Annotated in this window: 104 protein-coding genes, 3 tRNA genes and 1 other RNA gene (1 of these 108 running past the window's edge); 73 read left to right on the plus strand and 35 right to left on the minus strand. The window is 68.5% G+C overall.

The features are described from left to right. Positions 1-169: 169 nt before the first annotated feature. On the plus strand, positions 170-1,375 hold the full coding sequence (locus RCH12_RS05475; protein WP_327016270.1) for a Gfo/Idh/MocA family protein: 1,206 nt from the start codon (positions 170-172) through the stop codon (positions 1,373-1,375). A gap of 29 nt (positions 1,376-1,404) precedes the next feature. On the opposite strand, the gene RCH12_RS05480 is transcribed toward RCH12_RS05475, so the two are convergent. Next, a complete protein-coding gene (locus RCH12_RS05480) occupies positions 1,405-1,851 on the minus strand; it encodes a LysM peptidoglycan-binding domain-containing protein (RefSeq protein WP_165787947.1) in 447 nt (148 codons plus the stop codon). 232 nt (positions 1,852-2,083) lie between these two features. On the opposite strand from RCH12_RS05480, the gene RCH12_RS05485 reads away from it, so the two are divergent. Continuing rightward, positions 2,084-3,955, plus strand: a complete 1,872-nt coding sequence (locus RCH12_RS05485; RefSeq protein ID WP_327016271.1) for a DUF2207 domain-containing protein — start codon at positions 2,084-2,086, stop codon at positions 3,953-3,955. 20 nt (positions 3,956-3,975) lie between these two features. On the opposite strand, the gene RCH12_RS05490 is transcribed toward RCH12_RS05485, so the two are convergent. The 6 genes from RCH12_RS05490 to RCH12_RS05515 form a co-directional block, all read right to left on the minus strand. Continuing rightward, a complete protein-coding gene (locus RCH12_RS05490; protein ID WP_103429591.1) occupies positions 3,976-5,355 on the minus strand; it encodes an L-serine ammonia-lyase in 1,380 nt (459 codons plus the stop codon). Positions 5,356-5,377: 22 nt separating this feature from the next. Beyond that, the gene (locus tag RCH12_RS05495) at positions 5,378-5,941 is read right to left on the minus strand and encodes a CoA-binding protein (protein WP_327016272.1); all 564 of its coding nucleotides are present in this window, start codon (positions 5,939-5,941) and stop codon (positions 5,378-5,380) included. Next, positions 5,938-7,236, minus strand: a complete 1,299-nt coding sequence (locus RCH12_RS05500; protein ID WP_088456756.1) for an O-acetylhomoserine aminocarboxypropyltransferase/cysteine synthase family protein — start codon at positions 7,234-7,236, stop codon at positions 5,938-5,940. The genes RCH12_RS05495 and RCH12_RS05500 overlap by 4 nt, the downstream gene beginning before the upstream one ends. A gap of 91 nt (positions 7,237-7,327) precedes the next feature. Then, on the minus strand, positions 7,328-8,308 hold the full coding sequence (locus tag RCH12_RS05505) for a YeiH family protein (protein WP_327016273.1): 981 nt from the start codon (positions 8,306-8,308) through the stop codon (positions 7,328-7,330). A gap of 90 nt (positions 8,309-8,398) precedes the next feature. Beyond that, positions 8,399-9,499 (minus strand): fatty acid desaturase family protein, encoded by a 1,101-nt coding sequence (locus tag RCH12_RS05510; protein WP_088456754.1) that lies wholly within the window; start codon positions 9,497-9,499, stop codon positions 8,399-8,401. Between the two features lie 190 nt (positions 9,500-9,689). Then, a complete protein-coding gene (locus RCH12_RS05515; RefSeq protein ID WP_327016274.1) occupies positions 9,690-11,231 on the minus strand; it encodes a dolichyl-phosphate-mannose--protein mannosyltransferase in 1,542 nt (513 codons plus the stop codon). A 65-nt stretch (positions 11,232-11,296) separates the two neighbouring features. On the opposite strand from RCH12_RS05515, the gene rsmI reads away from it, so the two are divergent. The 22 genes from rsmI to RCH12_RS05625 all read left to right on the plus strand — a co-directional run bounded on the left by rsmI (position 11,297) and on the right by RCH12_RS05625 (position 37,792). Further along, positions 11,297-12,172 (plus strand): 16S rRNA (cytidine(1402)-2'-O)-methyltransferase, encoded by an 876-nt coding sequence (rsmI, locus tag RCH12_RS05520; protein ID WP_103429587.1) that lies wholly within the window; start codon positions 11,297-11,299, stop codon positions 12,170-12,172. 79 nt (positions 12,173-12,251) lie between these two features. Continuing rightward, positions 12,252-13,814 (plus strand): methionine--tRNA ligase, encoded by a 1,563-nt coding sequence (gene metG / locus RCH12_RS05525; protein WP_327016275.1) that lies wholly within the window; start codon positions 12,252-12,254, stop codon positions 13,812-13,814. Further along, on the plus strand, positions 13,807-14,763 hold the full coding sequence (locus RCH12_RS05530; RefSeq protein ID WP_327016276.1) for a TatD family hydrolase: 957 nt from the start codon (positions 13,807-13,809) through the stop codon (positions 14,761-14,763). Before metG ends, RCH12_RS05530 begins: the two co-directional genes overlap by 8 nt. Continuing rightward, positions 14,760-15,638: a 16S rRNA (adenine(1518)-N(6)/adenine(1519)-N(6))-dimethyltransferase RsmA gene (gene rsmA / locus RCH12_RS05535; protein ID WP_103429584.1), complete on the plus strand. Its 879-nt coding sequence runs from the start codon at positions 14,760-14,762 to the stop codon at positions 15,636-15,638. Before RCH12_RS05530 ends, rsmA begins: the two co-directional genes overlap by 4 nt. A 9-nt stretch (positions 15,639-15,647) precedes the next feature. Then, a complete protein-coding gene (locus tag RCH12_RS05540; RefSeq protein WP_103461609.1) occupies positions 15,648-16,583 on the plus strand; it encodes a 4-(cytidine 5'-diphospho)-2-C-methyl-D-erythritol kinase in 936 nt (311 codons plus the stop codon). 50 nt (positions 16,584-16,633) lie between these two features. Beyond that, a complete protein-coding gene (locus RCH12_RS05545) occupies positions 16,634-18,439 on the plus strand; it encodes an ABC-F family ATP-binding cassette domain-containing protein (protein WP_103429582.1) in 1,806 nt (601 codons plus the stop codon). A gap of 268 nt (positions 18,440-18,707) precedes the next feature. Further along, on the plus strand, positions 18,708-19,598 hold the full coding sequence (locus tag RCH12_RS05550; RefSeq protein WP_442784558.1) for a MetQ/NlpA family ABC transporter substrate-binding protein: 891 nt from the start codon (positions 18,708-18,710) through the stop codon (positions 19,596-19,598). Between the two features lie 70 nt (positions 19,599-19,668). Next, entirely contained in the window at positions 19,669-20,709 is a 1,041-nt protein-coding gene (locus RCH12_RS05555) for a methionine ABC transporter ATP-binding protein (RefSeq protein ID WP_103429581.1), read from the plus strand. Between the two features lie 2 nt (positions 20,710-20,711). Continuing rightward, a complete protein-coding gene (locus RCH12_RS05560) occupies positions 20,712-21,371 on the plus strand; it encodes a methionine ABC transporter permease (RefSeq protein ID WP_103429580.1) in 660 nt (219 codons plus the stop codon). Positions 21,372-21,539: 168 nt separating this feature from the next. Further along, entirely contained in the window at positions 21,540-22,094 is a 555-nt protein-coding gene (locus RCH12_RS05565) for a hypothetical protein (RefSeq protein ID WP_133163665.1), read from the plus strand. Then, positions 22,091-22,909, plus strand: coding sequence for a lytic murein transglycosylase (locus RCH12_RS05570; protein WP_103429577.1), 819 nt, complete (start codon positions 22,091-22,093; stop codon positions 22,907-22,909). Before RCH12_RS05565 ends, RCH12_RS05570 begins: the two co-directional genes overlap by 4 nt. Next, a complete protein-coding gene (locus RCH12_RS05575) occupies positions 22,906-24,708 on the plus strand; it encodes a protein kinase domain-containing protein (protein ID WP_327016277.1) in 1,803 nt (600 codons plus the stop codon). The genes RCH12_RS05570 and RCH12_RS05575 overlap by 4 nt, the downstream gene beginning before the upstream one ends. Before the next feature lie 163 nt (positions 24,709-24,871). After that, complete coding sequence (gene pstC, locus RCH12_RS05580) at positions 24,872-25,912, plus strand: phosphate ABC transporter permease subunit PstC (protein ID WP_088456742.1); 1,041 nt, start codon at positions 24,872-24,874, stop codon at positions 25,910-25,912. A gap of 2 nt (positions 25,913-25,914) precedes the next feature. Continuing rightward, the gene (gene pstA, locus RCH12_RS05585; protein WP_327016278.1) at positions 25,915-27,195 is read left to right on the plus strand and encodes a phosphate ABC transporter permease PstA; all 1,281 of its coding nucleotides are present in this window, start codon (positions 25,915-25,917) and stop codon (positions 27,193-27,195) included. After that, the gene (gene pstS, locus RCH12_RS05590) at positions 27,192-28,835 is read left to right on the plus strand and encodes a phosphate ABC transporter substrate-binding protein PstS (protein ID WP_327016279.1); all 1,644 of its coding nucleotides are present in this window, start codon (positions 27,192-27,194) and stop codon (positions 28,833-28,835) included. The genes pstA and pstS overlap by 4 nt, the downstream gene beginning before the upstream one ends. Further along, a complete protein-coding gene (locus RCH12_RS05595) occupies positions 28,832-31,426 on the plus strand; it encodes a hypothetical protein (protein ID WP_327016280.1) in 2,595 nt (864 codons plus the stop codon). Before pstS ends, RCH12_RS05595 begins: the two co-directional genes overlap by 4 nt. 113 nt (positions 31,427-31,539) lie before the next feature. Then, positions 31,540-32,643 (plus strand): hypothetical protein, encoded by a 1,104-nt coding sequence (locus RCH12_RS05600; RefSeq protein WP_327016281.1) that lies wholly within the window; start codon positions 31,540-31,542, stop codon positions 32,641-32,643. Between the two features lie 45 nt (positions 32,644-32,688). Further along, the gene (locus RCH12_RS05605) at positions 32,689-33,768 is read left to right on the plus strand and encodes a hypothetical protein (protein ID WP_327016282.1); all 1,080 of its coding nucleotides are present in this window, start codon (positions 32,689-32,691) and stop codon (positions 33,766-33,768) included. 91 nt (positions 33,769-33,859) lie between these two features. After that, positions 33,860-34,918, plus strand: coding sequence for a WxL protein peptidoglycan domain-containing protein (locus tag RCH12_RS05610; protein WP_327016283.1), 1,059 nt, complete (start codon positions 33,860-33,862; stop codon positions 34,916-34,918). 130 nt (positions 34,919-35,048) lie between these two features. Next, a complete protein-coding gene (locus tag RCH12_RS05615; protein ID WP_327016284.1) occupies positions 35,049-35,789 on the plus strand; it encodes a hypothetical protein in 741 nt (246 codons plus the stop codon). Between the two features lie 140 nt (positions 35,790-35,929). Next, positions 35,930-36,805, plus strand: a complete 876-nt coding sequence (locus tag RCH12_RS05620; protein ID WP_327016285.1) for a sortase — start codon at positions 35,930-35,932, stop codon at positions 36,803-36,805. Positions 36,806-36,823: 18 nt separating this feature from the next. Beyond that, positions 36,824-37,792: a phosphate ABC transporter ATP-binding protein gene (locus RCH12_RS05625; RefSeq protein ID WP_327016286.1), complete on the plus strand. Its 969-nt coding sequence runs from the start codon at positions 36,824-36,826 to the stop codon at positions 37,790-37,792. A gap of 11 nt (positions 37,793-37,803) precedes the next feature. Here the strand turns inward: RCH12_RS05625 and RCH12_RS05630 are convergent, their stop codons facing one another. Then, positions 37,804-38,295: a MarR family winged helix-turn-helix transcriptional regulator gene (locus RCH12_RS05630; protein ID WP_088456734.1), complete on the minus strand. Its 492-nt coding sequence runs from the start codon at positions 38,293-38,295 to the stop codon at positions 37,804-37,806. A gap of 104 nt (positions 38,296-38,399) precedes the next feature. On the opposite strand from RCH12_RS05630, the gene RCH12_RS05635 reads away from it, so the two are divergent. The 3 genes from RCH12_RS05635 to RCH12_RS05645 all read left to right on the plus strand — a co-directional run bounded on the left by RCH12_RS05635 (position 38,400) and on the right by RCH12_RS05645 (position 40,910). Continuing rightward, positions 38,400-38,471, plus strand: a tRNA-Gln gene (locus RCH12_RS05635). A 3-nt stretch (positions 38,472-38,474) separates the two neighbouring features. After that, positions 38,475-39,932, plus strand: coding sequence for a bifunctional UDP-N-acetylglucosamine diphosphorylase/glucosamine-1-phosphate N-acetyltransferase GlmU (gene glmU / locus RCH12_RS05640; protein WP_327016287.1), 1,458 nt, complete (start codon positions 38,475-38,477; stop codon positions 39,930-39,932). Next, a complete protein-coding gene (locus RCH12_RS05645; protein WP_134479672.1) occupies positions 39,933-40,910 on the plus strand; it encodes a ribose-phosphate diphosphokinase in 978 nt (325 codons plus the stop codon). A gap of 61 nt (positions 40,911-40,971) precedes the next feature. Here RCH12_RS05645 and RCH12_RS05650 read toward each other — a convergent pair whose 3' ends face one another. Continuing rightward, positions 40,972-41,271 (minus strand): DUF1905 domain-containing protein, encoded by a 300-nt coding sequence (locus RCH12_RS05650; RefSeq protein WP_327016288.1) that lies wholly within the window; start codon positions 41,269-41,271, stop codon positions 40,972-40,974. 18 nt (positions 41,272-41,289) lie between these two features. After that, entirely contained in the window at positions 41,290-41,655 is a 366-nt protein-coding gene (locus tag RCH12_RS05655; protein ID WP_103461591.1) for a hypothetical protein, read from the minus strand. Positions 41,656-41,744: 89 nt separating this feature from the next. On the opposite strand from RCH12_RS05655, the gene RCH12_RS05660 reads away from it, so the two are divergent. Then, positions 41,745-43,019 (plus strand): APC family permease, encoded by a 1,275-nt coding sequence (locus tag RCH12_RS05660; RefSeq protein WP_327016289.1) that lies wholly within the window; start codon positions 41,745-41,747, stop codon positions 43,017-43,019. Between the two features lie 176 nt (positions 43,020-43,195). Then, on the plus strand, positions 43,196-44,152 hold the full coding sequence (locus RCH12_RS05665; RefSeq protein WP_327016290.1) for a type IV toxin-antitoxin system AbiEi family antitoxin domain-containing protein: 957 nt from the start codon (positions 43,196-43,198) through the stop codon (positions 44,150-44,152). A 166-nt stretch (positions 44,153-44,318) separates the two neighbouring features. Here the strand turns inward: RCH12_RS05665 and gndA are convergent, their stop codons facing one another. Both gndA and RCH12_RS05675 read right to left on the minus strand, forming a co-directional pair. Then, on the minus strand, positions 44,319-45,722 hold the full coding sequence (gene gndA, locus RCH12_RS05670) for an NADP-dependent phosphogluconate dehydrogenase (RefSeq protein ID WP_442784560.1): 1,404 nt from the start codon (positions 45,720-45,722) through the stop codon (positions 44,319-44,321). 120 nt (positions 45,723-45,842) lie between these two features. Further along, positions 45,843-46,556, minus strand: a complete 714-nt coding sequence (locus RCH12_RS05675) for a FadR/GntR family transcriptional regulator (RefSeq protein ID WP_327016342.1) — start codon at positions 46,554-46,556, stop codon at positions 45,843-45,845. Positions 46,557-46,775: 219 nt separating this feature from the next. Between RCH12_RS05675 and RCH12_RS05680 the strand changes: the two genes are divergently transcribed. The 3 genes from RCH12_RS05680 to mfd are packed head-to-tail and all read left to right on the plus strand — an operon-like array spanning position 46,776 to position 51,686. Next, positions 46,776-47,393, plus strand: coding sequence for a 50S ribosomal protein L25/general stress protein Ctc (locus tag RCH12_RS05680; protein ID WP_327016292.1), 618 nt, complete (start codon positions 46,776-46,778; stop codon positions 47,391-47,393). Between the two features lie 46 nt (positions 47,394-47,439). Continuing rightward, positions 47,440-48,027 carry an aminoacyl-tRNA hydrolase gene (pth, locus tag RCH12_RS05685; protein ID WP_088456727.1) on the plus strand — a complete coding sequence of 196 codons (588 nt, stop codon included), beginning with the start codon at positions 47,440-47,442 and terminating at the stop codon, positions 48,025-48,027. Between the two features lie 23 nt (positions 48,028-48,050). Continuing rightward, positions 48,051-51,686, plus strand: a complete 3,636-nt coding sequence (gene mfd / locus RCH12_RS05690; protein ID WP_103429772.1) for a transcription-repair coupling factor — start codon at positions 48,051-48,053, stop codon at positions 51,684-51,686. Here mfd and RCH12_RS05695 read toward each other — a convergent pair. Next, positions 51,613-52,821, minus strand: a complete 1,209-nt coding sequence (locus tag RCH12_RS05695; RefSeq protein WP_327016293.1) for a Na+/H+ antiporter NhaA — start codon at positions 52,819-52,821, stop codon at positions 51,613-51,615. The genes mfd and RCH12_RS05695 overlap by 74 nt on opposite strands. Positions 52,822-52,944: 123 nt before the next feature. Here RCH12_RS05695 and RCH12_RS05700 point away from each other — a divergent pair, with 123 nt between their 5' ends. From RCH12_RS05700 to RCH12_RS05740, 9 genes are all read left to right on the plus strand, one after another. Next, complete coding sequence (locus RCH12_RS05700; protein WP_327016294.1) at positions 52,945-53,682, plus strand: MazG family protein; 738 nt, start codon at positions 52,945-52,947, stop codon at positions 53,680-53,682. A 32-nt stretch (positions 53,683-53,714) separates the two neighbouring features. Further along, positions 53,715-54,248, plus strand: coding sequence for a ferritin (locus RCH12_RS05705; protein WP_088456723.1), 534 nt, complete (start codon positions 53,715-53,717; stop codon positions 54,246-54,248). 43 nt (positions 54,249-54,291) lie between these two features. Beyond that, a complete protein-coding gene (gene hisS, locus RCH12_RS05710) occupies positions 54,292-55,545 on the plus strand; it encodes a histidine--tRNA ligase (RefSeq protein ID WP_103429769.1) in 1,254 nt (417 codons plus the stop codon). 176 nt (positions 55,546-55,721) lie between these two features. After that, the gene (gene eno / locus RCH12_RS05715) at positions 55,722-57,002 is read left to right on the plus strand and encodes a phosphopyruvate hydratase (RefSeq protein WP_088456721.1); all 1,281 of its coding nucleotides are present in this window, start codon (positions 55,722-55,724) and stop codon (positions 57,000-57,002) included. 239 nt (positions 57,003-57,241) lie between these two features. Next, on the plus strand, positions 57,242-57,814 hold the full coding sequence (locus tag RCH12_RS05720; RefSeq protein WP_133163693.1) for a septum formation initiator family protein: 573 nt from the start codon (positions 57,242-57,244) through the stop codon (positions 57,812-57,814). After that, positions 57,811-58,347 carry a DUF501 domain-containing protein gene (locus RCH12_RS05725; protein WP_088456719.1) on the plus strand — a complete coding sequence of 179 codons (537 nt, stop codon included), beginning with the start codon at positions 57,811-57,813 and terminating at the stop codon, positions 58,345-58,347. Before RCH12_RS05720 ends, RCH12_RS05725 begins: the two co-directional genes overlap by 4 nt. Further along, on the plus strand, positions 58,296-59,621 hold the full coding sequence (locus RCH12_RS05730; protein ID WP_423739393.1) for a S8 family peptidase: 1,326 nt from the start codon (positions 58,296-58,298) through the stop codon (positions 59,619-59,621). Before RCH12_RS05725 ends, RCH12_RS05730 begins: the two co-directional genes overlap by 52 nt. 39 nt (positions 59,622-59,660) lie before the next feature. Then, positions 59,661-61,115 (plus strand): NAD(P)/FAD-dependent oxidoreductase, encoded by a 1,455-nt coding sequence (locus RCH12_RS05735; protein ID WP_103429767.1) that lies wholly within the window; start codon positions 59,661-59,663, stop codon positions 61,113-61,115. Positions 61,116-61,179: 64 nt separating this feature from the next. After that, positions 61,180-61,256: transfer RNA gene (locus tag RCH12_RS05740), tRNA-Leu, on the plus strand. A gap of 24 nt (positions 61,257-61,280) precedes the next feature. Here the strand turns inward: RCH12_RS05740 and RCH12_RS05745 are convergent. Beyond that, positions 61,281-63,377 carry an Ig-like domain-containing protein gene (locus RCH12_RS05745; RefSeq protein ID WP_327016295.1) on the minus strand — a complete coding sequence of 699 codons (2,097 nt, stop codon included), beginning with the start codon at positions 63,375-63,377 and terminating at the stop codon, positions 61,281-61,283. A 302-nt stretch (positions 63,378-63,679) separates the two neighbouring features. On the opposite strand from RCH12_RS05745, the gene RCH12_RS05750 reads away from it, so the two are divergent. The 6 genes from RCH12_RS05750 to RCH12_RS05775 all read left to right on the plus strand — a co-directional run bounded on the left by RCH12_RS05750 (position 63,680) and on the right by RCH12_RS05775 (position 69,969). Then, complete coding sequence (locus RCH12_RS05750; protein WP_165788967.1) at positions 63,680-64,300, plus strand: TetR/AcrR family transcriptional regulator; 621 nt, start codon at positions 63,680-63,682, stop codon at positions 64,298-64,300. Next, positions 64,297-65,541, plus strand: coding sequence for an alanine racemase (locus RCH12_RS05755; RefSeq protein ID WP_103429762.1), 1,245 nt, complete (start codon positions 64,297-64,299; stop codon positions 65,539-65,541). Before RCH12_RS05750 ends, RCH12_RS05755 begins: the two co-directional genes overlap by 4 nt. Beyond that, positions 65,538-66,848 carry a D-arabinono-1,4-lactone oxidase gene (locus tag RCH12_RS05760; protein WP_327016296.1) on the plus strand — a complete coding sequence of 437 codons (1,311 nt, stop codon included), beginning with the start codon at positions 65,538-65,540 and terminating at the stop codon, positions 66,846-66,848. Before RCH12_RS05755 ends, RCH12_RS05760 begins: the two co-directional genes overlap by 4 nt. Beyond that, the gene (locus RCH12_RS05765; protein ID WP_327016297.1) at positions 66,845-68,299 is read left to right on the plus strand and encodes a glycoside hydrolase family 1 protein; all 1,455 of its coding nucleotides are present in this window, start codon (positions 66,845-66,847) and stop codon (positions 68,297-68,299) included. Before RCH12_RS05760 ends, RCH12_RS05765 begins: the two co-directional genes overlap by 4 nt. A 182-nt stretch (positions 68,300-68,481) precedes the next feature. Continuing rightward, complete coding sequence (locus tag RCH12_RS05770; protein WP_103429759.1) at positions 68,482-69,048, plus strand: LemA family protein; 567 nt, start codon at positions 68,482-68,484, stop codon at positions 69,046-69,048. A 36-nt stretch (positions 69,049-69,084) separates the two neighbouring features. Continuing rightward, positions 69,085-69,969 carry a M48 family metalloprotease gene (locus RCH12_RS05775; RefSeq protein ID WP_327016298.1) on the plus strand — a complete coding sequence of 295 codons (885 nt, stop codon included), beginning with the start codon at positions 69,085-69,087 and terminating at the stop codon, positions 69,967-69,969. 4 nt (positions 69,970-69,973) lie between these two features. On the opposite strand, the gene RCH12_RS05780 is transcribed toward RCH12_RS05775, so the two are convergent. Further along, positions 69,974-71,176, minus strand: coding sequence for a winged helix-turn-helix domain-containing protein (locus RCH12_RS05780; RefSeq protein WP_327016299.1), 1,203 nt, complete (start codon positions 71,174-71,176; stop codon positions 69,974-69,976). Between the two features lie 141 nt (positions 71,177-71,317). On the opposite strand from RCH12_RS05780, the gene RCH12_RS05785 reads away from it, so the two are divergent. Genes RCH12_RS05785 through ilvA form a run of 6 tightly spaced genes read left to right on the plus strand, consistent with a single transcriptional unit; the run spans position 71,318 to position 77,860 of the window. Next, the gene (locus RCH12_RS05785) at positions 71,318-72,457 is read left to right on the plus strand and encodes an ABC transporter substrate-binding protein (protein WP_243398992.1); all 1,140 of its coding nucleotides are present in this window, start codon (positions 71,318-71,320) and stop codon (positions 72,455-72,457) included. Between the two features lie 7 nt (positions 72,458-72,464). Continuing rightward, positions 72,465-73,307, plus strand: coding sequence for an ABC transporter permease (locus tag RCH12_RS05790; protein WP_327016300.1), 843 nt, complete (start codon positions 72,465-72,467; stop codon positions 73,305-73,307). Then, complete coding sequence (locus RCH12_RS05795) at positions 73,304-74,179, plus strand: ABC transporter permease (RefSeq protein ID WP_327016301.1); 876 nt, start codon at positions 73,304-73,306, stop codon at positions 74,177-74,179. The genes RCH12_RS05790 and RCH12_RS05795 overlap by 4 nt, the downstream gene beginning before the upstream one ends. After that, positions 74,176-75,306 (plus strand): ABC transporter ATP-binding protein, encoded by a 1,131-nt coding sequence (locus tag RCH12_RS05800; protein WP_327016302.1) that lies wholly within the window; start codon positions 74,176-74,178, stop codon positions 75,304-75,306. Before RCH12_RS05795 ends, RCH12_RS05800 begins: the two co-directional genes overlap by 4 nt. Then, positions 75,303-76,592 (plus strand): AI-2E family transporter, encoded by a 1,290-nt coding sequence (locus RCH12_RS05805; RefSeq protein WP_243398991.1) that lies wholly within the window; start codon positions 75,303-75,305, stop codon positions 76,590-76,592. Before RCH12_RS05800 ends, RCH12_RS05805 begins: the two co-directional genes overlap by 4 nt. Then, positions 76,589-77,860, plus strand: a complete 1,272-nt coding sequence (gene ilvA / locus RCH12_RS05810; protein ID WP_103429754.1) for a threonine ammonia-lyase — start codon at positions 76,589-76,591, stop codon at positions 77,858-77,860. The genes RCH12_RS05805 and ilvA overlap by 4 nt, the downstream gene beginning before the upstream one ends. A 61-nt stretch (positions 77,861-77,921) precedes the next feature. Here the strand turns inward: ilvA and greA are convergent, their stop codons facing one another. Next, positions 77,922-78,410, minus strand: a complete 489-nt coding sequence (greA, locus tag RCH12_RS05815; protein ID WP_088456704.1) for a transcription elongation factor GreA — start codon at positions 78,408-78,410, stop codon at positions 77,922-77,924. Positions 78,411-78,594: 184 nt separating this feature from the next. Then, positions 78,595-78,990, minus strand: a complete 396-nt coding sequence (locus tag RCH12_RS05820) for a DUF4307 domain-containing protein (RefSeq protein ID WP_165788966.1) — start codon at positions 78,988-78,990, stop codon at positions 78,595-78,597. Positions 78,991-79,066: 76 nt separating this feature from the next. Here RCH12_RS05820 and mca point away from each other — a divergent pair, with 76 nt between their 5' ends. Both mca and RCH12_RS05830 read left to right on the plus strand, forming a co-directional pair. After that, positions 79,067-79,930, plus strand: coding sequence for a mycothiol conjugate amidase Mca (mca, locus tag RCH12_RS05825; protein WP_207795414.1), 864 nt, complete (start codon positions 79,067-79,069; stop codon positions 79,928-79,930). A gap of 5 nt (positions 79,931-79,935) precedes the next feature. Continuing rightward, positions 79,936-80,190, plus strand: a complete 255-nt coding sequence (locus RCH12_RS05830) for a hypothetical protein (protein ID WP_442784561.1) — start codon at positions 79,936-79,938, stop codon at positions 80,188-80,190. A gap of 16 nt (positions 80,191-80,206) precedes the next feature. Here RCH12_RS05830 and trhA read toward each other — a convergent pair whose 3' ends face one another. Further along, positions 80,207-80,908: a PAQR family membrane homeostasis protein TrhA gene (gene trhA, locus RCH12_RS05835; protein WP_103429751.1), complete on the minus strand. Its 702-nt coding sequence runs from the start codon at positions 80,906-80,908 to the stop codon at positions 80,207-80,209. 76 nt (positions 80,909-80,984) lie between these two features. Here trhA and RCH12_RS05840 point away from each other — a divergent pair, with 76 nt between their 5' ends. From RCH12_RS05840 to RCH12_RS05850, 3 genes are all read left to right on the plus strand, one after another. Beyond that, positions 80,985-81,764 (plus strand): isoprenyl transferase, encoded by a 780-nt coding sequence (locus RCH12_RS05840; RefSeq protein ID WP_103429803.1) that lies wholly within the window; start codon positions 80,985-80,987, stop codon positions 81,762-81,764. Continuing rightward, a complete protein-coding gene (locus RCH12_RS05845; protein ID WP_327016304.1) occupies positions 81,761-82,909 on the plus strand; it encodes an aminotransferase class V-fold PLP-dependent enzyme in 1,149 nt (382 codons plus the stop codon). The genes RCH12_RS05840 and RCH12_RS05845 overlap by 4 nt, the downstream gene beginning before the upstream one ends. Positions 82,910-83,108: 199 nt before the next feature. Then, positions 83,109-84,458, plus strand: a complete 1,350-nt coding sequence (locus tag RCH12_RS05850; protein ID WP_370291286.1) for a PhoH family protein — start codon at positions 83,109-83,111, stop codon at positions 84,456-84,458. Positions 84,459-84,534: 76 nt separating this feature from the next. Here RCH12_RS05850 and RCH12_RS05855 read toward each other — a convergent pair whose 3' ends face one another. From RCH12_RS05855 to xseA, 5 genes are read right to left on the minus strand one after another with little or no spacing between them, the layout of a single operon-like run. After that, entirely contained in the window at positions 84,535-85,947 is a 1,413-nt protein-coding gene (locus RCH12_RS05855) for a class II fumarate hydratase (protein WP_327016305.1), read from the minus strand. A 52-nt stretch (positions 85,948-85,999) separates the two neighbouring features. Then, a complete protein-coding gene (locus RCH12_RS05860) occupies positions 86,000-86,644 on the minus strand; it encodes a carbonic anhydrase (protein WP_103429750.1) in 645 nt (214 codons plus the stop codon). Further along, the gene (locus RCH12_RS05865; RefSeq protein WP_327016306.1) at positions 86,641-87,318 is read right to left on the minus strand and encodes a DUF4245 domain-containing protein; all 678 of its coding nucleotides are present in this window, start codon (positions 87,316-87,318) and stop codon (positions 86,641-86,643) included. Before RCH12_RS05865 ends, RCH12_RS05860 begins: the two co-directional genes overlap by 4 nt. Further along, complete coding sequence (locus RCH12_RS05870) at positions 87,315-87,563, minus strand: exodeoxyribonuclease VII small subunit (RefSeq protein ID WP_103429799.1); 249 nt, start codon at positions 87,561-87,563, stop codon at positions 87,315-87,317. Before RCH12_RS05870 ends, RCH12_RS05865 begins: the two co-directional genes overlap by 4 nt. A 24-nt stretch (positions 87,564-87,587) precedes the next feature. Then, a complete protein-coding gene (gene xseA / locus RCH12_RS05875; RefSeq protein WP_240632223.1) occupies positions 87,588-88,814 on the minus strand; it encodes an exodeoxyribonuclease VII large subunit in 1,227 nt (408 codons plus the stop codon). Between the two features lie 102 nt (positions 88,815-88,916). Here xseA and RCH12_RS05880 point away from each other — a divergent pair, with 102 nt between their 5' ends. After that, on the plus strand, positions 88,917-89,957 hold the full coding sequence (locus tag RCH12_RS05880; protein WP_088458064.1) for a 4-hydroxy-3-methylbut-2-enyl diphosphate reductase: 1,041 nt from the start codon (positions 88,917-88,919) through the stop codon (positions 89,955-89,957). A 14-nt stretch (positions 89,958-89,971) separates the two neighbouring features. Here RCH12_RS05880 and RCH12_RS05885 read toward each other — a convergent pair whose 3' ends face one another. Together RCH12_RS05885 and fbaA are read right to left on the minus strand one after the other, a co-directional pair. Beyond that, on the minus strand, positions 89,972-90,571 hold the full coding sequence (locus tag RCH12_RS05885) for a DUF6264 family protein (RefSeq protein ID WP_327016307.1): 600 nt from the start codon (positions 90,569-90,571) through the stop codon (positions 89,972-89,974). Positions 90,572-90,589: 18 nt separating this feature from the next. Beyond that, positions 90,590-91,615, minus strand: coding sequence for a class II fructose-bisphosphate aldolase (gene fbaA / locus RCH12_RS05890; RefSeq protein WP_103429747.1), 1,026 nt, complete (start codon positions 91,613-91,615; stop codon positions 90,590-90,592). 227 nt (positions 91,616-91,842) lie between these two features. Here fbaA and glpX point away from each other — a divergent pair, with 227 nt between their 5' ends. Further along, positions 91,843-92,775 (plus strand): class II fructose-bisphosphatase, encoded by a 933-nt coding sequence (gene glpX / locus RCH12_RS05895; protein WP_327016343.1) that lies wholly within the window; start codon positions 91,843-91,845, stop codon positions 92,773-92,775. A 12-nt stretch (positions 92,776-92,787) separates the two neighbouring features. On the opposite strand, the gene RCH12_RS05900 is transcribed toward glpX, so the two are convergent. The 3 genes from RCH12_RS05900 to RCH12_RS05910 are packed head-to-tail and all read right to left on the minus strand — an operon-like array spanning position 92,788 to position 95,143. Continuing rightward, positions 92,788-93,456, minus strand: coding sequence for a pentapeptide repeat-containing protein (locus tag RCH12_RS05900; RefSeq protein ID WP_327016308.1), 669 nt, complete (start codon positions 93,454-93,456; stop codon positions 92,788-92,790). Continuing rightward, positions 93,456-93,905 carry a nitroreductase family deazaflavin-dependent oxidoreductase gene (locus RCH12_RS05905; protein ID WP_103429744.1) on the minus strand — a complete coding sequence of 150 codons (450 nt, stop codon included), beginning with the start codon at positions 93,903-93,905 and terminating at the stop codon, positions 93,456-93,458. The genes RCH12_RS05900 and RCH12_RS05905 overlap by 1 nt, the downstream gene beginning before the upstream one ends. 5 nt (positions 93,906-93,910) lie before the next feature. Next, the gene (locus RCH12_RS05910) at positions 93,911-95,143 is read right to left on the minus strand and encodes an MFS transporter (protein ID WP_327016309.1); all 1,233 of its coding nucleotides are present in this window, start codon (positions 95,141-95,143) and stop codon (positions 93,911-93,913) included. 41 nt (positions 95,144-95,184) lie between these two features. Here RCH12_RS05910 and prfB point away from each other — a divergent pair, with 41 nt between their 5' ends. From prfB to smpB, 4 genes are all read left to right on the plus strand, one after another. Beyond that, a complete protein-coding gene (prfB, locus tag RCH12_RS05915) occupies positions 95,185-96,291 on the plus strand; it encodes a peptide chain release factor 2 (protein WP_327016310.1) in 1,107 nt (368 codons plus the stop codon). An 80-nt stretch (positions 96,292-96,371) separates the two neighbouring features. Next, positions 96,372-97,586: a cell division ATP-binding protein FtsE gene (gene ftsE / locus RCH12_RS05920; RefSeq protein ID WP_327016311.1), complete on the plus strand. Its 1,215-nt coding sequence runs from the start codon at positions 96,372-96,374 to the stop codon at positions 97,584-97,586. Next, a complete protein-coding gene (gene ftsX / locus RCH12_RS05925; protein WP_103429741.1) occupies positions 97,583-98,497 on the plus strand; it encodes a permease-like cell division protein FtsX in 915 nt (304 codons plus the stop codon). The genes ftsE and ftsX overlap by 4 nt, the downstream gene beginning before the upstream one ends. Before the next feature lie 72 nt (positions 98,498-98,569). Continuing rightward, a complete protein-coding gene (gene smpB, locus RCH12_RS05930) occupies positions 98,570-99,046 on the plus strand; it encodes an SsrA-binding protein SmpB (protein WP_088458063.1) in 477 nt (158 codons plus the stop codon). 51 nt (positions 99,047-99,097) lie between these two features. On the opposite strand, the gene RCH12_RS05935 is transcribed toward smpB, so the two are convergent. Continuing rightward, on the minus strand, positions 99,098-100,612 hold the full coding sequence (locus RCH12_RS05935; RefSeq protein ID WP_327016312.1) for an HNH endonuclease signature motif containing protein: 1,515 nt from the start codon (positions 100,610-100,612) through the stop codon (positions 99,098-99,100). After that, on the minus strand, positions 100,581-100,802 hold the full coding sequence (locus RCH12_RS05940; RefSeq protein WP_327016313.1) for a hypothetical protein: 222 nt from the start codon (positions 100,800-100,802) through the stop codon (positions 100,581-100,583). The genes RCH12_RS05935 and RCH12_RS05940 overlap by 32 nt, the downstream gene beginning before the upstream one ends. A gap of 276 nt (positions 100,803-101,078) precedes the next feature. On the opposite strand from RCH12_RS05940, the gene ssrA reads away from it, so the two are divergent. After that, positions 101,079-101,464: a transfer-messenger RNA gene (ssrA, locus tag RCH12_RS05945) on the plus strand. Positions 101,465-101,558: 94 nt separating this feature from the next. Here ssrA and RCH12_RS05950 read toward each other — a convergent pair. Next, the gene (locus tag RCH12_RS05950) at positions 101,559-102,443 is read right to left on the minus strand and encodes a class II glutamine amidotransferase (protein WP_327016314.1); all 885 of its coding nucleotides are present in this window, start codon (positions 102,441-102,443) and stop codon (positions 101,559-101,561) included. 137 nt (positions 102,444-102,580) lie between these two features. Here RCH12_RS05950 and RCH12_RS05955 point away from each other — a divergent pair, with 137 nt between their 5' ends. Continuing rightward, entirely contained in the window at positions 102,581-103,729 is a 1,149-nt protein-coding gene (locus RCH12_RS05955; RefSeq protein ID WP_327016315.1) for a carboxylate-amine ligase, read from the plus strand. A gap of 15 nt (positions 103,730-103,744) precedes the next feature. Here the strand turns inward: RCH12_RS05955 and RCH12_RS05960 are convergent, their stop codons facing one another. Both RCH12_RS05960 and RCH12_RS05965 read right to left on the minus strand, forming a co-directional pair. Further along, a complete protein-coding gene (locus RCH12_RS05960; RefSeq protein ID WP_327016316.1) occupies positions 103,745-104,491 on the minus strand; it encodes a PIG-L family deacetylase in 747 nt (248 codons plus the stop codon). Next, on the minus strand, positions 104,488-105,717 hold the full coding sequence (locus RCH12_RS05965; protein ID WP_103429736.1) for a glycosyltransferase: 1,230 nt from the start codon (positions 105,715-105,717) through the stop codon (positions 104,488-104,490). Before RCH12_RS05965 ends, RCH12_RS05960 begins: the two co-directional genes overlap by 4 nt. Before the next feature lie 103 nt (positions 105,718-105,820). On the opposite strand from RCH12_RS05965, the gene RCH12_RS05970 reads away from it, so the two are divergent. Then, positions 105,821-107,074: a GAF domain-containing protein gene (locus RCH12_RS05970; RefSeq protein WP_327016317.1), complete on the plus strand. Its 1,254-nt coding sequence runs from the start codon at positions 105,821-105,823 to the stop codon at positions 107,072-107,074. Positions 107,075-107,112: 38 nt separating this feature from the next. Here RCH12_RS05970 and RCH12_RS05975 read toward each other — a convergent pair whose 3' ends face one another. Next, positions 107,113-107,928: an inositol monophosphatase family protein gene (locus tag RCH12_RS05975; RefSeq protein WP_243398987.1), complete on the minus strand. Its 816-nt coding sequence runs from the start codon at positions 107,926-107,928 to the stop codon at positions 107,113-107,115. 127 nt (positions 107,929-108,055) lie between these two features. Between RCH12_RS05975 and RCH12_RS05980 the strand changes: the two genes are divergently transcribed. Further along, positions 108,056-108,131 (plus strand) — tRNA-Lys (locus RCH12_RS05980). An 82-nt stretch (positions 108,132-108,213) separates the two neighbouring features. Here the strand turns inward: RCH12_RS05980 and RCH12_RS05985 are convergent. Further along, positions 108,214-109,332 carry a Gfo/Idh/MocA family protein gene (locus RCH12_RS05985; protein ID WP_327016318.1) on the minus strand — a complete coding sequence of 373 codons (1,119 nt, stop codon included), beginning with the start codon at positions 109,330-109,332 and terminating at the stop codon, positions 108,214-108,216. A gap of 314 nt (positions 109,333-109,646) precedes the next feature. Here RCH12_RS05985 and msrA point away from each other — a divergent pair, with 314 nt between their 5' ends. The 5 genes from msrA to RCH12_RS06010 all read left to right on the plus strand — a co-directional run. After that, on the plus strand, positions 109,647-110,165 hold the full coding sequence (msrA, locus tag RCH12_RS05990) for a peptide-methionine (S)-S-oxide reductase MsrA (protein WP_103429733.1): 519 nt from the start codon (positions 109,647-109,649) through the stop codon (positions 110,163-110,165). Next, positions 110,146-110,856: a M23 family metallopeptidase gene (locus tag RCH12_RS05995; RefSeq protein WP_327016319.1), complete on the plus strand. Its 711-nt coding sequence runs from the start codon at positions 110,146-110,148 to the stop codon at positions 110,854-110,856. The genes msrA and RCH12_RS05995 overlap by 20 nt, the downstream gene beginning before the upstream one ends. A 155-nt stretch (positions 110,857-111,011) precedes the next feature. Next, complete coding sequence (locus tag RCH12_RS06000) at positions 111,012-112,646, plus strand: DUF2252 domain-containing protein (RefSeq protein WP_103429731.1); 1,635 nt, start codon at positions 111,012-111,014, stop codon at positions 112,644-112,646. A gap of 156 nt (positions 112,647-112,802) precedes the next feature. After that, positions 112,803-113,888, plus strand: coding sequence for a LacI family DNA-binding transcriptional regulator (locus RCH12_RS06005; RefSeq protein WP_327016320.1), 1,086 nt, complete (start codon positions 112,803-112,805; stop codon positions 113,886-113,888). Between the two features lie 188 nt (positions 113,889-114,076). Beyond that, positions 114,077-115,343, plus strand: the 5' portion of a protein-coding gene (locus tag RCH12_RS06010; RefSeq protein WP_327016321.1) for an ABC transporter substrate-binding protein. Its footprint extends 353 nt past the window's final position; only the first 1,267 of its 1,620 coding nucleotides appear in the window; its start codon is at positions 114,077-114,079; the stop codon falls past the right edge of the window.

Below are 115,343 nucleotides of genomic sequence, written 5' to 3' on the forward strand. Positions count from 1 at the left end.
GACTCGACGCAGCCACCCCGAGAGAGGCCCTCCATCAGCTACTCTCGGACCTAGAAAACGGCAGTGTTGCATCGACCGGTTGAATCCACCCCCGGTGTGCCGGGTGCAATTGTCCGGAACGGGAACAGTTGTGGGCGGGACGGCGCGCGAACCGGCGTAACCTCGGGCCATGGCCACTTCAGACAACCAGCCGGAAACCCCGATCACGACGCCGAAGCCGGCACCCAAGCCGGGCCCGCGGCCCGGTCCGGGACCGCAGCACGGCGCTCAGCCGGGCGCGCAGCCGAATGCACGGCCGGATGCGCAGCCGAATCCGGCGGCCACCGGGGGGACCCCTACCCCGCGAACCGGGCCGATCCGCGCGGCCGTGATCGGCTTCGGGCTCTCCGGCCGGGTCTTCCACGCACCGTTCCTCGCGGCCAACCCCGACTTCTCGCTCGAGGCCATCGTGACCGGCGACCCCGATCGGGGCGCCAAGGCCGCCGAGAGCTACCCGGAGGTACGGATCGTACCCACCGCCGAGGCGCTGTTCGCCCAGTCGGCCGACCTCGATCTCGTGGTCATCGGCACCCCGCCGGACACCCATGTGGCGCTGGCCAACGCCGCCCTCGATGCGGGCCTCGCCGTGGTCATCGACAAGCCGTTCGCGGTGGATTCCGAGCAGGGCTGGGCGCTGCTGAACCGGGCCGAGAGCCTGGGGCTTCCGCTCACGGTGTTCCAGAACCGGCGCTGGGACGGCGACTTCCTCACCCTGCAAGCGCTCCTGGCCGATGGCGCCCTCGGCGACGTCTACAGGTTCGAGTCCAGGTTCGAGTTCTTCAAACCCGGCACCCCGCGCAGCTGGAAGGCCGGGGCGACCCCGGCCGCGGGCGGCGGCGTGCTCTATGACCTCGGCGCCCACCTGATCGACCAGGCCGTGCTGCTCTTCGGCCCGGTCGATGACTTCACCGCCGAACTGTCCACCCGCCGGCCGGGCGGCGCCGCCGACGACGATTCGTTCGTGTCGCTGCACCACGGCTCCGGGGTGCGTTCGCACCTCTGGGTGAGCTCGTTCGCGGCCCAGACCGGCCCGCGGTTCAGGGTGCTCGGCTCGGCCGCGGGGTACACCAAATGGGGAGTGGACGGCCAGGAGGCCGCCATCCAGGCCGGCAACCTGCCCAGCGACGCCGACTTCGGCCTCGAACCCGAAGCCACCTGGGGCCGGCTCGGCGCCGACGGCGCCAGCCAGGTCGTACCGACCCAGCGCGGCCGGTACACGGCCTTCTACGAGGGCCTGGCGAATGCGCTGTTGCGCGGCGCACCGTTGCCGGTGAACGCGGTCGACTCGGCACACACCATCGAGCTGATCGAACGCATTCACGCGTCCGTGCGCTGACCCGCCCTTGTCGGCGCCGGCCCGCGGGCTCAGCCGGTCTTGGTCCAGTCGAGGTTGATGACCTGGCGGAGGTAGATGTCCTCGCCGAGCCCGGCGACCTTCGGGTTCATGCGGAGGAGCTGCTGCATCGGCAGGTCGAAGCGCTGGGCGATATCGAAGAACGAATCGCCCTCGATGACCGTGTAGCTGATCGGGTTGCCGGCGCCGTCGTATTCCGGCGCGGCCTGGGCGCCGGGAATCGCGCCGAGGTCAACGGCGGGGCCCTCCGGAATGGGCTCGGCCGGCACCTCGGGGTTTCCGGTGAGCTCCGGCGCGGGCGCCTCGGCCACCGGCGTCGGTGTGGGGGTCGGTGTGGGCGTGGGCGTCGGCGTGGGGGTCGGTGTCTGGGTGACCACGACAGTCGCCGTCACCACCGGTGCGGGCGCGGCGGCGCAGCCGGCCAGGGCCAGGCCACCGACCAGCATCACCGACAGCACGACGGCCCGTCGGGTCGGCCGGACCTGGGCAGTGCGACACGGTGCAGCTGGGCGCGGAACAGAGAGCGGCGCGGCCGACTGCGGTGAACTGGTGAGATCGTTGATGGTGTACCCCCGAGAAGACAGTTTAGGTCAGGATTCTCCCGGCGCAGCCGGCGTGCTGTGCCTAATGCGGGGGACACCGGGCCGCGTCGCCAGGTACCCGCTGGATATGATCGAGCCGGGGGAAACCATGACACACCGACAGATTCTGCCGCGCCGGCGTGCATTGGCCGCGGCCCTGGCCACGGCATTGACCCTGGCCGGGGCATGCGCCGCCTCGGCATCCGCACCGGCGGCATCCGTACCCGCCGATGCGAGCGACTTCACCTTCGACTCGTTCACGGTCGACTACGATCTGGGCCGGGATGCCGACGGCCGCGCCACCCTGCGCACGGTCGAGACCATCGTGGCCGACTTCCCGGCAGGCGACCAGAACCGCGGCATCGTCCGGGCCATCCCGGATTCCTACCGGTACGTCGACATGGATGTGCAGGTCATCAGCGTCACCGACGAGACCGGCGCCCCGGTGCCCTACGAGACGAGCAGCCGGGACGACTTCACCGAACTCGCCCTCGGCACCGACGACTTCGTGCACGGACGCACCACCTACGTCCTCGAATACACCCAGCGCGACGTGATCGGTGATTTCGCCGATACCGCCGCCGAGGAGTTCTACTGGGACGTGAACGGCACCGGCTGGGCGCAGCCGTTCGGGTCGGTGACAGCACGCCTGCACCTCGACGAAGACCTCACGGCGGCTCTCACCGGCGAGGCAGCCTGCTACGTCGGATACTACGGCGGTGACGCCACCTGCGCCGTCGAGACCAGCACGGATGCTGCCGGCAGCGTGCTGACCTCGACCAGCCAGAACCTGGTCTCCGGACAGAACATGTCGGTGGCGATCGGCTTCGTCCCCGGCACCTTCACCCAGCCGCCCGGCCCGGAGGAATCGTGGATCGTCACCGTGGCTCCCTGGCTCATTCTGGGTTTCGCGGCCTTCTTCGTGCTCATGCTGCTGGGCCTGCGCACCTTCGTCTGGCGCGACGCCAGGGGTCGCGGAACCATCGTGGTGCAGTACACCCCGCCGGAGGAGCTGTCGGTCATGCTGGCCGCCGCGATGCTGGGAAAAAAGAAGGTGGGCCTGCCGGCGCAGGTGATCAGTTTCGCCGTCACCCGGGCCGCCCGCCTGGTGGAGTCGCCCAGCGAACCGGCCAGCCGACGATACGCGCTCGAGGTGGTGGACACGCACCGGTTGAGCAGCGCCGATCGGCAGATCCTCGCTGCGCTGGTGCCCAAACTGAAGGGCGGAGCCAGGCTGCGGCTGGATACCGCTGACCCCAAGCTCGGTGACCGGCTCGAGCGGTTGCGCGGCAGCATCTCCGACGAGGTGACCTCGTCCGGATACCGCGCCAGGGGCACGAGTCGCATTCCCACCTATCTGGCGCTGGCTGGTGCGCTGCTGCTCGCTCCCGCCTGGCTGGTGACCCGGTGGGCCGGCCAGAACGAGGTCAGCAGCACCCTGGTCGGCTGGCTCATGCCTGGCACCATCCTGGCCCTGGTGCTGCTGGGTGTGATGTATCAGATGCCACATCGCTTGACCGAGAAGGGCGCTGCGAACCGCGACTACCTCCTGGGCCTGCGCGACTATCTCGCGCTGGCCGAAGCCGACCGCATCCGGGTGCTGCAGAGTCCGGAGGGCGCGGAGCGGGTCGCCGCCACGATCGACACCGACCTGATCGTGAAGCTTCACGAGAAGCTGCTGCCGTGGGCGATGCTGTGGGGCGTCGAGCGGGAGTGGGCGCGCGAGCTCGGCACCTACTACGACACGACGGATGCGTCGCCGGACTGGTTCTCCGGTGCGGGCGGTGCCGCCATGTTCAGCCAGAACTTCACCGGCTTCGCCGGGTCGATCGGCACGGGCTCGTTCGCCACCACACCCTCGGAGAGTTCGAGTTCGGGGTCGTCCTGGTCGGGGTCCGATGGGAGCAGTTCGTCCGGGGGATCCTCAGGCGGTGGTTTCTCCGGTGGCGGCGGTGGGGGCGGTGGCGGCGACGGTCGCTGACCCGCCGAACGGCCGCTCGCTCAGCACTCGATGACGTTGACCGCGAGGCCGCCCTCGCTGGTCTCCTTGTACTTGGTCATCATGTCCAGGCCGGTCTGCCGCATGGTCTCGATGACGGTGTCGAGCGAGACCAGATGAGTGCCGTCGCCGTGCAGGGCCAGCCGGGCCGCCGACACCGCCGTCGAGGCGGCGATGGCGTTGCGTTCGATGCAGGGCACCTGAACGAGTCCGCCGACGGGGTCGCAGGTCAGACCGAGGTGGTGCTCCATCGCGATCTCTGCCGCGTTCTCCACCTGGCGGGGTGTGCCGCCGAGCACCGCGCAGAGCGCCCCCGCGGCCATGGCGCAGGCCGAGCCGACCTCGGCCTGGCAGCCGCCCTCGGCGCCGGAGATCGAGGCGTTCGCCTTGACGAGCGAGCCGATCGCCACCGCGGTGAGTAGGAACCGACGGATGCCGGCCGCGCTCGCGCCGGGCACAAAACGCAGGTAGTAGTGGGCGACGGCGGGGATGATGCCCGCGGCGCCGTTGGTGGGCGCCGTCACGACGCGGCCGCCGGACGCGTTCTCCTCGTTGACCGCGAGGGCGAAGGCGTGCAGCCACTCGGTCGAGGTGTCCCGCTCGCGTTGCTGCAGACCGTCGTATTCCTCCAGCTGCATACGGATGGCGGAGGCACGGCGTTTGACACCGAGGCCGCCGGGCAGCGTGCCGTCCACGCGCAGGCCCGCCTCGACGCAGGCGTGCATCGCGGCCCAGATCGCGTCCAACCCGGCATCCAACCCGTCGGCGCCGTGGATGGCCTCCTCGTTGGCGCGCGCGACATCGCAGATGCCGATGCCGTGGCTGTCGCAGAGCGCCAGCAGGGCGGCACTCGAGGCGTACGGCATCGGCTGGACCACCGTGGCTACGGGCCGGACCGGGTCGCCGTCGCGGCGGATGAAGCCGCCGCCGATGGAGTAGTAGGTCTCCTCGAGCAGGGCGGGACCGCTCGAGTCGTCCCCCCAGGCCGACAGCGTCATCGCGTTGGGGTGTCCGGGCAGCCGGGTGCGCGGTTCGAAGACCACGTCGCTCTTCTGCAGAGCAACCGGGTGGCTGCCGTTCAGGCGCAGGGTGGACCCGTCGGTGAGATCGACCCAGCAGTTGCGTACCTCGGCGGGGTCGCAGGTCTCCGGGGTGAGGCCGGCCAGGCCCGCCAGAATCGCGTCGGGGGTGCCGTGGCCGAGACCGGTGGAGCCGAGCGAGCCGAACAGCGAGCAGCGGATGCGCCGTACCTCGGGCAGCCGCCCACTCTCGGCGAGGTGCTGGGCGAAGGCCAGGGCGGCCCGCATCGGGCCGACGGTGTGGGAACTGGATGGACCGATTCCGATGGAGAAGAGGTCGAGAGCCGATACGTACGCAGTCACCCGCTCTATCGTACGCGGGCGGCTACCTGATGGTCTTGCGGGCCGTGATCTGCCCGGTGTCGAAACCGAGCAGGTGCAGGCCGCCGTGGAAGCGGGCGTGCTCGATCTTGATGCAGCGGTCCATCACGATGGTGAGCCCCTTCGCCTCGCCGTACTCCGCGGCCTCCTGGTTCCAGATGCCCAGCTGCACCCACACCGTCGTGGCGCCCACGGAGAGGGCGTCGTCGATCACGGCTGGGATGTCGGAGGCCTTGCGGAAGACATCGACGATGTCGGGCACCTCGGGCAGCGACGCCAGGTCGGGGTAGGCCTTCTGGCCCAGGATGGTGTCGGCACGCGGATTGACGAAGTAGACCCTGTAGTCGCTCGACTGTTGCAGGTAGGTGCCCACGAAATAGCTGGACCGGGCCGGGTTGGGGGATGCACCCACGATGGCGATCGACCGTGCCCGCCGCAGGATGCCCAGGCGCGCCTTGGCGTCCGGGCCCTCCCAGGTGCGCTGGGTGCGCAGCAGCTTGGCCAGCGGCGAATTTGTGGGAACGCTGCAGCTCAAGCCGTTGGTGAGCTGGACTGTCTCGGTGCTCATGAGCGTCCCCCCGCTGCGGCCTGGCTGAGCGCCTGGTCTAGGTCGTAGATGATGTCGTCGACATCCTCGATGCCCACGCTGATGCGCACCAGGCCGGCCAGAACGCCGGCATCGGCGAGCTGCTGCTCGCTGAGCTGGGCGTGGGTGGTGGAGGCCGGGTGGATGACGAGGGTCTTGGCGTCGCCGATGTTCGCCAGGTGGCTGGCCAGGTCGACGGATTCGATGAAAGTGCGACCGGCGTCGCGGCCGCCCTTGACGCCGAAGCTGAATACCGAGCCGGGGCCCTTGGGCAGGTACTTGAGGCCGCGCTCGTAGTGCGGGTGGCTGGGCAACCCGGCCCAGTTGACGAAGTCGACGCGCGGGTCGGCGTCCAGCCATTCGGCCACGATGCGGGCGTTGTTCACGTGCGCCTGCAGCCGGTAGGGCAGCGTCTCGACACCCTGGGCGAGCAGGAACGCGGAGTGCGGTGCGAGAACCGGCCCGATGTCGCGCAGCTGTTCGGCGCGGAGGCGCGTGAGGAAGGCGTATTCACCGAAGTTGCCCGACCACTCCAGGCCGCCGTAGCTGGACACCGGCTCGGTGAAGAGCGGGAACTTGTCGCTGTGCCAGTTGAACCGGCCGCTCTCCACGACCACGCCGCCGAGTGTGGTGCCGTGGCCGCCGAGGAACTTGGTGGCGGAGTGGATGACGATGTCGGCGCCCCACTCGATGGGCCGGCAGAGGTACGGCGTGGCGATGGTGGAGTCGATGATCAGCGGGATCCCGGCGGCGTGCGCCACGGCGGCGAGGCCCTCGATGTCGGCGACCTCACCGGACGGGTTGGCGACGGTCTCGGCGAAGATCAGCTTGGTCTTGTCGGTGATCGCGGCGGCGTAGTCGGCCGGGTCGGCGGATTGCACGAACGTGGTCTCCACGCCGAAGCGGCGCAGGGTCACGTCGAGCTGGGTGATCGAACCGCCGTAGAGGTTGGCGCTGGAGACGATGTGGTCGCCGGCCCCGGCCAGGCTGGCGAAGGTGATGTACTGCGCGGCCAGGCCGGATGCCGTGGCGACGGCGCCCAAGCCCCCCTCGAGGCTTGCGATGCGCTCCTCGAACGCCGCCACGGTGGGGTTCGACAGCCGGGAGTAGACGTTGCCGTACTTCTGCAGCGCGAACCGGGCCGCGGCATCCGCGGTGTCGTCGAACACGAACGCGCTGGTCTGGTAGATGGGCAGGGCCCGCGCCCCGGTCACTGCGTCGGGTATGTTCCCGGCGTGGATTGCCCTGGTGGTGAAGCCGTACTCGCGATCTGCCATGCGGTTACGCTACCGGCCCCGCGCGGGACCGCGGGCGGGGTGGCGTAACAGAGCGCCACATGACCGCCGCCGGCCCACACAGCAGCGGTCCTCAGCTGATGAGGACGGCGGCCAGAGCGAGCAGGGCGATCAGCAGCCAGGAGGCCAGGCCCACGCCGAGGGCCCTGCCGCCGGTGCGCAGGAGCTCGGACAGGCGCACCGCCGTGCCCAGGCCGAACAGCGCCATGGCCAGCAGCACCGTCTGCACCAGATCGATGGACTCGAGCGCGGTGGCGGGCAGCGGAACGAAGGTACGCACCAGCACCATTGCCAGGAACCCCGCGACGAACAGGGGAACCACCGGTGGCCGCCGGACCGTGCGATCGACGGTGCCCGCCCGCCGCCGCTCGTACACCGCCACGCCGGCCACGAGTGGCGCCAGCATCAGCACGCGGGTGAGCTTGACGACAACGGCCACGGCGAGGGCCGCCGACCCGGCGATCTGCGCCGTGGCGACGACCTGGCCCACATCGTGCACACCGGCGCCGACCCAGTGGCCGAACTGGAGGTCGGTCAGACCCAGCGGATGCCAGAGCAACGGCAGCACGCCGATCGCGAGGGTGCCGCACAGGGTCACCAACGCCACCGGGGTGGCGGTCTCCCGGTCCTTGGCCTTGACCACGCCGCTCATCGCCCCGATCGCAGACGCGCCGCAAACGGCGAAGCCCGTGGCGATGAGCAGCGGCTGGTGTCCGGAGAGGCCGACGCGGCGGCCGAGCCACAGGGTGCCGAAGAAGGTGAGCAGCACGATGAGGACCGTGCTGGTGATGGTGACCCAGCCCAGACCGAGGATGTCGACCAGGCTGAGCTTGAGGCCCAGCAGCACCACGCCCAGGCGCATCAGCCGGTGGGACGCCAGGGTCAGGCCGGGCGCGAGCATCCCGGTGACCGCCGGACGCAGCACGGGCAGCTGCCCCACCACGATGCCGAGCAGCACGGCCGCGGTCAGCAGGGGTACCGCGGGAAGCGCGGCGTGCACGCCCCACGCCACCAGCGCGGCCACCCCGGCCGCGCCCACTCCCCAGATCCACATTGGGTCAACTTTACCCATCGCCCGTGAAGCGTGAGAAAAGCCCCAAGAATCGAGGATTCTCGGGGCTTCTCTCTCAGTTCGAGAGGAGGGTCAGCGGTGGTGGAAGCGCTGCACCATCGGGCAGTCGAACGGGTCACGGGCGGCCAGGCCCACCTTGTTGAGGTAGGCGACCACGATGCCGTAGGACTCGAACAGGCCGGTCTCGGTGTAGAGGATCTTGTTGGACTGGCAATATTCCTTGGTGATCTCCTGCGCCTTCTTCAAGTGCGGGCGGGCCATGTTCGGGAACAGGTGGTGCTCGACCTGGTAGTTCAGGCCGCCCATGAAGGTGTCCATGAGGGTGCCGCCGCGGATGTTGCGCGACGTGAGCACCTGGCGACGCAGGAAGTCCACCTTGCTCTCGTGCGGCAGCTGCGGCATGCCCTTGTGGTTGGGGGCGAAGGAGGCGCCCATGTAGACACCGAACACGGCCATCTGCACGCCGACGAAGGCGAAGGCCATGCCCAGCGGCAGGAAGTAGAAGATGACGGCGAGGTAGATCACGATGCGGCTGGTGAGCATGCTGATCTCGAGCCAGCGCTTGTCGACCTTGCCCTTGCCGAAGACCGTCTTGAAGCCCTGGATGTGCAGGTTGATGCCCTCGAGGGTGAGCATCGGGAAGAACAGGTAGCCCTGCTTGCGGGTCATGAAGGAGGTGATCCAGTTGACCTTCGCGGCGTCTTCCTCGCGGAACACAATGAAGTCGGGGTCGATGTCGGGGTCCTTGCCGACCACGTTCGGGTTGGCGTGGTGGCGGCTGTGCTTGGTCATCCACCAGGCGTAGCTGATGCCGACGAAGAGGTTGGCGAGGACGCGGCCGGCCCTGTCGTTGGCGGGGCCGGACTGGAAGACCTGGCGGTGCGACGCCTCGTGGGCGAGGAACGCGAACTGGGTGAGGATGATGCCGAGCACGCCGGCGATGATCAGCTGGTACCAGGAGTCGCCGAGCAGCACGAAGCCGACGCCGAGGCCGACGGTGATCAGGACCAGGGCGGCGAAGACGCCCCAGTAGAAGCCGGTGCGGCGGCCGAGCAGACCGAGATTCCGCACGGTGTGCAGCAGGGAGGAGTACTCGGTGGTGGGGTTCTGGGAGTCGCCACCCTTGCGGGTGCGGACAATACGCACCGTGGGTGCGGCAGATGCTTCCGACATGAGGCCTTTGGTTTGTATCTGGACTTCTCAGTCGGTTGTAGAGCAATCACTCGTCAAGCAGATACCGGCCATCCTACGGGTTCAAGACCCGAAAATAGCGTGAATTCACACGCCATTAACAGGGGATGTATTCCAATTTTGGCATATGTTCAGGGCTGGGAATGTGTTGCATTCACAGCGTTAATGCTGGTCAGCGCCAGCTCGGCAGCCAGATGTGCGCCTGCCAGAAGGCGAACGGAACCTGCGCACCGGTCCAGAGGGGGAAGTAGTAGGCGCTCACAATCGTGGCCAGGGCCAGGAACACCGCCACGATCGCCCGGCCGGATCCGTTCTTGATCAGCAGTGAGATCACCAGGGTCAGCCCGAGGATCAGGTAGGGCTCGAACGCGATCGTATAGAACTGGAACACCGTGCGGTTCAGGTACATCAGCCAGGGCAGGTAACCGGCGACCATGCCCATCAGGATCAGTCCGACCCGCCACTCCCGGTACCGCACCAATCTGTAGACCAGGTAGAGGATCGCGGCCGTCGCCGCCCACCAGATCAGCGGGTTGGCGATGCCGGTGATGGCCTCGGAGCAGGTGGCATAACCACAGCCGTTCTCGCCCAGGGACGAGCCCTGGTAGTACATGCTCGTCGGCCGGCTCATCAGCAGCCAGGTGAGCGGGTTCGCCTGGTACGGATGCGGGGTCACCAGGCCAACGTGGTAGCCGTAGGCGGCCGTCTGGTAGTGCCAGAAGCTCTGCGGGCTGTGCGGAACCCAGGCCAGAGCCCCGGTCCAGGCCTGTCCGGCCTGATCGGCCCAGTCCCGGTAGTAGCCGCCGCGGGTGACGAACCAGCCGGTCCAGGAGACCAGGAAGGTCAGCACGGCCACGGGAACCAGGAGCAAGAAGGTCACCGGCCCCTGCTTGAGGATCGCTCCGCTGGCCCAGAACGGCAGCCCGGCCCGCCGGCGGGCGAGCGCGTCGACCACCACGAGGTAGATGCCGAAGGCGGCCAGGAAATAGGCCCCGGACCACTTCACCGAACAGGCCAGCCCGAAGGCCAGGCCCGCGGCCAGCACCCACGGCCGCCACCAGAGCGCGGGGCCCCAGGTGGGGTCGACCTCGTTGTCCCGTTTCTCGTTCAGCCACGCCCCGAGCCGGGCCCGGTGATGGTCCCGGTCCATCAGCACCGCGCCGAAGCCGAGCAGGGCGAAGAACATCACGTAGTTGTCGAGCAGGGCGACGCGGCTCATCACGATCGCGTTGCCGTCGATGGCGAAGAGGAAACCGGCGATCGTACTCAGCAACACCGAGCCGAACAGCTTCTGGGCAATGAGCATGAGCAGCACGACGGCCAGCACCCCGACCAGCGCCGTGACGACTCGCCAACCGAACGGGTTATCGGCGCCGAAGCCCGCCATCCCCAGGGCGATCAGCCATTTGCCGAGCGGCGGATGCACCACGAACGACGGGGCGGTACCGAAGATATTGCTCTGCCCCGCCGCGAACAGGGCGTCGGCGCCGTCCGGCCAGCTGGACTCATACCCGTTGTTGAACAGGCTCCAGGCGTCCTTCACATAGAAGGTCTCGTCGAACACCAGGGTGCCGGGATGGCCGAGGTTCCAGAACCGTAGGCCCGCGGCCAGCAGAACCACCAGCGCCGGCCCGGCCAGGCGAACCCACCGGTTGCCCCACAGGGCACTCCAACGCTCGGTCACACGGGCGGTCGCAACGGGGGTGAGGAGCACCTGACCATCGTAGTGAGCCACTGCTGCGTGACTGCGCTGCAAGACTGTGCTGCGAGACTGGGACCATGATCATTCTGGCTGCCACGCCCATCGGAAACCTCGGGGACGCCTCGACCCGCCTGATCGAGGCGCTGCGCACCAGCACCGTCATCGCCGCCGAGGACACCCGGGTGACCGTGCACCTGCTCAAGGCCCTCGGCGTGGAGAACCGGCCCCGGCTGATCGCCCTGCACGACCACAACGAACGGGGCAAGGCCGCCGAGCTCGTCGAACTCGCCCGCGACACCGACCTGCTCGTGCTCAGCGACGCCGGCATGCCCACGGTCTCCGACCCCGGCTTCCACCTGGTGGATGCCGCGATCGCGGCCGGCGTCACCGTCACCGCGCTGCCCGGACCGTCGGCCGTGCTCACCGCGCTGGCCGTCTCCGGCCTGCCCACCGACAGGTTCACCTTCGAGGGCTTCCTGCCCCGCAAACACGGTGAGCGGATGCAGGCGCTGCGCGAGGTGGCCACCGAACGCCGCACCATGGTCTTCTTCGAATCACCCAACCGGCTTGCCGCGTCGCTCACCGACCTCGCCGCCGCGCTCGGCGCCGACCGCCGCGTGGTGGTCTGCCGGGAGCTGACCAAGTTCTACGAAGAGGTCAAGCGGGGCACCGCCGCCGAGCTGGCCGAGTGGGCCGCGGCGGGCGTCCGCGGCGAAATCTGCATCGTCGTCGCCGGGGCGACGCCGCGGGTGCTCGACCTGGCCACCGGCGTCGAGGAGGTTCTGGCGCTGGTCGCGGCCGGGGCTCGCCTGAAGGACGCAGCTGCCGACGTGTCAGCCGCATCCGGGCTCGGCAAGCGCGACCTGTACGAGGCCGCGCTCACCGGCAAGGCCGCCGGGACCGCCGCGCCGCGCCAGAAAGCCGCCCCGCAGCCCGAATTGCCGCTGGACTGAGCAATGGGCTGAGCCGGGCCGGGCTGCCGCGCGGCGTAACAGGGTCTGACGCCTACGCAGGCCCCCATAAGATATGAGCATGTCCGACGGCTCATCTTTTTACATCACCACGCCTATTTTCTATGTGAATGATGTCCCGCACATCGGGCACGCCTACACGGAGGTGGCCGCGGATGTGCTTGCCCGCTGGCACCGCCAGCGGGGGGAGGACACCTGGCTGCTCACCGGCACCGACGAGCACGGCCAGAAGATCCTGCGCACCGCCACCGCCAACGGCGTCACCCCCAAGGAATGGGCCGACCGGCTGGTCGAGACCGCGTGGAAGCCGCTGCTGAAGACCGTCGATATCCGAAACGACGATTTCATCCGCACCACCGACGTCCGCCACGAGGAGAACGCGCAGAAGTTCCTGCAGCACCTCTTCGACGCCGGCCACATCTACACGGGCGAGTACGAGGGCTTCTACTGTGTGGGCTGTGAGGAGTACAAGCAGCCCGGCGACCTCGTGGCCGGCACCGGCGAATACACCGGCCAGCAGGTCTGCGCCATCCACTCCATCCCCGTCGAGCTGCTGCACGAGAAGAACTACTTCTTCCGGATGAGCACCTTCACCGACCAGCTGTTGGCCATGTACGAGGCCAACCCCACCTTCATCCAGCCCGAATCGGCCCGCAACGAGGTCATCTCCTTCGTCAAGCAGGGCCTGAGCGACCTGTCGATCTCGCGGTCCAGCTTCGACTGGGGCATCAAGGTGCCGTGGGACGACAGCCACGTCGTCTACGTCTGGTTCGACGCCCTGCTCAACTACATCACCGCCGCCGGCTACGGCCAGGACGATGAGAAGTTCAGCCGGCTCTGGCCCGCCACGCACATCGTCGGCAAGGACATCCTGCGCTTCCACGCCGTCATCTGGCCCGCCATGCTGCTGGCCGCCGGGCTGCCGGTGCCCACCCAGGTCTTCGGCCACGGCTGGCTGCTCGTCGGCGGCGAGAAGATGAGCAAGTCCAAGCTCACCGGCATCGCCCCGAACCAGATCACCGACGTCTTCGGCTCCGACACGTTTCGGTACTACTTCATGCGCGCCATCAGCTTCGGCCAGGACGGCTCGTTCTCCTGGGAGGACCTGTCCGCGCGTTACCAGTCCGAGCTCGCCAACGGCTTCGGCAACCTGGCCTCTAGGGTCATCGCGATGGTCGTGCGCTACTGCGACGGTGAGATCCCGGCCGGCGGCACGCCCACCGACGCGGATGCCGCCATCCTCGCGACCTCGATCCGGGTCACCCAGGCCGCCGACGCGGCCATCGACAGGCTCGCCCTGCACGAGGCCCTCGCCGCGGTGTGGGAGCTCGTCGACGAGCTCAACGGATACATCACCACGCAGGAACCGTGGGCTCTGGCCAAGAACCCCGACGACCGCGAACGCCTCGAAACCGTGCTGCACACCGTGGTCCGCGGCCTCGGCACCCTCGCCGTGCTGCTCTCCCCGGTGACCCCGCAGGCCACCGCGACGCTGTGGGCCGCCCTCGGCGGCGCCGGCGACGTGCAGGACGCTCAGATCGACCGGGCCTGGGAATGGACCGGCGGCAGCCACGTCTCGCCGCTGGCCGCCCTGTTCCCGCGCATCGAGGCCACTGTTGGCTAACGGTTCGGCCGACAGCACCCACATCCGCTCGCGCGAAGCCACCGCCGGCCGCGACCTGGTCTACCCGCCGGCGCCGGTGCCGCTGGTCGTGGGCGTCTACGACAACCACACCCACCTCGAAATCTCGGACGGCATCACGCCGCTCTCGGTGGCCGAGCAACTCGACCTGGCCTCCAGCGTGGGCGTCCGCGGCGTCATCCAGGTGGGCACCGACGTGACCACCTCCCGCTGGTCGGCCGAGATGGCGGCCCGTGAACCACGGATGCTCGCCGCCGTCGCCATCCACCCCAACGACACTCCGGAGTTGGAGACGGCCGGCACCCTCGACGAAGCACTCAGGGTGATCGACGAGCTCGCCGCCCGCCCCCGGGTCGTCGCCATCGGCGAAACCGGGCTGGACTTCTACCGCACCGGCCCCGACGGCCGGGCGGCCCAGTTCCGGTCCTTCGAGGCGCACATCGAGATCGCCAAACGACACGGTCTCGCCCTGCAGATCCATGACCGGGACGCCCACGACGAGGTCGTCGAGACCCTGCTGCGGGTGGGAGCCCCCGAGCGCACGGTCTTCCATTGCTTCTCCGGCGACGCCGAACTGGCCAGGCTGTGCGCCGACCAGGGCTGGTACATGTCTTTCGCCGGACCGGTGAGCTTCAAAAACGCCGCCACGCTGCGGGAGGCACTCGACGTCGCCCCTCGCGCCCTGTTGCTGGTGGAAACCGACGCGCCCTACCTCACGCCCACCCCGCACCGCGGTCGTCCCAACGCGCCGTACCTGCTGCCGCACACCCTGCGCGCCATGGCAGAGCACCTGCAGACGGATGTCGCGGTGCTCGCCGCCCAGATCACCTCGAACACCGAACTCGTCTACGGCCGCTGGGACGCGGAACCCGTGGTGTTGACCGACACCCCCCGAGACCCCCGCATCAGCCCGGCCGGAGGCCTCGCATGACCGACTCTGCCCACAACTCAGCCAAAGAACCGGCCGCGCCCACCCTGCTCGGGCCGGCCGAGATCCGCGACCTCGCCGAGATGCTCGGGGTGAACCCGACCAAGAAGCTCGGCCAGAACTTCGTCATCGACGGCAACACCGTGCGGCGGATCGTCAAGGTCGCCGCCGTGAAGCCCGGCGAAACCGTGGTGGAGGTGGGTCCGGGCCTGGGCTCGCTCACCCTGGGCATCCTCGAGGTGGGAGCCGCCGTCGTGGCCGTGGAGATCGACGACCGCCTCGCCGAGCAGCTGCCGCTGACCGTGCAGCTGATGCAGCCGGGCGCCGCGCTCACCGTCATCCGTGCCGACGCTCTGAAGATCGCCGAGCTGCCCGGCGACCCCACCCGCCTGGTGGCGAACCTGCCCTACAACGTGTCGGTGCCGGTGCTGCTGCACCTGCTCGAGCACTTCGCCTCCATCCGCGCCGGCGTGGTGATGGTGCAGGCCGAGGTGGGCGAGCGCCTCGCCGCAGCGCCGGGCTCGAAGATCTACGGCAGTCCCAGCGTCAAGGCCGCCTGGTACGGCCAGTTCCGCACCGCGGGCAAGGTGAGCCGGCAGGTCTTCTGGCCGGTCCCCAACGTCGATTCGATCCTCATCGCCTTCGAACGAAGAGCAGAGGAACTCGAATCCGAGGAACTGCGCCTGGCAACGTTTGCCCTGGTCGACGGTGCATTCCAGCAGCGCCGCAAGATGCTGCGCCAGTCGCTGTCCGGCGTGCTCGGCGACTCGGCCCAGGCGACGGAGGTGCTCAGCAAGGCGGGCATCGACCCCACCGAGCGCGGCGAGCAGCTCACCGTCCACGACTTCCTGGCGATCGCCAGGGCCTGGCTGGCCTAGGTTAGAAACATGACCAACACGGCGACCTCACCGGTTGTGCATGCGCGGGCACCGGGCAAAATCAATGTCTTCCTCAAAGTGGGAGCCGTGATGGACGACGGCTACCACGATCTCGCCACGGCGTTCCAGGCCGTCTCCCTCTACGAAGACGTGCGTGCCTCGGCCTCCGACGACTTCAGCGTCGAGTTCACCGGCTCCATCGACACGTCGAATCTGAGCGTGGACGGCAGCAACCTGGCGATCAAGGCCGCCCGTGCGTTGGCCAGGGCCACCGGCTACACCGGCGGGGTGCACCTCGAAATCGACAAGAACGTGCCCATCGCCGGCGGCATGGGCGGAGGCTCTGCGGATGCCGCGGCCACGCTGCTCGCCTGCGACACGCTCTGGGGCACCGAGCTGAGCCGCGACGAGCTGCTCAAGATCGCGGCCACCCTCGGCGCGGATGTGCCGTTCGCGTTCACCGGCGGCACCGCCATCGGCACCGGCCGTGGTGACCAGCTCAGCCCCGCCCTGGCCAAGGGCACCTTCCACTGGGTGCTCGCCCTGGCCGAGTTCGGCATGTCGACACCCTCGGTCTACAACGAGCTCGACCGGCACCGCACCCGGCACGCCCAGGACATCTTCCCCGCCTCACAGCAGCCCACCGTGGATGCCGACGTGCTGCAGGCCCTGCGCGCGGGGGACCCGGCCATGCTCGCCGACACCATGCACAACGACCTGCAGGCCCCGGCGCTGCAGCTGGCGCCGGGTCTGGGCCGGGTGCTCGAGCTCGGCGAGGCCAACGGCGCGCTGGCCGGCATCCTCTCGGGGTCAGGTCCCACCGTGGCGTTCCTCGTGCCGGACCTGGACGCCGGCCTCGAACTGACGGTGGCGCTGAGCGCCGCCCGCCTGAACGTGGTGCGCGCCACCGGCCCCGTGCACGGCGCCCGAATCCTCACGTCCTAGCCCGCCCGCGCGGTACTGGCGCTCAGCTGCGGGGGATAGGCTCGAACCCTATGGCACATTTGCTCGGGGCCGAGTCCCTGCACCTTGAATTTCCCACCCGCGTCATCTTCGACAGCGTCACCGCCGGACTGAACGAGGGTGACCGCATTGGCATCGTCGGCCGTAACGGCGACGGCAAGTCCACCCTCCTGCGCCTGCTCGCCGGTCGTATGGAGCCCGATTCCGGCCGGGTGACCCGCCGACGCGGCGTCACCATCGGCGTCCTCGACCAGTCCGACGACCTCGTCAACGGCCAGACCGTGGGCCACACCATCGTCGGCGGCATCGACGAGCACGTCTGGGCGGGCGACTCGAAGGTGCGCGACGTGATCGCGGGCCTCGTGCGCGACATCCCCTGGGACACCCTCGTCGACGACCTCTCCGGTGGCCAGCGCCGCCGGGTGGCCCTCGCCCAGGTCCTCATCGGCGACCACGACGTGGTCTTCCTCGATGAGCCCACCAACCACCTCGACGTCGAAGGCATCGCCTGGCTGGCCGGCCACCTCAAGAACCGATGGGCTCAGAACTCCGGCGGCCTCGTGGTCGTCACCCACGACAGGTGGTTCCTCGACGAGGTCTGCAACATGACCTGGGAGGTGCACGACCGCCTGATCGAACCGTTCGAGGGTGGTTACGCCGCCTACATCCTGCAGCGCGTCGAACGCGACCGGATGAGCGCCGTGATGGAGGGCAAGCGCCAGAACCTGATGAAGAAGGAACTGGCCTGGCTGCGCCGCGGCGCTCCCGCCCGCACCGCCAAGCCCAAGTTCCGCATCGACGCCGCCAACGAACTGATCGAGAACGAGCCGCCGCCCCGCGACACCGTGTCGATGCAGTCGATGGCCATGCAGCGCCTCGGCAAGGACGTCGTCGACCTCGTCGATGTCTCCGTCACCTTCGGTGAGAAGACCGTGCTCAACAACATCACCTGGCTGATCGCGCCGGGTGAGCGCACCGGCATCCTCGGTGTCAACGGCGCCGGCAAGTCGACCCTGCTCAACCTCGTGGCCGGCACCCTCACGCCCGACAGTGGCAAGGTCAAGCGCGGCAAGACCATCAAGGTCGCCGTGCTCACCCAGCAGCTGTTCGAACTCGATGACATCCGCAATGACCGGGTCAGCGACGTCATCGCCCGCCAGCGCACCTCGTACATGGCCGGTGGCAAGGAGATCACGCCCGGCCAGATGCTCGAGCGGATGGGCTTCATGAGCGCGCAGCTCTCCACCCAGGTCAAGGACCTCTCCGGTGGCCAGAAGCGTCGCCTGCAGCTGCTGCTTATCGTGTTGGACGAGCCGAACGTGCTGATCCTCGACGAGCCCACCAACGACCTGGACACCGACATGCTCGCGGCCATGGAAGACCTGCTCGACTCCTTCCCCGGCACCCTGCTGGTGGTCTCGCACGACAGGTACCTGATCGAGCGCGTCACCGACAACCAGTACGCGGTCTCCGACGGCGGCTTCCACCACCTGCCCGGCGGTGTAGACCAGTACCTCGAGCTGCGCAAGCGCCAGGTCGCCGGCGGCTCCTTCACGGCGGATGCGGCGTCGCCGACGTCCGCCACCGCCAAGGGCTCCGGTAAGCCGGCGCTCGGCGGCGCCGAGCTGCGCAACGCCCAGAAGGAACTCGCCTCCATCGACCGCAAGGTCGCCAAGCAGCAGGCCAAGATCAAGGAACTCCACAACGCCCTCGCCGCGCACGACCAGAGCGACTACACGGGCCTGGGCAAACTGCAGGCCGAGGTTGCCGCGGCCGAAGACGCCGTCGCCGGCTTCGAAACCCGGTGGGTGGAACTCTCGGTGCTGCTCGAAAAATAGGTCACCGGCCTCACCGCCGGCACCCCCGGTTGCTCGACCCGCCGCCCAGCTCGCAGATTCTGTGACTGGGCGGCTTTCGTCGAAGTTCCTGTGACGTTTCGTGTCCGAGCGGCCCACGGCTCGACCGAGCTGCGGCTACCGTAGAAGAGTGCCACCCGACGCTGCGGCACAGAACCCCCACGCGAAGACTCCGTGGTTGCGCTGTGCCTGTGAACGCATCGTCGTGCGCGGGCGCACACACAGCGAACGAAACGTGGAGAACATCAGAGTGAAGAACAGCACAACGAAGAAGAGCATCCTGGCAGCCCTGGCGCTCGGCGCCAGCGTGACCCTGCTCGCCGGCTGCGCCGGTGGCGCCGGCGGCAACGACGAGACCGTGAAAATCGGTGTTGTCGGGGCCAGCGACCCATACTGGGCCGACTACACCGAGGCCGCCGCCGAAGAGGGCATCACCGTAGAGATCGTCGACTTCGCCGATTACAACCAGCCCAACCCGGCGCTGACCAACGGTGACATCGACATGAACCAGTTCCAGCACCTGGTCTACCTGGCCGACTACAACGTCTCCAGCGGCGAAGACCTCACGCCCATCGGCGCGACGGCCATTTACCCGCTCGGCCTGTACTCCACCAAGGTCACCGACGTGGCCGACCTGGGCAAGGGCGACACCGTCGCCGTGCCCAACGACGCCAGCAACCTGGCCCGCGCGCTGCTCGTGCTGCAGAGCGCCGACCTGCTCACCCTGAAGGACGGCGGCACGATCTTCTCCACCCTCGACGACGTCGACACCGAGAAGTCCCTCGTCACCGTCACCGCGCTCGAGCCGTCCCTCACCGCGACGTCGCTGCCCGACGTGGATGCCGCGATCATCAACAACGACTTCGTGGAGAAGGCCGGCCTCAAGTTCGAGGACGCCCTCGTCAAGGACGACCCCTCCGACGAGTCCGCACTGCCCTACGTGAACGTGTTCGCCGTGCGCGCCGACGACAAGGACAACGAGACCTACGCCAAGCTCGTCGAGCTGTTCCAGACCACGACGACCGTCACCGACGGCCTGCTCGAGGTCTCCGGCAACTCCGCGGTCCTGGCCACCACGTCGGCCGCCGACCTGCAGGCCGCCCTGGCCACGGTCGAGAAGGACACCGCAGCACAGAAGTAGGCAGTCCCGGCCGGTCGCCCCTCCCCGTGAGGCGCGGCCGGCCTTTCCCCGTTCCAACCGAAGGATCTGCATGACCGTTTCAACCCCACTCGTCGAACTGCGCAACGTCAGCAAGGTGTACCCGGCCACCGTCAAGGGAGCCCCGGATGTGACGGCGATCGACGACGTGAGCATCAGCATCGACGCCGGCGACGTCTACGGCATCATCGGCTACTCGGGTGCCGGCAAAAGCACCCTGGTGCGCCTGGTGAATGTGCTCGAGCGGTCAACCGCGGGCCAGATCCTCATCGACGGTCGGGACGTCGCCCAGCTGCCCGAACGCGAATTGCGGCCGGTCCGGTTGGGTATCGGCATGATCTTCCAGCAGTTCAACCTGCTGAACTCCCGCACCGTGGCCCGCAATGTGGCGTATCCGCTCGAGGTGGCCGGTCGAGAGAAGGCCGAGCGCACCAAACGGGTCGCCGAGATGCTCGACTTCGTGGGACTGGCCGACAAGGCCGGCGCCTATCCCGACCAGCTCTCCGGCGGACAGAAGCAGCGGGTGGGCATCGCCCGCGCCCTCGCCTCGTCGCCCGCGCTGCTGCTGGCCGATGAGGCCACCAGCGCCCTCGACCCCGAGACCACCCACGAGGTCCTCGAACTGCTCAAGCGGGTCAACCGCGAGTTCGGCGTCACCATCATCGTGATCACCCACGAGATGGATGTCATCCAGACGCTGGCCACCAAGGTCGCCGTGATGGACCAGGGTCGCATCATCGAACGCGGCGACGTGTTCGACGTGTTCTCGAATCCGCAGCAGGCCGCATCCGCCCGCTTCGTCTCAACGGTGGTGAAGGGGCTCCCGTCCAAGCCCGAGCTGGAGGTGCTCCGCGCCAGGCACACCGGCCGCATCGTGACCCTCGCGTTCCGCAGCGACACCGTCGACCAGACCCGGGTGTTCGGCGAACTGTCCCGGGACGGTATCGCCTTCCAGGTCGTCTACGGCGGCATCAACGAAATCCAGGGGCGCCCCTTCGGGCACCTCACCCTCGCGCTGACCGGCGACGACACGACCATCGACGCCGCACTCGACAGGGTGCGCGCGCTCACGACAGTCACCGAGGTGCGCTGACCATGGACGGACTCATCGATCTTCTGCCCCAGCTCTGGGTAGCCGCGTGGGAGACCCTGTACATCGTGGGCCTCACCCTGCTCCTGGGCGGGTTCGGCGGCCTGCTGGTGGGCCTTGGCCTCTACCTCACCCGGGCGGGCAGCATCCTGGCCAATCGGGCGGTGTTCGGCGTCCTCAACGTTCTGGTCAACACCATCAGGCCCATCCCGTTCATCATCTTCCTGGCCGCCGTGCAACCCCTCACCCGCGCCGTGGTGGGCACCGGGATCGGCAACAACGCGATGATCTTCACGATCGCCCTCGCTGCCATGTTCGCGATGGCGCGCATCGTGGAGCAGAACCTGCTCACCGTGACGCCTGGCGTGATCGAAGCGGCCCGCAGCGTGGGCGCCGGCCCGGTGCGGATCATCTTCACGGTGCTGCTGCCCGAGGCTCTGGGCCCGCTGATCCTGGGCTACACGTTCATCTTCGTCGCGCTCGTGGACATGTCAGCGGTAGCCGGCTACGTCGGCGGCGGCGGACTGGGTGCGTTCGCGTTGCTCTACGGCTGGCGCCAGTTCGACCCCGTCGTCACCTGGGCCGCGGTGCTGCTGATCGTCATCTTCGTGCAGGTCGTGCAGTTCCTCGGCAACCGACTGGCCCGCAAGGCATTGCGCCGATAGCACAGCGTTCGGTCAGGGAGCGTACACCGCTCGTTCAGTCAACTGACCGGTTACGGTCACCTCGCCCCACGAATGTTCTCGCTGAGGCCGGCCACGTCAGCGTTGTCATCACCGACACCCGTTGGGTTTGTCCTCGTACCGAGTCAATCCAGGGTTTCGAGGAGCAGCGTGTCAACGAGCGCCAGCGTGATCTTTTGCGCCTTCAGCTCGGCCGCTGACCCCCGATTGCAGGGTTGGCTGTCGTTTAGGGAACACCTGCAATCGGGCGAGGTCGGGATTGCCGGCATCGTGCCGGTTCCACGGCGCGGCGGCGGGCGCGGCACGTCGGCCACCGACGGGTCCTGGTCGGCACACTCCGGGATCTGGCGTCTCCTCGCGTCGAACAGCCGGGAGTTGGGGCGCAGTTCCTCCGTGTATTCCTCCTTCGCCACGGCTCGGGCGCACGTGCTCGCGTTGCAGCTGGGGGTCGACCGGATGGCCGTGCGGGCCGTGACCGGGCCGGCATCCGGAACTCACGGCTGGGTTGTCACCGTCGACGACGTCGCCGTGATGACGAGTGGACGGTGGTACGGAACAACGTCGGCCAGCCGGGATGCCTGCGCGGGCGCCCTGGCCGCCTTGCGCAGCGCGGTGGTGACGGCCGATCCTCGGCGCATGGTCGAGCCCGGAGCCCGCCGTTCCCGCCGGCCCCGTGGCGACGCCGAACTGGCCGGCGTCTGGTGAGCGCCCGCGGGCGTTGGGCCGACTGGGTACCCCTCGGCCTGTTCCTGGTCCTGACGGCCTGGCTGGTCGGGGGAGCCCTGCTGCAATCGGTGGGAGGGCCAGGGGAGTCCCGGACGGACTGGTCGAGCAGTGCGGTCGAGTCGAGCAGTGCCGCTGCGCCGGCAGTGTTGCTGCCTGCCCCGGCGCCAACGGCATCCGTCGGCCAGCCGGGGAACGTGGCCGTCGGCACGTCCGTCCTGGTCGGAGTCCCCGCTGCCGGCCTGGTGTCGGCGGACTGGGCCAGGGCGGCGGCATCGGCGACCGGCATCCCGCACCGGGCTCTGCTCGGGTACGCGGGCGCAGCACTGCGGCTGGCTAGCGAACAGCCCAGCTGTCGCCTGGGCTGGACTACCCTCGCGGCGCTGGGATCGATCGAATCCGACCACGGCAGCCACGACGGCTCAGCGATCGGCGCGGACGGCGTCGCGGCGCCGGGGATCTACGGGCCGCTGCTGGACGGGTCCGAGTATGACGTCTTCGTCGACACCGACGCCGGCCGCTGGGACGGCAATACCGAATTCGACCGTGCCGTCGGCCCGCTCCAATTCATCCCCGCCACCTGGGACCGGTGGGGTGCGGACGGCAATGGCGACGGAACCGCCGACCCCCAACAGATCGACGACGCCGCGCTGGCGACCGGCCGGTACCTCTGCGACTCGGGCGACCTCTCGGCCGCGACGGCCTGGCGGGCGGCCGTCTACTCGTACAACCACGTCGAGAGCTACGTCGATTCCGTCGCCGTGGCGGCGAACGGCTACGCAGCGCGGATGCCGTGAACCGGCTGTCCGGCCCGGTCGCCGGCCTGATCTCCGAGCGCTACCGGCTGGGTGCGCTGCTCGGCACGGGTGGATCCGCGTCGGTTTTCGCCGCCGTCGACACCCGTTCCGGCGACACCATCGCGCTCAAGATCCTGCATCCGGTGTTGTCCAGCTCCCCGAGGCTCCGAGAGGCGTTTTTCCGGGAGGCCCGTGCGGCGGCCGGGGTCCGGCACCCGAACATCGTGGCCGTCCTCGACGTGGGCGTGCACGACGATGCCGCCGAGCCGCTCGCCTGGATCGCCCTGGATCTCGCACCGGGCGAGAGCCTCGCCGAGCACGTCGGCCGCACCGGCCCGCTTCCGGTCCCGGATGCCCTCACGGTCGGTCTAGCCGTGCTGCAGGCGCTGGCCGCCGCCCACGCCGCCGGGCTGATCCACCGCGACGTATCACCGGCGAACATCATGATCGCCCCCGGCGGCGATGGCCGACTCGATCTGGCTGGCGTCCGACTGCTCGACTTCGGCCTGGCGGATGCGGCCGGCCGGGCGGCGGTCGGGTCGGACGTGCTGGGCAGCGAACCGGCAGAAGGCCACGATCCGGATGCCGACGAGGACCGGCCCGTCGGCGTTCTGGGCAGTGTCAACTACCTCTCACCCGAGCAGGCCGCCGGTGTTCCCGTCGACGAGCGCGGTGACCTCTACCAGCTGGGCGGGGTGTTGTACTTCGCGCTGACCGGGGAGGCGCCCTATGTCCGCGACACCGTGGCCGCGGTGATGCGCGCGCACGCGCTCGCACCGCCACCGGTTCCGTCGGTGGCACGGGCCGGCATCCCCCGGGGCGTCGACCGGATCGTGGTGCGGGCGCTCCTCAAGCACCGGGAGGACAGGTTCGCCTCCGCGGCTGAGATGCGGAACGCCATTCTGGCCCTGACGCCGCCCGCGCCAGCGGCTACCGGTGTCGGCGACGACCGCACTCGCCGGTTCGACCGCCGGGTTGACGGGCTGCCACACGCCGTCACCGACCCCGGCCGCACCACCGTGCTGCCGCGCACCGCGCAACGTCCGCCGGGTGGGGCGACGAACGGGTCGGCCACCGGTTCGGCGGCCGGATTGCCCGCCGTGCCTCGGCCCGGACGCCGGCGACCGGGCGGAGGGCGGGCGGGCGGCTGGGTCGCCCTGGTGCTCGTCGCGGGGGTGATCGCGGCCGGCTGGGTGGCGGCCGCCGGTGGCTCTGCCCGGTCGTTCGTGGCCGTGAGCAGCACGCCATCGGCGACCGCTGTGGAGGTCAGCACCGACATGTCGTCGGCACCCCCAGCGCCGGTGGAGGCCTCATCCCCATCGGTCCAGGTGCCCGAGCTCACCATCATGCCGCTCGGCGAGGCCCGCGCTGCCCTCGAGGCCGCCGGTCTCCGTCTGGGCAGCCTGACACCGGCGGATTCGGTGCGGACCGGCGACACCGTTCTCGCCCTTGAGCCGGGGCCAGGGTCGTGGCTGAACGCGGGGGACACCGTCGACCTGGTGGTGGCGTCCGGCTCGAACAGCGTTCCCGCCACCGTCGGGCTTGCCTCGGCTGAGGCTGTGGCCGCCCTGCAGAACGCGGGGTTCGTCGCCGTCGTCGAGACCCGCGTCGACGGGGATACGGTGCCTGGCACGGTGCTCGCGAGCCATCCGGACACGGCAGCGGTGCTGCGCCTCGGAACGAGCGTGACGATCACCGTGGCCGCCGCGGCCCCGGTCCATCCGACGCCCACGCCGTCGTCGTCGCCGGGCCCGAGCACCACGCCCACGAACAGCGCACCACCGGCTCCGTCGCCCTGAACGTCGACCGGCGCCAAGTCAACACACCGTGTCCATGGCTCGGTAGCGAAACCGACTCCGCGAATTCACCCGGCAACCCAAACATGTGTTTCGGACGTGCGGCCGCTTACCCGGCCCGCACGGCCCCGCCCACGTTTCCCCCCTGTCGCTCCCGAGGACACCCATGCCACGCACGATCAATGCTTCTCTGTCTGCGCGCCCCGCGCCGGACACCGAAGCGTTCCCCTTCGAGAAGGAACGTCGGCGCACGCTGGTGTCCCGGCCGTCGGTGTCGGACTCCGTGTTCCGTTCGGTGGCGTTCGCCGCCGGTGGCATCACCGTCGCGATCATGCTCGCCGTGGGGGTCTTCCTCTCGATCCGGGCCTCTGACGCCCTCGGCGTCGCGGGCTTCTCGTTCCTCACCGAACAGGAATGGTCACCGGAGTCCCAGTCCTTCGGCATCGCCTCTGTGCTCTTCGGCACCATCACGATCGCCCTCATCGCCATGTGTGTCGCGGTGCCGCTCGCGCTGGGCACCGCGCTGCTCATCTCCGAGGTCGCCCAGGGCCGGTTGCGGTCCACCCTGGTCACCCTCGTCGACCTGATGGCCGCCGTGCCGAGCGTGGTCTTCGGGCTCTGGGGAGTCTTCTTCCTGCAAGCCAACGTCATCCCGGTGGCCAGCTGGATCTCGACCTACTTCGGCTGGATCCCGTTCTTCAGGGTCTCGGATGCGTCCGGTGATGCCCTCACCGACGCCAGCGCCTTCACCTCCTCGGCGTTCATCGCCGGCATCGTCGTCGGGCTGATGGTGGTGCCCACCCAGACTTCGGTCATGCGCGAGGCCTTCTCCCAGGCCCCGATCGGGGAACGCGAGGCGGCGTTCGCCCTCGGGTCGACCCGCTGGGGCATGATCCAGGCCGTCGTCCTTCCCTTCGGACGCGGCGGCATTATCGGCGGCACCATGCTCGGCCTCGGCCGGGCCCTGGGCGAAACCATCGCCGTCTACATGATCATCTCGCCGATCTTCACCATCAACTGGCAGCTGCTCAAGACCGGTAGCAATTCGGTGTCGGCGCTCATCGCCCTGCGCTACGGCGAATCGAGTGCCTTCGGCCTCTCCGCGCTGATGGCGGCCGGTCTGGTGCTGTTCCTGCTGACCCTGGTCATCAACTTCACAGCCTCCTCCATTGTGGCCAGGTCCCGCTCAGGGGCAGAGAGCGACTGACCATGACACTGACAGAGACCACCCTCACCCCGGCTGCGCGCAGCACCCACATCCCGTCGCCCGACGGAATCGCGATCGGTCCACGCCGCCGGGTGCGCTCGGCGCGGGTGGGTGACCGCTTCAACGTGTTGGGCGCCGCCGCCGCAGCCATGGCCCTGGCCACCCTGATCTTCGGTTGGGTCACGCCGCTGTCCGGCGGCGTCGGATGGACGATTGTCGCCTTCCTCTCCTTCATCGGCTTCTACGCGCTGCTGGTGAGCTTCACCGCTGACTTCCAGGAGGTGAAGGACCGGGTGATGGCCGTGTTGCTCTCCAGCGCCGGTGTTGTGCTCTTCGGTGCCCTGGTCTTCGTCGTGGCCTTCACCCTGGTGCGCGGGCAGGAGGCGTTGCCCCACCTCAACTTCTTCACCGAGAGCATGGAGCTGGCCGGCCCCCTCGACGGGCTCGACGTCGGTGGCATCCTGCACGCAATCCTCGGCACCCTGATGCAGATCGGCATGGCGCTGATCATCACGGTTCCGTTGGGCATCCTCACCGCGCTCTTCCTCAACGAGGTCGGCGGCCGGTTCGCCCGGTTCGTGCGCACGATTTCGGATGCCATGACCGCGCTGCCCTCGATCGTGGCCGGCCTCTTCGTCTACTCGGCGATCATCGTGCTGATCACCCACCAGCGGTCGGGTTTCGCCGCAGCGATGGCGATCACGGTGATGATGCTGCCCATCGTCATCCGTGCCTCCGACATCGTGCTGCGCCTGGTGGCCGGCAACCTGCGCGAGGCCGCATATGCCCTGGGCTCGACCCGTTGGCGCACCATCTGGCACGTTGTGCTGCCCACGGCCCGGCCCGGGCTGGCCACGGCCGTGATCCTGGGCACCGCACGGGGAATCGGTGAGACCAGCCCGGTCCTGCTCACCAGCGGCGTGACCGCGGTCGTCAACCTCAACCCGTTCGAGGGCCCGATGATCTCGCTACCACTCCAGGTGTTCGACTTCGTCAAGTCGCCGGAGCCCAACATGATCGCCCGCGGCTTCGGGGCGGCGGCGGTGCTGATCCTGCTGGTGCTCGCCCTGTTCGCCATCGCCAGGCTGATCGGTGGGCGCGGCCCGGGCGACCTGACGCGCCGCCAACAGCAGCGGGTGGTGGCGGCCTCGTTGCGTGACCTGCAGCGCATCACGCTCCAGGGCGACCGGCGCCACCGGTCGCTGACGGACCCGAACCCGACAAACCCGAACCTGACCGACCCGAACCTGACCGACCCGAATACAAAGGAGTCGTCCTCGTGACGCCCAAGACCCGGTGGATCCGTACGATCCGCACCCTTTTCGCCCTGTTCGCCATTGCGCTCGTGAGTGTGACGACGGTGCTTCCGGCGCAGGCCGCCAGCTATGACCCGATCACGGGCACCGGTTCCACCTGGTCGCAGAACGCTCTCGATCAGTGGCGCAAGAACGTGGCCGGCAACTACGGCATGACGGTGAATTACTCCGGTGTGGGGTCTTCGGCCGGCCGCCGCGACTTCGTCGCCGGCAACGTCGACTTCGCTGTCAGCGAGATCCCGTTCCAGCTCGCTCCCGAAGACGGGTCGGTTCCAGAGTCACCCACCAGGGGCTACGCGTACATGCCCATCGTGGCCGGCGGCACGTCGTTCATGTACAACCTCAAGATCAACGGGGTGCGGGTATCCAACCTGCGCCTGAGCGGCGAGGTCATCACGAAGATCTTCACCGGCGGCATCACCAACTGGAACGACCCGGCCATCCAGGCAGACAACCCCGGTCTTGCCATGCCGGACAAGGGCATCGTGCCCGTCGTGCGTTCGGACGGCTCCGGCTCCACCGCCCAGTTCAGCCTCTGGATGTCCAAGCAGCATCCGGCACTGTGGAACGAGTTCTGCGCCTCCGTTGGACGCACCTCACCCTGTGGCCTGACCTCGCAATACCCCACCTTCGGAAACGCCAAGGCCCAGAGCGGCTCATCGGGAGTGGCCGGCTACGTCAGCCAGGACTACGGCGAAGGCGCCATCACCTACGTCGAGTACTCCTACGCCCTCGAATCCGGCTTCCCCGTGGCGAAGGTGCTCAACCAGGCCGGCTACTACGTTGAACCCACGGCCAACTCCGTGGCAGTGGCCCTGCTGACGGCCCAGATCGACCAGACACCCGGCCCGAACTATCTCACCCAGGTGCTCGACGGCGTCTTCAACAGTGCAGACCCGCGCACGTATGCCCTGTCGAGCTACTCCTACATGATCGTGCCCACCGAGGTCGGCGGGGTGTTCACGGCCAAGAAGGGAACCACGCTCGGAGCTTTCGCCAACTACATGCTCTGCGAGGGTCAGCAGCAGGCCGCCGACCTCGGCTACTCGCCCCTGCCGATGAACCTCGTCCTCGCCGGGTTCGACCAGATCAAGCGCATCCCGGGGGCGGACACGACGGGTGTGGACATCAATAAGTGCAACAACCCCACCTTCAAACCAGGGGATTCACCGTCGAGCAACCAGCTCGCCCTCACCGCCGCTCAACCGCAGGACTGCGACAAGGTCGGCCCCAACCAGTGCACCACCGGGACCGCCGGCGCCCCGGCGGAGACCCCGGTCTCCGGCTCGGGAACCGGCGGTAGCGCCACCGGTGGAACCACGGAGACCGCCGCGGCGGCGGCCGCCGCGACCGGCGGCGCTGCCGCCGCTTCGACGGGTGCGGCAGCGGTGTACGACGCAAACGGCGCCCTGATCTCCGGCGGGGCAGCCGGGTCGACCCTGGCCGGTGCTGCCGTCGCCACGCCCTTCGCGCTGGCCGACGAAGGCTGGGGGACACAGCAATCCTTGATGCTCCTGGCCGCGACCCTCCTGGTGGCGGCGGCAGTGCTGCCGCCGGTCTTCTGGCGACGCTTGGCTCCGCGCGGCGGCAAGGACGGCCTCAAATGAGCCGCCACACAACCGTGAAGACCTCGCTCTGGACCCGGGCCGGTGCCGGCGGCATCGTCGTGGGCCTTCTCGTCGGCGTCGGCGTTGCCGCGCTCACCTCCCTGGCCCCCATCCCCGCCGTGGCCGACAACTCCAGTGCCGTCACCGTGACCGCCGCTGACTACGAGCTCGACCCGGCCGGGGCACCGTTTCCCGATCTCGCCGTGACCGTCTCCAAAACCGCTGACCTCGTGTCGGAGGGCATCCTGGTGAGCTGGACCGGCGGCAAGAAGTCGGTGCGGCCACAGGGCAACGTCGGCGGCGAGAACTTCCTGCAGATCGCGCAGTGCTGGGGCGAAGACAAGGACAACCCAGGGCATCCCGACCGCACCACCTGCCAATACGGCGCCTTCCCCAACGCGGGCCGCGACGCCAACGTCGATGCCAACCTCGAGGAGCCGGTTGAGGGCTTGGCACCGCACATCGCACCTGAAGACGAGCAGTACACGACGGCAGGAGCTGGATTCGCGAACCCGCCGTACACGTCCATCCCCTTCCGAGCCGTCAGTGGCGAGACCGTGGCTTCTGTGGTCAAGAACGCCAAGGGGGAGCTGGTGCACGACACCACCATCGATGTGAACAAGCACCAATTCTTCACCGAGTACACCTCGAACGAGGTGAAGTGGGCCGGGTCAGATGACGCCGGCAACGGCTCGGTCAAGTTCGAGGTGCAGACGTCGATGCAGTCGCCCGGTCTCGGCTGCGGCCAGCCCCTGATCGTGGCCGACCAGGACACCACGGGCCAGTCCTGCTGGCTGGTCATCATCCCCCGCGGAACCGGCGACTCGGGTGTGACGGAGATCACGAAACCTGGACTGTTCTGGGATGCCTGGCAGCACCACGTCGCAGTCAAGCTCGACTTCAAGCCCGTCGGTGTGCGCTGTGAAATCGGAAGCGCGGAGTCCCAGCTCGGAGGCAGCGAACTCATCGCCGGCGCCATCTCCTCGTGGCAGCCGAACCTCTGCGCGGGCACGACAGGATCGGCGTTCGTGCTGAGCACCGGCAACGAGGCCGACGTCCTAGCCAAGGCCAGCGGCACAAGTCCCAGCCCGCTCGCATTGACGTCCTTCCCCGCGGAGACGACAACCACGGATCCGTTGCAATACGCCCCTGTCGGGATCTCCGGCGTGACTGTGTCCTTCGCGGTCGACCGGCGGGTGATGCCCGTCGAGGAGATCGACCAGGCATACAAGGACCGGGAGACGCAGGCTTTCACGTCGCTCAAACTGACCCCGCGCCTGATCGCGAAGCTTCTGACAGCGTCATACATCTCGGCTCTACCGCCCGGCGCGGATCTCACCCACATCGGCTACACAAGCTTTGCCGAACCCGGTGACAACGCGCGCAACATTACCCGCGACCCAGATTTCCTCGAGATCAATGACCCTGAATGGGCTTCCCAGGACCTCAACAGCGTGTCGTTGTCCGATGCCTTGGCACCGGCAGGGCGCTCTGATCTTGCCACCCAGCTCTGGCGCTACGTTATGGCGGACGACGAGGCAGTGGCCTTCCTGCAGGGCACTCCGGATCCGTGGGGGATGATCGTCAACCCGTGGTACTCGACTAGCGCCGATGTGAACCCGACCGGCACGGCGCTCGCCCTGCCGCGCGACAACTTCCCCAAGGCCGACCCTGTCGAGAAGGCGACAACGACGGGGTCCAACGGCGTGGGCGCGGTGAACCTGGTGACGTGGCGTCCGTACACCTCTGACTTCGAGAACGGGGCCTACCTCACCCTGCGCGGCGACGGCCTGCAGCTCGGAGGCTGGGACTCCACCAGCACCCCGCCGAAATACCTGAAGACTTCCCGTGCCCTGGTCGGCGAGCAGGGTGTGATCGGCCTCAGCACGGCGGCGTCCGCCGCGCGCTACCAGAACGTCACTGCGTCCCTTCTGAACCCGGCGGGCTCGTTCGTGGCGTTGGGCACCGACTCCATGCTGGCCGCGGCCGCGGCCATGTCGCCGACGCAGAAGCAGGCACAAGTCCTCGAGTTCGACCCCTCCTCAAGCGCGGCTCAGGCAGCCACGACGGCCTATCCACTGACCATGCCGGTCTATGCGGCGATCAACCCGCTGCAGACGGATGCCACCCAGCGCGCGAAATTCGCGAACCTCATCCGTTACGCCGCGACGGACGGCCAGGTCCTCGGTTCCGAACTCGGCCAGCTGCCCGCCGGCTATGCGCCCTTGCCCACGAGCTGGGTCGACCAGGCGCTCGTGGCGGCAACGGTGATCGAGAAGGGAATCGATGTGAACCTCGTCGTTCCCAAGCCCGTGGCCGCAACGGCACCGAGGTCATCGGCGCCCGCAGCGGTCACTCCGGCTTCGGTGACCCCGGCCGCCAATGTGCCGGCCGTGGTCGTGTCACAGACGCTTTCCGCCACCGACCCCACAGCGACGGGTGCCGTCGCCGGCCCATTGCTTGGCACGGCGACCCCCGCCGACCCCAACGTCGGGCCAGTGGCCATGGCAGTGCCGGCCGGCCTGCTGTCCGGGCTTTTCGCAGCCGGAGCGGTCCCCATGATCTCGCGTATCAGAAGGAGACAACTCTGATGCGCTCACAAGAACTTGACGGTATGGCCAGGGGTCGCGGTCCCTGCTCGCACGTCGGGAACCGTGGATCCGCCTGGATCCGCGTCGTTGCACCACATCCGAAAGGCATCACAGTGATTTCGAAGAAGGCTATCGCGCTATGCGCGACTGTCGGAGTTACCCTGTCCGGTATTGCCCTCGCCGCACCCGCTCACGCCGAGCCGGTCGCCAACAGTTATTCCATCGTCGGCTCAGACACTCTCGAAGATGTGGTCGGTGCGCTTGTGAACGGCACGCGTATCACCGGCTCCACCGTGCGGGTCAGCGCCGGAGGGTCGTCGCTCGGTTCGTTCGATGCGACGGGCTCGTCGTACATCACGACGAAGTCTTCTGGGGTCCGCTTCGGCCGTCCGAACGGTTCCGGTGATGGCGTCAAGGCCCTCAGCCGCTCGATCGACGGCGCACCGTTCACCTCTGCAACGCCGGGCGGCCCCGCCAACGTGACCATCACCGGTCAGGTTGACATCGCACGTTCCTCCAGCGCCGGTGCCTCAAACAACGCTGGTGAACTGTTGTACGTGCCCTTCGGCCGGGACGCTTTCGCGTACGCGTACCAGGGCGCCGCCGCCAGCATCGGCGCTCTCACCGGCCCGCAGATGAAGAGCCTGTACGAGTGCTCCCTCACCCAGATCGGCGGGGCGACCATCACGCCCATCGTTCCGCAGTCCGGTTCAGGAACCCGCAAGGACTGGCTTTCGAAGATCGGCTCTTCCGAGACCGCGATGCTCACCGTGGCCGAAGGCGGCTGCGTCGTCGAAGGCCAGGAACACGACGCCACCAGTTTGGTCGCCAACTCGGTCATGCCCATGTCGGTGTCCCGGTGGGTGTCGATGAACACAGGCGCCAGCTACGACAAGCGCGGCACCGGTACCCTCGGGTCGCTCATTGCCGGCGTCGCGCCGGTAACCGGAACAGGCGCCGCCATGGTACCTAATGCCCCGTACTACGCCAACACCACCTGGGGCCGGGACACCTACCTTGTCGTGGAGTTCGCCCGGGTCGACCCGACCAACGCTAAGTACGACGCGAAGCTGGCCACGCTCATCGACCCGACGAAGGCCGCGAGCCTCACCAACTCGGCTTCGGTGCTTGCCAGCCAGCCCGGCTCGGTGAAGAAGAAGTTCGGAATGCTCGCCCCGGCGAGCACCACGGTCTTCCGCGTCCTGAAGTCCGCCTAGTCCGTCCCGCAGTCCACGCACTGACCAACTTGAAAAGGACCTGAAATGTATCTGAATAGGAAATCCAGGGTCGCCGCCGTCGGCGTCGTGACCCTCGCCATCCTCGCCGCCTCGGCGACCGCCGCCTCGGCTGCCGAAGCACCAGCCAGTGACGCGCCGCTGTACATCTGGGATGGAAACACCGCCGAGCTCGTCCCCGCCGGACACTCCATGGGCTGGGATGAGACCGTCGTCTCATCGCCCTCCGAAACCGACCCGAGTGTGCACCTGATGTGCCCGGCCGGTTCGGAGAGCGCCAACCAGTTCCTCTCGGCCGTCGGCCAAGAGCGCACCGTGCTCAACTGGACCGCATCCTCGTCGGGCGGGTTCGACCCGTCGGTGGACCTGGGAGTCCTGCTGGCCCCGCTCACCCCGGAAACCCTGATCGACGGTCTGCCCGGCCAGGCCGCCGCAAAGGCCGCCGGCGGAACCTACAGCCTGGGTGTCGCGTGCACCATCAACAACGGTGTGACCGTTGTTGGCGCCTTCTACCGCACCATCACGGTCGACCCCGGCACCGGTGTCTGGCGCGCTGCGGCGGTCGAAGGCGGCACGCCGACCGACCCGACCGACCCGACCGACCCTGCCCCTGAGGGCACCTCCGGAACGATCGCCCTGGCACCGACTGTCGTCGGTGCCACCAACGGCGTGCTGGCGCTGACGGTTCCGGCGGGCGCTGCGGCGACCTTCGGCACCCCGTCGCTGGTGAACAACAAGTCGACCACCACCGGTACCCTCGGTGCCGTTACGGTGAACGACGGTCGTGTCCTGACGCTCAACGGCTGGGACCTGACTGCCAATGTCGCTGACTTCGTGAACTCCGCGGACACAACCAGCATCATCGGCAAGACCCAGCTCGGCGTTGCGCCGTCGGTCACCGCGACCGGTACCACGGCGACGGGTGTCACCGCCGCCGCCGCGCAGGTCGCCGGTTCTGCCTCCTACCCGGCGGCTTTCGCCGCCGCGGCGGCAGGCAACACCGTCGGCGCCAGCGTGTTGAACGCCGGCCTGACCTTTGTCGCTCCCCAGGCGAAGGCGGCGGGTACCTACACGTCGACCATGACCCTGACGGTCGTCTCGAAGTAATCAGCACCTGAATGACGGGGGAGGGGCGGTGTCTGACGCCGTCCCTCCCCTCCTCACCCCGTACCTTCCGCCAGAAAAGAGGTCGCTGACCGTGACTAACCGCCGCACCCGCTCCCGCCGTCTCGCCCTCGTCTCGTCGGGTTTGCTCGTCACCCTGGGACTTACCGTGGGCCTCGGTGCCGCCGGCGCCTGGGCGGATGACTCAGACGGTATCGCCGGATCCCCGGCGGCCAACGGCAGCGTCGACCAGACCCGTTCGCGCTACAGCTATCAGGTCGACCCCGGCCAGCAGGTGGCAGATGAATACCTGGTGCAGAACACCGGCACCACCGCGCAGGCCGTCACCGTCTACGCCACCGACGCCTTCAACGCTGACGACGGCAGTTTTTCCCTGCTCGACGGCGGGGTGGAGACCGTCGATGTCGGGCACTGGGTCAGCTTCGACGACGGCGCGAGCAAGGTCGAGGTCACGCTGGAACCCGGCGGCTCCCAGATCATCCCGTTCACGGTAACCGTGCCCGCCGACGCCCAACCCGGCGACCACGCCGGCGGCATCATCGTCTCCGCCCTCTCGCCGGCCGGCCAGGTGTCGGTCGACCGCCGGGTCGCCATCCGGCTCTACGCCAGGGTGAAGGGGGAACTCCAGCCCGGTCTCACCATCAGCAGCATCTCCTCGTCCTACCGCGGTGAGCTGAATCCGTTCGCCGGCGAAACCTCACTCACCATCAGCCTGCAGAACACCGGAAACGTCTCGCTGGGCGCCAACACCGTCGCCCAGGTGCGCGGCATCTTCGGCATCCCTCTGTCTGACCTGATCCGGACGCCGATCCCCGAGATGCTCCCCGGCAGCTCCCGCACCGTCACCATCGTCGTGCCGGGAGTGGGCCCGTGGGTCTACCTCAACCCGCAGGTTTCCCTCGCAGCCACGGTCGACGAAGATGCCCTGCCGCCGGGGCTCCTGCCTTCCGCCCAGCGCAGCAGCGATCTGTTCGTGGTGCCGTGGGCCTTCGTGATCGTGCTGGTCCTTGCCGGGTTCGTCCTGCTCGTCGTGCGACTGAGTCGTTCCAGGGATTCGGCTCGCGCCACGGCCTGGATCGCTTACACGGAGGCTGAGGCCCGCCGCAAAGCCCGCGAGGAAGCCACGGCCTAGCCGCTCCTTCCAGATCTCATCCATTCCGAGGCAGATCATTCGAGCGTGCGCCGCCATTTCTTCCCCGCGCGTTTGCTTGTAGTTTGCTCGACCAACAGCTCAGAGAAAACCGGACCAGACTAACTTGACTGTGCTCATCTCCCACACCGTGCGTCACCTCCTGATCGTGGCGCTCTGCGCGCTGGTGCCCGTGATCGGCCTGATGGGACTCGCCGTCAGCGCCCAGGCGAACGAAGACCCGGATGGGGTGAGCCTCACGGTCAGTGTCCTCGGCTCCACCTCAGCGCCCAGCCCGGCAGCCACGACTCGGGCGAGCACCAGGCCCGCTGCGCCCGTCGCGTCCCTGACCACGCAGGTGACCCCGGTGGGATCCGCGGCCACGGAGGCGCTGGGAACGGACCCCGTCGTCATGGCCGGCGTCCTCGCCGTGAGCGGGCTCACCGCGACCGCACACCCGACCGCGGGTCCCGACGGCGGGGACATCGTGCTCACGTTCACGGTGAAAAACCTCACCGACAATCCGATCAGCTCGTCCCTCCGGTTCTGGGTGGACAACGCCGTCGGCCTAGAAATCCGTGCCGCGGATGACTCCTCGCTCACCGACCTGCCCGGTGGTGAAACCCGCACCGTCACCACGACCTTCACCGATGTGAGCCAGTGGAGCGTCTTCAACAGCCACGTGACCCTGACCCCGCCGGACAGTGTCGACGGCACCGCGCTGACTCCGGTCACCCGGGACGCACTGCTTCTGGTTCCGCCGTACTTCGTACTGCTGGTAGCCGCTCTGGTCGTCGGCCTGTCCGTTGCCGCTCGCTATGCGCTCCTCACCAAGAGGCTCTTTCCCGTCAGCGTCGCGGAAACCGCATCGTGACCCTGACCAGGCCGCCGCGCGGCTGGAAGCCGGGCCGGGCTCCTGAGCCGTCATACGAACAACCTGACGCTCCAACGCCCGTCGGATCACAGCCGCCCAGGGGATGGCGCCCGCGCCAGCCGCCGAAACCGCCGCGCCGCATGCCGGCACCGCCGACCGTGCTTGTCCTCACCCCGGCTGACCTGCTGCTGCGGACCATCCTGGCGATCGTCGCCGCGTTGATCTTCGGCTTCCTCGCCAACCTCACGGTGTTGGGAAACCTGCAGCACCTCGTCTCCCAGCAGCAGCTCACCGACACGCTGCGGGTGGAACTGGCCCAGGGAACGGCGCCGGTGAGCGAGGGAACCGTTGACAAGGTGCTCCTGGCGGACGGCGCCCCTCTCGCGATCATCGACATCCCCTCGCTCGGCGTGCACGAGGTTATTGTCGAGGGCTCCGATTCCGGGACCACCCGCCTGGGTCCCGGGCACCGCCGCGACACTGTGCTGCCCGGCCAGGCCGGCATCAGCGTGGTCATGGGCCGGGCCGCCGCGTACGGCGGGCCGTTCGCGCGCATCCAGGAATTGGCGCCCGGCCAGGTGTTCACCGTGCTCACCGGCCAGGGCGAGCAGACCTTCGAAGTGATCGGGGTGCGCTACGCCGGAGATCCGGCACCGACCCCGCTGGCCGCGGGGGAGAGCCGGCTGATTCTCGAGACCGCGCGCGGGGCGGCCTTCGTGCCGGGCGGCGTGGCCAGGGTGGATGCCGTTCTGACGAGCGAGACGCAGCCGGCGGGCATCCGCCAGACCAGCTATCTCACTCTGCCGGCGTCGCACAAAGAACTGGCAACCGACACCACGACGGTGTGGGCGCTGGCCTTCGCTCTCCAATTCTTCCTCCTGATCGAACTGGCGATGATCTGGTCCTTCCGCCGCGTCGGCCTGCAGAAGGCCTGGACGGTTTTCATCCCGATCGTCGCAGTCGGTGGGCTCTTCGTCGCCGATCAGGCCGTGCGACTCCTCCCCAACCTGCTCTAGCGAACGAAACGAGTCCTCATGACCCAGTCCACCCAGGATGCCGAGCTGACGCAGGTGCTGCCGGCCGTGACGACGGCCCCTCGCCCCGCTCACCCGGACGACCGAGCTCAGCCCGACCGTCGGGCGCGCCGGTCCCGCGGCTTCGCCTTTCCGACCCGCCTGGGCACACGAACCCCGACCGCCGGGCTGACCATCGCGCTAGAGCCGCGACCGCTGGCCACACTGGAGGGGCGCAATGTGTCCGCCTGGTTCGGTGAGCGGCAGGTGCTCGACAGGGTGAACCTGACCATGCCGGCGGGCGTCATCACCTCCCTGATCGGCCCATCCGGCTGCGGAAAGTCGACATTCCTGCGCATCCTGAACCGGATGCACGAGCTCGTGCCGTCAGCGAGCCTGGCCGGCGAGGTGCTGCTCGACGGAGAGGACATTTACGATCCGGAACGCAAACTCGTCGACGCCCGCAAGCACATCGGCATGGTTTTCCAGAAGCCCAACCCGTTTCCGGCCATGTCGATCTACGACAACGTCATTGCCGGGCTCACCCTCACCGGCGTCCGTGCCTCGAACGACGAGAAGGACTATCTGGTCGAGAGCTGCCTGACCAAGGCCGGGCTGTGGACCGAGGTTCGGGACCGGTTGCGTGCCCCCGGCGGCAGGCTGTCCGGCGGGCAGCAGCAGCGTCTGTGTATTGCCAGGTCCCTCGCGGTGACCCCTCGGATCCTGCTGATGGACGAACCGTGCTCGGCCCTGGACCCCACGTCGACCCGGGTGATCGAGGAGACCATGCTCGAGCTGGCCCACGAGGTCACGATCGTCATCGTCACCCACAACATGCAGCAGGCCCAGCGGGTCTCCCAGAACTGCGCGTTCTTCCTCGCCGCCCAAGGCACCCCCGGCGGGATCGTCGAGCACGGGCCGACCGACCTGATGTTCGGCGACCCGATCGACAGCCGCACGGCGGACTACGTCAACGGCCGGTTCGGATAGCCGGCGTGGGCTCAGTCGAAGTCGAGGCTGAGCTTGCGCAGGAGGGCGGCGAGGCGCTCCTGGTCGGCTGAGGGCAGGCTGGCGAGAAGGGCCGCCTCGGCGTCGACCAGACGGGTGATCGCGGCATCCACCCGGGTCAATCCGCCGGCGGTCATGCCCACAAAGATGCCGCGGCCGTCGTTGGGGTCGGTGCGGCGGGTGACCAGGCCCCGTTCGACCAGCCTGTCGATACGGTTGGTCATGGTTCCGCTGGACACCAGGGTCTGCTGCAGCAGCAGCTTCGGGCTCAGCTCGAACGGGGCGCCGGCCCGGCGGAGCGCCGACAGCACGTCGAATTCCCAGGAGTCCAGCTCCGACCGCGAGAACGCGGTGCGGCGGGCACGGTCCAGATGCTTACTCAGCCGGGCGACGCGGGAGAACACCTGAAGGGGCGCGAAATCCAGGTCGGGGCGCTCCCGCAACCAGGCATCAACGATCCGGTCGACTTCGTCATGAGCAGGCATCCGTCCATTATCCGGTTTTCGTCGACCCCGGAAACCGCGGATGACGCGGGGCGTCCGCGCATCTGGCAGACTTGACTCCGTTGCCCGGCCCCGAGCCGACGCAATCCGCCGTGGTGTAATGGCAGCACGACAGCCTTTGGAGCTGTTAGGTCTAGGTTCGAGTCCTGGCGGCGGAGCTCATGTGTGAGAGCACAGTTGAGAGGACCACAGTGACCGATTCCCGCCTCGCTATCATCGTGCTGGCCGCCGGCCAGGGCACCCGCATGAAGTCCAGCCTGCCCAAGCTCATGCATCCGCTCGCCGGACTGCCGCTCATCAGCCATGTGCTGGCCACGGCCCGTGCCCTGGATGCCGCGCACGTGATCACGGTGCTCCGGCACGAGCGTGAGCGCCTGGCCGAGCTCGTCGCCCTCGACCTGCCGGAGAGCCTGCTCGTCGATCAGGACGAGATCCCCGGAACCGGTCGTGCCGTGGAGCAGGCCGTCGCCGCGCTGCCCGCCGACTTCGACGGTGACGTGCTCGTGATCAGCGGTGACGTGCCGCTGCTGAACGCCGCGACCCTGGCGAACTTCATCGAGGCGCACCGCGAACGTGCCGAGGTGTCCGCCACCGTGCTGTCGGCGTTCCCGACCGACGTCACCGGCTACGGCCGCATCATCCGCAGCGACGATGGCGGCTTCGACCGGATCGTGGAACACAAGGACGCCAACGACGACGAGCGCGCCGTCGACGAGATCAACGCCGGCGTGTACATCTTCGGCCTGTCCGAACTGCGCGACCAGCTGGCCAGACTCACCACCGACAACGTGCAGGGCGAGAAGTACCTCACCGACGTGATCGGTCTGCTGCGCGCCGCCGGGTCAGAGGTGCGTGCCGTGCCGGTGGCGGATGCCTGGCTCGTTGCAGGCATCAACGACAGGGCCCAGCTCAGCGACACCGCCGCCAAGCTCAACGCCGTCATCGTGCGGGGCTGGCAGCTGGCCGGTGTGACCGTGCAGGACCCGGCCACCACCTGGATCGACCTCAAGGCCACGCTCGCGAACGACGTGACCCTGCTGCCGGGCACCCAGATCCTCGGTTCCACCACGGTGGCCACCGGAGCAATCGTCGGCCCGGACACCACCCTGCTCGACTGCGAGATCGGCGAGGGAGCCACGGTCAAGCGCACCGACGGCACTCTCGCGGTGATCGGCGCCGGCGCCACCGTCGGCCCGTTCGCCTACTTGCGGCCGGGCACCTGGCTCGGCGCCGACGGCAAGATCGGCACCTTCGTGGAGACCAAGAACGCCGTCATCGGCGAGGGCAGCAAGGTGCCGCACCTCAGCTACGTCGGCGACGCCACGGTCGGGGTGCACTCCAACATCGGTGCCGGCACGATCTTTGCGAACTACGACGGCGTGACCAAGAACCCGTCGGTGATCGGGTCCCATGTGCGCACCGGGTCGCACAACGTGTTCGTCGCGCCGATTAGAATCGGTGACGGAGCCTACACGGGCGCCGGAACTGTGGTCCGTAAGGACGTGCAGGCCGGGGCGCTCGCGATCAACGTGGCTCCGCAACGCAATATGGTCGGTTGGGTAGAGACCAACCGGCCGGGAACAGATGCGGCGACAGCCGCGTCACAGAGCGGAGACTAGGTGCCTGGAATCAAGAGCAGCGGCGAGAAGAAATTGGTGCTCATCTCGGGGCGAGCACACCCACAACTCGCGATCGACATCGCCGCAGAACTTGGTTCGGAGCTGATCCCCACCGACGCGCGTACCTTCGCCAACGGCGAGATCTACGCCAGGTTCGACGAGAGTGTGCGCGGTGCCGACGCGTTCGTCATCCAGTCGCACACCAACCCCATCAACGAGTGGTTGATGGAACAGCTGATCATGGTGGATGCGCTCAAGCGTGCGTCGGCCAAGCGGATCACCGTGGTCGCGCCGTTCTACCCGTACGCCCGTCAGGACAAGAAGGGTCGCGGTCGCGAGCCGATCTCCGCCCGCCTCGTCGCCGACCTGTTCAAGGTGGCCGGCGCCGACCGCATCATGTCGGTCGACCTGCACGCCGCCCAGATCCAGGGCTTCTTCGACGGCCCCGTCGACCACCTCTTCGCCATGCCGGTGCTGCTCGAGCACTTCCGGGCCAAGCTGGACCCGTCCACTCTCACCATCGTGTCGCCGGACATGGGCCGCGTGCGCGTCGCCGACATCTGGAGCGACAAGCTCGGCGCCCCGCTGGCGATCATCCACAAGCGCCGCGACCCCCTGGTACCCAACCAGATCACCGTTCACGAGATCGTCGGAGAGGTCAAGGGCCGGGTCTGCCTGATCGTCGACGACCTGATCGACACCGGCCGCACCATCGTGCAGGCCGCGGAGGCGCTCATGGCCGCCGGCGCCATCGGTGTCGTCGTCGCCGCAACACACGCCGTCTTCAGCCCGCCCGCGCTTGAGCTGCTGCAGAACGACGCCATCCAGGAAGTCGTCGTCACCGACACCCTTCCGATCCCCGAGGACAAGCGTTTCCCCACGCTGACCGTGCTGCCGATCGCGCCGCTGCTGGCGCGCGCCATCCACGAGGTCTTCGACGAGGGATCCGTCACATCGATGTTCGAGGGCGCCGCGTAAGGCTCGCACTCAGCACGTTCGCGGTTGGCCGGTCCCGTTTCGGGGCCGGCCTTGTCGCGTTTCAGAGCACGAGTTCGACGGTGACCGTCGCCGTGTCGCCCACGTCGATCTTTTCGGCCTGGCGGATGGCCTTCTTCACCGGTAGAACAAACCGGCCGGTGGCGCTCTCGGGGAAGATCGAGGTGGCCCACCTGGAGTCGTTGATGGCGACCCGCACTCGCTGGGAGCCGAAGCCGACCCGCAGTCCGTCGGTGAGCTCCCGGATCTCGTCGGACTGGTCAGCGGGCAGCGAGACGAACACCCACGCGTTCATGCTCTCGATGTTCCACAGTGCCGTCGTGAAGGTGAAGGTGGGTCCCATCGGGCGCCTTTCGTCGGACTAGGTCGTGACGCCGGCGGCCGGCGGGCGGAACGGGCCCGGGATGATGCCCAGCGGCATGACGAAAGTCTGGCGTTCGTTCTGGTCGATGGCGTAACACTGCCAGCCGAAGCCGCCCGCCCCGACCAGCTCGAACCTGGCGTCGATGCCCTCGGAGAGCGGGTAGTAGCGCGTCACCGCCGCGGCGCAGGCCCTGGCGGCCGTGGCCGAAGCGATGCTCATGGTGGTGAGCACGCCGGGCACGAGCAGGGCGACGAGGCCGAGGATCACGGTGATGCGCATGAGCAGCACCATCCGCCGGCCGCGGAGGGGCCGGGAGGAGTCCGTCGGTTCGTAACCGGAAAGTTCGGGGTGAAAATCGCTCATGAGTGCCCTCCAGTAAATCAGATCGCGCCGGATTGAGGGTGCCCGATCGCGGATGCCTGCGGTTCACCTTGCGGCCGTATCCTTGCCGCATGCACGCTACGGATCGGCGGGAGGGCCAGGGTGCCCTCCAGCGGCACCTCGGTACCGTCGGGGCGATGGTGCTGGGCCTGGCCGCGATGATCGGCGCCGGGGTGTTCTACGTGTGGGTGCCCGCGGCGGCCGCCGCCGGCTCCGGTCTGCTGATCGGGCTGGTCCTGGCGGGGCTGGTCGCCTCGCTCAATGCCCTGAGCTCGGCGCAGCTGTCGATGAGCCATCCGGTGTCCGGGGGAGTCTATGTGTTCGGGCGGGCGACCCTCGGCCCGTGGTGGGGGTTCTCCGCCGGCTGGTTGTTCCTGGCCGGCAAGACCGCTTCGGCCGCGGCCATCGCCTCGATCCTGGGCGGCTATCTGTGGCCCGAGCAAGCCCGGCCGGTGGCCGTGTTGGCGATCCTGGTGCTCGGAGCCGTCAACCTGGCCGGTGTGCGGAGCACCGCCAGGCTCAGCGCGGCGGTGGTGTTCCTGGTGCTCGGCGGGCTGCTCGTGCTGGTGGTCGTGGTGGCTGCCGGTCTCGCCGGCGGGTCGCTCACGGCGTCCTTCGACACCGGGTCGCTGCTGGCCGGCGGCGGGGCGGGCATCCTGCAGTCGGCCGGCCTGCTCTTCTTCGCGTTCGCCGGCTACGCCCGCATGGCCACGCTGGGGGAGGAAGTACGGAACCCCCGCCGCACCCTGCCGCGAGCGATCGTGGCCGCCCTCGGCGTCACCCTGGTGGTCTACGCGGTGATCGGAGTGCTCTGCGTGCTCGTGCTCGGACCAGCGGGCCTGGCGGCCTCAGTCTCGCCGCTGGCCGACCTCGTCGGCGGTGCGGAGCCATGGACCGGCATCGTCCGGGTGCTGGCGGCCATCGCTTGCCTGGGCTCGTTGGCGGGCATCCTGGCCGGACTCAGCCGCACCGGGCTGGCGATGGCGAGGGGCGGCGACCTGCCGGGCGCACTCGGCCGCGTGTCGCCCACCCTGAACACACCGGTGTCGGCGGAGGTGGCCATGGGCCTGGTCGCGGTGCTCGGCGTGCTGCTGCTGGATGCCGCCCGGCTGGTGGGCTTCTCGGCCTGTGCGGTGCTGGTCTACTACGCGATCGCCCACCTGGCCGCCCTGCGGCAGCCGGCCGAGCAGCGCTGGCTGCCCCGCTGGGTGCAGTACCTGGGCGTGGCCGGCTGCCTGCTCCTGGCCCTGACCCTGCCCTGGCCGGGGGTCGTCGCCGCGTTCGGCTGGCTGGCGCTGGGCCTAGTCGGCCGCGCCCTGCGCCTGTCCCGCTCCGCCTCGAGCTAACTGTTGCCCGATCGGACATTTGCGTCCGGTGCGCCGGGCGCAAATGTCCGCTTCGGCAACAGAAGTAGGCGACCCCGTGGGCGGGGGCCCGGCCTCCACAGGGTACCGGCGGCGCGATTGTGCACAGGCGGCGGTAGATTCCGTTGTTCCAGAGCGTCGGATGTGACGCTCCAGCCATGACCATTGACCGGCTGGACCCAGAAACAGGCCTGTTCCTCGTGAAGAAGATCGGCGTGAGCGACACCGACGCGAGGCTCGCCCGGCGGGAGGTCGACCTCGGCTCGGCCACCCGGCTCAGGCGTGGCGTCTTCACGACGGCTGAGCGCTGGCGGAGCATCGACCCCGGGCAGAGATACCTGGACCGGATCCGGGCCGTCGTGGAGACCCGGAAATACGATCCCGTGGTCAGCCACCAGTCAGCGGCGGCACTGTGGGGAATCCCGCTTGGCAGTCCGTGGCCGCACGCCGTGCATGTGCTTGCGAGGCCGGCGTCGCACGCACGCAGCAAGAACGGGGTGCTGGTGCACCGTTCCGAGTTCGAGTGGGAGGAGATCGTCGAGATCGACGGAGTGCTCGTGACCAGCCCGGCGCGCACCCTGCTCGACCTCGCCAGAACCGTGAGCTTCGCGGATGCCGTCGTGGCGCTCGACCACGCACTCAACCCGGACCGCGCGGACCCTCGGGTACTCGTTTACGCCGAGGAGCTGTCCGAGGCACTGGCCAGGGTCGTCTCGGCGCGTGGGCTGGTCAGGGCGCAGCGGGCCATCGACTTTGCCCGCCCGAACGCGGCCAACCCTGGGGAGTCGCTGAGCCGGGTCTCGATCTTCGAGCTGGGCTTTCCCGACCCGGCCCTGCAGACCCGGCATCCCAACCCCCGCGGCGGCTGGTACTTCACCGACCACGAGTGGCTGGCGTTCATGGTGATCGGGGAATTCGACGGGAAGGGCAAATATCTCAAGGAGGAGTACCTGCGCGGCCGGAGTCCCGGCGAGGTGGTCTACGAGGAGAAGATTCGTGAGGACCACCTGCGTGCCGAGGGCTTCACCGTGGTGCGCTGGGGATGGGCCGAGCTGACCGAACGGGCAGTGTTGCGGCGCATCCTGCGGGACGCCGGACTGCCCGTCATCCGCTGACCTGCTTCGGTGCCCACGCCAACAAGTGTTGCCCGTGCGGACTTCTGCGGCCGGCGTGCCGGGCGCAAATGTCCGCACGGGCAACAGTTGCCGAGCGGGTGGTGCGGGAGCGAGGAACTCCGGGGGAGGGCCCCCTGGTTGGAGGAGCCTCTAGGGCGAGGAGCCTCTAGTGCGAGGATCCCTCGGTGACGATCTCGGTACGGTCGCCGGACCACAGGGTGTGGAAGGTGCCTTCCTTGTCGACGCGCTTGTAGGTGTGCGCCCCGAAGAAGTCGCGCTGGCCCTGGGTGAGGGCAGCGGGAAGGCGGTCAGCACGCAGGCTGTCGTAGTACGCCAGCGACGACGCGAATACCGGCGCGGGGATGCCGGCGTGGGCGGCGTCGGCGACGACGTTGCGCCAGGAGTCCTGGGCCGTGGCGACGACATCGGTGAAGAACGGGGCGGTGACGAGCGAAACGAGACCCGGGTTCTCGGTGTAGGCCTCGGTGATGCGGTTCAGGAAGCGGGCGCGGATGATGCAGCCACCGCGCCAAATCTTCGCGATCTCGCCCTTCTTGATGTCCCAGTTGTACTGCTCCGCGCCGGCGACGATGGCGTCGAAGCCCTGCGAGTAGGCGATGACCTTGGACGCGTAGAGCGCCAGACGGACACCCTCGATGAAGCCATCCACGTCTTCGACGGGGTTGATGCTCGGACCGGGGAGAGCTGCGGCAGCGGCACGCTGCGCGGGCTTGGAGGAGACGGAGCGGGCGAACACGGCCTCGGCGATACCGGACACGGGGATGCCCAGGTCGAGCGCGGTCTGCACGGTCCACACGCCGGTGCCCTTGCTGCCGGCCTGGTCGAGGATGACGTCGACGAGCGGCTTGCCGGTCTCCGCGTCGACCTGCTTGAGGACCTCCGCGGTGATCTCGATGAGGTAGCTCTCGAGGTCGCCCTTGTTCCACTCGGTGAAGATCTCGGAGATCTCGGCCGGGGTCTTGCCGGTTCCGCGACGGATGAGGTCGTACGCCTCGCCGATGAGCTGCATGTCGGCGTACTCGATGCCGTTGTGGATCATCTTGACGAAGTGGCCGGCGCCGTCGGTGCCGACGTGGGTGACGCAGGGCTCGCCGTCGACCACAGCGGCGATGGACTCGAGGATCGGGCCGAGGGTGACGTACGCCTCTGCGGAGCCGCCGGGCATGATGCTGGGGCCCTTGAGAGCGCCTTCCTCACCACCGGAGATGCCGGCGCCGACGAAGTTGATGCCGGTCTCGCGCACAGCCTTCTCGCGGCGGAGGGTGTCGGTGAACAGGGCGTTGCCGCCGTCGACGATGATGTCGCCGGGCTCGAACAGCTCGGTCAGCTGGCTGATCACGGCGTCGGTGCCCTTACCGGCCTGCACCATGATGATCGCGGTGCGGGGGGTCTTGAGCGAGGCGACGAATGCCTCGATGGTCTCGGAGGCGACAAAACCGGCCTCGGGGTGCTCATCCATGAGCAGCCGGGTGCGTTCGGGCGAACGGTTGTACACGGCCACGGTGTTGCCTTCGCGGCTGGCGAGGTTACGGGCGAGGTTGGAGCCCATCACCGCCAGTCCGACAACGCCGATGTTTGCTGAACCGGTTTCTGACACGTGTTCTCCCTTAGATCTGTGAGTTGTGATCATGTTCAAGATTAGTGGCTTACCTAACCCATGTAATCATATTTATAGGGCGGAGGTCGGATCGGCGGCCCAGGTGGGCTGCACCTCGGCGTAGGTACGACGCATGATCCGCTCCATCGCCTCCCGAGCCTTCTGCGGTTGCGCGCCCGAAATCGCCTCGGCGACCTCGGCGTGCAACTGCAGGGTGTTCTCGTGCGGGCGGTCCGGCTGCAGGCCCAGGTCGGTGCGGCCGGACAGGACCGCGGCGACGGCTCCGTCGAGTTTGGCGAACATCTCATTGCCCGACCCCCGCAGCACCAGCCGGTGAAACCGGATGTCCAGCTCCAGAAACGAGGACAGGTCACCCGAGTCGCCCGCCGAGCGCATCAGATCGGCCACATCCATCAGCTCGGCCGCGACCGAGGCCGCCGCATGCCGAGCGGCCAGTTCCGCAGCCATCGGTTCCACCGCGGAGCGCAATTCGGTCAGTGAGCGCAGCTGTTCGCCCTTGCCGGGTCCGAGCAGGCGCCAACGGATGATGGTCGGATCGTAGGCGTTCCAGCTGGACGGTGGCAGAACTCTGATGCCGACCCGTTTGACGGATTCGACGAGGCCCATCGACCCCAGCACCCGGATGGCCTCCCGGATGACCGACCGGCTCACCCCCTGCCGGCGCTCGATCTCGTCGGAGAGCAGGACGGTTCCCGCCGGAACCGTCCCATCGACGATGGACCGTCCGACGTCTTCGGTCACTCGGGTGTGCAGGCTGGGCGGCATGGTCGTCACTTTATCGCCTAGACTGTTGAGTTGAACTTCGGCGAGGGATTCGCGCCAGCCGGGAAACCGGTGCCTGCGAAATCCGTAATCGACGCGGCGAAAAGTCCTCTCAGGCCTTTCCTCACGCTGACATGCGTTCGAGTTGAACCAGCATCCGTACTGCGGGCCCCGTGCCCGCAACACCAATACGGGCACACGAGGCCCGCAAGGAGACACATCATGGCCGAGGCCAAGAACAGCAACAACAAGATTTCCGCAGACGCACGCAACAGCTTCGGCAAGGGCGCGGCCCGCAAGCTGCGCGTGCTGGGCAAGATCCCCGCCGTCATCTACGGCCACGGCACCGAGCCCGTGCACGTGGCACTGCCGGCTCACGAGATCGGCCTGCTGCTGCGTCGCGCGAACGCCGTGCTCGAGCTCGACGTCGAAGGCACCACCCACCTGACCCTGGTCAAGGACGTGCAGAAGGACCCGGTTCGCCAGATCATCGAGCACCTCGACCTCATCGTCATCCGCAAGGGTGAGAAGGTCCAGGTTGAGGTCGCCGTGCACGTCATCGGTGAGACCGCCCCCGGCACCACCGCCGACCTCGACGCCAAGACCCTGCTGCTCGAGGTCGAAGCCACCAACATCCCGCAGAGCGTGAGCGTCGACGTCGAGGGCCTCGAAGACGGCACCCTCATCCACGCCAGCGAGATCACGCTGCCCGACGGCGCGTCGCTCATCTCCGACCCCGAGATGGTCGTCGTCGGCGTGCACCTGCCGGCCGAGGAAGAAGAGGAAGAGGAGGCCGTCGAGGGCGAAGAAGCTCCCGCCGAGGAAGCTGCCGCCGAGTAGTCTTCCCCCTCCACCACCGGACAGAAACTCCGTGTAAAGGAACCCCCTGGACGAGAATCTCTGGCTCGTAGTCGGGCTCGGTAACCCCGGGCCCGGCTACGCCGGTAACCGCCACAACGTCGGCCACATGGTCACGGCCGTACTCGCCGACCGGATGCGCGCGAATTTCAAGAACCACAAGGCGAATTCCGCCGTCGCCGAGGGGCGCAGTTTCCCCGGCGGTCCCAAGCTGATCCTGGCCAAGCCGAACAGCTTCATGAATCTCTCCGGCGGACCCGTCGCGGCCCTGCTCCGGTTCTACTCCCTCGACGTCTCCCGCCTCATCGTCGTGCACGACGAGCTGGACCTGCCCTTCGACACCCTCAAGATCAAGGTGGGCGGCGGCCACGGCGGTCACAACGGGCTGCGCGACATCATCGCCGCCACCGGCAGTAACGAGTTCACCCGCATCCGGATGGGCATCGGCCGGCCGCCCGGCCGGCAGAACGCCGCCGATTTCGTGCTGCACGACTTCTCCAGCACCGAACGCACCACCCTGGGGATCATGCTCGAGGACGCGGCGGATGCGATCGAGATGATCGCCGCAGAGGGCGTCACCGCCGCCCAGCAGAAGTTCCACGCCCCACCCGCGTAGAAAACTACCCGTAGACTTGTGCGGTGATTCTTCAGGGCTTGATTCCGGCGCTTTCGCGTGCCTCCACGTTCGATGCCGCCCTCGCCTTCGCGGCCCGTGACGCCGACTTCTCGCTCACCGAGGGCCTCCGCGCCCCGTTGCTGGCCGCGCTGCTCGAGCAGCGCGACAGGTTGGACAAGGGCCGGGCGCTGCTGATCATCACCGCCACCGGCCGGGAGTCCGAGGCGCTGCGGGAGAACCTGGGCTGCTTCTCCGACGACGCCGAGATCGTCGAGTTCCCCGCCTGGGAGACCCTGCCGCACGAGAGGCTCAGCCCCAGCGCCGAGATCGTCGGCCGCCGCCTCTACGCCCTGCGGCGGATGCGCGACTGGGAGGCAGCGGATGCGGCCACCCGCCGTCCCCTCATCGTGGTGGCCTCCGTGCGCGCCGCCCTGCAGCCCGTGGCCGACAACCTCACCGACTACGACCCGCTCGAGCTCACCGCCGGCGGCCGCGGCCACGACCTCGCCGCCATCGCCGTCGACCTCGTCAACGTGGCGTACGCCCGCGTGGACATGGTCACCCGGCGCGGCGAGTTCGCCGTGCGCGGCGGCATCCTCGACGTGTTCCCGCCGATGGCCGCGCACCCGTACCGCATCGAGTTCTTCGGTGACGAGGTCGAGCAGATCCGCGCCTTCGCGGTCGCCGACCAGCGCTCGATGCCCGAACCCATCGAGTCGGTGACCCTGCCGCCCAGCCGCGAACTGCTGCTCAGCCCCGCCGTGCGCCAGCGCGCCCGGGAGATGCAGCACGAATTTCCCAGCCTGGCGGGACTGCTCGCCAAGGTGGCCGAGGGCATCCCCGTCGAGGGCATGGAGAGCCTCGCGCCCGCCCTCGTCGACAGGCTGGTGCCCGTCACGCACTACCTGCCCCGCCAGGCCGCCGTCGCCGTGATCTCGCCGGAACGGGTCGCCTCCCGCGCCATCAGCCTCGCCGAGACCAACCGGGAATTCCTCTCCGCCGCCTGGAACGCCGCCACCGCCGGCGCCGAGGCCCCCATCGACCTGGCCTCCGGTGACTTCCTCACCCTGGGCACCCTGCGCGACGCCGTGCGGTACTCGGCCCCCGGCGCCGGCGCCAGCGAACGGGTCTGGTGGACGTTGAGCTCCTTCCAGGCCGCGCCCACCGACATCCCGGTGCTGCCCGAACACCGCGAGATCGACGAACTGCTCACCATCCGCATCGAGGGCGACGCCGTGCCGAGCTTCGCCGGCAGCGTCGAGGGCGCCGTCGGGCACCTCTCCACCCGCCTCAAGGACGGTTGGACCGTCGCCGTCGTCGCGCAGGGCGCCGGCCTCGTCGACCGCGCCGCCGACGTCCTCTCCGGCGCCGAACTGCCCGCCCGCATCGTGGAGGAGTTCCCGGCGAACCCGGAACCGGGCATCGCCTACCTGATCAAGGCCTCCATCACTCACGGTTTCGAGATCCCGGAGACCAAGCTCACCCTGGTCAGCGAGAGCGAGTTCTACGGCCGCACCGTCGGCTACGACGCCCGCCAGATCAAGAAGCTCGCCAGCCGGCGGAAGAACGTCGTCGATCCGTTGCAGCTGAAGACCGGCGACCACGTCGTGCACCAGACCCACGGCATCGGCAAGTTCCTCGAACTCACCCAGCGTGAGGTCTCCAGCGGCGGCCGCAACCCGGTCAAGACCACCCGCGAATACCTGGTGCTCGAGTACGCGCCGTCCAAGCGCGGTCACGGCGGCGACAAGCTCTACGTGCCCACCGACCAGCTCGACCTGGTCTCCCGCTACGTCGGCGGCGAGGCGCCCGCGCTGTCCAAGATGGGCGGCAGCGACTGGTCGGCCGCCAAGACCAAGGCCCGCCGCGCTGTGCGCGACATCGCCGTCGAACTCGTCAAGCTCTACTCGGCACGGATGGCCAGCAAGGGTCACGCATTCGGCCCTGACACCCCCTGGCAGCGTGAGCTCGAGGAGGCGTTCCCGTTCGCGGAGACGCCCGACCAGCTGACCACCATCGAGGAGGTCAAGGCCGACATGGAACGGCCCATCCCGATGGACCGGCTGCTGTCCGGTGACGTGGGCTTCGGCAAGACCGAGGTCGCCGTGCGCGCAGCGTTCAAGGCCATCCAGGACGGCAAGCAGGTGGCCATGCTCGTGCCGACCACGCTGCTCGTGCGACAGCACATGGAGACCTTCCAGGAGCGCTTCGCAGGGTTCCCCATCCACCTGCGGGCGCTCAGCCGGTTCCAGACCGACAAGGAATCCCGCGAGACCGTGGCCGGCATGCTCGACGGCACCGTCGATATGGTCATCGGCACCCACCGGCTGTTGTCGGAGAACACGATCTTCAAGGACCTCGGTCTGGTCATCATCGACGAGGAACAGCGTTTCGGTGTCGAGCACAAGGACGCCCTCAAGAAGCTCAAGACCAACGTCGACATCCTCGCCATGAGCGCCACGCCCATCCCGCGGACCCTGGAGATGGCCGTCACGGGCATCCGGGAGATGTCCACCCTGGCCACCCCGCCGGAGGACCGGCACCCGATCCTCACCTTCGTCGGCCCGTACTCCGACCGCCAGGTGGCCGCCGCGATCCGCCGCGAACTGCTGCGCGAGGGCCAGATCTTCTTCGTGCACAACCGCGTCTCCAGCATCAACCGGGTGGCCGCGCAGCTGGCCGAACTGGTGCCGGAAGCCCGCGTCGCCGTGGCGCACGGGCAGCTGCCGGAGGCGCAGCTGGAACAGGTGGTGGTGGACTTCTGGGAGAACAAGTTCGACATCCTGGTCTCCACGACCATCATCGAGACCGGCCTGGACATCGCCAACGCGAACACCATCATCATCGACAGGGCCGACAAGTACGGGCTCAGCCAGCTGCACCAGCTGCGCGGCCGGGTCGGCCGTGCCCGGGAGCGTGCATACGCGTACTTCCTCTACGACGAGAACAAGCCGCTCTCCGAGATCGCGCACGACAGGCTGGCCACCATCGCGGCCAACAACGAACTCGGCGCCGGTATGCAGGTGGCGCTGAAGGACCTCGAGATCCGCGGCGCGGGCAACCTGCTCGGCGGCGAGCAGGCCGGTCACATAGCCGGGGTCGGCTTCGACCTCTACCTGCGCATGATCGGCGAGGCCGTGTCGACCTTCCGCGGTGACGTGGCCGAGGGCCAGACGGAGCTGCGGCTGGAGCTGCCCGTGGACGCGCACATCCCCGAGGAATACGTGGACAGCGAGCGGCTGCGCCTGGAGGCGTATCAGAAGCTCTCCGGCGCCAGCGGGCTCGCGGCCGCCGACGACCAGATCGGGCTCGTGCTCGAGGAGCTCACCGACCGCTACGGCGAACCGCCCGAAGCCGTCACCAACCTCATCGCCGTGTCCAGGCTGCGCCGGCACGCACAGCAGGCCGGCCTCGGTGAGGTCGTCGCGATGGGCTCCAACCTGCGGGTGGCGCCGGTCGACCTGGCCGACTCCATGCAGGTCCGGGTACAGCGGATGTACCCGGGCGCCAAGTATTCGGCCGCGGCCGGATCGATGATCGTGCCGCTGCCGCGCCTGAACGGCGAGCCGCTGGCCGACGCCGCCCTTATAGCGTGGACGGGCTCGCTGCTGGACGCTGTGTTTCCGCGGCCCGTCGATACTGCCGTGCCCGCGCACTGACCACGACGGCCGAGACCAGGATCGCGAAGCCCGAGCCCAGCAACACGGCGAGGGTGGCCTCGTCGACCACCTCGACGCTGCCGGCGAAGGCGAGCGCGCCCATCAGCAGTGACACCGTGAAGCCGATGCCGCCCAGACAAGCGACCATCACGATGTCGACGAACTTGAGCCCGGACCTGGACCCGTTGGGGCGACGGGAAATCAGGCTGCCCAGGCTTCCGGCCAGGGTGATGCCGATCAGCTTGCCCACCGGCAGGGCCACCAGGATGCCCCAAAACGCCGGGCTGAGCTCTGCCAGGCTCACCTGCGGGATGGCCACGAGGGCCGCCGAGAACGCGAACAGCGGCAGGATCACCGCGTTGGAGTACGGCTCGAGCACGTGGTGGGTGCGGCCACCGGGAACCCGGGCCATCACCAGGCCGAGGATCACGCCGGCGATGGTGGCGTGCACGCCGGAGAGATAGGTGAAGTACCAGGTGGCCACGCCGAGGACGATCAGCAGGACGATGATCGGCCACACCGGTTTCCGGCCCAGTACCCACGGCGAACGCGGCTTGAGCAGCCGGCTGGTGACCCCGAAGAGGGTGGCCGTGATCGCCGCGAAGCCGATGTACTGCAGCTCGGGCTCCTGGGTGAAGAAAAACGCGATGATCAGAATCGCCACGAGGTCGTCGAGCACCGCCAGGGCCAGCAGGAACACCCGCACCCGGGTGGGGATCCCACGGCCGAACACCGCCAGCACCCCCAGCGCGAAAGCGATGTCGGTGGCCGTGGGCACCGGCCAACCCGCGGCCAGCCCCGAGCCCTGAGTGAGCAGCAGGTAGATGACGGCGGGAACCGCGACCCCGCCGAGCGCGGCGAGGGCGGGCAGCGCCGCCTTGCCGAAGCTGTTCAGGTCGCCGATCACCAGTTCGCGTTTGAGCTCGATGGCGATGAGGAAGAAGAAGATCGACAGCAGTCCGTCGCTGATCCAGTGCTTGGCCGACAGGTCCAGCCCGAACAGGCCGGTGTGCAGGTGTTCGTTGGCGGCCTCGATTAGCGCCGGACCGAAGGCGAGGTTGGCCATGATCAGGCCGAGCACACCGGCCAGAAGCAGGAATCCGGCGGCGTAGCGTTCGGAACGGATGAAAGTCATGGGGATCCTGTCCACCCGGTGTCAAAGCGGGTCGGTCGTACGTCGTGAGCGAAACACTTCGCCCGCCGACCAGACTTCCCGGCACACCAGCGATCAGTTTAGTCCCGCCGCCTACGATGGAGTGTGACCGAATACGCCCAGCCCACGCCATCCGCCTTCGACGAGCTCGTCGCAACGGTCGCCCGCCTGCGCGCGCCGGGCGGTTGCCCGTGGGACGCCGAGCAGACCCACGCGTCGCTCGTGCAGTACCTCACCGAGGAGACTCACGAGCTGATCGAGGCGATCGAGAGCGGCAGCCGCGACGACCTGCTCGAGGAGCTCGGTGACGTGCTCTACCAGGTGGTCTTCCACGCGAGCATCGCCGCCGAGACACCGGGGGAGGACTTCGACATCCAGGAGGTGGCCGCCCGGATGACCCGCAAGATGGTCGGGCGGCACCCGCACGTCTTCGAGGAGTCCGGCGCTCAGAAGACCACCGACGAGGTCATCGCCGGCTGGGACGACGTCAAGGCCGCCGAGAAGCAGCACCGCACCAGCGTGCTCGACGGCATACCGCAGGGCATGCCGGCGCTGGCGCTGGCCGACAAGGTGCTCGGCCGGGCCCAGAAGATCGGCCTGCTCGAGACGGATGCGCCCGCCCTGCTGCCCATCGACAGCGAGGCCGAGCTGGGCCCGATCCTGCTCGCCATCGTGTCCGCGGCCAAGGCCCAGGGGCTGGACTCCGAGCGGGCGCTGCGCACCGCGCTCCGCGACCTGCAGGACGAGATCCGCGCGGCCGAGCAGGAGAGCGGCGACGGGTCCTTCGGCCTGGCCGACGGCGACCCGGCCGACGCCGGCGTTATCGCGTTCCCCACCGCATAGCGCCAGGCGGTGCGGCCCGCTAACGTCGCAGCATGACCGAAACGACCTTCAACGCGCTCCTCACCCAGCAAATCGGCAACGAGTTCGCCGCGTCCCAGCAATACATCGCCATCGCCACCTGGTTCGACAGCCAGGACCTGCCCCAGCTGGCCGCACACTTCTACCGGCAGTCCGTAGAAGAGCGCAACCACGCGATGATGCTCGTGCAGTACCGGCTCGACCGGGGCCTGGAGGTCGTGATCCCCGGGATCCCCGCCGTGATCAACGGTTTCGCTGACATCGTCGAACCGATCGCGCTGGCCCTCGCGCAGGAACAGCAGGTCACCGCTCAGATCGAGGCGCTCTTCAAAGCCGCCCGCACCGACGGCGACGCCCTCGGCGAGCAGGCCATGCTCTGGTTCCTCAAGGAACAGGTCGAGGAGGTCGCCTCCATGTCGACCCTGTTGACCATCGCCAAGCGCGCCAAGGACAACCTGTTCGACATCGAGAACTTCATCGCCCGCGAGCAGGTCGGTGACGCCGGCGGCGACGCCGACGCGCCCGGAGCCGCCGGCGGCGCGATCTAACGCCGCGGCGGGGTCGGGCCGGGCGACCTGACAGAATTGGGGCATGGCAACAGCAGTGACCCCTCCCCGCGGCATGCGCGACTTCCTCCCGGCCGATAAGGCCACCCGCGAACGGGCTCTGGGCATCATCCGCTCCAGCTTTGCCGCGCACGGTTTCGACGAGATCGAAACGCCCGTGATGGAGGACACCATCAGGCTGCACTCCGGCCTCGGCGGCGACAACGAGAAGCTCGGCTTCGCCGTGCTCAAGCGCGGAATCGGCCCGGCCGACCTCGTGACGGCCGCCGAGGCCGACGACCTGCTCTCCCTGGCCGACCTGGGGCTGCGCTTCGACCTCACGGTGCCGCTGGCCCGGTTCTACGCCAGCCACCGCGCCGAGCTGCCCACGGTGTTCCGCTCCATCCAGATCGCCCCGGTCTGGCGCGCCGAACGCCCGCAGAAGGGCCGCTACCGCCAGTTCGTGCAGTGCGACATCGACATCATCGGCGAGGCCGGCCCGCTTGCCGAGATCGAACTGATCACCGCCACCGTCGCAGCCCTGGACAACCTGGGCCTGACCGGCTGCTCGATCCGCATCAACGATCGCCGCATCCTCACCGCCATGCTCAGCACCTGGGGCGTGGCCGGCAACCTCACCGAACGCGCCCTGATCACCCTCGACAAGCTCGACAAGATCGGTGTGGACGGCGTCGTCACCGAGCTCGGCGGCCTCGGAATCGACACCACCGGCCTGGCCGCCACCCTCGCCGGGTTCAGCGACGCCGGCTGGCCCGACCCGCAGGACGCGCCGGCCTGGCTGGACGCCGCCGCGTACGCCGACCTGTCCGCGCTGCGGGCCGCGCTGCCCGGAGTCGCGCTCGAGTTCGACCCCACCCTGGTCCGCGGGATGGGCTATTACACCGGAACCATCTTCGAGATCAAGCACCCCGACCTGGGCTACTCGCTGGGCGGCGGCGGCCGTTACGACGGCATGATCGGCCGGTTCCTCGGCACCGACGTGCCCGCCTGCGGCTTCTCGATCGGGTTCGAACGCATCGTCGACCTGCTCGCCGGCTCCGACGACGACACCGAGTCCGCCGTCCTGCTCGTTCACGAGAAGGATGCCGACCCGGCCGCCCTCGTCGCGCTCAAGACCGCCCTCGTGGCAGAGGGCCTCCGGGTGCGGCTGGACAAGCGCACCAAGAACCTCAAGGCTCTGCTCGAACGGGCCGGTGCCGCGGGTTACGGCCGGTTCGCGTTCGTGACCGATGACTCCGTCGAGCCCGACGACCTGGTCTTCAAGCCGCTGGCCGGCTGAACCGAGCACCGGCTGAACGGTTGATGTTCCGGCGGTGAACGGGACTTCAGTCCTGAGCGGGCCGACGAACCGGTCACTAGACTGTTCTACGGACTGGAACACAGCGGCGTCTTCCTCAAAATCCACACGGACTTAGAATCCAAAAATCGATACACAGACAGACACAGGAGATAGTTGTGGCTCTTATTGACGCAGTTGTTGCACGCGAAATCCTCGACTCTCGGGGCAACCCGACCGTCGAGGTCGAGGTTTTGCTCGAGGACGGCACGCTGAGCCGTGCCGCCGTACCCTCAGGCGCCTCGACCGGCGCCTTCGAGGCCTACGAGCTGCACGACGGTGACAAGAAGCGTTACCTGGGCAAGGGTGTGCTCAAGGCCGTCGGCTCCGTCACCGACGAGCTCGGCCCGGCCGTCGAGGACCTCGACGCCGCCGACCAGCGCATCATCGACATGGTCCTCAACGAGACCGACGGCACCGTCAACAAGGAGCGCGTCGGCGCCAACGCCATCCTCGGCGTGAGCCTGGCCGTCGCCAAGGCCGCCGCCAGCTCGGCCGACCTGCCCCTCTTCCGTTACCTCGGCGGCCCGAACGCGCACACCCTGCCCGTTCCCATGATGAACATCATCAACGGTGGCTCGCACGCCGACAACGACGTCGACATCCAGGAATTCATGGTTGTCCCGCTCGGCGCTCCCACCTTCAGCGAGGGCCTGCGCTGGGGCGTTGAGGTCTACCACGCCCTCAAGGGCCTGCTGAAGAGCAAGGGCCTGGCGACCGGCCTCGGCGACGAGGGTGGCTTCGCCCCCAACCTGCCCAGCAACCGTGCGGCGCTCGACCTCATCGTCGAAGCCATCACGCTGGCCGGCTACACGCCCGGCACCGACATCGGCCTGGCGCTCGACTGCGCAGCCACCGAGTTCTTCAAGGACGGCGTCTACCACTTCGAGGGCAAGGAACTGACCTCGACCGAGATCGTCGCGTACTACGCCGAACTGCTCGAGGCGTACCCGCTCGTCTCCATCGAAGACCCGCTCGAGGAAGAGGACTGGGAAGGCTACGTCCACCTCACCGCTCAGCTCGGCGACAAGGTTCAGATCGTCGGAGACGACCTGTTCGTCACCAACCCGATCCGCCTGGCCAAGGGCCTCGAGATCAAGGCAGCGAACTCGATCCTCATCAAGGTCAACCAGATCGGCACCCTGACCGAGACGATGGACGCCGTCGCCCTCGCCCAGCGCGCCGGCTACACGACCGTTATCTCGCACCGCTCCGGTGAGACCGAAGACACCTTCATCGCCGACCTCGCGGTCGCCACGGATGCCGGCCAGATCAAGACCGGTGCCCCGGCCCGCAGCGAGCGCGTTGCCAAGTACAACCAGCTCCTGCGCATCGAAGAAGAACTCGGCGAGGCCGCGGTCTACGCCGGCCGTTCCGCGTTCCCGCGTTTCAAGGGCTAATCCCCTCTGAACCACCCGGGCTCCCCGCCTTTCGGACATCGTCCGGGGCGGGGAGCCTTTTTTTGGGCGCGCGCCACCGCCAGGCTGCGGGTTTGCACAGGATCCGGGTTCGCGGGCCGTGGCGAACGGTGCGGGCCGAAAGATCTGGCACTCTAGAACCGGGGCATTTCTGTGTGCCCCGGCGAGCATCACCCACCGAGCACCCGACGGGAGTCACCGTGACCTTCACCGGTTCTGGCATGACCCCACCGCGCCTGCCCAAACCGCGCCGGGCGAAGCCGCACAGTACCGAGTCCCGCGGAACCGAGTCCCGCGGAACCGAGCCCCGCCGGACCGAGCCCCGCCGAACGGAGCAGCGGGCGGTCAAACTCGCCACCGACGAGACCGCGGTGCGCAGCTGGCTCCGCGGCCTGCGATTGAGCGGATTCTCCTTCGTGATGATGGGTCTTCTGGTGCTCGCTGTCGTCGTGCTGGCGCCCAGTGTGCGCACCTACGCCGAACAGCGCAAACAGATCGACCAGCTCAGCGACACCGTCGCAGCCCAACAGGACTCGGTCGACGACCTCAAGGCGGAGCGGGAACGGTGGAACGACCGCACCTTCGTGACCACCCAGGCGCGGGACCGGCTCTCCTACGTGCTGCCCGGTGACATCAGTTTTCTCGTGATCAACGACAGCGGAGCCAGCGTCGACGACGCCGCCGACACCGCACCCATCAGCACCGCCATCCAGGACACCGAAGTCGACTGGGTCGACTCCGTCTTCCGATCGGTGATGACATCCGCACTGGCCCCCCAGGAGGCAGCAGAATGACCCGACCGCCCTTCGACCCCGCCTCCGAGGCAGACATCGCCACGGTCTCCGCGCAGCTCGGCCGCCCCGCCCGAAACGTTATCGGCATCGCCGCCCGCTGCACCTGCGGCGCGCCCACCGTCGTGGCCACGGCGCCGCGGCTGGAGGACGGCACCCCGTTCCCCACCCTGTACTACCTATCGCACCCCGCCGCCACGGCCGCGCTGTCGTTCCTGGAAGCCACCCAGGTGATGAACGAGTACAACCAGATGCTCGCCGACGACGAGGACCTGCGCGCCCACTACCGGGCCGCCCACGAAAGCTTCCTGGCCGATCGCGAGATGATCGGCGTTGTCCCCGAACTCGCCGGCGTCTCCTCCGGCGGGATGCCGGTGCGGGTCAAGTGCCTGCACGCCCTGGCCGCGCACGCCCTGGCGGCCGGTCCCGGCGTCAACCCGATCGGCGACCTGGCCCTGCTGCGGGCCGCCTGGTCGCCCCAGGTGTGCGAGTGCCTGGACTACGCTCCGCCGGCGGTCCCGCCGGCCGACGCGTGACCGGCGCCGCGCGCCGCATCCTCACCGGCGTCGCGATCACCCTCGCGGCAGCCGTCGCGGTCGTGGGCGTCGTCGGCGACACCTCCGTCGCCCGCGCCGACCAGGTACGCGACCTCGAATACTGGCTGAACGACTACGGCTTCAGCCAAGCCTGGACCACCACCAAGGGAGCCGGCGTCACCGTCGCCGTCATCGACACCGGTGTCGACGGCAGCATCACCGAGCTCAGCGGCGCCGTCGTCGGCGGCACCGACGTCTCCGGCGTCGGCTCGTCGAACGGTCAGACCCCGGTCGGCGCCGAGAACGAACACGGCACCCTGGTGGCATCCCTCCTCGCCGGCCGTGGCACGCCAACCGGTGGCGGTCTGATCGGCGTGGCGCCAGAGGCATCCATCCTCGCCGTCTCGGTGGCGTTCGGCACCAGTGACGCCGTGCTCAGCAATGACGACCAGATTGCCGCGGGCATCCGGTGGGCCGTCGACAACGGCGCCGACGTGATCAATATGTCACTCACCCGCAACACCCTGGACTGGCCGACCAGTTGGGATGACGCGTTCATGTACGCGTTCGAAAACGACGTCGTGGTTGTCGCTGCGGCCGGTAACAGGGGCAGCGGAACGACCGAGGTCGGCGCCCCCGCCACCATTCCCGGCGTGCTCACCGTCGCCGGTGTCGACCAGTCCAAGGAGGCCAGCTTCGACGCCTCCTCGCAGGGCATCACCATCGCCGTTGCCGCGCCCAGCGAGAAGCTCGTCGGTGTCGCGCCCGGCGGCGGCTACATGGAGTGGAACGGCACCAGCGCGGCCGCGCCGATAGTCTCCGGGCTGGTGGCCCTGGTGCGCTCGGCCTACCCGAAGCTGGATGCCACCGAGGTGATGAACCGGATCATCGAGACCGCGAACCCGAACGGGCACACGGTGCCGAGCCCGATCTACGGCAACGGCCTGATCGACGCCGCCGCCGCGGTCTCCGCGTACGTGCCGAAGTCCACCTCCGCCACGCCCGCCGAGCTCCTGCAGGAGTGGATCACCCTGCACCGCCGTGCCGACGCCGCGCCGATGACGCCCACCACACCGGGAACTCCGGTGCCCGTTGTCCCGGATGCCGACCCGCCCCTGCCGGAGCAGAACAGTGCCGCCGGCTGGCTGCCCAGCCCCCTCACCCTCACCTATGTCAGCGTGCCGCTCGCCGTCCTGGTGGGTTTTGCTATCCTAGTAACGCTGTTCGGCATTGGGGCCACGCGGCATTTCAAGCGAATTCGTTCTCATCTCTAAACTTTCGCGTATCCAATCCCTGTAGGAGGCCTTCTAATCGTGCCCAAAATTCTCATCGTCGGTGGCGGCTACGCGGGTTTTTATACCGCCTGGAAGCTTGAGAAGTGGTTGCGTCCCGGCGAGGCCGAGGTCACCATGGTCGATCCGCTGCCGTACATGACCTACCAGCCGTTCCTCCCCGAGGTGGCCGCCGGATCCATCGATCCGCGTCACTCGGTCGTGGCCCACCGTCGCCACCTCAAGAAGACCAATGTGCTCACCGCCAAGGTCACCAACGTGAACCACGCGGAAAAGAAGGCCACCATCACGCCGCCGGTCGGCGAACCGTGGGTCTTCGACTACGACATCATCGTGGTCACCGCCGGCGCCGTGTCGCGCACCTTCCCGATCCCCGGGGTCGCGGACCAGGCCATCGGCCTGAAGACCATCGAGGAAGCCGTCGCGATCCGCGACACCGTCCTCACCAACTTCGACAAGGCAGCCCAGCTGCCCGCCGGCCCCGAGCGTGACCGCCTGCTGACCTTCGTGGTCATCGGTGGCGGCTTCGCCGGCATTGAGGTGTTCGCCGAGCTGCGCTCCTTCGCCAGCTCGCTGCTCACCAAGTACCCGCAGATCGCCTTCGAGGACACGCACTTCCACCTCATCGAGGCAATGGGTCGCATCATGCCGGAGGTGAGCGAAACCACCGCGCTGTGGGTCATCAAGAACCTCGCCGAGCGTGGTGCAGAGGTGCACCTGAACACCCAGCTCACCTCCGCCGTCGACGGCAAGATCGAGCTCTCCACCGGAGAGTCCTTCGAGACCGACCTGATCGTCTGGACCGCCGGCGTCATGGCGAACCCCGGCATCGTGCGCAACACCGACCTGCCGGTCGAAGAGCGCGGCCGACTGCGTGTGCGCGCCGACCTGCGTGTCGGCACCGAGGACGAGATCGTCGTCGACGCCTGGGCCGCCGGTGACATCACCGCGGTTCCCGACCTCTCCGGCGGCGGCGTCGGCGGCTTCTGCGTGCCGAACGCCCAGCACGCCGTGCGCCAGGGCAAGCTCATGGCCAAGAACATCGTCGCGGTCCTCCGCGGTGAGGGCCCCGCGGACTACAACCACAAGAACCTCGGAGCCGTCGCCGGCCTCGGTGTGGGCGTCGGAGCATTCCAGTCCGGCAAATTCGCCCTCAAGGGTTTCCCGGCCTGGATCGCCCACCGCGGCTACCACGGCCTGGCCATGCCGAGCTGGGAGCGCAAGATTCGCGTTGTCGGCGGTTGGGTCCTGAACGTCTTCCTGGGCCGCGACATCGTGTCGCTCGAGGCCGTGCAGACGCCTCGCGCCGTGTTCCAGGAGTTCGCGTCCCGTCCGAAGCCGCCGGCAGCCGCACCCGCGGTCGTCGCCCCGGCCGCGGTCAAGGCCCCGCGTGCACCGCGCAAGGCCCCGGTCAAGAAGCCCGTCGTCGAGGTCGCCGCTGCCGAGTCCGGCACGGAGACCATCGCAGCACCGTAGAGTCACCGGTGGATGCCGCACTCCGGTGCGGCATCCGCTCGTGATGCCCGGCTAGTCCGGGCGTGCCCCCGTAGCCCAACCGGCAGAGGCAGGCGACTTAAAATCGTCACAGTCTGGGTTCGAATCCCAGCGGGGGCACCAGGAATCACCCGGCGCGGCGGCGCCTCAGCGTCGGCCCGGCAGTACGAAGCGCTGCCACGCCCAGGCGGCCACGCTGACCACGGCGAAGCCCGTCGCCACCACCCAGAGCAGCATCGCGGTGCCGGTGCCCGTCCAACGCGGAAGCATGGGCGAGAGCAGCGTGAACAGGGTGAGGAAAGCCGGCACCGTCAGGGCGGCCCAGATCGGCGGCGACCAGGCCAGGATGCTGCGTCCACTCGTGTTCCCGATCGGAATGAGCACGAGCACGGCCGAGCCGATCGAGGCCAGCACGACGGTGTTCGCGACCTCAGCGGCCAGGGTGCTGAGGAAACCGTCGGCCGCCGGTAGGGTGCCGACGACCAGCAGCGAGGCCAGTCCCAGGGCGAACAGGCTGCCGGCCCGGATGGCGGCCAGCTGGCCGCGTTGGGCCAGGCCGGGCCCCGCGCCAACGACGACGCTGCCCAGCAGCCCGAAGAGCAGGGCGGGCTGGAGCTCGAACAGCCTGGAGGCGAGCGCGGTGACGGCGACGACCGCGAGGTACCGCGGCAGGATCGTCGTGGTCACCTCGATGTGCAGCGCCCTGGACCCCCACCACTGCGGCACCAGGGCGGCCACGGCGTTCACTACCACGAGGGCGAGAACCACGGCCAGCAGCAGCCGGAGATAGGCCGGCGTGGCGGACACCGGGCCCGACAACAGAACGAACACGGCGGCGGCGACGACGGTGCCGCCGTAGGCCACCCAGCGATTGACCTGCAGGGTCGGGGCCACCTCGAATTCCTCACCGGCGCGGTTGCGGCCGGCGAGCTGATGGCCGCGAAAGACCGGCCGGCCGTCTCGCGCCCGGGTGATGGTGCCGGCCAGCAGCCGGGCCGGAATCACGAGCAGCAGCAGGGCTCCCAGCGTGAGCATCGCCGCCTGCAGCCAAGGGAACTGCGCCACGGTCCAGGGCGGGATCACCGCGGTGCTGAACTGGGTGGGGTCGTTCCAACCGCCCCCCGGCACGGTCAGCTCGGGCGGTGCGGCGGCGTCGCCGTCCTCGGGGGCGGCGGGAAGCGGGCTGGGCGAACCGCTGCCCGGTGTGGCCGTGGGGGTCGCCAGCGCGGTCGCCGTCGGGGCAGGCACGACGGGAGGGGCGGCGGTCGGTGTCGGTGCCGGTGCGGGCGCAACGGTCGCGGCACCGAAGGTCACCCGGATCGCCGAGCTGCCGGGGCTCACATTGCCGGCGGCATCCTGCTGCACGGCGCGCAGGTCGTACGAGCCGTTTGCGATGCCGGACCCCGTGCACGACCAGGTGCCACCGGACACGACGGCGCTGCAGACCGAGTAGGCGCCGGCGAAGACCGTGACGGTGGCGCCGTTCTCGCCCCGCCCGGAGAACGGCCCGGCGGCGGAGGTCAGCGTGGCGTCGGCGGCGGGGCTCGTCACGACGGGCGCGGCCGGGGCGTCGACGTCGAAGGTCAGGCTGACCGGTTCGCTTGCCGGCGACGTCTCCGGGGCGCTGAACGAGGTCTGCTGTGAGGCGGTGATCTGCTGCGCTCCGCTCGGCACCGCGCCCTCCAGCAGGCAGGCCCACACCCCGGAGGTGTCGACGGTGAACGAGCAGCTCGGTCCCGCGGCGAGAGTGGCGGTGACGACTGCGCCGGGATAGCCGGTACCGCGCACCATCCCGCTCGAGGAGGAATGGCCGGTCGAGCCGCCCGTGACCGTCGGGGCCTGCAGCACCCGCACGGCGTGGACCGCCGCGAGGCCGGAGTCCCCGGTCACCTCCGCCCGCAGGTCGACGGCGGGTCCGCTGGGCAGGACCACTCCGGGGCACTGCCAGGTGGACGACCCGTCGGCGGCGACGGTGCACAGCGGAGCACCGCCGGTGGGGGAGAGCAGCTGAATGTCGTGTGTGGGGTCACGGCTGCCGGAGACGGTGACGCTCCCGGCCACGAAGGCGTTGGCGCCGGGGCTGTCGATGGTGGGCGCGGCCGGGGCGGGCGGAGCCGGTGACTCGGACGGCGACTCTGCCGGCGAGTCTGGCTCGGACGGCGCGAACGAGGCGTCGGGAGTCGTGGTTTCGGCGGGTGCCGGTTCGGTCGCGGGGGCAGGCGCCGCCTCGGTTGTGACGGCCATGGCCGGGGGGACCGCTCCGGCGAGCGGGCCGATCAACACGGTGCCGACGAGAGCAGCGAGCAGGATCCCGAACGAGGCCAGCCGCGTGCCCGTGGGTCGCCGAAGACCCCGACCGGTTCGTGTGTTCGACCCGTGCGCGCTGAAACGGCGTGACCTCTGCAATGGACTCCCTCAGACCATTCCATGGGCCATGGCCAGGAATGTCAATGTGGCGCGCCCGACCCGGGAGATCCTGCGCCATAATGTGCACTGGGTCAACTGCCCCACTATTCGACGTTAACGACGCAGGACGAGGTGACCAGGTGACACGCATCCCCGCCGCGGACCGGCGCAGCGCCCTGGTACGTGCCGCGTTGCGGGTCGTCGCCGACCGGGGCGTGGCCCAGGCCACCACTCGGGCCATCGTCGCCGAGGCGGGGATGTCCCTGGCGAGCTTCCACTACGCCTTTCAGAGCCGCGACGAGCTGATGGTCGAACTCATCAGGCACGTCGTGGCTGAGGAAGCCACCGCCGTGCTGCCTGAGCCGTCCGGCACGGAATCACCGGGCCAGGACGGCAGCCAGTCGCTGCGGCAGATCCTGCGCGACGGACTACAACGCTACGCCGATCACATGAGCCGCGACCCCCTGAGAGAGAAGGCCATGCTCGAACTCACCCAGTACGCCCTCAGATCCCCGGAGCTGCACCACCTCGCCATGGCCCAGTACGAGCGCTACCACGCCCTCGCGGCCGAGGCGCTGGACACCGCGGCCCGGCGGAGCGGCTCGGTCTGGCTGCATCCGGTCGGCGAGGTGGCCCGTCTGCTCGTCTCCCTCACCGACGGCCTCACCATCGCCTGGCTGGTGGATCGGAACGACACCGCCACCGCCACCCTGCTCGATTTCGCCGCGGACGCCGTCGCCGCGCTGGGCCGGCCCGCATGAGCCTCGACCTCTCGCCGCTGCCGATCGGTCCGGCTGCCACGCCCTGGCTCAACCCGCAGCAGTACTGGCCGGACCTGACCGAGGCCACCCGGGGCCTGGACACCCCCGTGGGGGCGCTGCACCTCGGAGCCCTGCGGCACAACACCCACGACATGCTCGACCGCGCCCAGGGCACCCCGATCCGGGTGGCCAGCAAATCGCTGCGGGTACGCGGCGTGCTCGACGCCGTGCTGGCCCTGCCCGGCTACCGCGGCATTCTCGCCTTCACCCTGGCCGAGGCCCTCTGGCTCGCCCAGACCCACGACGACATCGTGGTCGGCTACCCCAGCGTCGACAGGGCGGCGCTTCATACGCTGGCCCGTTCGGCCGATCTGGCGGCCCGGGTGACCCTGATGGTGGACTCGATCGACCACCTCGACGTCGTCGACGCCGTGCTCGCGCCGTCGCAGCGTGAACGCATCCGGGTCTGCCTCGAACTGGACGCGTCCTGGAACGCGCCGGTGCTCGGCCACTTGGGGGTGTGGCGCTCGCCCGTGCACACGCCGGAGGACGCCAGGGCCCTGGCCCTGGCCATTGTCTCCAGGCCCGGCTTCGAGCTGGTCGGGCTGATGGCGTATGAGGCGCAGATCGCCGGTCTCGGCGACAGGCCCCCTGGCCACCCCGTTCAGGGCGGGCTGAACCGGTGGGTGCGCAACCGGTCGATCGTCGACATCACGGCCCGGCGCGCCGCGGCGGTCGCCGCGGTGCGGCAGGTCGCCGACCTGGAATTCGTGAACGGCGGCGGCACCGGCTCGCTGGAGAGCACCCACGCCGACACCTCGGTGACCGACATCGCGGCCGGGAGCGGTTTTTTCGGCGGTCACCTGTTCGACAGCTACTCGGGCTTCCGGCCGGCACCTGCCGCCGCCTTCGCCCTGTCGGTAGTGCGGAAGCCCACCGCGCAGACGGCGGCCTTGCTCGGCGGCGGCTGGATCGCCTCGGGTCCGCCGGGGGCGGATCGCTCGCCGCGTCTGGTCTGGCCGGAGGGTCTGAGCCTGGTGCCGCGCGAGATGGCGGGGGAGGTGCAGTCACCGGTCACCGGGTCCGCCGCCGCCACCCTGCGGGTCGGCGAGCGGGTCTGGCTGCGGCACACCAAGTCCGGCGAACTCAGCGAGCACCTCAACGAATTCGCGCTGGTCGAGGACGGTATCGTGGTCGACATGCTGCCGACCTACCGAGGCGAAGGCAAGGCCTTCCTGTGACGGCCAGCGGCGCCCGCTGGCAGAACTGGGCGCGCAGCGAGTCCGTTGTCCCGGTCAGGGTGGAGCGGCCGGCCAGCGCGGCCGCCACGCAACGCGCCGTGCTCGTCGCTGTGAAATCGGGTGTCAGGATCAAGGCCGTCGGTTCCGGACACAGTTTCTCGGGCATCGCCGTTTCGCCCGGCGTGCAACTCGACCTGGCCTGGGGCGGGCTGATCGACGTCGACGAGGCCACGGCCAGGGTGACCATAGCCGCCGGCACCCGCCTGCACCAGCTGCCCGCGCTGCTGGCCCCCTACGGGCTCGCCCTGGAGAATATGGGCGACATCGACAGGCAGACCATCGCCGGAGCCACCTCGACCGGCACGCACGGCACCGGCGGCGCCTTTGCCGGCCTCGCCGCCCAGATCGTCGCCGTGACGCTGATCACCGGCGACGGTTCGGTGCTGCGCGTCACCGAGACCGAGAATCCCGAGCTGCTACCCGCGGTGCGACTGGGACTCGGCGCCCTGGGCATCCTCGTGGACCTCACCATCCAGTGCGTGCCGGCGTATCTGTTGCACGCCGTCGACGCACCGGAGCCGTTCGAGGCCGTTCTGGACGGCTACCTCGAGCGCACCACCTCGGCCGACCACTTCGAGTTCTACTGGTTCCCGCACACCGAGACCGCACTCACCAAGACCAACACCCGGCTGCCACCGCGTACCGGCCGGGACCCGCTGGGCCGGCTGAACCGCTGGGTCGACGACGAACTGCTCGGCAACGCGGTGTTCCGCGCCACCTGCGCGGCGGGAGTGGTCCTGCCGCCGCTGGTGCCCAGGGTCAACCGCCTCGTCGAACGGCTCACCGGCCGCCGCGACGTCACCGACCACTCGCACCGGGTCTACGTCACCAACCGCACCGTGCGATTCCACGAGATGGAGTATGCGCTGCCGCTCCAGGCGGTGCCGGACGCACTCCGCGAGGTGCGGGCCCTGATCCAGAAGCGCGGCTGGCGCATCTCCTTCCCCCTCGAGGTCCGCTCGAGCGCGGCCGACGATGTCTGGCTCTCCACCGGCTACGGCCGCGACACCGGCTATATCGCCGTGCACAGGTACTTCCGCGAGAACCCGCAGAAGTACTTCGCCGACGTCGAGGCGATTATGCGCGCGCACGACGGTCGCCCACACTGGGGGAAGATGCACAACCTGGACGCGGACACGCTTCGCCAGGTCTACCCGCGCTTCGACGACTTCCTCGCCGTGCGGGACCGGCTCGACCCGGAGCGTCGATTCGCCAACCGTTACCTGGAAAGAGTTCTTGGGCCATGAACAGCAACACCCCGGCGTCCCGCGCCTGGCAGCACCGGGCCGCCGAACTGGGCGATCGGCTCCCCACCGGTTTCCAGATCGGCACGGCCACCTCGGCCTTCCAGATCGAGGGTGGCGCGCGTGACGGCGGCCGCGGCGAATCCCATTGGGATGCCTTCACCCGCGAGCCCGGCCGCATCCTGGACGGCCAGAACGCGTCGGTCGCCGCCGACCACATCGGCAAGCTGACCGAGGATGTCACCCTGCTTCGGGAGTTGGGCGCAGACAGCTATCGGTTCTCCTTCGCCTGGCCGCGCCTGCAACCCGACGGTCGTGGGACGCTGAACCGGTCGGGTCTGGCGTTCTACGACAGGCTGCTCGATCAGCTGCTCGGCAACGGCATCAGCCCGATGGCAGCCCTGTCGCACTGGGACACCCCCGCTGCGCTCCGTGGCGGCTGGCTGAACCGTGACACCGCGATGAGATTCGGCGATTACGCCCACGAGATGGGTGCGGTCTTCGGCGACCGCATCGACCGGTGGGTCACCATCGCCGACCCGGCGACGGTGATGTTCAACGGCTACCTGATCGGCGTGCACGCCCCGGGCCAGGCGCTCTTGTTCGACGCGTTACCGGCCGGACACCACCAGCTGCTCGGTCACGGCCTCGCCGTGCAGGGGCTGCGCGCCGCCGACGTGCGCGGCGGGATCGGCCTCGTCAATGGGCACTCGCCGGTGCAGAGCGCCACCGACCGGGAGGCCGACCGCGACGCCGCGGCCCTCTACGACCTGCTGCACAACCGGCTCTTCGCCGATCCGGTGCTGCTCGGCCGCTACCCGGACCCCGTCGGCGTGTTCGAGAACGAGCTGCGCTACCTGCACGAGATCGAACCCGACGACCTGCGCACGATCCACCAGCCGCTGGACTTCTACGGCGTTGACTACTTCCAGCCCAGCCGGGTGGCGGCCGGAGCGGCCAAACCGGTGCGCGCCCCCGAGGACCGTCCCGCCGACGAACGCCCGGTCAGCAGCCGGTTGCCGTTCCACCTGACCGAGTTCCGCGAACATCCGGTCACCGGGTTCGGCTGGCCCAACGCCCCCGAGTACCTGCCGGTGCTGCTGGCCGAACTGCGGGACCGCTACGCCGAGGCCCTGCCTCCGGTCTATCTCACCGCGGGCGGCGCGAGCTATCCCGACGCAGCGGATGTCCGTGGCGCGGTGACAGACCTGGCCCGCATCGACTACCTGGCCGAGCACCTCGTGGCGGCCGTGGACGCCGTCGCGCCCGGCGGACCGGCCGAGGGTGTCGACCTTCGCGGCTACCTGGTCTGGTCGCTGCTGGACGGCTTCGAATGGGCGGCCGGCTACACCCAACGCTTCGGCCTGGTCCACGTGGACTTCACCGACCCCGCCCGCAAGCGCACCCCCAAACTCTCCTACCGCTGGCTCCAGGAAGTCCTCAGCGCTCGATAGGTTCGCGAGGTGCGAGATAAGCCCCGAAAACCGGCCCGGATGGGTGCTTTTCTCACAGTTCGCGGACCGGGGCGGGACGATTCCTTGGAGTGTGATGGGAAGCACATGGGAGCCCCAGCGGGCTTCGTTATGATGGGGCTCGAACACGTATCGCCCAGGTCAAATCGCAAGGAGACGCTGCCATGGAATGGCTCATCCCGGTCCTCATCGTCGTCGCACTCGTTGCGATCGCGGGTATCTACCTGTGGGCGACCTACAACTCGCTCATCACCCTCAAGGTGCGGGTGGATGAAGCGTGGAGCGACATCACTGTGCAGCTCAAGCGCCGTGCCGACCTCATCCCGAATCTGATCGAAACCGTCAAGGGCTACGCGGCTCACGAGAAGTCGGTTTTCGAGAACGTGACCAAGGCGCGCGCCGAGACGCTCTCCGCGCAGGGCCCGGTGGACGCCGCCGCGGCCGAGAACCACATGCAGACGGCCCTGAAGAGCATCTTCGCCGTCGCCGAGGCGTACCCGCAGCTGCAGGCCAGCCAGAACTACCTGCAGCTGCAGGGCGAGCTGGTCGACACCGAAGACAAGATCCAGGCCTCACGCCGGTTCTACAACGGTGGCGTGCGCGAGCTGAACACCAAGATCCAGGTCTTCCCGAACCACCTGTTCGCGAAGAACCTCGGCTTCAGCCAGCGCGAGTTCTTCGAGGTCAGCGACTCCGCGGCCATCGCCGAACCGCCCCGCGTGCAGTTCTAACCGCCACACCTGTAACCGCAGCCCCGAAGAGGACCCATGTACAGCGCGATCGCGCGTAACAAGCGCAACACCGTCTTCATCATTGTGCTGTTCGTGGTGATCATCTCCGGTCTCGGCTGGCTCGCCGGTCTTGCCTACGGTGTACAGGGTCCCGGCGTGCTCATCCTCACCCTGGTGATCGCCGGCGGTTACGCGCTGATCCAGTACTTCGCGGCCGGTCGGCAGTCGATCGCCATGAGCGGGGGCATCCGGGTGAACAGCGTCACCGATCACCCCCGACTCTGGCGCATCGTGGAAAACCTGTCGATCACAACGGGCACGCCGATGCCCGAGGTGTACATCATCAACGACCCGGCGCCCAACGCCTTCGCCACCGGCCGAGACCCCAAACACGCCATCGTGGCCGCCACCACCGGTCTGCTTGACATCATGGACGACGCCGAACTGGAGGGCGTCATGGCCCACGAGATCGGGCACGTGCGCAACTACGACATCCGCGTCTCGATGATCGTGTTCGGCCTGGTCGTCGCCGTCGGTTTCATCTCCGACATCTTCCTGCGGATGGCGTTCTTCGGCCGCGGCAACAACAACAACGGCAACCCGATCGTGCTGGTGTTCGGCCTGGTCGCCCTGATCGTGGCCCCGCTGATCGCCTCGGTTGTGCAGCTGGCCGTGTCGCGGCAGCGCGAGTACCTGGCGGATGCCACCGGCGCGCTGACCACCCGTCAACCGGATGCCCTGGCCAGCGCCCTGGCCAAGCTGGGCGAGTACGGCCGCCCGATGCGCAAGCAGAACACCTCGATGGCGCACCTGTGGATCGCCGACCCGCTCAAGCCCGGTGTGATGGACAAGCTCTTCGCCACGCACCCGCCGCTGACCGAGCGCATCGAGCGGCTGCACGCGATGGGCAGCACCTTCTAAGGCGCTAGATCTCCGCGGCGAGAGCGGCCGCGAGGTTGCCGCGGGGGACCACCTCGATGTCGGACAGACCCTGCCAGGCCGCGGTGCTCCGCAGCACCTCGGCCAGGCGTGCGGCGGTGTCGCCGGGCGCAGTGGGCTCGGCCCAGCTGGCCTGCACCCGCAGCACTCCGGCCTGCCTGTCGTTCTTGAGGTCGACGCGGCCCACGATGGTGTCGCCGAGCAGCACCGGCAGCACGTAGTAGCCGAACTGCCGTTTCTCCTGGGGGGTGTAGATCTCGATGCGGTAGTGGAAGTCGAACAGTCGTAGCGCCCGCGCCCGTTCCCAGACCACGGGGTCGAACGGGCTGAGCACCGCCGCGGCGTCCAGCCGGCGGGGCAGCCGGGCGTCCCGGTGCAACCAGGCGGCGCCGGCGGCCCCGCCCCGGCCCCAACCGGGGACCTCGACCGGAATCAGCTCACCCTCATCCTCGAGTTCGGCGATCGCGGCGCGGGAGGGCTCGGTGCGCAACCGGAAGTAGTCGGCCAGGTCTTTCACAGTGCCGATGCCGTGGGCCCTGGCCGCTTGCGAGATGAGCGCACGGTGCGCGTCGGCGGCAGGCACCTCCCGGTCGAGCAGCGCGGTCGGGAAGACCTGCTCGGGCAACGCGTAGACCCTCTCGAACCGTTGGCGGCCGCCGCTGACCACGTCGCCCCAGCGGAACAGTGTCTCCAGGCCGATCTTCACATCCGACCAGCCCCACCAGGGGCCGCTGCGCTTGTTGGCGTCGTGTTCGATCGCGCTGGCGCGCATGGGGCCGTTGGCGGCCAGCTCGGCCCGCAGCCAGGCAAGCATGGGGGCGTTCTCCTGCGACCAGTGGGTGTCGTCGGCGGCCGCTTTGTCCCTGTATGCCTGCATCCGCCAGCGGAACAGCGGCCAGTCATCGACCGGGATCAGCGATGCCTCGTGCACCCAGTACTCGGTGAGTCGCGGCTTGGCGCCGGTGCTCAACCTGTCGAGCTGGGCCTTGTCGTAGGGGCCGAGACGGCTGAACGCCGGCATGTAGTGGCTGCGTTCGAAGACGTTCACCGAGTCGATCTGCAGCAACCCGAGCCGCTCCACGAGGGCGCCGAGCTGGCGGATGCCTGGAGTGGGCGCGGCCGGGCGGCCGAAGCCCTGCGCGGCGAGGGCGACACGGCGGGCGAGGGCGGGCGAGATCGTCTGGAGCACGCCTCGACCCTACCGGCGGCCGGCGACATGCGACGTTCACGCCGCGTTCAACCCTGCGGTGTGCCGGCGCAACCCGCCGCTTCTAGTCTCGCAGCGACCGGTAGAGCCGGTCATCACCCTGCTCTCTCATACGGAGGACCCTTGCTTACCACCCGCACCCTGGCCGCTTCCCTCGCCGCGACAGCCATCGTCGCCCTCACCCTCACGGGCTGCGCGAGCGGCACCGCCGAGGCGACCGGCACCGACGGTTCCGTCGACGCGGCCACCGCCACCAGCATCTCCGCCTTCGGCGACCTGGCCGGCCTCGAGGCCGCCGCCATCGAGGAGGGCGCCCTGAACGTCATCGCCCTTCCGCGGGACTGGGCCAACTATGGCGCTGTTCTGGACCTCTTCGCCGAGAAGTACCCCGAGATCACCATCACCGAGGCCGCCCCTGACGGCTCCAGCGCCGAGGAAATCCAGGCAGCCGAGAACCTGGCCGGCCAGGACACCGCCCCCGACGTCTTCGACCTGGGCCTGGCCGTTGCCCTGGCCAACACCGACCAGTTCGCCCCGTACCAGGTGGCCACCTGGTCCGATATCCCCGACGCGCTGAAGGAAGAGAGCGGCCTGTACGTGGGTGACTACGGCGGATACATGGCGGTGGGCTACGACCCCGACGCCGTTCCCGCACCCGAGTCGTTGGCCGACCTGCTCGGCGCCGACTACAAGGGCAAGGTCGCCATCAACGGCGACCCGACCCAGGCAGGGGCGGCTTTCGCCGCCGTCGGCATGGCCGCCGTGCAGAACGACGGCTCGGTCGACGACTTCCAGGCCGGTATCGACTTCTTCAGTGACCTCAACGCCGCCGGCAACTTCGTGAAGATCGACCCGACCCCCGCCACCATCGCCTCGGGAGAGACCCCCGTCGTCTTCGACTGGGACTACCTCAACGTCGGCTACGGCGCCCAGCTGGAGGGTGAGCGCAACTGGGAGGTCGTGGTCTTCCCCGGCACCGGCTACGCCGGCTACTACAACCAGGCGATCAACGTGGATGCGCCGCACCCGGCCGCCGCGCGCCTCTGGCAGGAATTCCTCTACAGCGACGAGGCGCAGAACCTCTGGCTTGAAGGAGGCGCCCGCCCGGCGCGCGCCGACGCCATGGCCGAGGCCGGCACGATCGACGCCGACCTGTTCGACGCCCTGCCCGCCGTGCCGGACACCACAGTGGTCCCGACCGCCGCGCAGAGCGAAGCCGCGGCAACGCTGCTCGGCGAGAAGTGGGCCGCGGCTGTCCAGTAGGTTCCGTGTGCCGGCAGCAGCCTTCGGGCTGCTGCCGTTCGCGGTTTATGTGCTGCTCTTCCTGGCCCTGCCGACCCTGATCGCCGTCGGCACCGGCTTCATCGGCAACGACGGCGGCTTCACCCTCGACACCGTCGCCGCGCTCGGCGACCCCGTGGTCCTGGCCGCCTTCGGCAGCTCGATCTGGTTGTCGGCGCTGACCGCGATCATCGGCGCCGTCGTGGGCGCCCTGGTCTGCTACGCCCTGCTCGGCGCCCGCCCGGACGGGGCGTTGCGCTCCACCGTCGATTCCCTCAGTAGCGTCATCGCCCAGTTCGGCGGCGCCATGCTCGCCTTCGCGTTCACCGCGACCATCGGCATCCAGGGCATGGTCACCCTGCTGCTGCAGGAGCGCCTGGGCATCGACATCTTCGCCGACGGGGTCTGGCTCTATGAACTGCCCGGCCTGGTGCTGCCGTACATCTACTTTCAAGTGCCCCTGATGATCATCACCTTCATGCCGGCGCTCGCGTCGCTCAAGTCGACCTGGGCGGAAGCCAACGCCACCCTCGGCGGCAGCCCGCGCACCTACTGGCTGCGCATCGGCCTGCCGGTGCTGGCGCCGTCGTTCCTGGGCGGCCTGCTGCTCCTGTTCGCCAACGCGTTCTCCTCGTACGCCACCGCCGCCACCCTCACCAGCCAGGGCGCGCAGATCGTGCCGCTGCAGATCCGGTCGGCGCTGACCAGCGAGACCATGCTCGGCCGGGAGAACCTGGCCGGTGCGCTGGCGCTGGGGATGATCCTGGTGATGACCGTCGTGATGATCGGCTACTCCAAGCTGGCGTCCCGCGCCGCGAGGTGGCAGCGATGACCGCGGGTCTCCGGTCGGTGCGCGGCGTCGCGCACGCGCCCGGCCGGCTCACCCGGATGCTGATCCTCGGCGGGGTCGGCCTGGTCTTCGCGGTGCCGATCCTCGCGATGATCGAGTTCACCCTGCGACGCGGCCTGGTCGGCGGCTACGACTTCCAGCGCTGGATCGAGCTGTTCCAGAACGGGCTGACCGGCGAGTACGCCCCGGTTCTTGTCGCCCTCGGCAACTCGGTGGGTCTGGCCGTCGGCACCGTCGTGATCGTGCTGGTGCTGCTGGTGCCGACGATGCTGCTCGTGCACATCCGGTTCCCCCGGTTGCGCCGCACGCTGGAGATCGTGTGCATCCTGCCCATCTCCATCCCCGCGATCGTCCTCGTGGTGGGCCTGGCCCCGGTATTCAGCGTGCTGGCCCGGTTCGCGGGCAGCGGCGTCTGGACGCTGGCATTCGCGTACGGCATCACCGTGCTGCCGTTCGCGTACCGGGCGATCCAGGCCAACCTGGACGGAGTGGACGTGCGCACGCTCAGCGAGGCGGCGCGCACCCTCGGCGCCGGCTGGGCCAGTGTGCTGGTGCGGGTGCTCGTGCCGAACCTCCGCCGCGGGATCCTGGCCGGCGCGTTCATCGCCGTGGCCGTGGTGCTGGGCGAGTTCACCATCGCGTCGCTACTGAGCCGGGTCAACCTGCAGACCGCGCTCGTGGTGGTGAGCAAGAACGACCCGTACAGCGCCGTGATCCTCTCGCTGCTTGCACTGTTCGCGGCGTTCCTGCTGTTGCTGGCCATCGGCCGGCTCGGCACCGAACGTCGCCGGCCGGCCCGCACCCCGACCACCCCCACCCCGACCACCCCGACCTCCGGCGGAGACCAGTCATGAGTCACATCCAAACGCCCCCAGTTCAGCAGAAGACCATCGTCGAGTTCGCCGGCGTGGCCAAGCGCTACGGCGGCCACCTGGCGCTGACCGAGTTCGACCTCACCCTGCAGCCCGGCGAACTCGTGGCACTGCTCGGCCCCAGCGGCAGCGGCAAGACCACGGCGCTGCGGGTGCTGGCTGGCTTGGAGAGCTGCGACGACGGACGCATCCTGATCAACGGCGACGACGTCTCCGGGCTGCCGACCAGCCGCCGCGACATGGGCATGGTGTTCCAGTCCTACTCGCTGTTCCCACACCTGAGCGCCGGCGAGAACGTCGAATTCGGGCTGCGGATGCGCCGGGTGCCGGCCGCCGAGCGCCGCGAACGGGCCGTGGCGGCCCTGGCCCTGGTCGGCCTGGACGCCCACTACGGCCGGTTCGCGCACGAACTCTCCGGCGGCCAGCAGCAGCGGGTGGCCCTGGCCAGGGCGCTGGTCACCCGGCCCAGGGTGCTGCTGCTCGACGAACCGCTCTCGGCGCTGGACGCCAAGGTGCGGGTGCAGCTGCGCGATGAGATCCGGCGCATCCAGACCGAGCTGGGCATCACCACCCTCTTTGTGACGCACGACCAGGACGAGGCCCTCGCCGTCGCCGACAGGGTCGCGGTGATGCGGGACGGCCGGATCGAGCAGGTGGGCACGCCGGAGGAGCTCTATACCCGGCCGGCGACGCCGTTCATCGCGGATTTCGTGGGGCTGAGCAACCGGCTGCCCGGAGCGGTGCGGCACGGCTTCGCCGAGGTGCACGGGGTGGTCCTGCCGCTGCTGGACCCGTCCCACGCGGATGGGCCGGTGCGGGTCTTCGTGCGTCCAGAGGACCTGACGCTGATCACGGCCGGGACGCCAGGGGACGCTGCGTCAGGTATGAGCCTGGCCGGCACCGTGCTGGTCTCCAGCTTCCTCGGCTCGTTGCGCCGCACCAGCGTGCAGCTCGAGCAGGGCGGCACCGTCGTGGTGCAACACGACGTCCGCGACCGCCATCAGGTGGGCGAGAGCGTGCTGGTGCGCTTTGCCGGCGCACCCGTCCCGGTGGAAGCCGTGCAGGACCTCGCCGCCGCGCTCCCACGCCGTCCTAGACTGGTTCGGTGAGCACACCCACGGGAAGTCCCGGCTGGTTCGGCCGCCGGCGTAAACACCGAACGACCCCCTCGACCGCGCCGATCACGGCGGTCCTGACGCCGGTGCAGCCGGAGACCAACGGCGTGGACGAGAACATCCCGGCGGGCATCCGCCTGGCCGGCGCGTGGGCGTGGCGTCTTCTCGTGATCGCCGCCGTGATCGCCGTGCTGCTGTACCTGATCGTGCAGCTGCGTTTCATCGTGATCCCGCTGCTCGTGGCGGTGCTGGTGTCCGCCCTGCTCGTTCCGCTGGTCGGCTTCCTCACCCGGCATCACTGGCCCAAGGGGCTCGCCGTCGCGGCGGCTCTGGTCGGCACCCTCGCGGTGATCGCCGGTCTCGTGACGCTGGCCGTCACGCAGATCGCCGCCGGCTCGGTGGGGCTGAGCGCCCGGTTCGCGGCGTCGTACGCGAACCTCAAGGAGGTCCTGGCGGCGTCGCCGTTGCAGCTGAGCAACGCCGAGATCAACGGCTATCTCAGCCAGGCAGTCGACGCCCTCCAGGCCGACAGCCAGATCTTCATCAGCGGCGCCCTGTCGCTGGGGTCGTCGCTGGGGCACCTGGCCACCGGTGCGCTCCTCACCCTGTTCAGCCTGCTGTTCATCCTCATCGACGGTAAGGGCATCTGGAATTGGATCGTCAGGATCTTTCCCCGCCGGGCCCGACCCGCCGTCGCCGGGGCCGGCGCGGCCGGCTGGACGACCCTGGGCAACTTCGCCAGGGTGCAGATCCTGGTCGCCACGATCGACGCGATCGGCATCGGCGCCGGAGCCGCGATCCTGGGCGTGCCGATGGCCATCCCGATCGGCGTGCTGGTGTTCCTGGGCTCGTTCGTCCCGATCGTCGGCGCCGTGGCCACGGGCGCCGTGGCCGTGCTGATAGCGCTGATCTTCAACGACTGGTTCGTGGCCCTGCTGATGCTCGGGGTGGTGCTGCTCGTGCAGCAGATCGAAGGCCATGTGCTGCAGCCGCTGATCATGGGCACCGCCGTCAAGGTGCATCCGCTCGGCGTGGTGCTGGTCGTGGCGGCCGGTGCTCTGCTGGCCGGCATCCCGGGCGCCCTGTTCGCGGTTCCCGTCGCTGCCGTGCTGAACGTTATGATCAGCTACATCCATAGCGGTGCCTGGCGCGGGGGAGTGCCGCCGGCCGGCGCTGCACCCGGCTCCATTCTGTGGCAGACGATTCCGCAGCGGCCGGGCTTCCGGCCGCAGCGCACCGTCGCCCTCACCGAGAGCAGAGTAAGAGAGACCCGTCCATGACAGACACCCCCGCAGTTCTCGCCGGCGCAGCCCGTGCCGACACGACCTTGGCCGGCCCCACCCTCGAAGACTTCGAGACCGCCCGCACCGTGGTGTCGCGGGTGGCCGATGTCACGCCGATGGAAAGCTCCCGCTACCTCTCGGCGATCCTCGGTGCACCGGTCTTCCTCAAGTGCGAGAACCTGCAGCGCACCGGATCCTACAAGATCCGCGGCGCGTACCACCGGCTGTCCAAGCTCACCGACGAGGAGAAGGCCCGCGGCGTCGTCGCCGCCTCGGCCGGCAACCACGCCCAGGGGGTGGCCTTCGCCGCCAGGGAACTCGGCATCGAGGCGACCATCTTCATGCCCGTCGGCGTGGCGCTGCCCAAGCTGCAGGCCACCCGCGACTACGGGGCCCAGGTGATCCTGCGCGGGCACACGGTCACGGAGCCGCTCCTGGCCGCCGCCGAGTACGCCCGCGAGACCGGCGCGGTCCTGATTCCCCCGTTCGACCACCCGGATGTCGTGGCCGGCGCCGGCACCCTCGGCCTCGAGGTCCTCGACCAGATGCCCGACCTCGAGACCGTGATCGTGCCGATCGGCGGTGGCGGGCTGACCTCAGGCATGGCCAGTGTGCTCAAGCAGTACTCGGCACGGCACAACCGTCGGATCCGGGTCATCGGGGTGCAGTCGGAGAACGCGGCGGCGTACCCGCCGTCCATCGCCGCGGGGGAGGCCCTCGCCATCGACATCACCCCGACCATGGCCGACGGCATCGCCGTGGCCAAGCCGGGACTGCTGAACTTCGCCATCATCCGCGACGCCGTCGACGAGATCGTCACCGTCAGCGAGGACGACATGGCCAGGGCGATCCTGGTGCTCCTCGAGCGGGCCAAGCTCGTCGTCGAGCCGGCCGGCGCCGTCTCGGTCGCCGCCATCCTGGCCGGCAAGATCACGAACACCGGCCGCACCGTTGCGGTGCTCTCGGGCGGCAACATCGACCCGTTGCTCATGCAGCGCGTGATCAGCCACGGCCTGGCGGCATCCGGCCGGTACCTCAAGCTGCGGATCATGCTGCCCGACCGTCCGGGCCAGCTCGCCCGGATCTCCGAGCTGCTCGCCGAGGCGCATGCCAACGTCATCGAGGTCCTGCACACCCGCCACGGCGCCGGCCTGCAGATCAGCGAGGTGGAGCTGGACATCAGCGTCGAGACCCGCGGCCCCGAACACCGCCAGCACGTCGTCGACACCCTGCGCGCCGCCGGGTACGATCCCCGCACCGACTAGACCGGACACAGAAAAACGGCCGGCTGCGTGAGCAGCCGGCCGTTCGTGTCACCAGGGGCAGTTAGCCGGTGAAGGTCTCCACGAGGTGGATCTCCACGGCGATCTGCTTGCCGTTGGGGGTCTCGTAGCTCGTCTTCGCGCCGACCTTGAGCCCGATGATGGCTTCGCCCAGGGGGCTCTTCTCGCTGTACACGTCCAGGTCGCTGTCGCCGGCGATCTCCCGGCTGCCGATGAGGAACCGGCTCTCGTCACCGGCGATGGTGGCGGTGATGACGGTTCCGGGCTCGACGACGCCCTTGCTCTCGGGGGCGTGGCCCACCTCTGCGGTGCGCAGCAGCAGGGTGAGGGTGCGGATGCGCGCCTCCATCTTGCCCTGCTCCTCCTTGGCCGCGTGGTAGCCGGCGTTCTCCTTGAGGTCGCCCTCCGAGCGCGCGGACTCGATCTTGTTGGCGATGTCCACCCGAGCAACAGTGCTGAGAGTGTCCAGCTCCGCAGCGAGGCGGTCATAGGCCTCCTGGGTCAGCCAGGTGACCGAGGTTTCGGTAGTCATGGTTCTCTCCTTCTCGTGCTGATCGGTGGTGCGCCGGCAGATAGTGCGCCGATGGTGCCGCAGGAAGCGGCCGTTCGTCGCTGGGCAGGTCACGGCCTGACACGTCACGTCCTAGAACATCGCGGCCTAGTACGTCACGACATACAGCGGACGCCCCGACTTCTGTCAGGGCGAATACATCAGTCTAGGTCAACCAGCAGCGGTAAATCAATCCTGTGTTGCTCAACTCGGTCGTCTTCACGATCTCGGTGAACGAGCGGGTGTAGTCGGCGGACGGCGCCAGATCGATGACCTTCCAGCCCACCACGGTGAACGACTCGTTGAGCGCCTGCACAGCGCAGCTGGCGGCGTTCTGCGGGGGCAGCGATACCTCGAAGGTCACGCTGATGCTGTCCTCGTCGATGATCTGGTGCCTGGTGTCCCTGGCTTCGATTTCCGGGCCCGCACCGTCCAGGCCCGCCCAGACGACCCATCCGGTGAGGATCAGGGCGAAGAGGCCGGCAACGACCCAGAGCACCCGGCGGTCGCGGCGGGTGCTGCCGGGGGTTCGCCCATAGCGTTCGTCGAGGTTGTTGCTCACGGCCACTCAGACTCCACACTCACGGTTCAACGATTAGGCTTGTACCTTAGGTTAGCTGGCATTTCTGAGGAGTTTCATGACCCTGCGGCTCTTGGCAGTGCACGCCCATCCCGACGACGAGTCGAGCAAGGGCGCCGCGACATACGCGTACTACCGAAGCCTCGGCGCCGAGGTTCTCATCGTGAGCTGCACGGGCGGTGAACGCGGCAGCATCCTCAACGAGGACCTGGCCGACGTGGCCATGGCCGAGCGCGACCTCGCCGGCCTCCGCCGCCGGGAGATGGCGGCGGCCCAGCAGGCGATGGGCATCCAACACCTGTGGCTGGGCTACCAGGATTCCGGCATGGCCGACGACGGCGGGGTGCCCAAGAACTCCTTCGCCGACGTGCCGCTGGAGTACTCGGCCGAACCCCTGGTGCGCATCATCCGCGATTTCCGTCCCCAGGTGCTCATCACCTACGACGAGAACGGCGGCTACCCGCACCCCGATCACATTCGCTGCCACCAGGTCTCTGTCGAGGCGTTCCGCGCCGCGGCCGACGCCGACCGGTATCCGGATGCCGGCGCGCCGTGGCAGATCGACAAGCTGTACTACGACCGCATCTTCAACCTCGAGCGCATGGACGCCATGTACCTCGAGCTCAGCATTACCGAACCGGACTCCGACCTACTCGAACCGCTGGCCAGCGCCAGGGAACGGATGAGCGAGTACCCGAACCTCGCCACGACGCACGTGCCGATCGGGGACTTCCTGGAGGTGCGCGACGATGCGTTGCGGTCGCACGCCAGCCAGGTGTCGCCGACGAGCAGTTTCTTTTTCTGGCCCAACGACATGGTGCGCAAGGCCTGGCCCTACGAGGACTTCCAACTCGTCGAATCGAAAGTTGACACGAACATGCCCGAATCCGATCTTTTCAGTGGTGTGAGGGACGACGCGTGAGCGGGATGTTCTCTCCCGTGGTCAGCTTCATCCTGTCCAACACCCCGGCGCCCGAGTTCAACCCCGACACCGTCACACCGGGCCCGTGGGGCTTCTTCGCGATCTTCTTCGTCGCGGCCGTGACCCTGCTGCTGGGCATGGACCTGGCCCGCCGCATCCGCCGCACGACGTACCGTGCGGAGATGCAGGACCGGCTGCAGGCCGAGGTCGCCGGACGCGACGCGCTGGCCGCCCAGAAGAAGGACACGCCAGAAGCCTGAGGTCGGGGGTACCCGCTTACGGGTACAGCGGATGCGTGGCGATGATCAGGATCGCGAACCAGTGGCAGAGGAACGCCACCACGGTGAGCGAGTGGAAGATCTCGTGGAAGCCGAACACCCCGGGAATCGGGTTGGGCTTCTTGAGACCGTAGACGACGGCGCCGACCGAGTAGCAGAGCCCGCCGACCATGATCAGGCTCATCATCAGGGCATCGGCCTGGAAGAAGTCGACGATGAACATCAGCGCGCCCCAGCCCAGTGCGAGGTAGAGCGGCACGTACAGCCAGCGCGGGGCGTTGATCCAGAACACCCTGAACGCGATGCCGAGGATCGCGCCGCCCCAGACCAGGGTCAGCAGCAGCACTGCCTTGTCCGGCGGCAGGGCCAGCACCGTGATGGGCGTGTACGATCCGGCGATCAGCAGGAAGATGTTGGCGTGGTCGATGCGCTTGAGCACCATGCGGGTGCGCGGCTGCCAATTGAAGCGGTGGTACAGCGCCGAATTGCCGAACAGGAGCATCGAACTGGCCACGAAAACCGCCGAACTCCATTTAGCAGCCGGGCCGTCCGCCGCGAGCAGCAGGATGATGCCGGCGACGATGGTGACCGGGAACGTGCCGGCGTGGATCCAGCCCCGCCAGGTGGGCTTTTCGGGAACCGGATGCTCGATCTCGTCTTCGAGGAGGGGGAGATTCGGGATGTCATCCGTAGCGGCCATGCTGTCAGGATACGGCAGCCTCGGCGGCGCCGCGGCGCGAACGCGGGCCGGATTGAGCTAGCGTAACTGTGTGCAGATGCGGCAATTCTCCCTCGGACGCGGACTCCTCTACAGGGTCTACCAGCGTCGGCTGCGTCGCGGGCTGACCGCGGCGGTCCTGCCGCGGCACGTGGCCATGATCATCGACGGCAACCGCCGGTGGGCCAAACAGCTCGGCTACGACTCCGCCGCCCACGGCCACCGGGCCGGGGCCGCGAAGATGCGCGAATTCCTGGAGTGGTGCGACGATCTCGGTATCTCCGTCGTCACGCTGTACCTGCTCTCGGCCGACAACCTCACCCAACGCCCGACCGAGGAACTCGACGCCCTTTTCGAGATCATCGCCGACCTCGCCGAGGACCTGTCGCACTACCGCGACTGGAAGGTGCAGCAGGTCGGGTCGAAGAAGTGCCTGCCCGGGCCCCTGGAGGGCGCCCTGTCCGCCGCGGAGGCCCGCACGCACGCCAACACGGGACTGCACGTGAACCTCGCCGTCGGCTACGGCGGCCGCACCGAGATCACCGACGCGATGCGCAGCATCGTCGCCACCCACCATGCCCACGGCGGCACTCTCGAGGACCTCGCCGAAACCCTCACCCCCGAACTCATCGGCCAACACCTGTACACGGGCGGCCAGCCCGACCCCGACCTCGTCATCCGCACCTCGGGCGAGCAGCGCCTCAGCGACTTCATGCTCTGGCAGAGCGCGCACAGCGAGTTCTATTTCGTCGAGGCCCTCGGCCCCGACCTCCGCCAGGTCGACTTCCTGCGGGCGCTGCGCGACTTCGCCAAACGGCACCGCAGGTTCGGCGGGTGAGCGCGGTCGAGACGCCCCTCGCCGCCTACCTGAACGGCTTCACCGAAGACCCCGGCTACCTGGACTACGGCCGTATCGGCCCCATGTCCAGCGCCGTCGTCGCCGAAACGCGCGGCCAGACCGAGATCCTGGCCAGGGCCCGACACGGTAGCCTCGGCCACTTCGGCGAGCAAGATCTGCGGATGCGCACCGCCGTGGCCGCGGGCCTGGGGTTCAGGGCCGACCAGATCGTCTCCCAACCGAACACCAGCATGGGCCTCATGCACGCCATGTTCGGCCTGACCGGCGACGTGCTGCTGTCACCGGCGGACTTTCCGAGCCTGCCGTTCGCGGCCAGCCGTGCCGCGGAGGCCCTGCACGTGGCGATGCCGCAGTGGCTCACGGCCGACGGCGGCGAGAACAGCGCCGGGCAGGTCACGCCCGGCCAGGTGCGGGACCAGCTGACACCGACCACCGTCGCGGTCGCCGTCAGCCTCGTCGATTCCCGCACGGGCTTCAGGGCCGACCTGGAAGGCATCCGGCAGGTCATCGGTGACAGGCTGCTCATCGTCGACGCCATTCAGGGCTTCGGGGTGGTGGATGCCGCCTACGAGGCGGCCGATGTCGTCGCCTCCGGCGGCCAGAAGTGGGTCAGGGCCGGTTGGGGAACCGGCTTCCTCGCCCTGAGCGACCGCGCCGTGGAACGGCTCACCCCGGTTGTCTCCGGATTCACCGGCACCGAGATCACCGAGCCGTGGGACCAGGTACCGCCGCCGGCACACGCGGCGTCGGCGTTCGGGGTGACCAACGGGGACGGCATCGCCCAGGCCCGGTTCGCGACGGCGCTGGAGGAGATCCAGGCCGCGGGCCTGCCCGCCATCGAGGCCCTGGTGTGCGCCAACGTCGAGCGACTGATCGATCTGGCCGACCAGTTCGGCATTCCGGTGCTCTCCGCCAGGGACGCCAGGGAACGGGCCGGCCTGGTGGTACTGGTACCGCCCGTGGAACGCCTCACCGCGCTCGGCGCCGCGCTGCACAACCACGGCGTGACGGTCACGACCCGGGGCGGCACGGTGCGGCTCAGCGTGCACGCGCACCTCGCCGACGAGACCGTCGACATGCTGCGCGGCGCCTTCACGGCGTACGCCGCCGCCGCCGGATACTGACCTAGCCGGCACCCGCCCGACGAACGTTAACGTCTCATGACGTTGGGCGTGTCGCTTTTCCAATTCCCAGCCACCCGACGTACGTTCATCTCATCAGGTATGGCGCCTGATCGAGACGGCCACATAAGTACGGCTCGAGAAAAAGCTTGTGGCCGCTCGCCAACAAATCCGCACCCTCGGGTGCGGGGTGGGAGTGGTTGTGACCGCTAATCGAACCGACTACCTGAACGCAGAACACACACCGTCAGGGGTCGACCAAACCGAGCGCACCTTCGTGCTGGACACCTCGGTTCTCCTGTCCGATCCGAAGGCGATCTTCCGGTTCGCCGAACACTCCGTCGTACTGCCGGTAGTGGTGATCACCGAACTGGAGTCCAAGCGCAACGACCCGGAGATCGGCTACTTCGCCCGGCAGGCGCTGCGGTACCTCGACGAACTGCGGGTCAAGCACGAACGACTCGACTTCGCCATCCCGGTGGGGGAGGGCGGCAGCCTGCGGGTCGAGCTGAACCACTCGAACATGTCGGTGCTGCCCTCCGGGTTGCAGCTGGGCGACAACGACTCGCGCATCCTCGCGGTGGCCATGAACCTGGCCAACGACGGACTCGCCGTCACCGTGGTGTCCAAGGACCTGCCGTTGCGGGTGAAGGCCGCCTCGATCGGACTGACCGCAGACGAGTACCGGCACGAGCTGGCTGTGGACTCCGGCTGGACGGGCATGGACGAGATCACCCTGAGCGCGGAGCAGGTCAACGACCTCTACGACAAGGAGTCCCTGCAGACCCGCCTGGTGCAGGACATGCCGGTCAACACGGGCCTGGTGATCCACTCCGACCGCGGCTCGGCCCTCGGCCGGGTCACCGGGCGGGGCGAGCTACGCCTGGTGCGCGGGGACCGCGACCTGTTCGGCCTGCACGGCCGCTCGGCCGAGCAACGCCTGGCGATCGACCTGCTGCTGGACCCGGAGATCGGCATCCTGTCGTTGGGAGGTCGAGCGGGGACGGGGAAGTCGGCGCTCGCTCTCTGCGCCGGCCTGGAAGCCGTGCTGGAACGGCAGCAGCACCGCAAGATCATGGTGTTCCGGCCGCTGTACGCGGTGGGCGGCCAGGAGCTCGGCTACCTGCCCGGTGACGCACAGGAGAAGATGGGCCCCTGGGGCCAGGCGGTGTTCGACACCCTCGGCGCACTGGTGAGCGAGAACGTCCTGGAGGAGGTCGTCGAGCGCGGCATCCTCGAGGTGCTGCCACTGACCCACATCCGTGGTCGGAGCCTGCACGACGCCTTCGTGATCGTCGACGAGGCGCAGTCGCTGGAGCGGAACGTGCTGCTGACGGTGCTCAGCCGGATCGGGCAGAACTCCAGGGTGGTGCTCACCCACGATGTGGCCCAGCGTGACAACCTGCGGGTGGGCCGCTTCGACGGTGTCGCGAGTGTGATCGAAACGCTGAAGGGCCACCCCTTGTTCGCCCACATGACCCTCACCCGGTCCGAGCGCAGCGCCATCGCCGCCCTCGTGACCGAGATGTTGGAGGGAAACGAGCTGGCCTGACGCCGAGTTGCCCACCTCCGGACGAGTTGCCCCCGCACAGCGGGGCAACTCGTCCGGAACGGGACACGTCGCGGGATTACGCCTGTGGCGGCCGGGTCATGCTCAGGACGTCCAGGGCCGTGTCGAGCTGCTCGAGGGTGACTTCGCCGCGTTCCACGAAGCCCAGGTCGATGACCGACTCGCGCACCGTGAGGCCCTGCGCCACGGAGTGCTTGGCCACCTTGGCGGCGGCCTCGTAGCCGATCACCCGGTTGAGCGGGGTGACGATCGAGGGCGACGACTCGGCCAGCGCGCGGGCACGGTCGAGGTTGGCCTCGAGGCCGTCGACGGTCTTGTCGGCGAGCACCCGGGCGCCGTTGGTGAGCAGCCGGATCGACTCGAGCAGCGCGGTGCCCATCACGGGGATGGCCACATTGAGTTCGAACGCGCCGGAGGCGCCGGACCAGGCGATGGTGGCGTCGTTGCCGATCACGCGGGAGCAGACCATGAGCACGGCCTCCGGGATGACCGGGTTGACCTTGCCGGGCATGATCGACGAGCCCGGTTGCAGGTCGGGGATGCTCAGCTCACCGATGCCGGTGTTGGGGCCGGAGCCCATCCAGCGCAGGTCGTTGCAGATCTTGGTGAGGCCAACGGCGATGGTGCGCAGTGCACCGGAGGCGTCGACCAGGCCGTCACGGTTGGCCTGGGCCTCGAAGTGGTCGATGGCCTCGGTGATCGGCAGCTCGGTCTCGTCGCAGAGCAGCTCGATGACGAGCTGCGGGAAGCCGGCCGGCGTGTTGATGCCGGTGCCGACGGCCGTGCCGCCCAGCGGCACCTCGGCGACGCGGGGGAGCGCGGTGCGCACCCGTTCGATGCCCAGGCGCATCTGGCGGGCGTAGCCGCCGAATTCCTGGCCGAGGGTGACCGGGGTGGCGTCCATCAGGTGGGTGCGGCCGGCCTTGACCGCGGTCGCCCACAGTTCGGCCTTGGCCTCGAACGCGACCGCGAGGTGATCCAGGGCCGGGATGAGGTCGTCGATGAGGGCGCTGGTCACGGCGATGTGCACCGAGGTGGGGAAGACGTCGTTGGAGGACTGCGACGCGTTCACGTGATCGTTGGGGTGCACCGGGCTGCCCAGGCGGCGGGTGGCGAGGGTGGCGAGCACCTCGTTCATGTTCATGTTCGACGAGGTTCCGCTGCCGGTCTGGTACACGTCGATGGGGAACTGGGCGTCGTATCGACCGGTGATGACCTCGTCGGCGGCGGCCGCGATGGCGTCGGCGATGTTCGAGTCGAGCACGCCGAGACGGGCGTTGGCGAGGGCCGCCGACTTCTTGATGCGGGCCAGGGCCGCGATCTGGGCGGACTCGAGCACGGATCCGGAGATCGGGAAGTTCTCGACCGCCCGCTGCGTCTGCGCACCGTAGAGCGCGTCCGCGGGAACCCGGACCTCGCCCATCGTGTCGTGTTCGATCCGGAATTCTGTTTCAGCTGAAATGTCCACCACGGTGTGTCATACCTTTCGATTCATGCGGGTTGCCGGTCGGTGTCGAGAGTTCCTAGACGACGCCGACGACGAGGTCAGGATCTGCGCGGCCCTCGAGGAGCCTGTAGTTCGCACCGACGATAGCCAATGTACCTTCTGCGATCGCGGCGCTGATCATCTCGGAGCGCTGCACCAGCTCCGCCACGGTGTCGCGCAGGTGTTCCCGGCCCACGGCGGATGCGTCCACATCGTCGGGGTCGAGCGGACCGGTTTCGGGCCCATTGACGCGGCGCACCGCCGGGACGATCTTCTCGATGATGCTGTTGATGTGCGGCGGCAGGGCCTGGGCGTCTTCGGCTTGTGAGTCGATGGCGGCTCGCACCGCGCCGCACCTGTCGTGGCCGAGCACCAGGATCAAGGGCACCTTGAGCACCGCAACGGCGTACTCGAGTGAGCCGAGCACCGAATCGGAGATGACCTGGCCGGCGTTCCGCACGACGAACAGGTCTCCCAGGCCCTTGTCGAAGATGATCTCGGCGGCGAGCCTGGAGTCGCTGCAGCCGAACAGGGCGGCCATGGGGTTCTGCACGAATGCGGTCTCGGCGCGACGGTCGACGTCCTGCCGGGGATGTTGCGGTGTGCCGGCCACGAAGCGTTCGTTGCCCGCGGCGAGGTCGTTCCAGACCTGGGCCGGTGTCGGAGTCGGTGTGTCGGTCATTCGCTGGAGCCGTTCTGTTCGGTGCCGGTCGGTTCGGTGCTGATCTGCTCGGCCACGGCGGCGGCGAGCACGGTCAGCTCTTCGTCGGTGGCGGTGCCGATCAGGAGATAGCTGCTGTCGCCGGCCTCGGTGACGAGGGCGGATTCGAAGTTGCCCCGGTCGGCGACCGGCGCGGGATTTCGGTAGACAGCCCAGTCCAGACCGGCGATCGTGATGGTGTCGGTCGCCTCGACGTCTTCGAGCTGGTCGGCCAGCCAGGTGGGGTTGGCGTCGACGGCCTGGGTGAGCCCGATGAACTCATTCTCGGGGGTGAGCAGGCCGAGGTACCAGCTCGAGACACCGTCGTTGCCGCCCTGGCGCCACTGAGCGGCGTTGGCACTCCAGCCGGGTGGGAGCACGGGCACGACGAGCGGTTCCTCGACGCCGGACTGCGCCTGTTCGGCGACGCTCGCGTAGTCGACCTCGCGATTGATCGGGGTGTCGCTGCGAGGCACGATCAGCACCAGCACGATCACCGCGCCGAGGGTCGCCAACAGCGAGTAGACGAGGTTGTTGATGGTCTTGCGGGACCGGTAGTTCTTGGAGTTGGTTGCCAGCCGATTAGCGCGTTCCTCGGCGGTCTCCGGGCGACCGAGCTCCGCGACGACGCGCGGTGGGCGGGGACTGCGGCTCATTCCGCGGTGGCCGCGCCGCGGGCGGCATCCAGGCGTGCTTTGGCGCCGATCAGCCATTCCTCACAGCGGGTGGCGAGGGTCTCGCCGCGCTCCCAGAGCGCCAGCGATTCCTCGAGCGTGGACGCGCCCTGCTCGAGCACCGAGACGACACGGATCAGTTCGTCCCTGGCCTGCTCGTAGCTGAGCGAGTCGACCGCCGGGACGGTGCCGGCGGTGGTCGGAGTCGGGGCTGCGGACGAAGTCATGTCATCCATCCTATTTCTTTCCATCTATTTCGAGACCGCGGGCACGGTGCCAACGCCCACGGTGATGCGCAGCTCGGTGCCGGCCGGGGCCTGGTCGCTGGAGCGCAGCACGTGGCCGTCCGGCAGCTGCACGATGGCGTAGCCGCGGTCGAGGGTGCCCTGGGGGGAGAGGGCGCGCAGTTGGGAGCGCAGCTCGACGACGCTGGACCCGGCGCGTTCGAGGGTGCGGTGCATCAGCTCGGTACCGCGCGCCACATACCGGGTCAGGTCCTGCGATCGACTGTCGATGATCCAGTCCGCGCCGGCGAGTACCGGCCGGCTGCGCAACTGGCCGAGCCTGTCGACCTCGGTGGCGAGGATGCCGGTGAGCCGGCTGCTCAGCCGCGCCCGCGCCTGCTGCACCCGGTTGAGTTCGTCGGAGACGTCGGGCACCACTCGCTTCGCCGCGTCGGTGGGGGTCGAGGCGCGGAGATCGGCGACATCGTCGAGCAGCGGCCGGTCGGCCTCGTGGCCGATGGCGCTGACCACCGGGGTAGTGCAGGCCGCGACGGCGCGCACGAGTGACTCGTCGCTGAAGCCGAGCAGGTTCTGGAAGTCGCCGCCGCCGCGGGCGACGATGATGACGTCCACCTCGGGGTCGGCATCCAACGCCCGGATGGCCGCGGTGACCTCACCGACCATCCGGTCGCCCTGCACGGCGGCGTGTACCACCCTGAAGTCGACGGCCGGCCAGCGCAACTGGGCGTTGCGGAGCACGTCTTTCTCGGCGTCGGAGTCCTTGCCGGTGACCAACCCGATGCGGTGCGGCAGGAACGGCAGCGATCGTTTGCGGGACGCGTCGAAGAGGCCCTCGGCCTTGAGCTGCGCGCGCAGCCGTTCGAGCCGTTCCAGCAGATCGCCGAGCCCGACGTGGCGCAGCTCGAAGACCTGCATCGTGAGGGAGCCGCCCTTGACCCAGTAGTTGGGCTTCACGAGCGCGATGACCCTGTCGCCCTGCTTGAAGTCACCGGTCAGGCGGGCCTTCACCGACGACCAGACCGTGAAGCTCACCGTCGCATCCACCGAGAGGTCCTTGAGCTTGCCGTAGACGTTGCCGCCACTGGTGCCCCACTGCACGATCTCGCCCTCCACCCAGGCGGTGCCGAGTCGTTCGATATAGCCGCGGATCTTGTTCGAGAGCACAGCGACGGGCCAGGGGGCGTCGACGGTGGGCGGCTCGTCGCCCGCGGCGGGCATCGTGACTGCGTTCATGGGTCTCCTGGTCTGCTGAGGGCTCGCACGGTCCGTTCAGACATGCCCGCTTAGACTGTTCGGGTGAGTACCAGTACTAATGCGCCCGTGATCGGCCTTGGCATGCCCAGAATTCCCAGCCTGCGCAACAGGCTCAAGGATACCCCGGTGGTCGGGCCGAAAAAGGTGTTGCTCGCTGCCCCGCGCGGCTACTGCGCCGGCGTGGACCGGGCCGTCATCGCGGTGGAGAAGGCCCTCGAACTGTACGGGGCGCCCGTCTACGTGCGTAAGCAGATCGTGCACAACACCCACGTGGTGAGTGAACTCGAGAAGAAGGGCGCCATCTTCGTCGAAGAAGTGGATGAGGTCCCCACCGGTTCGCATATCGTCTTCAGCGCGCATGGCGTGTCGCCGGCCGTGGTCAACGCCGCCGCCGCCCGCGGCCTGTCGGCCATCGACGCCACCTGCCCGCTCGTCACCAAGGTGCACCGCGAGGCTGTGCGCTTCGCCCGCGACGACTTCGAGATCTTGCTGATCGGCCACGAAGGCCACGAAGAGGTCGAGGGCACCGCCGGCGAGGCGCCGGAGCACACGACGCTCGTCGGCAGCCCGGACGAGGCCGACACTATCGTCGTGCGCGACCCGGACAAGGTGGTCTGGCTGTCGCAGACCACGCTGAGCGTTGACGAGACCATGGAGACGGTGCGCCGGCTGCGGGCCCGGTTCCCGAACCTGCAGGACCCGCCCAGCGACGACATCTGCTACGCCACCCAGAACCGTCAGGTGGCCATCAAGAAGGTCGCCCGCGACTCCGATCTGGTGATCGTGGTGGGGTCGGCGAACTCGTCCAACTCGGTACGCCTGGTGGAAGTGGCGCTGGAGTACGGCGCGAAGGCCGCCTACCGGGTGGACTACGCCAACGAAGTGAAGCAGGAGTGGCTCGACGGCGTGAACACCGTCGGCGTCACGAGCGGAGCATCCGTGCCGGAGGAACTCGTCGAGGAACTGCTGCGCGACCTGGCCGGCGCCGGCTACGGCGACGTGGAGCAGATCAAGACCGCCGAGGAAGACCTGCTGTTCTCGCTGCCCAAGGAGCTCCGCAAGGACCTGCAGGGCAAGACCGACGCGCGTGCGCTCGGCGGCAGGGTCAGCCGACCGGAGTAGTCGGCGGCCGGGCCTTACGGCTGGCTGAGGTACTCGAGCAATACCGGGTCGCCGGCGAGCACGACGGCCACGGCCGCGACCAGCAGGACAAACGCGACGACGCCGCCGATGATCGGAACGTAGAACGCGCGTCGGCCGCGCAACAGCAGCAGGATCGAGGAGATGGCCGCGGCCACCCAGACGACGGCCTGGCCGATGCTGCCACCGGTGATGATCGCGGTGACGGAGTCCGTCACGGTGTACTCACCCAGGTCGGCCTGCGAATAGAGCATCGCCAGGGCCTGCGGCAGGCTGCCGAGCATCGAGATGGTGAAGTAGGCGCCGAGCAGTCCGAAGACCAGCAGGCTGATGGTGAGGGGTCGGTCCCAGGCCGGCGCCGTTCCCGGCACCGAACCCGGCGCCGCGGAGGCCGGCCGTTCGGCCGATCCCCGCGTCGCCCTGGCCGGCGTCACCGTGGTGGATGCGGCGGCAGAGGCCGCAGGAACGGGTTCGTCCTGCGGCGGCGTCCAGGTCCAGCCCTCCGGAGCCAGCTCGCCGTAGCGGGGCTGGGGGCGGTAGTCCACCGGCGGGGTGACCGCCGGGGTCTGGTCTGAAGCGTTCTCTGCCATCGTCATCCGGTGTTTTCTGTTGAACTAGCTGTTGGAGTGCCCGGCGGAACCGAGCTGGCGGGTGGCCTGGGCAACGCGAGCAGCCATGGCCGTCTCGGCAACCTTGCCCCAGGCGCGCGGGTCGTACAGCTTCTTGTTTCCGACCTCACCGTCGACCTTGAGCACGCCGTCGTAGTTCTTCAGCATGTAGTCGGCGATGGCGCGGGTGAACGCGTACTGGGTGTCGGTGTCGACGTTCATCTTCACGACACCGTTCTTTACGGCTTCGGCGATCTCGGCATCGGTCGAGCCCGAGCCACCGTGGAAGACGAGGTCGAGGGGCAGTGCGCTGGTGCCGTACTTGGCGGCGACGCTGGCCTGGATCTCCGCAAGGAGCTCCGGACGCAGCTTGACGTTGCCGGGCTTGTAGACGCCGTGCACGTTGCCGAAGGTGAGGGCGGCCATGTAGCGGCCCTGTTCGCCGAGGCCGAGGGCCTCGATCATCTTGACGGTGTCGTCGAAGGTCGTGTACAGGTTGTCGTTGATGTCGCCCTCAACGCCGTCTTCTTCGCCGCCGACGGCGCCGATCTCGACCTCGAGGATGGCGTTGATCGCCTTGGTGCGGGTGATGATGCCCTTGGCGATCTCGAGGTTCTCGTCGAGCGCGATGGCAGAGCCGTCCCACATGTGCGACTGGAAGATCGGGTTGAAGCCATCGGCGACGGCGGTCTCGGAGGCCGAGATGAGGGGCAGGACGAAGTCGTCCAGCGCACCCTTGGGGCAGTGGTCGGTGTGCAGGGCCACGGTGACGGGGTAGTTGTCAGCAACGGCGTGCGCGAACTTGGCGAACGCGAGGGCGCCGGCGGCACGGTTCTTGACGGTGTGACCGGCGAAGTAGTCGGCGCCACCGGTGGTGACCTGGATGATGCCGTCAGAGCCGGCTTCGGTCAGGCCCTGGAGAACGGCGTTGATGGACTGCGAGGAGGAGACGTTGAATGCGGGGTACGCGAACCCCTTCGACTTGGCCTTGTTCAGCATTTCGGCGTATTGGTCTGGGGTTGCGATGGGCATTGCTTCTCCTCGAAATCGAGCGGGGGTGTCCGTCAAGTCTAGCGAGGGCTTCTGTGTGAGCGCTCGGGGTACAAGGTCCCGCTCTGGGCACGCTGGGTATGCTGGCCACGTACCGGCGTAGTTCCGGCTCAGTCCCTCAGCAACCCACATACGACCTCGAAGGACACCAACACACAGTGACTACTGAACACGATTCTCTCTACCTCCACCCCGACCGCAGCCTCGGCATGGAGCTGGTGCGGGCCACCGAAGCCGCCGCCATCCGCGCCGTGCCGTTCATCGGCCGCGGCGACAAGAACGCCGCAGACGGTGCCGCCGTCGACGCGATGCGCAAATTCCTCGGCACTGTCGATTTCGACGGCGTCGTCGTCATCGGCGAGGGCGAGAAGGATGACGCACCGATGCTCTACAGCGGCGAGCACGTCGGCAGCGGGCGCGGGCCCTCCTGCGACATCGCGGTGGACCCCATCGACGGCACCTCACTGACCGCCAACGGGCGTCAGAACGCACTGAGCATGATCGCGGTCGCCGACCGCGGCAGCATGTACGACCCCAGCGCGGTGTTCTACATGGACAAGATCGTCACCGGATGGGAGGGCCACAACGTCGTGGACCTGCGCCTGCCGATCGGCGAGAACATTCGTGCCCTGGCCAAGGCCAAGGGCAAGGATGTGTCCGACATGACCATCGCCATCCTGGACCGGCCGCGGCACGCCGGCCTGATCGAAGAGGTGCGCGCCGCCGGCGCCGGTACCCGGTTGATGCTCGACGGCGACGTGGCCGGCGGCATCAACGCGGCCATCACCGAGACCCGGATCGACATGTGCGTCGGCATCGGCGGCACCCCGGAGGGCATCATCACCGCCTGCGCGTTGAAGGCGTTGGGCGGTTTCATCCAGGCGAAGCTGCACCCCAAGGACGACGACGAGGCCCAGCGGGCCATCGACGCCGGCCACGACCTCGACCGGATCCTGGGCGTGAACGACCTCGTCACCAGCGACAACACCTATTTCGTCGCCACCGGCGTCACCGACGGCCAACTGGTCGGCGGGGTGCGCAAGATGGGGCCGAAGATCCGCACCGAGAGCATCGTGTTGCGCGGCAGCACCGGCACCATCCGCCGGGTCGTGGCCGAGCACCTTGCGGAGAAGTGGCTCTAGAAAGCACTACTCCTATTCAACGATGATGCCCAGCTGCGCCGCGAGCAACGGAGCGAGCAGCGCGAGCTGGGCGTCGTCGATGGTGGCACCCTTGAGCCCTTCCAGGCTGTGGATGGCCGAGAAGTCGCTCGAGCGCAGGTCCACGTCGGTCAGCCGGGCGCCGGCCACGTCGAGGGTGCCGATCCGGCAGTCGCGCAGTTCGAGCCGTTGCACGGTGGCGCCGGAGAGGTCGAGCTCGTCGATGATGCAGTTGGAGATCAGCACATCGGTGAGGGTGGCGTTGCGCAGGTTGATGAAGTCCAGCTTCGACCCGTCCAGCTGAACGCTGCGCAGGCTCGAGTCGTAGAGCTCGACCGAGCCGAGCCTGGAGTGCTCGATGCGCACGTCCCGCCAGCTCGATCGTGGCGCGCTGAACACGGCCGCGTGCAGTTCGGTGGCGACGCACTCGTTCCAGGTGCTGCCGCGCAGCACCGTGGTATTCAGGTCGACGCCGCGGAACTCACACTCCGCGAACCGGGTGCCGGTGAAGTCCCGGCCGGAGAAGTCCACCCTGCTGTAGCGTTCGGCCTCACGGTCGTCCCCGCGGCCCACCAGCGTGCCGTCGTTGTCGAGCAGGTTGTCGAGGATAATCCGGTCCAGCTGGGGTCCGCGCCGCTTCGACCGGCCCGGTGGCTTGGCCACTAGGAAGCCGGCTCGGCGACGGGTTCGAGCAGGAATACCGGGATGACCCGGTCGGTCTTGACCTGGTAATCGGCGTAGTCGGGGTACGCCAGAACGGCCCGCTCCCACCAGAGGGCCTTTTCGTCGCCGGTGATCTCCCGGGCGATCATGTCGCGTCGCACCGGACCGTCCTGCACCTCGACGAGCGGATGGGCGAGCACGTTGGCGTACCAGACCGGGTTCTTCGGGCTGCCGCCGAGCGATGCCACGGCTGCGTAACGGCCGTCGTGTTCGACGCGCATGAGCGGAGCCTTGCGGATCTTGCCGGATTTGGCGCCGAGGGTGCTCAGGACGATCACGGGCATCCCGCGCATGGTGGTGCCCTTGGTGCCGCCGGAGGTCTCGTACAGTTCGACCTGGTCGCGGACCCACTTCTCGGGGCTGGGCTCGTACTCTCCGTGCAGGGGCATGCTGGCTATCTTTCTCTCGGGGGAAAACGGGGGTGGCGCGGGGCGTACCGCGGAATGTAGCGCCAGAGCACGCCGGCTCCCACCAGGCCAACCATTCCCATCACAGCACTGGCCACCGACAGCGACAACAGTGCGATTATGCCGGCGACGGCCAGGGGAGCGGCGGCGCTGCCGAAGTCGGCGGTGAACCGCCAGGCGCCCAGGAACGGGGCCGGGCCGCCGGCCGGCGCCAGGTCGGCGCCCAGGGTCATCAGCAATCCGCTCCCGATGCCGTTGGCCACGGACAGGAACATCGCCACGGCGATGAACCACGCCACGTTCTCCGGCAGATCGTGGGTGAACGCGAGGGCGAGCATGCCGACACCCAGTCCGATCATCGACGGGATCGCGGTCCACATGCGCCCGAAGCGGTCCATGATCTGGCCGCTGGCATAGAAGAGCGCGAAGTCGATGCCGCCTGCGATGCCGATGATCAGGGCGGTGTCGGGTTCGTTGATGCCGATGCTGACCGCCCAGAGCGGCAGCAGCACCGTGCGGGTGGCCCGCATCGCACCGACCAGTCCCGCGCCGGTGCCCAGCCGGAGCAGCACACCCCGGTAGCGCCAGATGGTGCTGAACAGCCCCGCGGTCTCCACGGCGGCGACGGGAGCGGGCTTCGCGAACGTCACCGTCGGATCCGGCAGCAGCATCAGCACGACGGCGGCGGCCACGCAGCAGACGATGAACACCCAGAAAACGGCGGTGGTGCTGCCGGTGAGGTGGATGACCCCGGCGGCCAGGAACGGTCCGACGAACCAGCCGGCGCGGAAGACGCCGCCGAGGGTCGACAGCGCCCTGGCCCGGTAGGCCACGGGCACGTAGCTGGTCATGAAGGCGTGCCGGGCCAGAGCGAACACGGCCGTGGCCAGGCCGATCAGGAAGATGCCCACCAGCAGCACGACCGGGTTGGGGGCAACGATGCAGACCAGCACGGCGATGATCGCCAGCAGCGATGCCCCGATCATCGAGTTGCGTTCGCCGATGCGGGACACTATCGCCCCGCTGGGGATGTCGCCGACGAGTTCACCGACCATGACCATGGCCGCGATGAAGCCGGCGAAGGCCAGCGACGCGCCGAGGCCGTCGGCCACCAGGGGGATGAGCGGGATCATCGCACCCTCGCCGATGGAGAAGAGCAGCGTGGGGAGAAACGCGGCCAGAGCCACTCCCCGGAGGCTGAAGGGGCGCTCGGTGCTCATCCGTTCGATGTTACCTCTCGCCCGGTAGGCTGGATTCCACAATGATTGAGCTGGATTTCTCTGAGCAGATCGCCGCGCTGCGGGCCACGTTTGACGACATCCGGTCGGTGATCGACATCGACAGGCTGAAGCTGGACATTGCCGAGTTGAGCGACCAGGCGGGCGCCCCCGACCTATGGAACGACTCCGAGCACGCCCAAAAGGTGACCAGCGAGCTCAGCCACCGCCAGAGCGAGCTCAAGCGCATCGACAGCATCGAGTCCCGCCTCGACGACCTCGAGGTGCTCGTGGAGCTGGCCAACGCCGAGGGCGACCAGGAATCGGCCGATGAGGCCACGGCCGAACTGCGCAGCGTGCAGAAGGTCCTCGGCGACCTCGAGGTGCACACCCTGCTCAACGGTGAGTTCGACCCGAACCCGGCCGTGATCACCATCCGGGCGGGGGCCGGTGGCGTGGACGCCGCCGACTTTGCCGAGATGCTGTTGCGCATGTACCTGCGGTGGGCCGAGCAGCACGCTTACACCACCAACGTTCTCGACGTGAGTTACGCCGAAGAGGCCGGCATCAAGTCCGCCACGTTCGAGGTGAACGCGCCGTACGCGTTCGGCACCCTCAGCGTCGAAGCCGGCACGCACCGCCTGGTCCGGATGAGCCCGTTCAACTCCGCGGGCAAGCGCCAGACCTCCTTCGCCGCCGTCGAGGTGGTCCCGCTGATCGCCCAGGCCGAGGCCGTGGAGATTCCCGACAACGACATCCGCGTCGACGTGTTCCGCTCCAGCGGCCCCGGCGGGCAGTCGGTGAACACCACAGACTCCGCCGTGCGCATCACCCACCTGCCCACCGGACTGGTGGTGAGCTGCCAGAACGAGAAGAGCCAGATCCAGAACCGCGCGGCGGCGATGCGGGTGCTGGCGTCCAGGCTGCTGTTGCTGCAGCGTGAGCAGGAAGCGGCCACCAAGAAGGAGTTCGCCGGAATCATCACCGCCAGCTGGGGTGACCAGATGCGAAGCTACGTGCTCGCGCCGTATCAAATGGTCAAGGACCTGCGCACCGAGTACGAGGTCAACAACCCGTCCAACGTGTTCGACGGTGACCTGGACGGATTCATCGCCGCGGGCATCCGCTGGCGCAAGACCCCCACCGACTAGGTGAGCCAACCTTTGGACTTGCTGCTTGAGGTATGTCGCAAGTAGGTAAATCCCGGATGGCTGCCTAGGCTCGAAACGCCATGATCCGATTTGATCACATCACCAAGAAATATCCCGGTACGAACCGACCGGCCCTGAACTCAATCGACGTCGAAATTCTTCGCGGCGAGTTTGTCTTCCTGGTCGGGGCTTCGGGCTCGGGAAAGTCGAGCTGCCTTCGCCTGATGTTGAAGGAGGAGAAGCCGTCCAGCGGAAGCATTCACGTGCTCGGCCAGGACCTGCGCTCCATCTCCAACCGCAAGGTGCCCTACTTCCGTCGCAACCTCGGGGTGGTCTTCCAGGACTTCCGTCTGCTGCCGAACAAGACCGTCTACGACAACGTCGCGTTCAGCCTGCAGGTCATCGGTAAGTCCCGTGGGTACATCCAGGAGGCCGTTCCCGACACCCTGCAGATGGTGGGCCTGGCCGAAAAGGCGCAGCGTCTGCCACACGAACTCTCCGGTGGTGAGCAGCAGCGCGTGGCGATCGCCCGAGCGATCGTGAACAAACCGCAGATCGTTCTCGCCGACGAACCGACCGGAAACCTCGACCCCACCACCAGCGCCGAGATCATGTCGCTGCTGGCCCGGATCAACGCCGGCGGAACCACCGTGATCATGGCCACGCACGAGGCCGGCATCGTCGACAAGATGAAGCGCCGCGTGATCGAACTCTCCGCGGGCCAGATCGTGCGCGACGAGCGTCAGGGCGGCTACGCCACGGCGGCCATCCCGATGGTGCTTCCCCCCGGCGAGCGGGCCGCGTCGCGGTCCTCGCGGATGCCGGCCACGGGCGCAGCCCCGGCCACGCCGCTGACCTACCCCGCGACCCACCCCGCGCCGGAGGTGCTGCCCCAGGAGGTGGCATCGGCCGAGGTCGAGGCCGCCGCCGTTGCGGTGAGCACCGCACTGCCGGTGGAGCCGACGCCCGAACCGGCACCGGTGATCGAACGGGCCGAGCCCGTCGTGGCGCCCACCCCGCCGGTCCCTGTCCTAGCGCCCACACCGCCGGTCCCGGTCATGGCGGAGCAGCCCGCAGCGGTTGACCGTCAGCCGGAAACCCCTCAGCCGGAACCCGACCAGCAGGCCACTGCGCCGCCGGTCGAGCAACCGACCTCCACGATGTCCAGGCCGGTGCTCCCGGTCACCCAGCACGACGAACCAGAACAGCTCACCTTGGCCGAGAAGCTCGGCCTGCGGGCTCCGGGCGAAAAGGCCGATCCCACCAGTGAGCAGAACGTAGGACCCACCCGATGAGACTCGGACTTGTGCTTTCCGAAGCATCCAACGGCCTGCGCCGCAACGCCTCCATGGTCGTCTCGGTCGTGCTGGTCACCTTCATCTCGCTCACCTTCGTGGGCGCGGCGATCCTGATGCAGATGCAGATCGGCCAGATGAAGAACTTCTGGTACGACCGCGCACAGGTGGGCATTTACATGTGCACCGCCATCTCGCCGGGGGAGACCTGCACCGCAGGCGAAGCCTCCCAGGAGCAGATCGACTCGGTGGAGGCGCAGCTGGAGTCCCCGACCCTGGCGACCTTCATCGACAAGTACTACTTCGAGACGCACGAGCAGGCGTTCGAGAACTTCAAGACGCAGTTCGCGGGCAACCCCGTGGCCGACTACGTGACGGCCGAACAGCTCAACCAGACGTTCTGGGTCAACCTCAACAACCCCGAGGACTCCGAGGTGCTGGTCGAGAGCCTGTCCGGCGTCGCCGGGGTCGAGAATGTCGCCGATCAACGCAAGTACCTCGATCAGATCTTCTCGGTGCTGAACGTGGCCAGCTATACAGCCATCGGCATCGCCTCGTTGATGCTGGTGGCGGCGGCCCTGCTGATTGCCACGACCATCCGGCTGTCGGCGTTCTCCAGGCGCAAGGAGTTGGGCATCATGCGACTGGTGGGTGCGTCGAACCGGTTCATCCAAACGCCGTTCATCCTGGAGGGTGTCTTCGCGGCGCTGCTGGGTTCACTGCTGGCCGGTGGTGCGATCGTGGCGATCGTGCACTACTTCGTGCAGGGCTACCTGGGTGCCAGTCTCACCGGCTTCGCGCTGGTCGGCCTCGATGACGCGTTCACCGTGGTGCCGATCCTGCTGGTGCTCGGTGCGGCGCTGGCCGCGGCGTCGGCCAACTTCGCGATCACCCGCTATCTGAAGGTCTGATCAGATCCACTAGACTGATGGGCTGCCCGGCGGATGCCTGGCCGCTTCACTGAACCGATCGAGGAGAATGCCGTGCCCAGGGAAAAAGGCGAGAAGGTCGTCGCGACCAATCGCAAGGCGCGCCACGACTACCTCATCGAGGATACGTACGAGGCCGGAATGGTGCTCAGCGGCACCGAGGTGAAGTCCCTCCGAGCCGGCCGGGCATCCCTCGTCGACGGCTACGCGTTCATCGAGTCCGGGGAGGCCTGGCTGGATGCCGTGCACATTCCGGAGTACACCGCCGGCACCTGGACGAACCACCCGCCCCGTCGCAAGCGCAAGCTGCTGCTGCACAAGGCGGAGATCGTCAAGATCAGCCACAAGACCAAAGAGGGTGGCTACACCCTGATTCCGTTGAAGATCTACTTCAGCGACGGCAAGGCCAAGGTCGAGATCGCGGTGGCCAAGGGTAAGAAGGAATACGACAAGCGGCAGACCCTGCGCGAACGCCAGGACAAGCGCGAGTCCGACCGAGCCATCTCCGCCCGCCGTAATCTCGGCGACTAGCCAGCCCCGCTCCGCTCCGCCCTGAACCGGGTCGCGGACTCGATCCGGCCACTACTCGTCGTGTCTGGTCTTAGGGCCGTGCGCCCGGTGTTTCTCGGGTGTGCGCCATGTCCCGGACGGGTCGATCCAGTGCGGGGCCATCACTCGCGGGCGCCCGCCGACCATCCGGATTCTCCACCCGCCGCTGTCGATGGTGTGGTGGTGGTACCAGCACAGCAATACCCCGTTGGAAGCATGGGTTTTCCCACCGACCTGCCACGGCACCACATGGTGCACTTCGGTCCACTGGGGTGGGCAGTCGCAGCCCGGGATGATGCAGCCTGCGTCTCGGGCGGTGATCATTTTGCGTTGCATCGGGGAGAAACAGCGGGCCTTGGAGCCCAGGCCGAGGACGGCACCGGCACTGCCGAAGAAGACGGGCTGGAAGCCGCCGTTGTCGATCATCTGCGTAATGGTTTTCATCGAGACCGGCCCGTCGACGCCGTCGATCCAGCCGACGCCGGCGTCCTTGAGGAGGTCGGCCGCGTTCACATGCACCATGACCGTCGGTGGTATGCCGCCCATGGTCGGGGTGCGGGGGTCTTGGGCGACCTGCACCAGGATGCCGCGGAGAATATCGGCGCGCTTCTCCCCGCCGGTGCGTTCGTCGATCAGCTCGCCTGGCACGAGTTCGCCGGCATCTATGCGTTGCTGTTCCTGGGCGGACGGGAACCGCGGCGCGGAGCGGGCGGATTGGAAGGTGTTGAACAGGTTCTGGATGACACCCGTGAGGTCCGGGGTCACGCCGCCACGCAGCGGGTAGAGGCCCCGGGTGAGCTCGCCGAAGGATATGGTGGATTTCGCTTCAACCGTGGTCGCGTTCGGCGCGGCCCCGTCGGGGTTCAGTAGCGCCTGCATCCGTGCCGCCAGGGACCGCAGATCATCGGCCGGATAGGTGAACCCCTCCGAATCGCCACGCCGCAGGATCGGACCGGTGCATCGGATCTCGCTGTCGCTGTCGCCGGGGCCGCGGGTGCGATCGAAGACCGACCCCGTCGCCCGCTCGACGAGGCCGAGCTCGGCGGATTCGACGTCGGCCTGGTCGGCATCGAAGCGGCCGTGCACCTTATAGTCGGTCAGCCCCTTCACGATCGTCTCCGCCGCATCGATCCCCAATTCCCCGGCGCGCATCGCGGCCGCCACCGCGGGGAACTCCGGCTCCAGCACCTGGCCGGCCAGCATCCTCTGGGCCACCTTCTCACCCAGCGCCAGACGCCGTTTCATCTCCTGCCGAGACGCCAAGGTGAGGCGGGTGAGCAGGTCGCTTTGATGCGACGCCCCCAACCGCCACGCCATCGAATCCCGGCCCAACCCGGGGCGGGACCGGTATCCGACAACGGTCGCCGCGCCGACCCGGGCCGCGTCCACGGGCCGACCGGCATTCTCGACCGTCTGGGTGAACGCCACCACCTCCGCGTCACTGAGCGCGTCGAGGTCGGTCGACTCCAGAACGGCCTGCACCATCCCCGCGGCATCCGCGAGAACCCGGAGCTTCTCACCGAAGGCGCCGGTGAACGCGCGCTGCACCCCCCGGGATCTCCGACGGATCCCGCCACTCCGGCTTGCCCTCACCGCCGAACCGAGTGTCGGCGGCGCCGCTCACGCTGCCGGCATCCGGTGCCGGGCCGGCCAGGCCGGTGTTCCAGTCGTGGAGATTGGACCCGGCGGGAGAAGTTCCCGTCGGTGCGGTGGAGCCTGGATCCAGCTCGTCGACCATACGCCCATTATCTCATGAATCGAAGACGTATACGAGAATATCTCAGAAATTGCTAGGCCGAATATCGGAAGCATTTTCGCAAGACGGCGCGGTGTCGATGACAGCATGCGGCATCCGTCGCTACCAGGGTGGCCCGAAAGTGTTGTATCCTGAAAGGCCGTGGTGGTGAGCTGCAATGTTCGCCACTGCGGTTCTGGAAACAGGATTGGTAACTCAACAGCGTGTGACAACAACCGCGTTCTGCGCAACTCATTCGAGTCGGCAGCACGTGAACATGGGGATGATCGGTTTCGACATTGCCTGCGTAACTGTGAGAAGCGGGTCGAGGATGCAGGGTTATCTCGTAAACGATCTCTGCAAAACAATAAGTGCCAATTCAAACCGCACTGTCTCGCGTTCCGCTTTCGCCCTCGCGGCCTAAGTAGAACCACATTGAGACCGTCAGACCGGGAATGCTCTCTACTCGGATCCTGACGTCATTTAGAGAGATTGCTCCTATCCTGAGCCTCGGGGTATAGGGGGACTTAAACGAGGGCTGGGCTCGTCGGATCAGCTGCCAGTGGCAAGTTCCGGAGCCGAGTAGAACGCCTTCACTGGATACACCCGTAGAAGAAACATGACCACAGCAATGGACCGGGGTTCAATTCCCCGCATCTCCACCATTGGGTTGTTGCCACACGCTGTTGACCACCAACACACAAAACGCCACCCCTCGAGGTGGCGTTTTGTGTATCCAGGACGGCCGGGCCGGCGCGGTCAGTCGACCAGGAAGGGCTGATGCCGGTACCCGTCCATTTCCAGGATGAGTGCGGACGATTCCGGCACCTCCACGAAGGCGCCGGGCAGATCATTGAGCGGTTCCGAGACCACGACCTTCGCATGATCGCCAAACCTGGACAAACGCTCCTGGTCGGGGTACATCTGGCGGAGCGTGCGGATGTCCGCCGAATGAAACAGCGTGCGTGTGCGTCCCTGGGTCGAGTAGCGGAAGGCCCACAGGGTGGTGCCGTCGGAGACCGCGACGGTGCCCTGCCAGGGAAAAGGCACGTCGTGATCGTGGCCGACAGACTCGACGGTGCGAATGGCGCGCCCGATGGCATCGATCGGGTCGTCACGGAGCCCGTAGGTCAACGCGAGGTGAAAAAGCACCTCTGAGTCCGTGGTGCCGAGCACGTTCGGGTACAGCGAGGGGTCGATCGCCAACGTCAGGTCGCGCCTGAGCTCGCGCCACCCAGCGATGGCGCCGTTGTGCATGAACATCCAGTTCTCATAGCGATACGGATGGCAGTTCGTCTGCTGGATCGGCGGTGCGGTTGCCGCGCGAACATGGGTGAAGAAGAGCGGGCTGGTGAGAGCCCTGGTGAGTTCGCTCAGGTTCGCGTCGTTCCAGGCGGGTTCAATGCTGTGGAAAAGCGCCGGTGTGGTGCCCTTCGGGGCTCCCGTGGGGTACCAGCCGAAGCCGAAGCCATCCCCGTTCACGGTCTCGGCCCCGAGCGGGGAGTTCAGCGATTGCGCGACTATCGAGTGCTTAGCGTCGAGCACGATCGTCGAGGGTTGCAGCGGTTCCCCGAGGTACGCCAGCCATCTGCACATCCGTCCATCTCCCATCCGGCACCGCCGCGGTGGCGCGCACGCGACCATTGTGCACCCGTCCTCCCAGGGCGGTCCGGTTCCCGCATCCCGGTGATGCAAGACCCTTGACCGCCATCCGGCTACAGGTCACACTCGTCGCAGACGGTTCACACTGCCGTGATCCGACGGCGACGGAAGAGGTCAACGTGTCTACGTTTGGCATCGAAGAGGAGTTCCAATTCCTCGATCCTGACACCCTGTTCCCCGTGGATGTGGGCGCCCGGGCGTTCGAGCGCCTGTCGACGATGCCCGAGTGGCAGGGCGTCACGCACCGGGAGTTCCTGGCCTCCCAGATCGAGCACGCTTCGGCGGTATTCGAAAAGATGGACGACGCTCACACGGCCATGACGGGCTTTCGACGCGCGGTCGCCGAGCAGGCGGCCGAACTCGGTGTGATCGTGGCGAGTGTCGGCACCCCGCCCGACACGACGGCGTTCCCCACGATCACCGACACCGAGCGCTACCAACGCATCGTGCGCACCATGGACGCCGTGATCGCCGACCATCAGGTGAGTGGTCTGCACGTGCACGTCGGCATCCCGAGCCGGGAGGCCGGGGTGATCGTCCTGAATGCGGTGCGGCCCTGGTTGCCGCTCTTCACGGCGATCGCCGCGAACTCGCCTCTGTGGCGGGGGCAGGACACCGGGCATGACAGCTGGCGCACGGTGTTGCTGCGCCGGTGGACGACCTCGGGCTGCCCGCCGGCCTTCCTCGACGCCGCGGACTACGACCGACGCATTGCACGGCTGCTGGGCATCGGCGGCACCGTCGACCTGGGTGTGATCATGTGGGATGTGCGGCTCTCGGAGCACCTGCCCACGATCGAGTTCCGGGTGGCAGATGCACAGCTCGACGCGCAGACCACGCTGTTCATCACCGCGCTGTGCCGGGCGTTCGTGGCGCACTCACTCGGGGTGCCGGCCGCGCAGGCCGCCGCCGCGAGCGCATCCGCCCAGATGCCGTCCGAACTCCTCTCCGCTGCCCTGCTGCACTCGGCCCATCACGGGATGGACCGGCAGGTTTTCGATCCGTTGCGCGGCGGGCTGGCCCCGGCTCATGGCTGCCTCCGCCGATTCGTGCGGATGCTCGAGCCCGAGCTCGTCGAACTGGGCGACGTCGAACTGGTGCGAGAGGCGGTGGCCCGGCTCAGGGTCGACGGCACCGGTGCGGCACAGCAGCGTGCCGCCTTCAGCCGGGGCGGCCGGCCCGAGCTGCGCCGGCTGCTCACCAGGACGATGACCCCGGCTCGGCGCGCCGAGAGGGTGACGGTGGCCGCTGGAGCGATCCTCGGCTGAGGACGCCCGCCACGGTCACACGGCGGGGTGTGGATGCAGGCGCAGCCCGGCCGAGGTGCCGATCGCCTCGCGCTGACCGCCGGAGTGCACGATCTCGGTGCCGTGCACGGTGAGCTGGCTTGCGTGCGCGCGCAGCGCATCCGTCACCACCGCGAGGTGCTGGGGCAGATCGAACCATTCTTCGTCACCCTCGGGCGCCTCGAGCACCTCGGCGAAGGCGGTGCCGGTGGCCGTGGTCGCGGCGCGGGCGGCATCGTGGGCGCGCACGTGGTCGGGATGGCCGTACCCGCCGCCGTCGTCGTAGCTGATCACCAGGGACGGTCGCAGCCGCACAATCAGGGCCGCGATGTCGGCGGTGACCTCGGCCAGCGGTGCCACCGAGAGGGCGTCGGCGGTGGCGTCGTCCGCCGGCCCGGCCAGGCCGGGGCGAACCCAGACCATGCCGGAGTCGCGGTAGCGGCGGGGCTCGAGGCCGTCGACCCTGGCGGGCGGCTCACCGAGCCAGAACCGCTCGGTGATGCCCAGGATGCCGGTGGCCCGTTCGAGCTCCAGTTCCCGTTCGCGCGCCAGCCCCTCGGTGCCGGCCAGGGCCGCGAGCGGACCGTCGACGACCCCGCCGCGTTCGCCCCGCGAGCAGGTGAGCAGGATTACCCGGCTGCCCCTGGCGACGAACTCGGCGATGAGCGCGCCGGTGGAGATGGTCTCATCGTCGGGGTGGGCATGCACGAACAGCACCGACCCCTGGCCATCGAGCAGGCTCACGCGCAGACCGATACAGGCAGCAGGGCGCAGTAAACGTCGAGCAGGGACGCGGCGGAGCGCGACCAGTCGAAGGTCTCGGCGCGCGCGCGGGCCGCCAGCGACAGGCGCCGTGCCAGGGCGGGGTCCGAGAGCACGCCGGTGAGCGCATCCGCCCAGACCTGCGGGTCGCGCGACTCGATGAGCAGACCGGTGTCGCCGTCGAGCACAGCTTCGCGCAGTCCGCCCGTGCCCTGGGCGACGACGGGAACACCGCTGGCCGCGGCCTCCAGGGCCACCAGGCCGAAGGTCTCGGAGTGTGAGGGAACCAGCACCACCCGGGCGCCGCGGAGCAGGGCCGCCAGGTCGACGCGGGACCGTGGACCGACGAAGCGCACCCCGTTCTCGATGCCGTGCCGGGCCGCGAGCCGGTTGAGCTCATCGATGTAGCCGTCGTAGTCGGCCGAGGCGTCACCCGCGATCACGAGTTCCGGCCGCAGGGGAGCCGGCACGGCAGCGATGGCCTCGATGGCCAGGTCGAGGCCTTTGAGCGGCTGCAGGCGCCCGGCGACCACCGCATAGCCGCGGTCAGTGGCCGTGGCCTGGTCCGCTCCGGCTGCTGCGGGTGCGACGGGATGGAAGAGAGACCCGTCCACGCCCGGCGGGACTATCGCGATGCGGTCCATCGACCCGCCGAGCCGACGCACGACGGTGTCGGCCTCGGCGGCGCTCACGGCCACGATCAGGTCCGATTCCCGGGCCAGCCACGCTTCGCCGGCCATCCGCCCACCGGATTCGGGCCGCTCGCCCGCCGACAGCGGTGTGGCCTCGTCGGCCGCGATGGAGTGGAAGCTCTGCACGTGCGGCACACCCAGCTCGCGGGCCAGGGGCAGCATCGCCATGCCGGAGAACCAGTGGTGGGAGTGGATGACGTCCCACGGGCCCAGCGCGGCGGCCTGCGCGCGGAATTCGTCGATGAACCCCTCGTGGTCGCCCTTGGGCACCGAGCGCAGCGGTCCGGCATCGAGGTATCGCAGGGTGACGCCGGCGCCCAGGCTCCGGGCGGCGGGCATCTCGGGGGAGGACCGTCGGGTCAGGATCTCCACCCGGTGGCCCAGCGCGGCCATGGCCTCGGCCTGGTGCCGCACCACGACATTCATGCCGCCGGCGTCCCCCGAACCGGGCTCGGCACCGGGGGAGGTGTGCAGGGAAACCAGGGCGATACGCAGGGGATCTGTAACAGGGGACACTACAGAATCTTATGACACGGGCGGATGCGTATGATGAGACCCAGTTGTATGCAATGTACGCCTACGACCGTCCAGTACCAACAACGTCGAGTTGGAGGGTCCCGTGCGCGAAGCCCTGCGGTGCGCGATGGTGCCCGTGATGCTCGCGTGGCTGGCCACTCTCGAGCGCAAGTTCCGCGGCATCCCGGTGCCGGACGACGCTCCCCAGGCGCACTCGCCGGGAATCGACAGCGACCGCATCCTCATCGTCGGCGGCGGACCGGCCGTCGGCTGGGGTGTACTCAGCCACACCCTCGCACTGCCGGGCGCGCTGGCCAGGGCGCTCACGGCCCGCACCGGTCGCGGCGTGGACGTCGACGTGATCGCCCGGTCGAACATGACGCCGCGCAACGCGCCAGAGCACATCGACTTCGCCAACCTGTGGCGATACGACGCCGTGGTGCTCACTCTCGGCCTGTTCGACGCGGGCCGGCTCACGTCCACACGGGCCTGGCGCCGAGACCTCGCCGGTCTGGTTGAGCAGATCCAGCACTCGAGCTCCCTCGGCACCGAGGTCTTCGTCGCCGGGATCGCCCCGGTGGCGTTGATTCCGGCCTTCAGCGGCCCCTTCGGCGCACTGGCCGGCCGGCAGGCGATGGAGCTGAACGCTGTGAGCGAAGACGTCTGTGCCGCCGTGGACCGGCTGACCTTCGTGAGGCTGCCCGGCACGCCGGTCGCCAGGTCCGGCCGGTTCCGGTCCGCGAGCGACTACGACCTCTGGGCGGAGGTGCTGGCCCAGCCGATGGCCGGCCCGCTGGAGCCCCTGCGACACACCGATGGGGTGCCGGCACCCGAGGTACAGGGCCGCACGCCCGAGGAGATCGAGCAGGCCAGGCACCGGGCGCTGATGGCGCTGAACCTGCTCGACACCGCACCGGAGGAGCGGTTCGACCGGATTGTGGCGCTCGCCCGCTCGTCGCTGGGCACCAGCGCGGCCGCGTTCACGGTGATCGACGGTGACAGGCAATGGCACAAGGCGACGGTGGGCCTCGCGGTGTTCGACATTCCCCGGAGCGAGTCGTTCTGCACCGTCACGGTGCTCGAGTCGGCCGCCCTGGTTGTTCCCGATGCGCGGCTTGACCCGAGATTCCGGAACAATCCCCTGGTCGTCTCCGGTCCCCGGTTGCGCTTTTACGCCGGTTTCCCGATCGAATCACCATCGGGCGAACGCATCGGCGCGCTCTGCGTATACGACCAGAACCCCCGCTCGCAGGAGGACGTTGACCTGGTGTTGTTGCGCGAGTTGGCGCTGTTGCTGCAATACGAGCTCTGGCAGACGGCCGGCGCCGTCGATCGAGCCGACACCCCGGGGCCGTAGGGCCGGGCTCTTGGCGCCGTTTACCCGGTGTGGTCGGCTCAGCGAACCGGCGGGGCGATGGCGTCCAGCGCCGGCTGGTGCAGCAAGCCGTTGGTGGCCAGGGCGCTGCCGTGCCACGGGCCGGCCGCTCCATCGGCCGAGGTGAACACGCCACCGGCCTCCTGCACGATGGGCACGAGGGCCGCCATATCGTACGGCTGCAGGTCGAATTCGCCCGCGATGTCAAGGTGTCCCTCGGCGAGCAGCATGTATGACCACATGTCGCCGTAGGCCCTGGTGCGCCAGACCTGCCGGGTCAGCGACACGAGCCCGTCAAGCCGTCCGGCCGCATCCCACTGCTGGATGCTGCCGTAGCTGAGCGACGCGTCCGCGAGGGTCTCGACGCCGGAGACGTGCAGACGGGTGGGCGCGGCCTCGGGACGGCGGGCATCGGTCGACCAGGCGCCGCCGCCGGTCGCGGCCCACCACCGCTTGCCCAGGGCGGGGGAGCTGACCACACCGAGCACCGGCACCCCGTCGATCGCGAGGGCGATCAGGGTGCCCCAGATGCTGATGCCCCGCAAAAAGCCGGCCGTGCCGTCGATCGGGTCGATGATCCACTGCCGGGTCGTCGACCCCGCCGTGCCGAATTCCTCACCGAGGATTCCGTCGCCGGGGCGCCTCTCGGCCAGGAGCGCGCGGATGGCGCGCTCGACCGCCTGGTCGGCATCCGTTACCGGGGTGCGGTCCGGCTTGGTGGTGACAACAAGGTCGAGGGCTTCGAATCGGGCCATCGAGATCGCGTCGGCCGCATCGGCCAGCTCGAGGGCCAGCGTGAGATCATCGGCGAGGGTGGGCGGCAGGGTCTCGGTCACCCTCCCCAGAATAGTGACTGGGGCGCGACACGCCGATGTCAGCTCTCGATTGGCGCGAGCGCAGAAACTGATGGTAATGTCTCATGTCGGCGGGGATGCCCCGCCTGAACAATATGCACAAAAATACGCACCTCTAGCTCAATTGGCAGAGCAGCTGACTCTTAATCAGCGGGTTCCCGGTTCAAGTCCGGGGGGGTGCACCACTAACCCCTCTCATCAGGTAGTTCATAGATGAGAGGGGTTTTTTGTGTCCGTCGTGTGCCTACGCCGTCGGGAGTGCCTGTGTCATCGGGCGCCTTCTGTGGTGATCTCGGATACCAATACCTTGCGCTTTTCCGCGAGCGACCGGGTCAGGGCATCCGCTGTCGCGATGGACGCGGTCGCCGCTGTGCCATCGGTGAGTGCGGCGAACTCTTCAATGGGATCGGCGCCGCTCAGCAAGGAATGAAAGTACCCGAGTTCTTCCTCGATGATTCCCCTGAGCCAGAGCGGAGGGCTGGATTGCGGGTTGCCGTAGGTGATGGCACCGTCGGTCGTGCCGTCGCGATAGACGCGGGCGCGGTCGGCGTCCTCTGCCGCGGAGCGGTGCAGCAGTAAGCGCTCGTCCTCGCCGTCGACACGTACCGTGACGTGGGCCTCCTGCAGGTCGATCCGGATCGCGCCCAGGGTGCCCTCGATCAGCACATGATGCTCGGGCCAGCGGAACGCCGAACCGTATTCGAGGACGGCGAAGGTCTGGTTTCCGAATTCGAGGGCCACGAGGAGCAGATCGTCCTCGTCGCCGAAGCCGGGGGCGTGGTGGGCGACGTTTCCCCCAACCATGGTCACCTCGACCGCCGGGCCCATGATCGACTGGATGAGGTCCAGCTCGTGGATGTGATGGTAGAGATGTCCGCCGGAGAGTTTCCGTTGGTTCTTCCAGGAGATCTCGGACTGCGGCTGCGCCCACCCGGTGCGCGCGGCGCGCGCGAATAGGACGTCACCGATCACCCCGTCGGTAATGAGCGCTTTGACCGAGCGAACGCCGGTCATGAAGTTCATCACGTGACCCGCCATGAACAGCACGTTGGATGCCTGGGTCGCGTCGATCATGCGCGAGCATTCCTCGTATGAGAGCGCGATGGGCTTCTCACAGAAGACGTGTTTTCCGTTTCGTGCGGCTTCAAGAACTGGCTCCGCGTGCGCCCAATTCGGTGACGCGATGATGACGGCGTCGACATCGCTGCTCGCGCAGAGCTCTGCGATCGACGAGGCTTCGCGGGCATTGAGCTCCACGCAGACCGGCCCGGCGTTCGCGGGATCGAAAACCGTTGTGACCGTTGACCCGGGCAATGCCTCGAGGGCCAGTCCAAGGGCCCGGCCGAAGTAGCCGCTCCCCACTAAGCCGTACCGAATGTCTGTCATTTTTTGCCTCTCCTGCAGAGCGTCGGGTGATGCACTGAACCGTCAATCGTATGACGTCAGACGAATGATGTCTTGGGAAGACTATCTCTCATGTCTGACGCCGGTCAATCGGTTCCGGAGGGACTGTGGGCCTCACGCAGTCGCCACGGTCGCCCGCCTGTGAGCGCGCCGTGTGTACCTTGGAGGGGGGAACAGTACCGAGCGCGGTGGTGTTGACCCATAAGCTCGGGCGCGTCGCGATTCTCGCGGTCGACGATCCGGACAGAAGGCTCGGAGACTCTCCGCAGCTAGTTTCACGAACAGGAGGCCACACGATGAGCACAACCACTGAGAAGGCGACACTGGCCGGCGGCTGTTTCTGGGGCGTCGAGGAACTCGTGCGGAAGCGCGAGGGCGTTCTCTCCACCCGGGTGGGCTACACCGGCGGCGACACCCCCAACGCCACCTACCGCAACCACGGCGACCACGCCGAGGCGATCGAGATCACCTTCGACCCCGAGCGCACCAGCTTCCGGGAGCTGCTGGAGTTCTTCTTCCAGATCCACGACCCGTCGACGAAGGACCGCCAGGGCAACGACCGTGGCCGCAGCTACCGTTCGGCGATCTTCTTCGCGGATGCCGAGCAGGAGCGCGTCGCCCGCGACACCATCGCGGATGTCGACGCATCCGGTATCTGGCCCGGCCCCGTCGTGACCGAGGTGGAGCCGGTCGGCGACTTCTGGTTGGCCGAGCCCGAGCACCAGGACTACCTGCAGAACTACCCCAACGGCTACACCTGCCACTTCGTGCGGCCGGGCTGGGTCCTGCCGCGCCGTGAGCAGGCCGCCAGCTAACCAGCCACCGGCGCGCGGCTCGGTCGTTCTCGCCCTGCCGTTCGCGGGCCGGTGGCTGGCGGGCAACAGCCCGGCCCGACGGGTGCCGAGCCATGGCACCGACCTGCTCGGCGAGCGCTACGCGATCGACTTCACCGGGGTGGATGATCGCGGGCGCACGGCCGCCCACCGCGACTGGGGCACCTACGTGGGCACCGAACCGCCGGAGCGGTTCTTCGCCTTCGGTCGGGCGATCCTGGCACCGGCCGCCGGCGTCGTCGTCGAGGCGTTCGACGGCGAGGTCGACCACCCCGCCCGGCGATCCCAGCTGGCGCTCGTGCCATACGCCCTGGGCCAGGCGGCGCGGCTCCGGGCCGGCGTGGGAGCCATCGCGGGCAATCACATCGTCATCGAACTGGTCGGGGGTGCCGGGTTTCTGGCTCTCGTGCATCTGCGGGCCGGTTCCGTTCGCGTTCGTCCGGGAGACACCGTAGCCCCGGGGCACCCTCTGGCCGAATGCGGGAATTCCGGCAACTCGACCCAACCGCACCTGCATCTGCAGGTGATGGACAGCCCGGACCTGTCTGTCGCGCGAGGTCTGCCGCTGGCCTTTCGGCGCTACCGGGAGTGGCCGGCCGGCGCGAAGCATCCAGTGCTGCGGGACGTCGGTATCCCCGGCGAGGGCGCCACCGTCGAGCCCCTGCCGTCATAGTGGGGAGGCCCACCGGCTGACCACTTTTCGCCTCGACGGGCATTGACAGCCGCGGACGCCCGGGCAATCGTGGACCCTTCACAGGGTCTCTCCGCCCGCCGGTGGGTTTCGCCGCTCGCGAGGGCTCCAGCGTCGTCCACAGAGGAGCCGCCACCATGGCAAACAAAGCGCCCGCGAAGAAAGCGCCTGCGAAGAAAGCGCCCGTCAAGGCAGCGCTCGCGAAGAAACCGACCACGAAGAAGGCGCCCGTCAGGAACGCGACCGCGAAGAAGCCGACCGCGAAGAAAGCGCCCGTCAAGAAAGCGCCCGCCAAGAAGCCGTCCACCACGCGTTCCAGCGCCGAGCGCCGGACCGACGCGCCCCACATCGTCGAGCACCCGAACGTGGTCGCCCGCGCCGCACGAGGCAAGGCGGCCCGAGCCGAGACCCCCCGCGCCAGCCACAACGGGTGGGAGCCGGCCGCCGACCGCCCCGACCCCGTCGCTCTGATCGAGGAGCAGAATCGCACCCGGGTGCCCGATCTGGTGCCGGTGCGGCACGGGCGGATGATGGTCTCGCCGTTCACCTTCTACCGCGGTGCCGCCAAGATCATGGCGACCGACCTCAAAGACACCCCGCGCGCCGGACTCATCGTCCAGCTCTGCGGTGACGCCCATCTCTCCAACTTCGGCGTGTTCGCGTCGCCGGAGCGCAACCTGCTCTTCGACCTCAACGACTTCGATGAGACCCTGCCCGGTCCCTTCGAATACGACGTACTGCGCATGACGGCGAGCTTCACGATCGCGGCCCGCAACAACGGGTTCAGCGCCGCGGACATCCGGAGCGTGACGCTGGAAGCCGTGCGCTCGTATCGGGAGGGGATGGCTCAGTTCGCCGCGATGCGCACCATGGACATCTGGTATGCCCGGATGACCGAGCAGGAGATGCTCAAGGCCATGGACATGGCCAGGGCCACCCAGACGGACAAGGCGGCGCGGAAGGCGGCCAAGGGGCTGGAGAAGACCGCGCTGAAGAACGCCGCGAAAGCACGCTCCCGCGACAGCATGCAGGCTCTGTCCAAGCTCGCCGAGCTCGTCGACGGCCAGTACCGGATCATCAGCCAACCGCCGATCGTCATTCCGGTCCGCGATCTCGCGGAGTCCCTCGGCCTGTCATCGGACGATGTGCAGGCGGCCGTCCTGGAACAGCTCAGGTCGTACCGCGAGAGCCTGCAGGACGACCGGCGCCGGCTGCTCGAACGCTTCGAGGTGGTGGATGTGGCCCACAAGGTGGTGGGCGTCGGCAGCGTCGGCAACCGGGCGTTCATCGCCCTGCTGCAGGGCCGCGACGAGCAGGACCCGTTGTTCCTGCAGGTGAAGGAGGCCACGGCATCCGTGCTCGAGGACCACCTGCCCAAGAGCGTCTACGAGCAGCCGGGGGAGCGGGTGGTGCAGGGGCAGCGGATGATGCAGGCCGCCAGCGACATCTTCCTGGGCTGGACCAAGGGAGTGCAGGCCGACCGGTACCTGTACTGGCGTCAGCTGCGTGACATGAAGGGCTCGGCGATCGTGGAGGCGATGGTGCCGATGGGGATGACTTTCTACGCGCATGCCTGCGGCTGGACCCTGGCCCGGGCCCACGCCAGGTCGGGCGACCCCGTCGCGATCGCGGCGTACCTCGGAAAGAGCGACACGTTCGACCGCGCGGTCACCGACTTCTCCAACCGGTATGCCGACCAGAACGAGAAGGACTACGAGGCCTTCCTCGAAGCCGTGCACACCGGCTGGCTGGAGGCCCGGGAGGGCGTCTGAGTCGCCTCCGCGGCTGCAACTGTTGCCCAAGCGGACAATTGTGCCCGGTGCGCCGGGCGCAATTGTCCGTAACGGGAACAAGAGCCGCCGTACGATGGCAGGACGCCCCGCAGCAGCGGCGGCACCGCAGCGGGACGGACGCGAGGAGACGACGACGTGGCGAAAGCACCCACCGTCTACGACGTCGCCGAACGCTCCGGCGTCTCGATCGCGACGGTCTCCCGTGTGCTGCGCTCGCCGGCTGCGGTGCGCGAGCACACCAGGGAGCGCGTGCTCGCCGCCGTGACGGAACTCGGCTACGTGCCCAGCGCCGCGGCCAGGGGCCTGGCCGCCCGGCGTACCAACGTGATCGGACTGTTCTTCCCCGGCCATGACGAGACCGTGCCGGACCAGCCCGTCGACTCGGTGCGCGGAGACACCGTGCCGATCGTCGACGACGACTCCGACACCGCCTCCGACACCGAGAACCTCTACTTCGACGAGGTGCTCCGCGGTGCCGAGATCGAGGCCTGGCGCCGCGGCTTCGCCCTGATGGTGGCCGCGGGGCGCGGCTCGAGCCGCGAAGCCCTGGTCACCGACATCGCCGGCCGGGTGGACGGCCTCGCCGTGCTCGCCCGTACCGTGCCCGACGAGCTGCTCGCCTACGTGGCCCGCCGCATCCCCGTGGTGATTCTGGCCGGTGCCCAGCGCGCCGACGACTTCGACCACGTGAGCGCGAGCAACGGCCCCGGGATGCGCACCCTGGCCAACTACGTGCTGCAGGACCATGGCGTGCGCGACGTGGTCTACATCGCCGGACCCACCGATTCCCCCGACGACGCGGAACGGCTGACCGGGTTCCGCAACGCCCTCGCCGACTCCGGGGTCGCCGAAGGCAGCGTGCGCATCCTGCGCAGCGACTTCACCCGGGACGGCGGCCGGGCCACGGCCGCGCGGATCCTCGCCGCGGAACGGCCCCGCGCGATCCTCTGCTCCAATGACGAAACCGCCCTGGGCGTGTTGGACGTGCTCGAACAGCGCGGCATCAGGGTGCCGGAGGATGTGCTGGTCACGGGCTTTGACGGCATCACGGCCGGCCGGCATTCCCGGCCGAGGCTGACCACGGTGCACCAGCCGATGGTGGAGCTGGGCCGTGCGGCCGTGCATGCCATCACGGCCAGGCTCGACGACCCGAACCTGGAACCGCAGGCGTTCACCCTGCCGGTCGAGGTCGTGCTGCGGGAGAGTTGCCCTCGCGTCTGACCGGGCCGGGCATCGCCGCGAGAAAAACCGGTGCTTGCTTTCCCGCAATGTATGCGCATACACTCTAGTCAGATCTCGCGCCTCCCCGACGCGATCAGCTCAACGATGACTGAGGAAACCCGGTAGTAATGATGCAACCCACTCGTTCTCGGCCCCGATCAGGGCCTCTCCGCCGAACGATCGCCGCAGTGGCTCTTGCGGTCGCGGCCTCCACCCTCGCAGCCTGCAGTATCCAGATCCAGAGCGCGCCGGACCCGTCCATTCCCGACGACACCATGCTCGTCGCGGCCGACAACGGTTCACCGCTGTTCGAGAAGAACTTCAACCCGTTCATGATCAACAAACGGGTCGCGGCGTTCTACATGTACGAGCCGCTGATCGTGCTCGACAACCTCAACGCCGAAGAGCACCCGTGGCTCTCCACCGGCTACACCCAGCCGGACCCGTCCACGATCGTCTTCGACATCCGCCAGGGCGTGACCTGGTCCGACGGCGAGGCCTTCACCGCCGCCGACGTGGGCTTCACCTTCCAGCTCCTCAAGGACAACCCGTCCCTGGACCTGCAGGGTATCTGGAGCTACATCGACACCTTCGAGGTAGGCGAGGACACCGTGACCGTGCACCTCGCCGCACCGGATGTGCCCGCCGCCCAGCTGATCGCCTCGACCACCCTGATCGTGCCCGAGCACATCTGGGCGGACGTGGAGGACCCCACCACCTGGCGGAACCCCGACCCCGTCGGCACCGGCCCGTACACGCTGGGCAACTTCGCGCCGCAGCAGTACGCCGTGGACAAGAACCAGGACTACTGGCAGGCCGACACCGTCGCGGCCGAGCACCTGATCCTGCCGGCCACGAACACCCAGCTCGATGTGGCCACCAAGGGCTACGACTGGGCCTACTCCTTCATCAGCGATGTCGAGGGCGCCTGGGTGGATGCCGGCAACCAGAACACCTACTGGTTCCCGCCGGGCGGCACCATCGCCCTGTTCCCCAACCTCACCAAGGCGCCGTTCAACGACGTCAACGTGCGCCAGGGGCTGTCCACGGCGCTGGACCGCGGCATGGTCGGTGACGCCGCCGCCGAGGGCTACATGGACCCGGCCGGCCAGACCAACATCCTGCTGCCCAACCAGGCCGATGTGCTCAACCCCGAGATCCCCGACTCCGGCCTGATCACCCAGGACACCGCCAAGGCACTGGAGTACTTCGCCGCCGCCGGCTACACCCAGCAGGGCGGCAAGCTGCTCGACGCCTCCGGCGCCCAGCTCAGCCTGACCATCACCACCGCGGCCTACTACAACGACTGGCTCAAGGGTGTGCAGGAGGTGCAGAAGCAGTGGGGCGCGATCGGCGTCGATGTCAAGGTCGAGTCCCCGCAGCCGGCCGCCTACACCCTGGCTCTCCGCAACGGCGAGTACGACTTCGCCATGGGCGGCACCGGCGGCACCGGCA

Origin of the sequence: Cryobacterium sp. MP_3.1 (assembly GCF_035984795.1) — a bacterium.
Classification (GTDB): domain Bacteria; phylum Actinomycetota; class Actinomycetes; order Actinomycetales; family Microbacteriaceae; genus Cryobacterium; species Cryobacterium zongtaii.

Coding starts and splice junctions, on each gene's coding strand:
- RCH12_RS05475 (WP_327016270.1), top strand. CDS start 170: ATGGCCACTTCAGACAACCAGCCGGAAACCCCGATCACGACGCCGAAG.
- RCH12_RS05485 (WP_327016271.1), top strand. CDS start 2,084: ATGACACACCGACAGATTCTGCCGCGCCGGCGTGCATTGGCCGCGGCC.
- RCH12_RS05495 (WP_327016272.1), bottom strand. CDS start 5,941: ATGAGCACCGAGACAGTCCAGCTCACCAACGGCTTGAGCTGCAGCGTT.
- RCH12_RS05500 (WP_088456756.1), bottom strand. CDS start 7,236: ATGGCAGATCGCGAGTACGGCTTCACCACCAGGGCAATCCACGCCGGG.
- RCH12_RS05505 (WP_327016273.1), bottom strand. CDS start 8,308: ATGTGGATCTGGGGAGTGGGCGCGGCCGGGGTGGCCGCGCTGGTGGCG.
- RCH12_RS05510 (WP_088456754.1), bottom strand. CDS start 9,499: ATGTCGGAAGCATCTGCCGCACCCACGGTGCGTATTGTCCGCACCCGC.
- rsmI (WP_103429587.1), top strand. CDS start 11,297: ATGATCATTCTGGCTGCCACGCCCATCGGAAACCTCGGGGACGCCTCG.
- metG (WP_327016275.1), top strand. CDS start 12,252: ATGTCCGACGGCTCATCTTTTTACATCACCACGCCTATTTTCTATGTG.
- rsmA (WP_103429584.1), top strand. CDS start 14,760: ATGACCGACTCTGCCCACAACTCAGCCAAAGAACCGGCCGCGCCCACC.
- RCH12_RS05540 (WP_103461609.1), top strand. CDS start 15,648: ATGACCAACACGGCGACCTCACCGGTTGTGCATGCGCGGGCACCGGGC.
- RCH12_RS05545 (WP_103429582.1), top strand. CDS start 16,634: ATGGCACATTTGCTCGGGGCCGAGTCCCTGCACCTTGAATTTCCCACC.
- RCH12_RS05555 (WP_103429581.1), top strand. CDS start 19,669: ATGACCGTTTCAACCCCACTCGTCGAACTGCGCAACGTCAGCAAGGTG.
- RCH12_RS05560 (WP_103429580.1), top strand. CDS start 20,712: ATGGACGGACTCATCGATCTTCTGCCCCAGCTCTGGGTAGCCGCGTGG.
- pstC (WP_088456742.1), top strand. CDS start 24,872: ATGCCACGCACGATCAATGCTTCTCTGTCTGCGCGCCCCGCGCCGGAC.
- pstA (WP_327016278.1), top strand. CDS start 25,915: ATGACACTGACAGAGACCACCCTCACCCCGGCTGCGCGCAGCACCCAC.
- RCH12_RS05595 (WP_327016280.1), top strand. CDS start 28,832: ATGAGCCGCCACACAACCGTGAAGACCTCGCTCTGGACCCGGGCCGGT.
- RCH12_RS05605 (WP_327016282.1), top strand. CDS start 32,689: ATGTATCTGAATAGGAAATCCAGGGTCGCCGCCGTCGGCGTCGTGACC.
- RCH12_RS05620 (WP_327016285.1), top strand. CDS start 35,930: ATGCCGGCACCGCCGACCGTGCTTGTCCTCACCCCGGCTGACCTGCTG.
- RCH12_RS05625 (WP_327016286.1), top strand. CDS start 36,824: ATGACCCAGTCCACCCAGGATGCCGAGCTGACGCAGGTGCTGCCGGCC.
- RCH12_RS05630 (WP_088456734.1), bottom strand. CDS start 38,295: ATGCCTGCTCATGACGAAGTCGACCGGATCGTTGATGCCTGGTTGCGG.
- glmU (WP_327016287.1), top strand. CDS start 38,475: ATGTGTGAGAGCACAGTTGAGAGGACCACAGTGACCGATTCCCGCCTC.
- RCH12_RS05650 (WP_327016288.1), bottom strand. CDS start 41,271: ATGGGACCCACCTTCACCTTCACGACGGCACTGTGGAACATCGAGAGC.
- RCH12_RS05655 (WP_103461591.1), bottom strand. CDS start 41,655: ATGAGCGATTTTCACCCCGAACTTTCCGGTTACGAACCGACGGACTCC.
- RCH12_RS05660 (WP_327016289.1), top strand. CDS start 41,745: ATGCACGCTACGGATCGGCGGGAGGGCCAGGGTGCCCTCCAGCGGCAC.
- RCH12_RS05665 (WP_327016290.1), top strand. CDS start 43,196: ATGACCATTGACCGGCTGGACCCAGAAACAGGCCTGTTCCTCGTGAAG.
- gndA (WP_442784560.1), bottom strand. CDS start 45,722: ATGGGCTCCAACCTCGCCCGTAACCTCGCCAGCCGCGAAGGCAACACC.
- RCH12_RS05675 (WP_327016342.1), bottom strand. CDS start 46,556: ATGCCGCCCAGCCTGCACACCCGAGTGACCGAAGACGTCGGACGGTCC.
- RCH12_RS05680 (WP_327016292.1), top strand. CDS start 46,776: ATGGCCGAGGCCAAGAACAGCAACAACAAGATTTCCGCAGACGCACGC.
- RCH12_RS05695 (WP_327016293.1), bottom strand. CDS start 52,821: ATGACTTTCATCCGTTCCGAACGCTACGCCGCCGGATTCCTGCTTCTG.
- RCH12_RS05705 (WP_088456723.1), top strand. CDS start 53,715: ATGACCGAAACGACCTTCAACGCGCTCCTCACCCAGCAAATCGGCAAC.
- hisS (WP_103429769.1), top strand. CDS start 54,292: ATGGCAACAGCAGTGACCCCTCCCCGCGGCATGCGCGACTTCCTCCCG.
- RCH12_RS05720 (WP_133163693.1), top strand. CDS start 57,242: ATGACCCCACCGCGCCTGCCCAAACCGCGCCGGGCGAAGCCGCACAGT.
- RCH12_RS05725 (WP_088456719.1), top strand. CDS start 57,811: ATGACCCGACCGCCCTTCGACCCCGCCTCCGAGGCAGACATCGCCACG.
- RCH12_RS05745 (WP_327016295.1), bottom strand. CDS start 63,377: ATGGCCGTCACAACCGAGGCGGCGCCTGCCCCCGCGACCGAACCGGCA.
- RCH12_RS05755 (WP_103429762.1), top strand. CDS start 64,297: ATGAGCCTCGACCTCTCGCCGCTGCCGATCGGTCCGGCTGCCACGCCC.
- RCH12_RS05765 (WP_327016297.1), top strand. CDS start 66,845: ATGAACAGCAACACCCCGGCGTCCCGCGCCTGGCAGCACCGGGCCGCC.
- RCH12_RS05770 (WP_103429759.1), top strand. CDS start 68,482: ATGGAATGGCTCATCCCGGTCCTCATCGTCGTCGCACTCGTTGCGATC.
- RCH12_RS05775 (WP_327016298.1), top strand. CDS start 69,085: ATGTACAGCGCGATCGCGCGTAACAAGCGCAACACCGTCTTCATCATT.
- RCH12_RS05795 (WP_327016301.1), top strand. CDS start 73,304: ATGACCGCGGGTCTCCGGTCGGTGCGCGGCGTCGCGCACGCGCCCGGC.
- RCH12_RS05800 (WP_327016302.1), top strand. CDS start 74,176: ATGAGTCACATCCAAACGCCCCCAGTTCAGCAGAAGACCATCGTCGAG.
- ilvA (WP_103429754.1), top strand. CDS start 76,589: ATGACAGACACCCCCGCAGTTCTCGCCGGCGCAGCCCGTGCCGACACG.
- greA (WP_088456704.1), bottom strand. CDS start 78,410: ATGACTACCGAAACCTCGGTCACCTGGCTGACCCAGGAGGCCTATGAC.
- mca (WP_207795414.1), top strand. CDS start 79,067: ATGACCCTGCGGCTCTTGGCAGTGCACGCCCATCCCGACGACGAGTCG.
- RCH12_RS05830 (WP_442784561.1), top strand. CDS start 79,936: ATGTTCTCTCCCGTGGTCAGCTTCATCCTGTCCAACACCCCGGCGCCC.
- trhA (WP_103429751.1), bottom strand. CDS start 80,908: ATGGCCGCTACGGATGACATCCCGAATCTCCCCCTCCTCGAAGACGAG.
- RCH12_RS05840 (WP_103429803.1), top strand. CDS start 80,985: ATGCGGCAATTCTCCCTCGGACGCGGACTCCTCTACAGGGTCTACCAG.
- RCH12_RS05860 (WP_103429750.1), bottom strand. CDS start 86,644: ATGACCGACACACCGACTCCGACACCGGCCCAGGTCTGGAACGACCTC.
- RCH12_RS05865 (WP_327016306.1), bottom strand. CDS start 87,318: ATGAGCCGCAGTCCCCGCCCACCGCGCGTCGTCGCGGAGCTCGGTCGC.
- RCH12_RS05870 (WP_103429799.1), bottom strand. CDS start 87,563: ATGACTTCGTCCGCAGCCCCGACTCCGACCACCGCCGGCACCGTCCCG.
- xseA (WP_240632223.1), bottom strand. CDS start 88,814: ATGAACGCAGTCACGATGCCCGCCGCGGGCGACGAGCCGCCCACCGTC.
- RCH12_RS05880 (WP_088458064.1), top strand. CDS start 88,917: ATGCCCAGAATTCCCAGCCTGCGCAACAGGCTCAAGGATACCCCGGTG.
- RCH12_RS05885 (WP_327016307.1), bottom strand. CDS start 90,571: ATGACGATGGCAGAGAACGCTTCAGACCAGACCCCGGCGGTCACCCCG.
- fbaA (WP_103429747.1), bottom strand. CDS start 91,615: ATGCCCATCGCAACCCCAGACCAATACGCCGAAATGCTGAACAAGGCC.
- glpX (WP_327016343.1), top strand. CDS start 91,843: ATGGAGCTGGTGCGGGCCACCGAAGCCGCCGCCATCCGCGCCGTGCCG.
- RCH12_RS05905 (WP_103429744.1), bottom strand. CDS start 93,905: ATGCCCCTGCACGGAGAGTACGAGCCCAGCCCCGAGAAGTGGGTCCGC.
- RCH12_RS05910 (WP_327016309.1), bottom strand. CDS start 95,143: ATGAGCACCGAGCGCCCCTTCAGCCTCCGGGGAGTGGCTCTGGCCGCG.
- prfB (WP_327016310.1), top strand. CDS start 95,185: ATGATTGAGCTGGATTTCTCTGAGCAGATCGCCGCGCTGCGGGCCACG.
- ftsE (WP_327016311.1), top strand. CDS start 96,372: ATGATCCGATTTGATCACATCACCAAGAAATATCCCGGTACGAACCGA.
- ftsX (WP_103429741.1), top strand. CDS start 97,583: ATGAGACTCGGACTTGTGCTTTCCGAAGCATCCAACGGCCTGCGCCGC.
- RCH12_RS05940 (WP_327016313.1), bottom strand. CDS start 100,802: ATGGTCGACGAGCTGGATCCAGGCTCCACCGCACCGACGGGAACTTCT.
- RCH12_RS05950 (WP_327016314.1), bottom strand. CDS start 102,443: ATGGTCGCGTGCGCGCCACCGCGGCGGTGCCGGATGGGAGATGGACGG.
- RCH12_RS05985 (WP_327016318.1), bottom strand. CDS start 109,332: ATGACAGACATTCGGTACGGCTTAGTGGGGAGCGGCTACTTCGGCCGG.
- msrA (WP_103429733.1), top strand. CDS start 109,647: ATGAGCACAACCACTGAGAAGGCGACACTGGCCGGCGGCTGTTTCTGG.
- RCH12_RS06000 (WP_103429731.1), top strand. CDS start 111,012: ATGGCAAACAAAGCGCCCGCGAAGAAAGCGCCTGCGAAGAAAGCGCCC.